This window comes from Streptomyces sp. JH14, assembly GCF_029428675.1.
Lineage (GTDB): Bacteria > Actinomycetota > Actinomycetes > Streptomycetales > Streptomycetaceae > Streptomyces.
Genome location: NZ_JAJNEL010000002.1, coordinates 230,687 through 346,029, shown reverse-complemented (window position 1 = coordinate 346,029; position 115,343 = coordinate 230,687). Strand labels below are relative to the sequence as shown.

Genomic DNA, 115,343 nt, shown 5'->3' with positions numbered 1-115,343 from the left:
GGTCACCGCACCGACGATGACCTCCTGCCCGGGCGGCACCAGCTGCTGCACCTGCACACCGTCGATCCGTGCGTCAGGCGCGTACGCCCGCACGTTCTCGATGATCCGGTGGTACGCGGCCCGCACCTCGGAGGCGCCCTTCACCCCGACGACGACGCCGCCGGCGTCCGTCTTGTGCAGCACATCGGGCGAGACGATCTTCAGTACGACCGGTCCGCCGAGCCGGTCCGCGAAGGCCACCGCCTCGTCGACGTCCTGCGCCAACTCCTCGCCGGGCACGGCGATCCCGTACGCATCCGCGACGATCTTGCCCTCGGGTGCGGTGAGCGCACTGCGTCCGTCGGTCCGGACGGAGTCGAGCAACGCCCGTACGGTCTCGCGGTCCTGTGATTCAACCATGCTCAGATGACTCCGTTCGTCTTCAGCAGCCGAAGTTCCTCGTCGCCGAGACCCAGCTCGCCGACGTACACCTCTTCGTTGTGCTCGCCCAGCAGCGGCGAAGTCACCACATCCACGGGGGAGTCGGAGAGCTTCAGCGGCGAGCCGACGGTGGTGAACGTGCCGCGCTGCGGGTGCTCCACCTGGACGACCATCTCGTTGGCGACCAGGGACTCGTCCTCGATGATCTCCTGGGTGGAGAGGATCGGGCCGCACGGGATGTTGTGCGCGTTGAGCCGCTCCAGGACCTCCCACTTGGGGAGCGTCGAGGACCACTCCTCGATGAGCTGGAACATCTTGTCGAGCTTGGGCAGCCGGGCCTCGGGCGTGGCCCACTCGGGGTCGTCCACCAGTTCCGGCCGGCCGATCAGTCCGGCGAGCGGCTGCCAGCCGACCGGCTGCACAATGACGTACACATAGTCGTTGGGTCCGCCGGGTGCGCACTTCACCGCCCATCCGGGCTGCCCGCCGCCGCTTGCGTTGCCGCTGCGCGGCACCTCGTCGCCGAAGTCCTCGTTCGGATACTCCGCCAGCGGTCCGTGCGCGAGCCTCTGCTGGTCACGGAGCTTCACCCGGCACAGATTGAGCACCGCGTGCTGCATGGCGACATTGACGCGCTGCCCGCGCCCGGTGTTCTCGCGTTGGAACAGCGCGGCCAGGATGCCGGCCACCGCGTGGATGCCGGTTCCGGAGTCGCCGATCTGCGCACCGGTCGCGAGAGGCGGACCGTCCTCGAAGCCGGTGGTGGACATCGAACCGCCCATGGCCTGGGCGACGACCTCGTACGCCTTGAAATTGGTGTACGGACCTTCGCCGAAGCCCTTGATGGAGGCGTACACGATCCGCGGATTGATCTCCTGGATCTTCTCCCAGGTGAACCCCATCCGGTCGACGGCGCCGGGCCCGAAATTCTCCACCATCACGTCCGAGCGGCGGATCAGCTCGGTCAGCAGTTCCTTGCCGCGCTCCGTCTTGGTGTTGAGGGTGATGCTCCGCTTGTTGCAGTTGAGCATCGTGAAATACAGCGAATCGACGTCCGGGAGGTCGCGCAGCTGCTTGCGCGTAATGTCCCCGGACGGCGCCTCCAGCTTCACCACGTCCGCGCCGAGCCAGGCCAGCAGCTGAGTGGCGGAGGGCCCGGACTGCACGTGCGTCATGTCGAGGACGCGCACGCCCTCTAGCGCTTTGGTCATGTCAACGACTCCTCTGTTGTTACTTGTACATGGTCTGGTTCATGGTTCCGGGGGCGTACGCGTCGGGATCGACCCAGACGTTGATGAGCGACGGCAGTCCGGACTCCCGGGCCCGCTGCAGCGCCGGCGTGATGTCGGCGGCGTCGTGGACCTCTTCGCCGTAACCGCCCAGCATCTGGGCGAACTTGTCGTAGTGGACGTTGCCCAGGGTGTTGCCGACCCGCTCCCGCTCGTCCCCGTACTTCGCCTTCTGGCCGTACCGGATCTGGTTCATCGACGAGTTGTTGCCGACGATCCCGACGAAGGGGAGGTTGTAGCGGACCAGCGTCTCGAAGTCCCATCCGGTCAGGGAGAACGCGCCGTCGCCGAAGAGCGCCACGACCTCCTTGTCGGGCCGGGCCTGCTTCGCCGCCAGGACGAACGGCACACCGACACCGAGCGTGCCCAGCGGGCCCGGGTCCATCCAGTGACCGGGCGATTTGGGCTGCACGACCTGCCCGGAGAAGGTGACGATGTCGCCGCCGTCCCCGATGTAGATCGAGTCCTCGGTGAGGAAGTCGTTGATCTCGCTGACCAGCCGGTACGGGTGGATCGGCGATGCATCCGACTTCAGACCGGGTAACCGCTTCTCGATCGCGGTCTGCTCGGCGGCACGGAGCTCCTCCAGCCACGCCTTCCGCTTGACCGCACCCCCGTTGATCCGACCGCTCGCCGCTTCCGTGACCGCCTTCAGGACCATTCCCGCATCGCCGACGATCCCGAGGTCGATGTCACGGTTCTTGCCGACGGTGCGGTAGTCGAGGTCGATCTGCACGACGGTGGCGTCGGCGGAGAGTCGCTTGCCGTACCCCATCCGGAAGTCGAACGGTGTACCCACGATCACGATCAGATCGGCGTTGGAGAAGGCGTACCGCCGCGACAGCTGGAAGTGGTGCGGATCGCCGGGCGGCAGCGTGCCGCGCCCGGCCCCGTTCATGTAGGCGGGGACATTGAGCGTCCGTACGAGCTCGACGGCGTGGTCCGTCGCCCGGGTCGTCCATACCTGACTGCCCAGCAGGATCGCCGGCCTCTCGGCGTGCACAAGGAGATCGGCGAGCTGCTCGACGGCCGCGGGGTCACCGGCCGTACGGGTCGAGGCCCGGTACTGCCCGGCTTGCGGCACCCGGGCCTTCGACACCGGCACCTTCGCGTCCAGCACATCGCGCGGGATCTCCAGGAAGGAGGGGCCCGGCGCCCCGTGGTAGCACTCGCGGAAGGCCATGGACACCATGTCGGCTGCACGGGCGGTGTCGGGCACGGTGGCGGCGAACTTGGAGATGGGCGACATCATCTCGACGTGAGGGAGGTCCTGGAGCGAGCCCATCCTGTGCTGACTGTGCGCCCCCTGACCACCGATCAGCAGCATGGGCGACTCGGCCCGGAAGGCGTTCGCCACGCCTGTGACCGCGTCGGTGGTCCCCGGCCCGGCCGTGACGACGGCGCACCCCGGCTTGCCGGTGATCCGCGCATAGCCGTCGGCGGCGTGAGCGGCTACCTGTTCATGGCGTACGTCGACGACTTCGATGCCCTCGTCGACGCAGCCGTCGTAGATGTCGATGATGTGGCCGCCGCAGAGGGTGTAGATGCGCTCCACCCCCTCGGCCTTCAACGCCTTGGCGACCAAGTGCCCACCGGAGATGAGTTCCTGGCTGTCCTCGGGCATGACGATCCTGGCCCTTCGTAGGGGAGTGCAGGAGCCATTGCCGCGCTCCCGCGGTACATTGCATACAGTCGACGAATACTGTATGAAACTTGTTATCCCGCATCCGGTGGGTGGTGTCCAGGGGGCGAGCGGCACTTTCATAATCGGCACGATCGGGAGTGGCTATGGATCTGTACGAGCACCAGGCACGGCAACTCTTCGCAGAACACGGCATAGCGGTACCGGAGGCCGAGGTCATCGACCGTGCGGCCGACGCAAGGGAAGCGGCGGGCCGGCTCGGTGGCCGGGTCGTCGTCAAGGCGCAGGTGAAGACGGGCGGCCGGGGCAAGGCGGGCGGAGTGAAGATCGCAGCCGACGCGGCGGCCGCCGAACTGACCGCCCGCCAGATCCTCGGCATGGACATCAAGGGCCACACGGTTCGGACGGTGATGCTGGCGCAACCCGTCGACATCGAGGCCGAGTTCTACATCAGCTACGTACTGGACCGGGCCGCGGGCACCTTCCTCGCCATCGCCTCGGCGGAGGGCGGCATGGAGATCGAGGAGGTCGCCGCAACCCGCCCCGAGGCGGTGGCCCGCATCCCCGTCGACCCGGTCGAAGGAGTCACCGAGCGCAAGGCCGCGGAGATCGCCGCAGCCGCATCCCTGCCGCCGGAGGCCGCCCCCGTACTCCGGCGCCTGTGGGAGGTGCTCACCAAGGAGGACGCGCTGCTCGTCGAGGTCAACCCTCTCGTCCGCACCACGGACGGACGGATCCTCGCCCTCGACGGCAAGGTGACCCTCGACGACAACGCCCGCTTCCGCCAGGCCCGATGGGGAGCGGAGTCCGACGACCCGCACGGTGACCCGCTGGAGGCCGCGGCCGCCGCCAAAGGTCTCAACTACGTCAAGCTCGACGGCCGGGTCGGCATCATCGGCAACGGCGCGGGACTGGTCATGTCCACCCTCGACGTCGTGGCCGGCTGCGGCGCCCGCCCGGCCAACTTCCTGGACATCGGCGGCGGTGCCTCGGCAGCAGTCATGGCCGACGGCCTTTCCGTCATCCTCTCCGACCCGGAGGTGAAGTCGGTCTTCGTCAACGTCTTCGGAGGCATCACCTCCTGCGACGCAGTAGCCGACGGCATCGTCCAGGCACTGCAGACCGTACGCCTGACCAAACCCCTCGTCGTCCGGCTCGACGGCAACAACGCCGCCCGCGGCCGCGCGATCCTCGACGCCCACGCGCACCCCCTGGTCGAGCAGGTCACCACGATGGACGGCGCCGCGCGCCGAGCAGCCCAACTCGCCGACGCAGCCTGAGGAGACCGGACATGGCGATATTCCTGACCAAGGAGAGCAAGGTCCTCGTCCAGGGGATGACCGGTGCCGAGGGCATGAAGCACACCCGCAGGATGCTGGCGTCGGGCACCCGGATCGTCGGCGGCGTCAACCCGCGCAAGGCGGGCCGGAAGGTCGACGTCGACGGCACGGAGATCCCTGTGTTCGGCTCGGTGCGCGAAGGAATCGACGCCACGGGAGCGGACGTCACCGTGGTCTTCGTCCCGCCGCCCTTCGCCAAGGCTGCCGTCGTCGAGGCGGCCGACGCCGGCATCGGCCTGGCGGTGGTCATCACCGAGGGCATTCCGGTTCACGACGCGGTGGCCTTCCACGCCCACGCCCGCACCCGTGGCACCCGCATCATCGGTCCCAACTGCCCCGGCGTGATCACGCCAGGGCAGTCCAACGCGGGCATCATCCCGGCCGACATCGCACCCGTGCCGGGCCGGATCGGGCTGGTCTCGAAGTCCGGGACGCTGACATACCAACTGATGCACGAGCTGCGCGACATCGGTTTCACCTCGGCGGTGGGCATCGGCGGCGACCCGGTCATCGGCACGACCCACATCGACTGCCTGACGGCGTTCGAGAACGACCCCGACACGGAACTCATCGTCCTCATCGGCGAGATCGGCGGAGACGCCGAGGAACGGGCGGCGGCGCACGTCGCCCAGCACATCACGAAACCGGTGATCGGCTACATCGCGGGCTTCACGGCCCCCGAGGGCAAGACGATGGGCCACGCGGGCGCGATCGTCTCGGGCTCGTCCGGCACGGCCGAGGCGAAGCAGAAGGCGCTGGAGGCGGCAGGGGTACCGGTGGGCGCGACACCGACGGAGACGGCACAGCTCGTAAGGAAGAAGCTGGGCATCCCCAATCCGTCCGCGGTTTGAGGGTCGGGGCCGGGGCGGAGCCCCGGCCCCGGGAAGGGGCGGGCAGGCGATAGGCCCACCGCAGATGCCCACGCACCGGGACCCAGGCGCCCCCCAACCCGCCCCCACCTCAGCCGCGTGACGTCCCTCACCCCGAAGCCAACGTCACCCCGCCCCCCACCCCCGCTCACTACCGTCCGGTAGGAGCGAGCCATTCACCTCCCGCCCCGACTGTGCACCGAGAGCGGAGACATCCATGGCACCGAACCCACCCACCAACGCCCCCACCCTCACCCTCAAACCAGGCACAGCCTGGACAGACGCCTGGCAGCGCTGCCTCACCACCGCCCCCGAGGCCTTCCGGACCGACCGGGTCCTCAACCTCTGGGGTTCGTCCTGGCAACAGGACGGCAGCCCGCTTCCCGCCACCAGCCCCGTCGACGGCACCCCGATCGCCGGCCCGCCCCGCCTGGACGCCCCCACCGCCCAACAGGCGGTCAGGGCCTCCCTCGACCAGCACCGCGCCTGGCGCCACATCCCACTCCCCGAACGCCGCGCCCGCGTCTCCGCCGCCCTTGACGCACTCACCGAGCACCGGGAACTCCTCGCCCTCCTCCTCGTCTGGGAGATCGGCAAGCCCTGGCGTCTCGCCCAGGCGGACGTGGACCGTGCGATCGACGGCGTCCGCTGGTACGTCGACCACATCGACCGCCTCCTCGCCGACCGCACCCCGCTCCCCGGCCCGGTCTCGAACATCGCCAGCTGGAACTACCCCATGTCCGTGCTGGTCCACGCGATGCTCGTACAGGCCCTGGCCGGCAACGCGGTCATTGCGAAGACCCCGACCGACGGCGGCGTCGCCTGCCTCACCCTGGCCTGCGCCCTGGCCGCCCGCGAGGGCATCCCGCTCACGCTCCTCAGCGGCAGCGGAAGCGAACTCTCCGCCCCCCTCGTCCGCTCGCCCGAGATCGGATGCGTCTCCTTCGTCGGCGGCCGGGACACCGGAGCTCGCATCGCCACCGAAGTGGCCGACCTCGGCAAACGGCACATCCTCGAACAGGAGGGACTCAACACCTGGGGCATCTGGAACTTCACGGACTGGCCGTCGCTGACCGCCGTCATCCCCAAGCTCTTCGACTACGGCAAGCAGCGCTGCACGGCGTACCCCCGTTTCGTGGTCCAGCGCAGCGCGTTCGACGACTTCCTCGCGGCCTATCTCCCGGCCGTCCGCTCCCTCCGCACCGGCCACCCCCTCGCCGTCGCAAGCCCCACGGACCCGCTCCCCACGCTGGACTTCGGCCCACTGATCAACGCGGCGAAGGCCAAGGAGCTGGCCGATCAGGTGGCGGAGGCCATCGACCGGGGCGCGATCCCCCTCCACCGGGGTTCGACGGCCGACGCCCGGTTCCTCCCGGGCCAGGACACCGGCGCATACCTCCACCCGGTCACGCTCCTCAACCCGCCTCCGTCGTCACCGCTCCACCACGCGGAACCCTTCGGCCCGGTCGACACCATCGTCCTCGTCGACACGGAGGCGGAGCTCCTGGCCGCCATGAACGCCTCGAACGGCGCCCTGGTCGCCACGCTCTCGACCGACGACCCGGCGACGTACGACCGACTGGCCCCACAGATCCGCGCCTTCAAGACCGGCCACGGCACACCCCGCTCCCGAGGCGACCGCGAGGAACTCTTCGGCGGCTTCGGCGCCTCCTGGCGAGGTGCCTTCGTGGGCGGCGAGCTCCTGGTCAGGGCGGTGACGGACGGCCCGGCAGGGGAGCGCCTCCCCGGCAACTTCCCGGACTACCACCTGATGCCCTAGCCACCGGGGAGGACCGGCCTTCTGGCCGGCCGCCGCGGTCACCGTACGCTTCCGGACATTCAACCGGGAGCGTACGGTGACCGCGCGGGAGCACTACGCGGACCTGCGTGACGACGGACCGTACGCAGTGCTCCCGAGCGTGCCCGCCACCCTGCACTGACCACCGAATATGCAGGTGAGAGGCACCCCAAACCCCTGGTATTGTTTTCTCTGTCGCCGCGGGAAACCGGGGCCGACCACCTGGTCCGGGTGGCGGAATGGCAGACGCGCTAGCTTGAGGTGCTAGTGCCCTTTATCGGGCGTGGGGGTTCAAGTCCCCCCTCGGACACCAGCAGGGACGTTCACGAGATCGTCCTCGATACGTTCACGAATTGCCGGTTGAGTCATATGACTCACCGGTTTTTCGTCGTTCCTGAGGCCTTCGGGTCGCGTGATCGGCTCGGTGAGGGGTTGGTGCGGTGGCGGTCCGGGTGCTGCACCTCTCACCTGCGGAAACAGGACATGCCTGCGCGACGGCTGGTGGCCGTGGCGCAGGCATGTGGGGTTTTCAGGGGGTGGGGTGGGGCGGGGGTGCGTCACTCACGTGGCGGAGGCTTGGCCTGCCCGGCCGGAAGCGGTTCCGGCCGGGTTGGGTCGGCGGGCTGGCCGCTTTGGGGTGCGGTACGCGGCGTGCTGATTCGGCGCGGCTGGATGCCTTGGTCGCGGCGGAACCGTTCGATGGCTCTGAGATTCGCCACGAAGATGATCACGGCGTTAAGCAGTGTCTGCGCGACGCGGCCGTGGGGCAGGCGAAACTGGGGGTTGTCGATGCTGTCGAGGGCGGACTTCTTGAGGTTGCCGTTGCCGCCCTCGTTCTGGCTGCGCAGCCCGGACCAGGCCTCTTGCCACAGAGGGGTGAACAGGGCGTATTTCTGCCGCCACTTGGCCAACACGGTGCCTGGGACAGTGATGCTCTTCCCGGTGCAGATGTCGGGGTAGGTGCTGGTGTCCCGCTTGGGCTTGGGGATGGTGGGCAGGGCAGCTGGGGTGCGGACAGTGGGGGCGTCGAGGTCGACGATGGTGGACGGTCGCGGTTGGGGACGGCGGTAGCAGGTGACCGTGGCGTGTGGTCCGAGGGCCGGGCACTGGCGACGCTGGTCACCTGCGGGGCCGTACTCCTTGACCTTGGTCTGGAAGTCCTTTCTGGACTGGATCAAGTTGATTGCGTGGGCGCGGTCCTCGTCCGTGCGGCTGTTGATGTAAGTGGTGCCTGCGGTGACGAGCGGGGTGGGCATCATCGGGCAGTAGAACTCGCCGCCGACCAGCTGCATGCCTCGGAACTGTCCTTGCCGGTCGACCTTGTCGTCGTTGTAGTGCTTCACCGCGCTGAGGCCGAGTTTGAGCAGCTGCAGATGCAGGTTGTGGGGCTTGGCCTGGGAGATGCCCCGGTCGGCGCAGAAGAGGTCTTTGACCATGCCTCGTTCAAAGGCCGGTTGGATGGCGCGGAGGGCGGCAGGCCCCGGTTCGGTGCCCGGGGTGTGGAGGATCATGCCGAGACAGACCGCAGGGTAGGCGCCGGCGAGGTCGCCGTGGCCGTGGCCGGGGAACGCGGCCATCATGGCGTAGCGGAACTCCTTCTTCTCCGGTGCCTTGGTTGTCTTCCGTGTCGGTTCACTCCGAGTCGCTGGCTTGTTCGCTGTGCCGCGTCGGGTGCCGGTGTTCGTGGGGGCCCCGGCTCCGGCGGGACGCGCCGGCCGCTTCGGCGTTCCTCCCTTCACGTACATCCCGGCGGTGATCTCCAGCGAGGCCCGGTCCTTGCGGTAGTCCGGCTCTTTGCCCCAGACCGGAACCGGAGTGTCGTCGACCGCGATGTGTCCGTGCCAGCGGGCGAAGTCGCCGCGCTGGTAGGAGGTCATGACCGGGGCGAGAATCAGGTCCTGGGCGATGGCTTCCAGGTTGCGCACGGTGTCTGCGTTTGCGGAGGCATTCCACCTGCGCCGGATCTTCTTGGCCTCGCCGAGTGTCAGCCGTTTGCGGCGGTCGTGCGGCGCCGGGTCGAGGCGCTTGGTCATCGACGTCCAGGACCGGTAGACCCGCTTCGACATCGCGTACTGCTTGTGCGCGATGTCGTCGATCTCTTCGTCGGTGGCGCCCTCAGGGATGTTCAGGTCGATGTCGGGAACGTCGAGCAGGGCTTTGGCCCCGGGAGACAGCGCAAAGAAAAGTGTCTCCCAGGCGTCGTCGATGTTTGCGCTCTTGCCCGTGTACTGCGACAGGATCAGGCCGATCAGTACGGTGCGGAAGGGCATGCCCTTGGGTCCCGGCTTGCGGCCGTCCGCGGGGAGGCGCTCCAGTGCGCCGCTCTGCCGCACAAGATCGAAGACCTTGTTCACCTCGCGATCGTTGAGGGTACGGCCGGGGGCTTGCGGTGCTGGGCGTAGGGCGAGGCCGGTGCGCCGGCAGGGTTTGTTCTCCGGGTTCTTCCTGCTCATGCCGCCGCTCCCCGCAACAGATCGGATGCCTCTGTTTCGGGTACGTCGTGGAGGAAGACGAGGTAGCGCGAGAGGCTGTGCAGCGTCTCAAGCCCCGACGCTTTGAGAATCACCTTCAGCGGAATGCCCGCATTCAGCAGATCGACGATCCAGGTCGTGCGCAGCCGCTGGGTCTGCAATACCGCACCGTCGCAACGGCCGATGATCCGCGGGTACTTGGCGAGCCAGTCCGATGCGATGTGCTTACTGGTGCGGTTCTGCCAGTCTGGCCGGAACACGTACGCCTCTGCCGGGATGTCTGCAGCCTCCGCCAGGAGCAGTTCCTCGTAGGCGTAACGGCACACGACGGTGCGGGGCCGGCGCCCGTGAACCTTGACCAGCGCCCGCCCGGTGGGGCCCGCGTGGATGTCCCGCCCCTGAACGTACACAAGGTCCTCGACGGAGAGGCCGCACCCGATACCGAGGCAGAAGAGCAGACAGGCATTACGCCGCTGGGCCGCGGTGGGCAGGCTCTGTGCCCAGATCAGCCAGTGGGCGACTTCCGCCCGCGGGTAGGGAGTCACCGGAGCCGCGGACGCCTTCAGCCGGATCTGCGGATGCTGTCCGAGCTGATCCAGCAGAAGCGCTTCGGAAGCCCGGCGCAGCTGGCTGCTGCAGGTCCGTCGGCTGTTGGCGGCCATGTTGCGGCAGCCGACGAGGATGAACCGTTCGACGGTGCTCCGGTCAAGGACCACCGAGGGTTCCAGCGGGAGGCCTTGGGCCTCGGCCCAGGCGACCAGCCGCGCGAGCGGTGTCATGATCACATCCGGGCCGTAGGGGCCGGCCGCAACGGCCAGGAACCCCAGCGAGCGGACGACCGGCGCGATGCGGCGCCACTGGGCCGGCGGCACTGTCTCCGGTTTCGGCGAGTACGCCAGCAGACGATTCGACACATCGACCTCCAGGCGCAAGGCCCATGACATGTGGCCGGTTAACCGGCCACCACTGTCAGTGTCGATCACGATCTGAAGGAGCGCATCTTTATGACCGGAGGCCGAGCGCGCACGGCGCCGCCACGGGATTACGCCGTCAATCCGGATAAGTGGCCGGATGCACGGATCGTCGGGGAGCCCGCAGCCGCGGTGGTCCAGGCGATTGCCCGCCGCCTCGCCGCCGCCCTGGATGAGCGACCGGAACTCTCGCTGCGCGCATTGGCTGCCCAGAGCGACGTCGGCAGGCAGACCATCGGCGATCTGCTGGCGGGAGCTGGCTGGCCCGATGTCCTGACGGTTTGCCGGCTGGAGCGCGCTCTGGGCCTGGCGCTCTGGCCCGGATCGAATGCGACTCAATGTGTCCATGACTGATCCTCAATTGGCTGTTTGAGGTCAGTCGTGCACGGTCCATCGCATGACGGCGCAGATTCTCTCTAGCGCCACCGTCGGCGGCGCTAGAGTGAACGTGCACGACGGACCGGAACCCTGGTAGGAGAAGCGTCCGTTCGTGCGTTTGGGCGGCCTCCCTCGACCGATAATCGAGGGAGGCCTGCTTATTGGGTTGGGGTCGTACTCGGGTGGATCAAGCAACTCGGGATGACAGCACAGCCCGGAACATCCCTGGCGCTACGTTTTCCACCTCACTAAGTTGCTTCATACGGTTGAGGGTTTTCCCTACGGATGAGCGGACCGTCGCATCCGCTCCGGGGCGCACGGCCGCCGCGATTTCGGTGATCGACATCGCCTCTTGGGTGGCGCACAGGAGCGTGAGGATCGCATCACGCATGCTTCCGTTGCGCGGCGGCCCCAGGGTCTGGGTACCAGAGCTCGGACGCGCCTCTTCTGTCGACGGATCCTCGTCGGCGACAGAATCTTCGGACGGTACCTCCCCGGAGGGCTGGGCGGTTGCCGTGTCCTCCTCGGTGGCCGACCGCTCTTCGTGAACATCGGCGGATTCGGCTTCCTGGCACATCATCGCGAGGACCGCCTCTAGCGTGGCCAACTCGCCGCGCAGTGAAGTGATCAGTTCCTCCACGGCATGCCGGGCCAGGCCGACATAGACACCTTTGCTCGACGCAGGCGCGCCTGTCCGGTATCCCGCCATGGTGAACTCCTCAAGGAAGGCCGCTGCCAGTGTAGGGACGGCACACTGTGGCACGCCCACAGTTCCTGTGAGGTGACGCCAAACGGTCAGTAGCGCACTCAAGTGGGTTAAGTCCAGTTGGAGTTATCGCAAAAATCGACCTGCCTTGGCGAAGAAGTGACTCGTCGGAATCCTGCGAAGCCCTGCTGGATCCGTGAGGCGTGGCACCGCAGAAATCTGGCGGTGTGGATTCTGTCGAAGCTCCCGGTCCATGGGAGCTTGTCGGCGCTACGGTTCCTTCATGGTGGATGCCAATCATCTGTCGGCGACCGAGGCCTTGGCGTCGGTGACAAAGGCTCTGGATGTTCTTGTCCTGGCTCATGACCGGGGAACGATCGGTGTCATGGAGACTGCCCGGGAACTCGGCATGTCCCGTTCCACCGTGCACCGCATCCTGGTCACCCTGACGCACATGGGTTTCCTGCGCCACGATCGGGGGCAGCGCGGATACTCACTGGGGCCGCAGCTCGTACGCATGGGACTGGACGCCATCGCCCAACTGGACGTCCGGAGGCAGGCCCGCAGACCCCTTGAAGAACTGTCCGAGAAGCTGCAGGAGACGGTATGCCTGTATAGCTTGGACGCCGCTGTCGTCCGGCTGCTCGACGGAGTCGAGTGCCGGCAGGTCCTGCGCGTCAGCGTTCCGCTCGGCCAGTCTCTTCCCGCGCATGTCACAGCGGCGGGCAAGGCCCTTCTTGCGCTCCGCGACCCGGCACAAGTACGTGCAGCTCTCCCAGCCACACTCGCCGCAACGGCGGCAGCAAGCATCACCGAATGGCCGCTGCTTGAGGTGGAGCTGGAGGAAATCAGAGTCCGGGGATGGGCGGCAGACCTGGAAGAAAGCGCACATGACTTGCACGGTGTAGGGGTGGCCGTCCGGAACCGCATCGGGGAGCCACTCGCCGCGATCTCCGTGCATGCACCTGCCGTACGTCTGCGAGAACAGGATATGTCCGCAGTCGCCGTAGCCCTGCAAGAGACCGCCACCGCAATCGTCAGGGCAACGTGAGCGATCAAGGTCCCAACGTGATCCGCCCGTCTGGGATCCACCCTTCCAGGTAACCCGTCAACAGCACATCCACATCGGGCAGATCACAGCGAGCGCACAACTCCGGCCACTGGTGCGGCCCCGCCCAGCGCACTGGCCCCCTCCCAGGCAGGCTCTTCGGAGGGCTGCCAGCCACCATGAGGCGAAAGATGAACACGTGCGCCTCTCGACGGCTCTGGTCGACGGGCACAGGAACTTGGGCCCAACGGCACCCCTCAACGGTGCCCCCGCGCGTCGGCATCGTACCGACCACGTCGCGGATTACTCGCATCGCCGCATCACGGTAGGGCTCCCCAGCCCGGGCTGATCCTGAAGGAAGCATCCATCGGGCCGGCCATCCAGGAGATTTGTCAGGTATCAGGGCGAGTGTCCGCTCCGAGCTCATCACCGCGACAAACACCACCCGACGCATCCTGGGAGTCGGCACGGTAGGGCGCCCCCGGCTCTTGGTGGCGTTCAGGAACTCAGGCACGTGCCGATCCTGACATGTGGCCGCTTAACCGGCCAGTTCTGCCCCGCGTCGACGAGGGTCTCATCGCGGAGATGAACTGGCGAACTTGGTCGGCTTGCGGGCTCCGGCATGCGCATCAGCAACGAGATGGTTCCGACTGGGGGAGGCAGCCTGAACCGGGCAGTCGCCGATAACCCAGTCCTGCTCATACACTGCTCTCCCAATGAGCGCCCCGATTCCGTTCCCCTTCGTCCCGCACCGTGACGATTCCCTCCGGCCCTGGCCGCGGCGAGTACGAGACCCCCAGCGGGGCGGCACTAGCCGTGGTGCGGGCCCTCAAACCGCACGTCAATCCGAATCGCAACGGATAGTCGTTCTGGACCGTCACTGCCACAGGGCAGCTCTTGCAGAGCATCCGGTAGCGGACAGCCTGCCGCCTCGGCTTGGGCTCCCTGGCGTCACGTTCGTGGGGTCCGTGCGGGATTCCGTGGTCCTTGAGGGTTTTCCGGCGTGCGCACGAGGCTGGTTGACTTGTTCCGTCCGGGCTGTCGACGGCGGGTCTCCGGCCAGGCAGTCCGTGCACTGACATACCGCTGGGGCTCATCGAAGGAAGAGAACGTGGAGCAGTTCGCCGCAGGCAAGGTTCTGCGCAGCAGGTACCGGCTGGACCGGATTCTGGGCAGAGGGGCGATGGGGCACGTCTGGCAGGGGACGGACGTGTATCTGGAGCGTCCTGTCGCGGTCAAGACCGTCGCCGCGGATCTTCTGGCTCTGCCCGACTGGCGCCGTACCGCCCTGGCGCGCTTCGAGAGGGAGGCCAAGGCCGCCGCTCGTCTGGACCACGCCAACATCACCACCGTGTACGACGCGGCCGTCACCGAGGACGTCTGCTGCCTGGTGATGCAGCTCGTCGACGGGACGACCCTCGACAACGTCGTCGACGGCGCCGACGACGGGCGCCTGTCCGTGTCCGCCGCGGTCTCCGTGGCCGCGCAACTGTGCTCGGGGCTGTCCGCCGCGCACGCGGCCGGCCTCGTCCACCGCGACCTCAAGCCCCAGAACGTCATGGTCCGCACCAGCGGCCTGGTCAAGATCCTCGACTTCGGTCTCGTGAAGGTTCTCTCGGACACCGACCCACAGCTCACAATGACCGGCGAAACGCTCGGCAACATCACCTACGCCTCGCCCGAACTCCTAGCCGGGGAAGGGCCGTTGGACGGTCGCAGTGACCTGTACGCGGTGGGGTGCCTGCTGCACCACATGCTCACCGGCCACCCTCCCTTCCGCGGTCGGGGTCCCGCCGAGCTGGTGACCCAGCACCTCACCGCGATCCCGCCCCGGTTGGCCGACCGCGGTGTCGACGCCCCGGCCGCGCTCCAGGACCTGTCGCACGCACTGCTCGCCAAGCGTCCCGAGGACCGTCCCCGCGGTGCGGGTGACGTGTACGCGGCTCTCGTACCGTACCTGCCGGCACCCGACCCGGCGTTCGCCACCCGCAGGATGCTGCCGGAGGATCCCCGGCGGCCGTTCCTTGTGCCGCAGGGGCCGGTCGCGCCGCGGTAGCTGAGGCGAACCGCGGCACGGCCCCGGTGTGGGTCATGCCGCGGCCGGCGGCCGGACCTCTATCAGTTCCTTGAGGAACGGGCTCGGCTCCCCGTGCCAGAAAACGTCCAGGCTGTCCCGGGCGCGCGTGGCCGCCACGAAGAGCAAGGACCGGGCGCGCTGCATCTCCGTCCGGTGACGTGCTGGGTCCGTGGTGCGGCGCCGCTGTACGTCCGCGCGCGGCACGAGCCCGTCGGTCACCCCGGCGATGATCATGCGCTGGTATTCCAGACCCTTGAACCGGAACATCGTGCCGATGTGGACGCCGCTGTCGCCGCGGGGTCCGTCCGGGCCGATCTCCAGCGCCAGGATGCCATGCTCCCTCAACGTGTACGCGACCTCGCGCGCCATGTCGTTGGTCGGCACGGCGATGGCGATCTGCTCGTGCGGCACCTGTCCCCAGGACTCGATCAGCGTGGCGATCGCCTCGCGCTCGTCCTGCCAGTCGCCCAGCCGGTGCAGGTCCGGTACGCCACCGCTGAGCACGGAACGGTATCCGGCCAGTGTCTCGGCGCTGCCGTCGAGGTCGTCGTACTTCTCCTCGCCGAGCACGTTCAGTGCGGAGCGCAGGATCTGCCGGGTGGTGCGGTAGCTCAGAGACAACTTCGACGACCGGCCGCGGATGTTGATGCCGAGGCTGCCGAGGGTCACCTGGTTCTTGTAGATGCGCTGGTGAGTGTCACCGACCAGGAACAGGTCGTTGCGGTCCGGGGCGGTCATGGCGCGCAGCATCTTCCAGTGCGCGGGCCGCAGGTCCTGGGCCTCGTCGACCACGATGTGACGGTACCGGTACCGCAGCCAGCCCCCCGAACCGTCGGCCACGTGGATGTTGTCGAGGCCGCCCGCCTCCTCCCGCCGGCGGTCAATGTCCTGGATGCGCCGGGCGCGCGCGACCTCCAACTGCGCTGCCCGCTCCGCGATCTGGTCCCACGTCTGGACTCCGAGCCTGTCCAGGCGCTGGGTGAACCGCTCGGCGAGCTGCCAGATCTCGGCGCGCTCGGCGCGGGTGACCGTGCGTCCGCGTCCGGCGCGGCGGGCACGGAAGTAGTCCGTGCGGGAGGTCACCGCCTGGCCGAGGATGACCTGCGTCCACTCGTCGTGCAGGAACTCCGCGTCCCAGCCGTCCTCGCCGAGCTCGTCCAGGAGCGAGCGCCATTCGCGGACCGCCTGCGCCTCGTCGATGATCCGCTTGCGGTTGCCGGGCTCCGCCTCCCGGACGGTTCGCAGCGCGAGTTGGTCGACGTGGCTGATCTCGACACGCGACAGCAGCGCTTCGCCGCCCAGGGCGAGCAGCCGTGAACGCAGGTCCGCCGCGAGGTTCTTGTTGTACGTGGTCAGCAGGACCGGCTTGTTCCGGCCGGCCGGGAGCCGCTCGACCAGGTACTTGACCCTGTGCAGTGCCACGATCGTCTTGCCGGTGCCGGGCCCGCCGCCGACGCGGGCCGGACCGCCGTAGTCCCGCGAGACGAGCTTGGCCTGGGTGGGGTGCAGGAAGACCTTCCAGCGCCCGAAGTCCTCGCCCTCCAGGGCCTCCCGCAGCGCGTCGTCGGTCGTGGTGACGATGGTGGCGGGACGTTCGGCGGCGGCCCTGAAGTCCTCGGGGTCCACGGGTTCCGGTGCCGCGACGGGGGCGGTGACCTGCTCCAGGACGTCGTCGTACTCTTTGCCGTCGTACAGCGCCAGCAGCACCTCGCCGGTGAGCTGCGGCGCGTACTCGACGAGGCCGAGGAGCTGGTCCTCGGTGGTCAGCGCGGCGACGACCGGAACGAGGGACGGGGCCACACCCAGATCGGTGAGCTGCTCTTCCGACCACTTCGCGAACAGCGGCCGCGGAGCGGCCAGCTCGGCGGGCGCGGCAGGTACGACGGGTTCGGTGGTCCGCGGGGCCGGGGGACTGAGCACTTCCTCCTGTACGACCTGCAGGTCCACATACTCGATGCCGCCGGTGACGCGGTTGACCGAGTACGTGAGCCGGTCCAGGTGCGCGTACACATCCTTGCGGTGCTTGACCGAAACGATCAGCCAGTCGTCGTCGGCCAGCCGCAGCAGCAGCGCGCGGTACTCGTCGTTGACGCGCGCCGAGTGCAGCTTGTCGTGCCCCTGCAACTGCTTGAGGCGCAGGCCCGCGGAGTCGGGGTTGGTCTTGAACTTGTGCTGGAAGTCGTAGATCGCTCCCTTGACCGGGCGGGGGAGTTTGAGGATCTCCCGGTCCGCCTTGTCGAGCAGGCGCAGTGTCACGTTCTTGCCGGTCACGGCTGTTCGTTCTCCCCGTCTTCCGTGGTGGTGCCGTCCGGCTGATTACGACCTTTCCGGTCGCCGGATGGTTGTGCGCCGTCGAGGCGGTTCGTGATGTCGTCTGCGGTCCAGCCGGCGGCGGGCCGCACCTCCCAGCCGGCCGCGGCGAACGCGCGGTCCCGGTCGATGGCCTCCGGATCCGCGTCCTCTCCCTCCGGCGGGCGCGGGGCGAGGACGATGCCGACGCGTGCGGCGGGCCACGCCAGCTCGGCAAGCCAGCCGTTCTCATCCAGCTCGTAACCGTCCTCGGGGGCCGCGACACCGCGCACGGCGAGGGCCTCGGCGAGCGCGAGCAGACCGGGCTCGTCCGGGTCGAGGTATTCGACGACCCGGTCCCATGCCGCGTCACGGGCGCCCGCGGCAGGCGTCTCCGCCGGAGCATGCGGCAGGGGCGCGACGGTCTCGGCCGGCGCGGGAGTGGCGTCGGTGGTCGCGACGGGGGCGAGCGTGGCGCGGACACTGTCCAGGACGCCGCTCCCGCCCGTGACCGCCAGCGTCTCCACGGGGAACCCGTCGAGACGGCCGGTCGTCAGCTGGACGGCGTCGCCGCCGCCGGTGTCCAGGAACTGGAGCAGGTTGGACCAGTACAGCCAGGCCCGCCAGCGGCGCTTGTGCGCCTCCTCCCGGGCGTGCACGCCGGGCGCGTCGTCGAGGAGGACGATGCCGGTCCACGCGGGGGGCTTCGCACGGCCGTCAGCGGCGAGGACCAGCGGCAGCCCCGACCGGTCTGTGACCGTGAACAGCTGCACCAGGCCGGGCGGCCCTGCGGGTGTCGTGCCGCGCAGCGCCGCCGTGATCTGCTCGCCGAGCACGTCCGGCCGCAGCGCGACGGGGCGGGCCCCGGCGCCCATGAAGCCCGCCAGGGCGGCCTCCGCCCGCCACTGCCAGCGCTTGGCGTCCGGCTGGCGCAGATACTCCACGAGCTGGACGGCCGGGTTGACCCACACCGTCTCCGCAAGCTCACCAGGCAGGGCGCCCCACACCTTGGCGTAGTAGTCGCGGGCCTTGCCGCGAGCCTTGTCTTCGTACGGTTCCCACACCGGGTCGGCCGGGCCGACGCCTGCGTAACCGGTGTCCCGGACACGGCGCTGCCATTCCCTCACGTCGCCGTAGGTGAGCTGGAAGACCCTGAGCCCCTCCGCGCGCAGTCGTGTGCGCTTGTCCGCGTCGTCGCCGACCCGGTTGTGCTCCCGGCCGGCGTGGAACTCGTAGCCGTCCAGGTAGAGCGCCACGCGTGGGCCGGGCGCGTCGACCCGTTCGAAGAGGACGTCGGGGCGGGTACCGTCGAGGACGCGCTGCTGCGACACCCGCCAGCTCAGCGTGGTGCCGTCGGCCGCGGTCAGCCGCAGGTCCAGCGCGTGGGTGCCGGCCGGCGTTATGTAGGCGTCGCCGCTCGCACGACTCTCCGGGAGTGCGGCCCACTCCCGCAGCGTGTCGATGAACAGGACTTCGAGATCGCTCTCGGCCTGCCGGTGCATCGGGATGTGCTGGGTGGTGGCGACGGGCGAGGTGCGCCAGCGCTCACCGTCCGCACCGAGCAGCTCGTCCAGCATCTGCCGGACCTCGTTGCGGCTGACCTTGTCGTAGTCGGCCGGGGGGACGCGGCGCAGCAGGCAGCGGTGACAGCCGTCGAGCCCCTTCTCCAGACAGCCGCAGCCCTCGATCACCTCGCGGGCCTTCAGCAGGACCTCGCGGAAGCCGTCGGAGGTCGCCAGGCGGTGCAGGTACCCGGTGCCGCCGGGCAGCCGGTCGTACACCACGAGGAACCGGCGCGGCCAGTCACGGTCCTCGCCGTCCGGCATGGACGCGGCGGTGATGTCGATGTGGTCGGGGTCGCCTCCGTAGCGGGCCGCTATGCCCACGAACAGCGCGGCGGTGAACGAGGCGAGCCGCTCCTTGGCCCGCGCGACGGACGCCGGAAGCAGGATGCGGACGGCCTCCGTCGACAGCTCGTGCGCCAGCAGCAGCGGTACGTCCGTACCGGCGCCCTGCTCCTCGCCGCTGCCGCGCAGCCGTCGGCGCGGGCACCACAGCTGGTGGTGGGCGCTCGCGCGGGTGGACCGAGCGAGCGAGGCGGTGAGCGCGTGCTGCGACTGGTCGACGACCGGCCGCCCGTCGGCCGTCGCCCCACCACAACTGGTGCACACGTAGAACGGGTTCAGGCGCACGTCGTCACCGGCCAGCGGAACCGTGCTGCTGCCGTCCTGCCGGTCGACCCCCAGGTTCAGGGTGCGGACGACGGCCCTGCGCGTGAAGTCGGCGCCGAAGACCGCGGTGTCGTGCCGCCACGATCCGGTCGCCAGGTGCGCCGGGTCGATGTCGACCGTGGTGAGGACCGCGTATCGCCTCCGGTCCCGCTCGTCACGGTCGTCCCGCACCCGGGCGTCATCCCGCTTGTCCCGGGACATCACCCGCCGGGGCTCCAGCACGTGGTGCACACATCCCGCGTCGGCGATCTCCCGGGAACCGCACCGAGGGCACGGCGAGGTGTCGTTCTTCGGATCGCCGTGCGTGCGCGCGTACCCGCAGGCCGGGCACAGACGCCACACCGCCCAGGCACGCCGCTCCGGGCTGCCGATGTCGAGGGCGCGCACGACGTGCCGGTAGCCGTTGACGTAGAAGCTGTTGCCGGGCGCGAGTTCGGTCAGGGCCAGCTTGCGGGAGCGCTCGTAGTCGCGCATCTCACTGCGGTACACCCACTCCCGGCGCTCGTCGTCGGCCTCCGGGGCTTCGGGGCCCTCGTCGTCCCTGGCGGCCTCCTTCCAGTAGAGCGTGGCCTCCAGCGACGTCGTCGTGTCGGTGAGGCTGTAGTTGGGCAGCAGACCCAGTTCGACGAGAGTGCCGTGCGCGCTGGTCTGGCTCAGCTCGCGCAGCAGCTCACCTGTGGCACGCCGCTCAGCGAGCAACTCGCGCCGCTCGGCGCCCTGTTCACGGTCCTCGGCGAGCAGCCCGTCCACAGCGGCGTCGATGGCGGCGATGCGGCGGCGCAGCTCCTCACGGCGCACCGTCCACTCCTCCTCGGCCTCCTGCAGGGCGCGCGCGATGCCGCCGGTGGCGTAGGCACGCAGTTCGTCCCCCGCGTGCGCGGACACCCCCCGGTCGTCGTCCGGGCCGCCGGGCGCCTGCGGGAACAGCGCCAGGAACTCCTCCACCAGCCGCGCCCCGTGGGTGAGCGCTGCGTCCGACAGGTCCTGGCACCAGCCGGTCGTGCCGAACAGTGCCGACGACAGGCGCGGCACCGGCATGAGCGGTTCGCCGTCCGCCGTTGTCAGCTCGCCGCGCGCCGCCCTGTCCAGCAAGTGAGCCGTGTACTGGCGGCGCAGGATCTCGACGGCCGACAGGTAGCAGCCCGGCGGCACGATGTCACCGGCGATCATCTCGGTCGGGTCGTCCAGGTAGTACCGGTCGCGGGCCCGGCGCCCGCCGAAGGCGACCACCAGGGCGTTGCCGGTCCTGCGTCCGGCGCGCCCGGCACGCTGCACGTAGTTCGCCGGGCCCCCCGGCAGCGAACCGAGCAGCACTGCCGACAGGTCGCCGATGTCGATGCCCAGTTCCAGGGTGGGCGTGCAGGAGAGCACGTTGGGGTCGGTGTAGTGGGTGCCCTGCCGGAACGTCCGCTCCACGCGCTCCCGTTCGGGCCGGGTCAGCATGCCCGTGTGCTCGGCCGTGACGACCCGGTAGGTGCCGCCGGTCAGGTAAAGGCGGCGGTAGTAGTCGGCCCGGTAGTCACGCTCCAGCTTCCCGCCGAAGCCGCCGCTGCCCGCCCCGGTCGACGACATGCCGTACTGGGGAGGGGTGAGGAGGCCGGTACAGCGCCAGCGGGGGCAGGGGTGCCCGTACCAGCGGGTGCGCCGCTCGGGCGGCACCACCTGCTGCCAGCCGCACTCCTCGCAGGACACGAACGCCTTGTTGACCAGGTCGTCCGCCAGGAGTCGCACGTGGATGTGGCCCGGCTGCAGCCCGTAGACGCGGGTCGTGCGGTCCTTGGCGGCGCGCGCCGACAGCACGCCCTCGTCCGCGAGGACGGGCAGCAGCCTGCGCAGGTACTCGGTCGCCTGCGCCACGTCCAGGCCGAGGCAGCGCCGCGTCCAGTCCTGGTACCAGTTGCCACGACCGGTGATCGTGTCGAACTTCGTCTTCTCCTTGGGGCCGTCGAGCAGGAACCTGGGAGGCGCCACGTACCCCTCAGGGAAGGCGGGCATCCCCTCCGGCCGCTGCCCGGAGATGAGGTACTGGTTGACGCCTGCTTCCTTGATCCAGTTGTCCAGCCATCGGTGCCGCACGCTGCCGCGCAGCCGCATCCGCTCCAGCAGCCCCCGCACGTACGCCAGGTACCGGTCGGGCGTGGGCAGGCCGCCGTCCAGCCCCAGTTGCCCCGGCAGCGCGAGGTGGAGGTCGCGGGCGAGCGCGACGATCTGGTCAGGGTCGGCGACCACCACCTCCGCGGCCGTGGTCCGGGTCAGCTCCAGGGTGCGCCCGAGCCGCGACCGCAGCCCGAACTCCATCACGGTCGCGAAAGCGAGCCGTTCCCCGATGAGCTTCCAGGTCCGCGCGTCCCCGGTGCCGCGTCCCGACAGGAGCCGGTCCACGCCTGGTTCGTCGTGCAGGTCCGGCGGGACGACCGCGGCCAGCGTCTGCGGGTCGTCCACGGTGTCCAGGACGTCGCCGATGAGGTCGTTGAGCGGAACCGGCGTACCGGCGTCGTCCAGTTGGTGCGCCAGCAGCGAGCGCAGCGAGAACTTGTACGAGGCGTTCGCGACGTACCCGGCGCGGTGCGCCGCGTCCTGCGTGGAGTCGTTGAACAGCAGCGTCTTGCGCTCCTCCGGCGCCAGCGCGATCTCATGGCCGCCGGTGAACAGCTGGGTGACCGTGGCGGAGACCAGCGCGGCGAGCGCGGTGCCGAGGAACCTGATGCCGTTGTCCGTGTTGCAGGCCGGACAGGTGTCGTCCTTGGCGGCCTGGTCGGCGGTCTTCTTGTCCAGGATCGCCCGAGCGAACCAGGCGTCCTGAAGTCCCTCGCCGTCCTCGGTGACCGGCAGGCGGTAGGTGCTCTGCGCCCCGTCCAGCACCACCACGGACTGCGGGTCGACACCGCCCGCCTGCTTCGGAGCGGTGCCGGTGAGCGCCGCGAGGGCGTCCCGCGCCTCGGCCGCCGTAGCCGAGATGAAGTACCGCAGCCGCCGCTTGTCCCGCCCGACGGCCGCCGACCAGATCCGCTGCGGGCTGGTCTCGAGCTTCTGAGGATCGGCCTCCGGGGACAGCGCCGCCCAGCCCGAGCGGCCGCACACGCGGCAGTAGACCGCGGGCAGGTGGGCCTGGGCCGGCCGCTGCACGGTGTCCGAACCCGGCAGCGCCTGTGGCCGGCGCGAGTCCGCCGTCGGCCACTCGTCACTGTCGGACGGGTCCTCCGAGGCGGACGCCGCGGTGAGCGCGGAGCGCCGGGCGACGGTGCGCTCGTCCTCGTACCAGCGGAACTCCGGCCGGGCGCCCACTCCGCCGAGCACCCGGCTCACCGGACGGACCCACAGATGCGCCTCGATGTGCAGCAACGGACGCGGCCTGCGCTCGTCGGACCCGGGATCCCGCGCAGACGACAGCAGCGCGACGAACCGCGACAGCGCCTCCAGCGCGAGCCGCGGGTTGTCCCGTGCGGTGCGCGCCCACGCGTACCCGAAGCGGGCCATGCGGTCCCGCAGCCCCCACTCGTCGAGCGGCTCGCCGTTCAGCAGCGCGAGCACGCCGTGGGTGAAGTCGTGTTTCCTCAGCAGCCGTCCGATCTGGAAGGCGTCCAGGCCGCGCCGCCCCAGCAGCCGTTCGGCGAGCCCGTCCAGGTCGAGGCGGTCCGGGTCGGACTCGACGTCCGGTCCGCCCGACACGTCGATGACCTCCTTGGGGCTGGGCGGCTCGGGCAGCTCGTAGTCGATGTCGCCGACGAAATCGTCGGCGCTCAGCCGCTCCTCGCCGATCACCGCGTCCGGACCGAACGGCACGCCGAACACCTGCTCGGCGACGGTGAGGATGCCGCCGGTGTCGCCCCCGCCCTCGCCGAGGGTCGCCGAGGTCGCCACCGGGCAGATCGACCCGAGTGGCCGCTCCGGCTTCGAGGCGCCCACGGCCGCCGCCAGCCGCCGCAGCAGCATCGCCACGTCGGTGCCCTGCGCGCCGTCGTAGGTGTGGAACTCGTCCAGCACCACGTACGCCGGGTCGGCCCCCTCCCACAGCGGCCGGTCCTCGGCCCGCTGCAACAGCAGGTCCAGCATCTTGTAGTTGGTGATCAGCACGTCCGGCGGCGACTGGCGCATCTCCTCGCGCCGCGTCATCACCCGCCGGAAGTCCGTGTCCGGCTTGTCCCCGATGTAGAGACCGGCTGTCACCTGGGCCAGTTCCGGCTGCGTCAGATAGTCGCCGATACGGTCGGCCTGGTCGGTGGCGAGCGCGTTCATCGGGTACAGCAGCACGGCCTTCACCCCGCGTCGGCCCAGCGCCTTCTGCCGCCGGCAGTGGTCGAGCACGGGGATCAGGAACGACTCGGTCTTGCCGGACCCTGTGCCGGTCGTCACGAGCGTGGGCTCGGCCGCCCCCCGGTACGTGCTCAGCCGCTCCCACGCCTTCGCCTGGTGCCGCCACGGAGTGAACGACGGCTGCCACTCCAGCGCCGACCGCCACTCGTCGTCGGCGGGGTGGAACGGCGTCCTGATCCGCAGGTAGGGCCCCCGGAAGATGCCCGTCTCGGGGTCCCCGAGGAACCGCTCCAGCGCGAGCCGCGTGTCCTCGTCGGCCAGCGCGTACGTCGTCGTGAGGTACTGCGTCAGACTGCCGCGGAGCTGCGCGGCGGCCAGGGTGGGCTTCACGAGGACCTTTCGGACAGGACGGTTGCCGGGACCGCCGGGTGCGCGGCGCTGTAACAACCCGCGAAGGCACCGTGACGATCAGCGTCAAAAATAGCGCCCACCTCGGACGACGACACCCACCTGGTCGTATCCCGAACCTTCGCCAATAGGGGTCAAAGGCGTGAACGCGGCATACCGTTGCGGCCGGACGCCGCACCCGCGCGGCCGAGGCCCGACCGCGCCTCGTCCCGAGGTACGAGGGCTGCTCGCGATGTCGGGCGCCGGGACCAGGCCCGGCGCGCCCACGGCGGCGTGGACGGTCGATCACCGGCACCCCCTTTCCCGTCGTCATGCATATGCCACTGCCATAATCCCCACATGTCGCGCCAAGAGACCATCCAGCACGCGCCCGACGAGGGCATGCTCATGATTCCCGGTGATCCGACGCAGGATTTCGCCCCGGCCTTCGCGGTCTTCGACGACTCGGTACCCGCCCTGCGCGCCTTCGTCCTCAGCCAACTGCGGAGGGACCGCGTGGTGCCCGCCCCGCCGCGGGCGAAGTGCGACATCGTCATACCCATACGCGTCGGCCTCGTCCCGCGGCCGGACAACGACTACGACTCCCGCGCCGTCTCCGTCGCCGCCCCGCCGCACCACGGCGGATCCGTACTCGACCGGCACATGGGTTACCTGTACAGCAGCGCCCTCCGCGTCACGAGCGAGAGCATCCGCCGGCTCACCGACGAGACCGGGACGCCCGTGGGCTGCCACGGCTGGATCGAACTCTACGCACTCGAGGACGACGGCTACTTCTACGAGGAGGAGGACGGCCAAGACGTCGACGAAGGGTGGGAGCCCGACCACGACCGGCCGTTCTCCTGGGCGGAGCAGAAGGCGTTCGGTTACGGCATCGGGACCCTGCGCATCGTCCTGCCCGCCCGGGACACCGTCCGCGCACTCGTGGACGACTACCTGGAGGAGCATCAGCCGACGCAGGCCGCCGGGGTCACCGAGGAACCCTCCGGCACGGACTCCGCGCCCCCGTCCGTCGTCGAGCAGACGCTGCGTCGCGCGCTCTCGGAACGGCTGGGCATCGCGATGAGGACGGCCCTGCACCACCGGGCCACCGACGGGACCTGGGGCCGGGAGACCGACCGGGACCGGGCGCGTCAGCGTCGGGACGCCGAGGCCGCGCCCCTGCTGCGGACCTGGGACGAATTCCGGGCGAGGCCGCACGGTTTCAGGGGGCTGCGCGCCACCACACGGTCCGTCTTCCACCACACCAGGATCCTCGTCCTCGACGAGACCGGGGTGGAGGTCGGCCACTACCACGACCCGGACGGCCCGCTCACCCTCGTCGACGAGCGGACGCGCGCCGAGGCCCTGGAGGCCCTGCGTGCGCACGGCGTGGACGTGGCGGCGCTCGAACGGCTGGACACTCTGGGCGAGTTCCCCGACGCCACGGTCGTCGTCCGCCACGGCATCTGGTCGATCCGGCTGCCCAAGGACGGGTTGCCGCTCTCCGCGCTGCCCGAAGCCGGCTGGTACGACCCGGACTCGGGAACCCTCACCGTCTACGCCGCTGCGTTCACCGAGCCGATGACGGTGCTGCTCCGCCGGCACGGCGTCAGCCCGCTGCTCGTCACCCGGGGCGCACCGCGCGAGGACGTGGAGAGGCACAACTTCCGGGCCGCGTTCGTTGCGTCGGAGATCAGCCCCTTCAGCAGATCCAGCCGGGTGACGGAGGCCGTACGGCGCCTGATTCCCGAGCGGCACCGTCGATGGCTCAACGCCAAGCCGGCCCCGGCGCCATCGGCGGACGGCGTCCTGCCCCCGCTCGTCGACGACGCAGCCGACAACACCTACTACGGGCGTGCCCTGGAGTCGCTCTTCGGAGCGCCCGTCGACCTCGAACACCGAGAGCCGTGCCGACTGTGCGGACGCTCGGCCCAGTCGGCCCGCCCGGGCCTCTACTACTGCCACGGCTGCTGCGGACTCGCGCTGGGCGGAGTGCTGCGGGACAACGGCGCGGACGGCGAGTGGACCGAGGCGATCCTGTACGCCGTCCGAAGGCTCGCCGAGATCGAGTTTTCCGGACCGCCGTCCCTCGCCCAACTGGACCGGATCTCCGTCCCGTTCACCGACGCGTCCCTCGTGGACGAGGCACTGCTCTGCCGCTTCCTCGTCCCCCGGCCCGGCTCCACGCTGCTGAGCACCCGTCCGGCGCGCCCGGCCCGCACCTGGACGGAGTGGCTCCAGTTTGCGGACCTGCTCAAGGACGGGGTCCGCTCGTCGATGGGCACCGTTACGGTGGCCACGGACGGCCACCTGTGCCGCTCACTTTTCGAACGGCACGTGGACGACTTCCTGCACCACTGGGGCGTGATGCACGAACAGGAGCCGTACTACCCGCGCCATCCGGAACTCAACACGACAGGACTGCGCGCCGACTGGCGTCTCGCCGACGGCACGTTCGTCGAGGCGCTGGGGTTGATGGAACGTGAGGCGTACGCGGCCAAGGTCGCACGCAAGCGCGAACTGGCCCGCCTCGCCGGCCTGCGTCTCGTCACGGTGACGGCCCAGGGCCTGCACCGCCTTCCGGAGATCTTCGCCGACTGGCTCCCACCGGCCACGCGGTGAGGAACGATGCTTCGCCGCGTGACGGAGGACGTCCCAGAACGGCTCCCTGATCGCGGGACGGTCTCGGTGAACTGCCCGCGTTCGGCCGTGTCCGGTACGTTCGGTTCCTCTCGTTCTCGCACTCAACCGGCGTCGAGGACCGCCCACACCGTCTTGCCGGGACCGGGCTGGCGGTCGGTGACGCCCCAGTCGTCGGCCAGGGTGGCGACGAGTAGGAGGCCGCGACCGGACTCGGACTCGGCGTGGGGGGCCGTGGGGTCGGTGACGGGGGGCCGGAGTTCCGCGCGGGTGTCGGAGACCTCCAGGCGTAGCCGCCCGCCGTCCGGCTCAGCGGCCAGCCGGACGTGGAAGTCCCGGCCGCGCACCCGCCCGTGCCGTACGGCGTTCGCGCACAGCTCGGCGGTGATCAGGGTGAGCGTCTCGTTGACGCCACCGTCGTAGGGGTGCCCCCAGGAGTCCAGGCTGTGCGAGACGAACAGCCGGGCCAGGCGGGCGCCTCGCGGGGTGGAGGTGAAGGCCATGGCGAACCCGGTGGCGTCCGTGGGGTGTGGGGGAGGGGAGAGCGGGATGCGAGGGGTGTGCATGGGCTCAGCGTCGTGGCCGTGCCGGGCCCGCCACCAGCAGCGACGCTTGTACGGAAGCGCGCTGTACATGAGGCGGCGGGCCGCTGCGGGTGAGTGGTGTCAGCTCGCCGGAGGCCGTCGGTTCCGGTTGCACCAAATGGTCCCCGTGGCGGACGGCCGCCTCGCATCCTCGTCGGCGTCAGACTCGGCAGCAGCGATCCCGAAGTTCCGAGACGACGGCCTTCTCGCGCGCGTTGATGTCACCGTCCACAGCGGCCACCCGGTCGGCCGCGTCGAGGACGTCGCTCAGATCGCCCGGCTCGGCGTCTATGCGCTGCCACACCTCGGCTGGGTCGATGTCGACAAGGTTCGCGAGTTGTTCGTCGACGACCTGATGGCGCTCCCGGACCAGCCGCACCAGGTGCCGCATTAGCAGCGCCTCATCGTCGGCGATCTTGCGGTTCGCCCTGATGACGAGCCATGCGACCCACAGCATCAACTGCGGGTGCTGACTCCGCTTGCTCAGGTTCTCGGCGAGTTCGATTATCCGCGCCTCGTTCCGGAAGACGGCTTGCGCGTGCCTGCCGGCGAGGAGCGTGGTGTAGCGGTTCATCAGGACGGCGAGGGGGACACCGACCAGGGGAATACCGATCTTGATGACGTTGCGCTGCAGGAGGTGCTTCCCGACGACGGGGAGCGCCTTCCCGGCGGCGAGCACCGATTTCGAGTAGAAGCGCTTGATCAACGGTCGCACCATGACCGGGACCGCTTTGGCCACGGTCTTGTTGGCTGCTTCCCCGCTCTTGATCGTCAACGCCACCCGGATGAGCTTCCACAGGTCCTCGGGGTCGTGCACATCGAGCGGGACCCGGTAGAGCACGGAGATGTCGTAGGCCAGGCGAAGTTGGAGCTGGGTGAGGAACGCGACGTCGACCATCACGGTCGCTACGGCCGCGGGGACGGTTGCTGGTGAGGCACCCCCGAGGCTCCCGATGGTGGCGGCGACGGTCGCCGTGTAGGCCCCGGCGGAGAGGCCGCCTTCGAGCGCGGCGTACCGAGCCGCCATCTTGATCCGCTGGTCCACGATGACATCCGCGGGCACACCTGTGTACCGGTCCTGAAAGTACTGCCAGTCGACCTTCTCGGTGTACGAGTTCATGGCATGAGCGGCGAGCTTGGTGAACCAGTTGCCCGACTTGATGTCGTCCGCGCTCAGACCCTTGATGAACTTCTTGAGCTCGGCCTGCTCCTCCTCGACGGCCTTCCGGTCGGCGTCGTCGTCTCCGTCCGTGTCGGCAGCGCCCATCGGAGCTTCGATCATGGCGAGTTCCCCCAAGCGGTTTTGCGAATAGCCAGGTCGCGAGGCTTGGACGCCTCGCTGATGTCCCGACACGACTGCGCAGTGAGTGGCGCATTGGCCGACTGATGTCATATCACGTTGACCTGCACCCTAACTGGTCATCATACGATTTGTGCCAGAGCTTCGACCTTCGTCATGACTGCCTTCACCGCGGCAAACTGCGTCACGCGCAGGGCGATTTGGAGCTGCGGAGTCCCGGTATGCGGTCGGCTCACCCGCGTACGAGCGTGTACAGACCGGTGCTGTACGCCGAGGAGGGCGCCGGTACGCGGTGCGGGGGAAGCGGTGCCGAGTCGGGGGACAGACACGGTGCGTGTCCTTATGGTGGCCGGAGAGTGAAGGTCGCACGCTGTGCGGCAGACTTCTGTACCGGGCGTTTCTGGGCGGGCGGGGGGAGGGGAGACGGCACCGTTGACTGGGAACGGGGAGAGCGAGACGGGCATCCTCCGGTGCTTCGGGCAGCAGGTGCGGCTGCTGCGGACGAGCCGGGGGCTGACGCGGGCGGAGCTGGGCGCGAAGCTCGGCTACGGGGAGGACATGGTCACCTCGGTGGAGCTGGGGCGGCGCATTCCGAAGCCGGACTTCATCGACCGGGCGGACGCGGTCCTGGAGGCCGGCGGGCTGCTGACGGTGATGAAGGAGGAGGTGGCGCGGGCGCGGTACCCGGCGTTCTTCCGGGATGCGGCGAAGCTGGAGGCGGAGGCGGTTGAGCTGCATGTTTATGCCAACCAGGCTGTGCCGGGGTTGTTGCAGGTCGAGGAGTACGCACGGGTGGTGTTCGAGATGTGGCGCCCTCTCCTGGACGAGGAGACCGTGAACCAGCGGGTAGCCGCCCGGCTGGCTCGCCAGGAGTTGTTCTCCCGCAGGCCCATGCCGACGATCAGCTTCGTCATCGAGGAGAGCACTCTGTGTCGACCGCTGGGAGGAAACGCGGTGATGCGGGCTCAGTTGGAACAGATCTTCCTCTACGGCCAGCAGCGCAACGTCGAGATCCAGGTCATGCCGACCGATCGTCGCCAACATGCCGGGATGGGCGGTCCGTTCATCTTGATGGAGACGAGCAAGGGCCAGAGGATCGCTTATGTGGAGGTGAACGAGCACAGCCACCTCTACAGTGAGCGGCCGGTGGTCCGGGGGTTCGAGGAGCGGTACGGCATCCTGCGGGCCCAGGGGCTCACGCCCTCGGAGTCGTTGGCCTTCGTTCAGAAGCTGTTGGGAGACCTATGAACACGGAAGACGAGAGCCTCCAGACTCGCTCGGAACTGTGCTGGTTCACGAGTAGCTACAGCAGTGGTGCAGGCGGCGAGTGCGTTGAAATTGCTCTGGAAGCTACCGCTGTTCACGTGCGTGACTCGAAGCGTGTTGCGCAGGGCGGGCCTGCGTTGAAGGTCGGCTCGGCGGCGTGGACAGCGCTGCTTGAGGAGATGTGAGCTCGTTGCCGCCGTGAGGCGTCCGCTTGATGGTCAGTCGGGCGAAACTCTACGGCGGATCGTTATGGTCGGCGCTTTTCACAAGGAAGCGCCGACCCTTGTTATGAGGAACTCCGTTCAAGCCTCACAGACCCCGGGCGGAGTCCAGCGGCCAGCGGCGATTTCCTTGTCTAGGCGAGCTTGGAAGTGCGTGTGCGCGGCACGCATTTCCGCTTCGCGGTCCGCTTTGTAGAAGGGGGCGGTGTAGCCTTGTGGGGGCGGTGTGGCCTCCGGGTTCTCCAGGTGGCAGACGAGCTCCTTGTATGTGTCCTTAGCCTGTCCGACTCCCTGTGCGTGGAAGGCACGCGCGATTTTCCGGCCGTTGGCATCGAAGTACATCTCCGACTCATACTCGACGAGCACGTTATATCGGCCTGCGTAGAGCGCTGAGAGTTGGTCGGAAGTGATCCCAAGCCAGACTGAGACGAGGGCGTCCAGTTCGACGAGCGCGGCGCGACGCTCGTACTCCGTCCGGAGCGGGGTGCTGTACTCCCAACGTGGCTTGAGATGTTCGGCGAGCGGCTTGAGATTCAGCCAGCCAGAGTTGGCCCAGTCTTCGTAGCCCGGCCAGGTTGGATCGTAAAGCTCTTCCCATAGCGGGGCGTAGGCATTGGTCAGAGCATTTAGACGCAGGATTCGGAGGAGCAGGGGGCATGCGAGGGGATGGTTGGATTCCGGTGCAGGCATTTTGAGTGATGTGGCGACCTGAAGGTTAGCGCGTCCCGTAACACGCAGAAGGTAGTCGAGTGGGAGTGACGCCCAGAATCCTGCGTTTAGAACAGTCAGGCGATTGCCGTCTAGGGCAAGAGAGTGCACCGTGTGGACATGAGTAGGACCGGGGGGGATAATCGCTGCGAATAGGCTGCGTTCAGACCCCTTGGGGTCAATCATGGACCTCCATGACAAGCGGAAATATTGCGAGTACGAGATCCCGTTCCATTGGTCCTGGGCCTCTTGGAAGTGATCCACGTCGGTAGCTCGTACATAGTTGGTACGTGGCACCGCCAGAATGGGAAGTTGCGTAAGGTCCCAGGTCTCGTAGTCTTTGTTGCTCTTGCAGGGAATGTTGGGTTGCTTGTTGAAGGGTGTTCCGACGCCAAAGTGTGGGCCCTGCAGGATGACATCTCCGAAATCGTCAGGAGAGGACGAGTGCCAGCGGATCAAGCCATCCTTTTTTGCGTTGGCTTCATCGTAGCCGCGAGTGATTTTCGGCTTGAATGCGTTCAATCGCTGGCTCACGCCAGCCAGTGCAGCCACGGCACCCTGTTCGCTCGTAGTCACTGGATACAGTAGCGCTGCTTGTGAGTCTGGTGTGGATTGGTCTCCTGCCAGACGATTCCATTCCGCCAGGCGATTACTGTCAACTTTGATGAGTCGAGCACGGTGGGGACGGAGATCCCATGTGCCCTCGTGTTTTAGGCCGGGAATGGGTCCTTTTCCGTCATGTGTAAGTGAGCCAGTGAGTGTTTCCGGGCCGTACAGCCATGCAGCCTGAAGGAAGCATGGCGGACGTTGACTGCCGTAGATGTGAACGCCGTACTCGATGTGATTGTCGATCTCTACAAAAAGTTGCTGTCTGCGCTGATTGACAAAGTGAGCGTGTACACGCAGGTGTTGGTAGGCCGCTTCCCTGAGTTGTCCCTCCTTAGTGCCGGTGAAGTGCGTGTCCGGATGGAGGAGCCCTGCGATTCCGGCTGCTGCTGCGTGATTCCACACTTGTGTCATGAAAGCGCGATAGAGATCTGGTTGAGTTCCCGCGATTAGAGGGAAAGTGGCCGTAGTGCTCAGGAATGAGACCACGCCAACATTCGTCGACAACTCGCCTAGGAAGTAGCCCATCGTTTTATCGTTGACGCCCAGCGCGAGGCTCTTCTGTAGCCGCCATTCCTGAGTAGTCGGCTTCTCTACGAGCATGAACCACGGCTCCAACTCGGCTAGAACCCCGTCCTCTTGCCATCGCGGTCGAACCCAAGGCGGATTCCCCACCTGCAAGTCATACCCGCCCCGGGCGAATACCTGCCCGAACTCCAGCTCCCAGTGAAAGAACCCCTGCCGCTCAGCCACATCCCGCGCAACCCCCGCCCACGGATACCGCGACTCCAGCGAGGTGAACCGCTCCATGCCCATCCACTCGGGCAGCTCGTCCTCGTACCGCTCCAGTTCGTCCAGCGTGTCGAACTGGGCCACCAGCGAGTCCGCGGCCACGTCCTGCGTGCCCAGCAGCGACTCCGCGAAGTCGAGCCAGTCGTCCAGCGACGCAAGCGCGATCACCGGGCGGCGCTCGCCACGGATCTGTTCCTTGCGGCTGCCGCCCCGCGCGCCCTTCGACTTGACCTCGACGACCTGGACGTCGCCGAACAGGTCCTCCGACTCGTACGTCTCCCGCGCGGGCGTGCCCGACTGAGCCGGAACCGCCGACACCGTCCACTCACCCGACTGCGAGGCGACCTCCGCCGCCCGCGCGTACGACTCGTGCGAACCGTCCAGCAGGGCGGCCTCCTGCACGGGCCAGAACCACAGCGCGCACCACGCGTCCATCAGCGTCTTCAGGCGCCAGTACGGGGTGTCGACGGCCTCCAGGTCGGCCTTGACCTTCTCCCTCGGGACCGCGACCTCGGGTGAGCGCAGCCAGCCGTCCTCCGCGCCCCAGACGTCGATGCGCCGTGAGATCTCCCGCTCGGAGATCTCCAGCCGGCGCACGACCAGCCCCCACAGGTACTCCGCCCTCCGGGCGAGGCCCTGAAGCCGCTTGGTCTGCGTGGCGCTGGGGGACTTGGTGATCGCCTTGCGCCAGGCGGCCAGTGCCTTGGACTCCTCCGGGGCCAGCGCCTTGGCCTCCTTCTCGGCGGCGACCGCGCCCCACTCCTTCGCCGGGAGGAGGAAGTGGTGCACCGCGCCCTCGGGGAGCTGCGTGCCCGCCAGTGCCTCCGACAGCGGGAAGCGTTCCGGGGTCGTGCCCAGCCAGCCGCCCTTCTTCAGGCGCTCGGCGGAGTACACCTCCCGGCGCCCGCCGATCAGGGAGTTGCCGCGCCGCAGGTGCAGGCCGAACCACGGGGCCTCCATGCCGGGGTGCATGGTGTTCAGCCACAGCGACACCTCCGCCAGCTCCACGGCCGTGTTGTTGAGGTCTACGCCGTAGGAGTTGTGCAGGGCGATGTACGCCTTGGCTTTCTGGAGCTCGACCGCGTACTTCTCGGTGTCGACGGCGACGCCCAGCTCGTCCTGGCGGCGCCGCAGGTACTCCGCCGCGACCTGGTTGATCGCCTCGTTGAGGAACGCGCCCGAACCGAGCGCCGGCTCGCAGATCTTCCAGTCGAGCAGTTCGCGCGCCTCGGTGACCGTGTCGTCCTGGTCCAGGCGGTGTTGCAGGGCGAGTTGGACCGTCACCCGGGTCAGCGACTCGGGCGTGTAGTAGGAGGCCGACGTCTGGCGGTCGCGGCCCGACAGGCGGTACACGAACGCGCCCGGCGCGTACCGTACGCGCTCCTCCACGCCGGTGTCCTCGTCCTTGTGCTGGACGAACACCGCGTCGGGGTACTCGTCGGCCTTCGTCGCCGGGACCAGCCAGGAGCCGTCCTTGGGGTCGCCGTTCTTCGCGACCTCGTACAGTTCCTCGCCCGCGACGAAGCCCGAGTAGGACATCAGGCCCTCGTACACGGCGCCGAGCTGGTTGATGCCAAGCTGGGCGTAGGAGATGAAGCCGCCGCGCTCGCGCTTCTTGCCGCGGGTCAGCATCAGCAGGCGCAGCACCCGGTACAGCGTCTCGTTGCGCAGTCGGGTGTCGAGGAAGCGCTCCCCGCCCGGCTCGCCCTCGCCGCCGGCCTCGGTGTCGACGCGCGGGTCCGGGACGGTGTCCCGGCCGATCAGCCGGATCGCGTCCGGCTCGAACAGCTTGGAGTGCAGGGGCTCGAAGCGCAGGCCCATGTCCTCGGAGGTCTTCGCGGTCACGGCGTCGGCGGACTCCGCGTCCACGCCGTGGGTGCGGCGCGGGCGGTGGCCTTCCTGGACCTTGCGGAAGAGCAGGTCCAGCGACTCGTACAGGTAGAAGCCCCTGCGGGACTTCTCGTCGACCAGGTCGCGCTCGGCGATCAGCTCGCCGAGGCGGCCGAGTCCGTAGCCCATCTGGTACTCGGGGTAGTCCGAGGGCAGGATGCCCAGCTCGGGGCGGGCCTCCGCGTAGAGCAGGAACAGGACGCGGTACAGGTAGCGCAGCGACTCGCGGGTCAACTGGCGGCCCAGCTCGGGGAGTTCCTTGACCTCCTCCGGGCCGACGCCGGCCTCGCGCAGCCGGTCCAGGACCTCGTTGGCGATCAGTTCGACGCTCAGTCGCAGGCCGTCGCGGAGTTCGCTGGAGACGCCCACCGCGTGCTTGGTCGACTTGCCGAGGAGGGACGCGAGGGGGTTCTCGCCGCCCTCCTCCGGGGTGCGCAGCGAGTCGGCGCCGAACAGGGCTGCCACCGTGTCGAGTTCGCCGCCCGCCTTGACGTCGTTGCGTTCCAGCGCCGCGTCCAGCGAGACCGCCAGGTAGCGGCCCTCGCCCCACGCGGCCCGGTCGGCGAGCACGACGACGCCGCCGACCAGCAGCAGGACGTAGCGGGGGGCGTCCTCGCAGGCGAAGAGGAAGGAGGCGAGCTTGGATCCGGTGGCGACGGTGTGCTGGCCGTCCCGGCGCAGTTCGTTTAGGAGGCGTCCGGCGCCGTCGGGGTCCAGCGCGTCGTCGGGCTCGGCGGACCAGCCGCAGTCCAGGGCGACCAGGTCCTTCTCCGCGTGCGCGACCGTCACCTCGTGAGACTGGTCGGCGCGGACGACGGTGAGCGTGCCCGGCTTGGCGTCGAAGCCGAGGGCGCGCAGCACCTCCTCGTTGAGGGCGCGTACACGGTCGCGCCACTCGGGGGCGTCGTACGTCACGGCGTCGTCGCCGGTCGCCGCCCGCTCCTCGTCCATCGTGAAGTAGGAGCGGGCCTCGAAGTAGGGGCGGCGCAGCGCCCGCAGGCCCGCACGCGGGGTGAGCGGCAGGGCCCCCTCGGGCCGTTCGGTGCCGGCGGCGTCCTCCTCGCGCTGCTTCCACTCGGCGAGCAGGCCGGACTTGAGATCCTTGGGGAGGACCTCGGCGAGGTAGTGCGCGGAGAAGTAGTCGCCGCGGTTGACCAGGCTGTCGTACGTCATCTTCGTGAACCTCTGCGGGTCGGTCAGGCGGCGTGGGCGGTGGCGGGGGCCAGGACGGCGAGCACCCGCAGCATCGGGCGGCCGGTGGTGAGGAGGGAGTCCGCGAGGGAGGCGAGACGTTCGCGGGTGCCGGTGGGCGCGGCGGCGCCGTTCGCCAGCGTCGGCTGCTCCCAGGAGCCCAGGCGGGTCTTGTACTCCTCGATGGGGGCCCTGAGCGGTTCGTTCCACGCGGCGCGGTGCCGTTCCAGGAATGCCTCCGCGGTGTCCAGGACACCGGGGATCGCCTCGGCGAGGCGGGCCGGGTCGTGGGCGAGGCCCGGGTTCGCCATCGTCGGGCCGACCTTCGCGCGGCGCAGCACCGCCACCATGTCGTCGTCGACCTCGCCGTCGGTGGTGACCGCCATCCACTTGACGACGGTCGGGCGGCCGAGCGCGTTGGAGTAGATGCCCTGCACGAGGTACGTGGGCTCCGGCACGTCGGCGGTCAGCACCGGGGCCTCCTGGCGGTCCAGGCGGACCAGGACCTTGTCGGTGAGCCACTCCATGACCGGGTGCAGGTCGGTCAGCAGGGAGATGTCGGGCCAGCTGGAGGTGGCCGAGGCGCGGGCGCGCGTCAGGCTGTGGTCGGCGAGCCGCCGGTTGAAGGTGACCTTCAGCCGGTCGCGCAGGCCCTGCTCGCGGACGTAGTCCGGGGGCAGCGCCTTGAGGCGGTGGATCAGGTCCGAGGGCGGGACGAAGGAGAGCAGGCCGGTCTCGGGGTCGGCGGACAGGTCCAGCCGGTCGTGGGCGTCCGGGTAGACCTCGCGCAGCGCCTCGTCGAGGAACTCGCGGGCGGAGGAGAACAGCCGGGGCACGTGCGCCTTGGGCACCGCCCCGGTGCCGTCGCCCGCGTCAGTGGTGGCCGTGTCCTCCTCCGGTTCGTCGTTGACGGCGCCGAAGAAGTCGGCGAGGAAGTCGTCCACGCCGTCGTCGGTGTCGGAGGTGCGGTCGGCGTCCAGGGACTCGTCCACGGTGCGGCCCCGCAGCAGGTCCTGGATGAGGGACTTCTCCTCGGCCTCGGCCCGGTAGAGGCCGGAGACCGCCTCGGCCGTGCCGAGCGACTGGTGGGCCTGGGCCTCGCGCTCCAGCAGGCGCTCCGCGACGAGCGTGTCGTCCTTGGCGCCGTCGACGGAGCTGGTCAGGATCAGCGCCCTGAACTGCGGCTGGTGCGCCTGCCCGTAGCGGTCGATACGGCCGTTGCGCTGCTCGATGCGGATGAGCGACCAGGGCACGTCGTAATGGACGAGCTGGTGGCACTGGCGGTGCAGGTTGACGCCCTCGGAGGCGACGTCGCCGGTGAAGAGGATGCGCACAGGTGTGTCCGCGAGGCCGAAGTCCTCCACGCACTGCATCTGCTGCTCGTCCGACAGGCCGCCGTGCATGACCCGGGCCGCCTCCTGGGCGGCCTTCCCCTTGAAGCCGAGGGCCTGCGGCACGGTCCGCGCCAGCCACTCCAGGGTCTGCACCCGCTCGGAGAAGACCACGACCCGGGTGCCGGACCTCGGCCCGACCCCGATCTCCCTCAACTGGTCCAGCAGGGCACCGAACTTGCCCGAGTCGGTCTCCGCCATACCGGAGGCCAGCTCCAGCAGCCGGTGCAGGGCCGTGCGTTCGGCGGCCGTCGCCTCCGGGGTGTCCTTCTTCTCCAGCGTCTTGATGCGCGTGGTGACCGTGGCCTTCAGCGCTGTGTGGGAGGAGAGGAAGGACTTCAGCAGCGTGTACGGGAACAGGGGGACGTCACTGACCGACTTCGAACCGTCGGACGGCAGCCAGACGGCGGCCAGTTCCTCGAAGACCTTCTCCTCGGCGGGCGTGGCCGTCACCCGGATCGAGCGGGAGGGGCCGCGGTCCGCCCACTGGCCCTTCATCTGTTCGCGCACCTCGGGGCTGACCTTGGTGCGCCGGATGAACAGGTGCTTGATGTCCTCGGCGCGGTAGTGCTCCGGGTCGCGGATCGCGGCCGGGTCGAGCAGGGAGATCAGCTCGGCGAAGGAGCGGGCGTCGCCGTTGTGCGGGGTCGCGGAGGCGAGCAGCAGGGCGTCGGTGTGCGGGGCCAGTGTGCGGGCCAACTGGTTGCGCAGGGAGCCCTTGTTGATGAGGTTGTGCGACTCGTCGATGACGACCGCGTCCCAGGTGATGCGCTCCAGGTGGTGCTTGTACTGGTCGGTGTTCTTCAGGGTGTCGATGGAGACGATGACGCGCCTGAAGTACGTGAACGGGTTGCGGCCCGCGGGGATCTCCCGCTGGATCCGCTCGATGCCCACCGAGTCCAGGCGCACCAGCGGGATAGCGAACCGCGTCCACAGCTCGTGCTGGAACTGCTCCAGGACGTGCTGCGGGGTGACGACGAGGATGCGCTCGCCGCGGCCGCGGCGGACCAGCTCGGCGAGGGTGAGGCCGATCTCCAGGGTCTTACCGAGACCGACGACGTCCGCGATGAGCACGCGGGGGCGCAGGTTGCGGCCCGAGAGGGCGAGTTGCGCGGGGCGCTGCTGGTAGGGGAGGGAGTCCAGGAGGAAGGAGTCCGCGAGGGCGAGGCCGCGTTCGGCCTGCGGCAGCGGAGTCTTGCGCAGGACCGCCTCCAGGAACAGGCGCGAGCGGCGGAAGTTCGGCGAGTCGTCCCGCACCAGGTGGGTCCGCCGCGGGTCGAGCAGTTCGATCCGGTCCAGCCCGGTGAAGAACACCGCTTCCTGGTCGCGCACGAAGTCCGAGGCGCCGACGGCTTCGATCCGGGCGCCGTCGTGCTCGGTCCGCGTCGCGTTGCGCACCAGCCACACCTCGTCCCGTACGAGTATCTGGGCGCCCGGCGGGAACTGGGCGTCCTCGCCGCTCGTCGCGGGGGCGGTGCTCAAGTCGGCGGTCACGCGGGTGCCTCCTGGGCGGTCGTGTCGGTGGGGTGGGTGCGTTCTGTCACGGGTGGTCCGGTGGCGTCACCGTCGAAGCGGCGGGACGCGCGGACGGGGGGAGCGGCCGTTCGGCTCGGTGCGGCAGGCCGGGTGCGGGTCTCAGAAGGGAGCGCTCGCCGCGTACGCGGCTCGGAGGCGTTCCGCCGTCCTGCGAGCCTGCACGGAGTGTCGCGGCGGGTGCGTTCCTTCCCGGGGTCGCCTGGACGCCGTGGGCGGGTGGCCGGGTGCCGGCTGCTCGCGGCGGGAGCCGGGGGAGGGATCCTCCGCGGTGGGAGGCGTGGGGTCGGGGGACTCCCGAGTCGCCGGGTCGGCGATGTCGGGGACGGTCTCGACCACGGTCAGGGAGGGAGCGGGTGAGTCGGGGAGGGCCGGGGCCGGAACGTCCTGAGCGGCGGGGGTGGTGTCCGTGTCCGGGGCGTCGCTCGCGGGGGTGGGCCACGGGAGGGTGGGGGAGTGGTCTGTGGGCGCGGCCTTCTGCCGTTGTCCCGCGGTGTGCGCGGTGAGCCTGCGACGCGCCTGGGCGATCTTCATGCCCTGGGCCTCGATCACCGAACGGCACTGCTGCACCACATCGGTCAGCGAAGGCCGGTCCCCGGCGTCCTGGGCGAGCATGCCGGTCAGGAGCGGCAGCAGTTCGCCGGGCGCATCGGACAGGTCCGGGGCCGTACCGGGGTCGGTGACGAGGTGGAACACCATGTAAGGGGTCGCCGCTTCGTGCGGGTAGTGACCCGTCGCGGCGAAGAGGAGCAACGCGCCCAGCGCGTACACGTCCACGGCCGCCGTCAGGGGCTTCACGCCGGCGGCCTGCTCGGGAGCCATGCAGATAGGAGTGCCGACGACCTGGTGGGGAGCGGTGAGGGAGACGTGCGACTCGGTGAAGGCGGCCAGGCCGAAGTCGATGATCTTCGGGCCGTTCGGCCCGAGCAGGATGTTGGCGGGCTTGAGGTCGCGGTGGAGCAGGCCCTGTGTGTGCACGGCCGACAGCGCCTCGGCGAGGACCGCGCCGAGCGCGGCGGTGAGGACGGACGGGAGCGGTCCGTGCGTCTTGACGTGCCGGGCGAGGTCCGGGCCGTCCACGTACTCGGTGGCCAGCCAGGGTTGCTCCGCCTCCGCGTCGGCTCCCAGGAACGCCGCGATGCGTGGGCCCCAGATGGTCTTGAGCACCTCGATCTCCTGCGCGAACCGCTGGCGGGACTCCGAATCCACGATCGAGGGCTTGATCACCTTCACCGCGGCGGGTTCACCGCCGAGCGACTCCCCCAGGAAGACCTGGCCCATGCCCCCCTGGCCGATCCGGCCGAGGAGTTCGAAGTCGCCCAGCGAGGACGGGTCCTCGGGGTTCAGGGGCGTGATCTGCACGTGTGTCCTCAGAATTCGGTCGTGGCGGGCGTCTGATCAGCCGTGATGCGCGCCTGGAGACACGGTAGTGGATGCGGTCGGGGCGGGGAACGGGGATTGCGTGATGGAGATATCAACCTCTTGGAGTGGAGAACGTGTGGAGAGTTCCGGCTGAGTGTGGGTTGGCCGCAGTCCGGACGCTCCTCGTGTGGCCGCTGCTCGGCAAAGCGAATTTTCGCGCGATGAGCGGGCGGTCACGTTCCGCGCGGCAGCAGTTGGCCGCCCGTGAGTCCGCCCGACAGCAGCCGTGCCGTCTCCTCCGCCAACCGCGTCGCCCGCTGCGCCTCCGCCCGGAGCGCGTGCACGTGCCGGAACGCCTCCCCGTACCGCCGCTGCTCCTGCAACGGCAGCAGGGGCACGCGCAGCCGGCCCGGGATGACCGTCAGCGCCGTACTGCCCGTCGACGCGCCCGCGATGTTCTCCTCCGCGCCCAGGAACCCGGCGAGGAACCAGGCGTCCAGGCGCGCCGGGTCTGGCCGGAAGAGGTGGACCTGAGGGCCGGGCAGTGCGCCGGCGTCCTCCTCGCCCGCGACCCGGGCCATGGGGCCGTCCGTGCTCGCGACCGTTCGCACGAGGACGTCCCCGACAGCGATCACGGGTGCCGTGTCGTCGTACAGCCCCATCGGCTCTCCCGTAGGACCTGACCCGGTCGCGATGTCCGAGCCGGTGAGCACCGCCCGCGTCTCGGGCCTCCCGTCCCCGCCGCTCGCGGCTTGTCCCCTGCTGCGCACGCTGTCGGGCAGCGTGCGCAGCAGGGTGAGCGCTCCACCGCGCGACAGGTCGGATGCCGTAGCCGTCCGCCACTCGCGGGGCGTGGCGCCCGCCGCGCTCCAGCCCTCCTGACCCGCTGTCCGCGCGAGGGACTTCGCGGCCTCGGCGAGGTTCCGGCGTGTGGCGTCGGCCTCCACCGACAGCTCCGCCGGGTCGACCTCGGCCCGTGACGTCCGTACGAGCCGTGCCGGGGTCAGATCCACCACGTCGTCCAGCAGGTCCACCACGCCGGCCGCGTGTGCGACACCGGGTTCGCCCTCGTAAGCGTCCGGGCTCTCCGTGAACGCACGCCACGCACCCAGGGCACGCGCCGTGATCCCCTCCCAGTCCGGGGAGGCGGACCGGCTCGGGCCCCGCCTCCGGGCGGACACCGCCGTTCCACCGCGCCCGGCGGCCGTCGCCGCGTCCGCCGCCGTGTCCACGAACAGCACCGACTTGCGCTCCGGACCGCCTGGCTCGGGCCGTTGCAGCACCCAGATCTGCAGACCGACGTGCAGTGGCACCGCCGCGCCGACCGGCAGCGCGATCACCGCGCGCAGGGCCCCGCTGCGTACCAGCTCCGCCCGTACGCGACGGCCCGACGCGCGGCCGGCCGTGGCGGGCGGCAGGAGCAGGGCCGCGTAACCGCCAGGTGTCAGGTGGGCGAGCGCGTGCTGTACCCAGGCCAGCTCCGACTCGGCGCGCGGCGGCACGCCGTACGCCCAGCGCGGATCGTACGCGAGCTCGTCGTGACCCCAGTCCCGGACGCCGAACGGCGGATTGCACAGCACCGCGTCGGCGACCAGGTCGGGGAAGGCGTCCGCGCGGAGGCTGTCGGCGGCGTGCACGGTGACCGTAGCTTCCGGGGCCGTCAGGATCAGGCTCACGGCGCTGCGCCGGGCCTGCACAGGAAGCGTGTCCTGGCCGTACAGCTCGCGTGCGCCCCGGCGGGCGGCGGCCGCCAGGAGGGTGCCGCTGCCGCAGGCCGGGTCGAGGACGCGGGCCGGGGATCCGGGGATCAGGCGGGCGAGCAGGTCCGCGAGCGGTGCGGGGGTCTGGTACGCGCCGGACGCGGCGCTCTCCTCCAGCTCCCGCTCCGCCAGCACGCCCAGCGCGGCCTGACCGCTCTCGTCGCGTACACACGCGTACAGCGCGCGCAGCACCGCGGCGTCGCCTGTATCGAAGCGGACCGTTTCCGCGACTGGCACGGCGTCGGCCGTGGACGCCGCGTCGCGCTGCGCGCGTGTGGCGAGGTCGGCGTCCGGCAACTGCGTGGCGGCCGTCAGCTCCTCTGGCGAGCGCCCCGCCGCCGCGAGAACGAGGAGCAGAAGATCCGATGTACCGCCACCGCCACTGCCATGCGCGTGCAGGCGGAGGGTCGTCCGCAGTTCCTCCGACGGGGTCGCCGCTGAGGCGTGACCGCGCGAGGCGAGCCAGGCACGCACGGACTCCAGGTCGTACAGCGGACTGCTCTCCGTGCCGCCGGACGGCTCAGGGAAGTCCTCGTGCCGGCGGCGCCAGTTGCTGACCGTGGCGCGCGTGACCCCCGCGATGCGGGAGATCTCGGCGGCTGTCACCTGGGCAGATGGTGCGACTGGCTGCGACATGGGTGTGGTCCTGGCTCCGATGGGGGACGTGGTTACACCCTACAGCACGAGTCAACTCTCTCAAGCTGTTGGACAATGCTTTCACGTCTGTGTTTTCATGTGAATGCTTCCGCTGGTGAGTGGCGCTCACGAGCGTGAAGCGTGAGTTCCTGCCATAGCCGTGTCTCTGAGCGCCCAGCCCCTTGCTGCCCCACCCCTCTTCGCGGGGTGCCGAGGGACCTGCGGAACCTCGGAGCCAGGCGACGGCCGATCGACCACCACCCAGGGGGACACCCATGCGCCTGACCATGCCGAGCGGCTACCCGGAAGGAATCCCGCTCACCGTCATGCCGTTCCGCGAGGACGCGGTCATCGGAACCATGTCGCTTGCGACGCTCGTACGTCTCGTTCCGTCACCGCGTCAGGAGGAGGACTCGCGCGCTCTCAAGGCCGCGTCCGGGCACGACCGGCGGCACGCCGAGCTGCGCGCGACCGTGCAGCGGACGCTGAAGTCCCAGAAGGGCAAGAACATCCCGGACTACGCCGGGTACATAGCCGCCGGCATCCTTGGCAAGCACGGCTCCGCATGGTCCACGCCCCCGATCACGCTCTGGCACGCGGGCGAGATCGCCGCGATGAGCGACGAGCTGGTCACTGACTCGGGCCTGCGGACGCTGACCGTCGCCCCGGACGCCATGGTGATCGCCATTGACGGCGAGACCCAGACGACCGCCTGGCACGACATCTACCAGGACCCGGAATCCTTCGGCCTCACCTACACCGAGCTCAGCCTGCGGGTCCGTGTCCCCTTCGAGCTCTACCTGGGGATCTCCCCGGCAGACGCGCGGCAGATCTTCTACGACCGCAACGTCAAGGGCATCGACGTCGCCAAGAACCTGGCCATGTCCATGGACCAGCGCGACCTCGCCACCCGCCTCGCCTACATCGTCGGCGAGAAGCTCGAGGTCGAGTCGAACGGTCAGCGGATGCCGTTCGGCAAGCTGGTCAACGCCGGCAAGCGGCACCTCACCAGGACCGACAAGGAGGTCGTGACCCTGTCCGCGCTGCGGACGCTGATCGTCACCACCGTCTTCGGCAGCAAGGGTGTGCAGTACTCGGCGGCCAACGTCCAGGCGGACGACCTGCCGCCCAACACCGACGCCGACGAGGTGGAGACGGTCGTCGTCCGACTGGTGTCCCGGCTGATCGGAGGCCACTTCCCGGACTTCGCCCGGCGCAGCGCGATCACCGCCCCGGCCGTGATGGCGGGCCTCGGATTCCTGCTGCACCGCGCCACCCCCTGGTGCGCCCCCGGCGACGCCATGAACTACGAGACGGTCGAGCATCTGCTCGCCGACGTCCGCTGGGAGCGTGAACCCGTCTACTGGGACGGCGTCTGCGCCAGCGTCGGCTCCACCGGCCGGCTCAACTTCAGTGGCGGCGTGAAGGACTCCGGCGGCCGCGTCGCGGGCGCGCTCCTCGACCCGAACAGCGAGTTGGGCCGGAAGATCCGGGGGGTGCGGAGCTGAACAGGCCTGCGGCGCGGGTTCCTTGACGCCGAGACCTTCTCAGCCGACGCCCCTCGCCGGACGGGTCCCACCTGCGGGGCACGGCCCACGGCTCCCGTACTCACGTATGTCTGGCGTCCAGGCTGTGATGCCGCGCACAGCGCCGGCTCGCTCCGGACTCGGGCGCGGCAGGGCGGCTCCGCTTCCGTCAGCGTGCGCGCCCTCTCCGCTCCGGCTGGTACCGCACGGCCATCTTCACCGGCCAGGTGCAGTAGCCCGGACCGCGGACGGGACCCTGCCGGGTGCCCTCGTCGTCCCCACACGGCGGCGGCTCACGCCTTTGCCGTCATCGGGTGCACACCGATGCCGCACCCACGGGCCCGTCCGCACCCACGCCCGATCGCACACCATGTGCGGCCCGCTCACCACCACCCGCGACCTGGAAGGCCATTGTGACGATTACCGAGCGCACAGAGCTGATCCGTCGCTTTGCCGACGACTTCACCGCCCTGCAGGAGGCCGTCCTCGCACGAATGAACGGGATCTGCGCTCCGGAGACCGCCTCGGCCTTGGAACATGCTTCGCTCACCGGTCCCGTCACCGTCGCTCTCGCCCATGCCGACGTCCTCGCTCGTGGGGCCGTCCGGCGCGCGGAGCTCTCGGCTCAGCCCCCCGAGCGGCTGCGTCGGCTGCGAGCCCACGCGCGCAAGGTGCGACGGGCCCGGTCGCAGGCGGAGGCCGTGTACAAGGAGCAGCGTGCCCGCCGCCTCGTCGGTCGCTCCCGGCCGGTGGACATGCTGGAGCTGAGGGTGGCGCGCATGGCATCCCCGGCTGCCTTCGCCGAGGCCCTGCGGCAGGAACTCCGCGACAGGGGACTGCCGGACGGCACACCGCAGGCGTCGGAGAGCGACCTCGCGCAGTGGGCCTGGGACCGGAAAACGGCAGTCGACGAACTGCCGGCATCGGTGCGCGAACTGCGGGACTGCGACGACGACGCCTTCGTTCAGGCCCTCCTGCGAGATGCCCGGGAGGAGGAGAACCCGTACCTCCCGCACGACGCGGTGGCCGAACGGTGGAGCCGCCACGCCCGTGCCGCGCTGGCCTGGGGCCGCTACGCGATCGCCCGGGCCGAGCGGGACGTACTCGCCTGCTCTCTCTCCGTACGACGCACCCGACTTGACGCTCTGGACGATGCCTACCAGGACACAGCGGTTCTCGCTGCCCGCTCCCGCGAAGCCCTGCTCAGAGCCACGGAACTGCACGACCGGATGCTGGCCTGTGTGACCACCGGGCCCTTCGCGGTGCTCATCGCGCAGTGTCGCGCCGCGGCTCTGGCGCGCTTCGCCGACGCCGAACCTGATGTGTGGTGCGGCGTGCGTGAACTGACCGTGAGGCACCAGGCGTACTGCCCCGAACGGGCCGACGGCTGCCCGCACTGTCACCGCGCTCTCGCCGCCCTCCTCACCGACGCCCATCCTGCCGACACGGCCGAGGACGGCGACGGTGAACAGCCGACGGCAACGCTTCCGGCTGACGAGGACCGCTACGCCATGCTCGCCGACCTTCTCGACACCGCCGTCGTGGCCGTCGCCGACGCCGCCGTCGGTGACGAGTCCGCACTGTGCGGCTACGGCTGGGCCGCCGAAGACGGGACCACCGGATACGGCGACTCTTTGGCCTCGAGCAGCGGCGAAGCCGAAGTCATCGGCATCTGCGCTGCCGCCCTCAGCCTCCTCGAGCGCCACGAGGACGCACCTGTGGTCCTCCTGTGCGACAGCACCGAGGCAGTCGAAGCAGTCAACACGGCCTTGCGCTCCGCGGACCCGACAACTGCCCACCGCACCCTCCTCTTCCCGGAGAGCCGGCAGCTGATGGACCGGCTGCTGCGCCACCGCCACCGCGTCCAGGTCCGCTGGCTCAAAGGCCACATCGGACACGACCTCAACGAAACCGCCGACGCCTTTGCCGGCCTCGCCCTCCGCCGTGCCAATGGCCGAATCCCTTCCTCCGCCGCGCGGAAGGAGGAGGCACGGATCCTGCGCTCGTTCGGTTCCGGGGCCGGCCCCCTCTCGGTTGCTGTCTGAGCCCATGGTCTGAGGCCGGCAGCCGCAGGAGACGCGGGGCAGCCCACGGCATGCCGTCTGCGGACAGCCTTACCACCCCGAGAACCGACCTCCCCCTCCCCGGACGAAAGGAGCGACGCTCTTCATGGCACATCCCCGGTGGCACCACATCCTCACGGAGTCCCAGCGTCACGCCCTCAAGGCGCTCGACGAATGGAACAGTTCCAGCGGCGACTACAGCGACTTCCTCACTCACATGCACAAGGCCTGGCACTACCTGCTCCACGCGGAGTTCCACATGGCCAAGATCGACTACCACTACCGGGACGCCAAGACCGGCCGCCACCAGATGATCGACGGCGAACCCAAGGCCTGGGACCTCGAGAAGTGCCTGAAGGAGCGCTTTCCCAACAGCGGCGACACAGTGCGCCTCAACGCGGAACTCTTCGTCGCCCTGCGCAACAAGGTGGAACACCGCTACGAGCACAACCTGAGGATCGCCACGGGCGGCAGGGCGCAGGCCTACGTGATCAACTACGAACAGGAAATGACAGGCCATTTCGGCGCCGGCTACAGCCTCGCCGACCGGCTCCGCTTCCCGCTCTCTGTCCAGGCGCTGACCGCGGATGGATACGAGGAGATGCGGAAGGTCGCCAGGGAGCTGCCCAGGAAGACCCGTGACCTGGTGGCCAGGTACGAGGCAGGCATCGATCCGTCCGTCCTCGACGACCCCAGGTACGACTACCGCGTACGGCTGGTGCCTATCACCGGCTCCAAGACGGACGCCGACTTGGCGGTCAACTTCGTCAAACTCGACGATCTGAGCGAGGACGAGCGTCGCACCATGGTCGAGGCTGGGCGGGATGGTTCCGTCATCACCAGGGACCGCCACGTCGAAGTGGCGGACCTGAACAGGATGCGCCCGGCGCAGGTCGCTGCACGGGTCGAGGAGCAACTGCCGTTCCGGTTCAGCGTGTACATCGAGCACGTGGCGATGTGGAAGCGGCTGAAGGTCCGTCCGGTCAAGGGTTCCGGCGACCCGTATGCCACCGACGCCAGGTACTGCACGTACAACGAAGCCTTCAACGAATACGTCTACACCCAGGCATGGATAAGGAAGATCGTCAAGGAGATCGGGACGGTTGAGAAGTACCGTGCGTTCTTCGGCAGGGAGCCGCGGATGAGGACGGGGGTAACCGCGTCGAAGGAGGCGGCGTAGAAGGCTTCGCCTCTCGAGGGGATCGGAGGGGCGGGACAGCAGTCGCCGGGGCGATCGCCCGGGGGCGGGCGGCAAGTGTCACAGGGGCCTTGCTTCCCGGATCGCGCCGCCCCGACAGCGGAGCAGTTGGTAATCCCCTTGGTTTCCACACATCATCTTCACAGGTAGCCTTTGGTTGCAGGGAACCTGCAGTTGATGTCCGGTTTCCGGTCTACTGTGCAGGCGCTGCGTTGGATCTTTCGTTGAACGTGGTGGGGGATGAGCGGATACGCCTTCGTTTGTTGCGCGGCGTTAAGTTGCGCGGGACGGTGACAGTCGAGGGCTGTCAGGTCGACGGGTCGGCGGGCCAGGAGGCGTTTGACGGCGGCCCGTTGTCCGCGGCGGGCTCGCGTGATGCGCAAGACGTTCCATGCTCGCGGGATTTCACGGACGGGGCATCGGACCCTCTCTATTGGGGACAGAGTGGACCATTCATATCAGGCCTGGCAGGAAGTGCTGGCCGAAGAGTTCTTCGGACGGCAGCACGCCGGCCACCCGACGCTGTTCTACGTGGACGACGACGTGGAGCAGGAACTCAGGCACGGATACGGCATGGAGGAGCCCCTCGCCCAGTGCGTGGGCAAGTTCCTGCGGCTGGGGACCGCGGAACCGTACAGCGCGCTGGAGGACTACCGCTGGCGCAAGCGGCAGCAGGACAAGGACGGCGTGCCTGCCTTCCTGCCGCTGCTGGCCTGCTCGGTGATGGCCGCGTCCCGGATGGTGAACGACCGGAACCACCGGGCCACCGCCTACCACGCCCGCTTCTCCGAGCTGCTGACCGGCCACGAGAAGCAACTGGGCAGCCACCACTACGAGCCCATCTCCCGCATGTGGCAGGTGCTGGCCTCCTGGCAGCACAGCCAGAAGGGCGGGCGGGGCATCTGCACCATTCCCGCCCCCGCCGACCTGCCCTCCAACCGCAGCATGATCGGGTTCGCCCAGTCCCAGGCGCTCCTCAGCGGCGCGGACCGGTCCTTCATGCCGAAGTTCTTCCGGTCGTTGCGGGAGCACGGCACGACCTGGCCGCTGCCGGGGGAGACGCTGCTGGCCCAGATCGAGATCCGGGGGATGGAGCGGCACTTCTCCAAGGGTTTCCGCAACACTCTGCAGGAAGCGGAGTTCCGCCCCTTCCTCGCCAAGCTGATCGGCAACTACGCTGCTTCCTGGGATGGTTCGGACGAGCTGGTGCCCACCGGTGTCACCCGGGCCGAACTCCTGGTGCGGCTGGACGCGGGGCGTCTCAGCTGGGTGGCACGCCTGCGGTCCGCGGAGCAGAAGAAGCGCATCGAGCTCAAGGGCGGCGTCGGCCTGGAGCAGCTTGGTGACACCGCCTACTACGAGGTGACGGGCCTGCCCGCCCCGAGCGCGGAGACCCTCGCCAGGGGAATCCGCCGCGACGGGGACAACCTGGTGCTCAGCCGCCCCTCCTGCTCCGTCCTGGTGCTCGGACGGGACGACGTGCTCGGCGTCTGGGCCGGCACCGACGGCTTCCGCCCGGGAGAGGCACACGTGGTGCTCGCTGCCCCGACCGCACAGCGGGACGTGCAGCGGCTGCTGGACAAGGCCGCGACCACGGGCCGGAGCGCCGACACCAGCAAGTTGGCCTGGGTGCCGCAGGGCTGGTCCCTGCACAAACCCGTCACCTTCGACGACGCGGTCACCCTGCGCCGAGCGCTCCAGGAGGTCCAGGGCGCGGTCGGCCTCCTGCAGCCCCCGGCCCAGTTCAAGCTCCGCCTCGAGGGCGGACTGAAGCTCGCGCCTTCACTCGATCCCCACTTGTATATGCGGGGAGGCGAGCCCCAGGTAGTCCTCCCGGACGCCACGGAGGGCACGGGCACCCTCCTGATCGACGGAAAAGAGCGGCCCGAGCTCAGGAAGGCGATCGCCACGGGCCGCCCCGTCCCCCTGGCGGTGCTCCGCCTGGAGCCGGGCCGGCACACGGTGAGCTACGCAGGCGTGGAGATCGACTTCGCCACCGCGGACCAGGCCGTCGTCGAGCCGAAGATGACCAAGGTCTGCGGCTTCACCGTTGTGGACGGCAAGGCCTCGGAGTCACCCTCCCTTCTCGTCGAGCAGACCCTGCCGACCGGCATCACCGGCGCCGACTGCACGAGCGCCACCACCCAGGACGCGGCAGCCGTCATGGAGCTGTGCCGTCGGGACGCGGACGAGGTGCTCTTCGCGGCGGCCGACGGACGGCTGTGGACGTTGGAGGCCCCGGAGCAACCGGACTGGTGGACGGAACGTCTCCCCGACACTCCTGCCCCGCTCCGCTTTGAGGCCGGCTTCCACGGCATCGGCGGCTGGCTCCTGGAGCGCCGGAGCGGACGCTGGAAGGGCCGCCCGGTGAACTCCGGAAAGCCGAAGCCGACGAGCGCCGGCAACCCGCGGGCATGGGCCCGTGCCGTCCTCAACGCCCAGCAGGCGTCCGTCGAGCCCTCGTGGGCCGCGTACGTGCAGGCAGCGAAGGAGCTGGACCGATGACGGGACCGATGAGCAACAACGAGTTCGGCGGAATCCTCCTGCGCTGGCTGAGCGAGAGCCGCGGCGGCAAGGCGTCCGCACTGCGCGACGGGGTCCGCAGCCAGGCTCAGGCATGGGGCCTGGAGCTGAAGGAGTACGCCGACTGGGACTGGATGCGCAAGGCCGCGGCCCTCGGCTTCATCGACGTGGACCTGCGCGCCGACCGATGGTCGGTGGCCCCGCCGGTGCTGACCAGGCTGCCCCACGCCGACGGCCTCGCGGTGCTGACCGGAGCGCGCACCGAGCAGATCAGCAAGCGCGTCGAGGAGGCGGCACAGGAGTGGATGGAGCTGATCACCGTCCCTCACACGCCGGAGGCCGGTGAGGCCCCGCTGCCCGACACCCTCCTGTTCCAGTACGAGGACCCGCTGACCCTGCAGGAAGCCGCGGAGTTCCTCGGGGCCCGCTACGTTCCCTGCGCCGCCCTGCAGTTGACGGAACTGCTTCCGCAGGCGGCGCCGGGCCCCGAGTCGGCACCGCCCGGTGGGAGCACCGCCAACACGCTGGAGAAGTACGAGCTGCGCCTCCAGCGGTTCGTCCCCGTGGAAAGGGACGACGAGGACGGGCTGTACCGGTGGCGCGGAGCCGACTACGCGCGCTTGACCCGCGTCCGACGCAACGGCGTCTTCCATACAGTCGAACGCGAGACGGGCGTCTACCTGGAACTCGCCCGCCACCGCGTCGGCGCGATGCGCTGGCGGCCGGAATCCGGCAAGGGCCGTGCGGGCATCGGCCGACTCCTCGTCGACCGGTATGCGCCCCTGCCCGCCCTGCACGAGCGCGCGGCCGTCCTGTGCAGCGGCTTCCCGCCCTCGGTGGGCAAGCAGACGCAGACCCGCGCGTACGACAACGTGCCGAGGGCGCTCGCCGAGGCGATCGCGGCCTCGCTGCAGCAGAGCCTGGAGACCATGCCGCGACCGGTGGCGGCCACCGGCGGGAGGACCAAGTGAGCGTCGAACAGCAGACGGCGGCAGTGGCGAACACCGATGTCCAGGACGTCATGGGCACTTTCGACGACCTGCGCAGCGCACTCTTCCGCTACTACGACACCCCCTTCGGCGTCGATGACCGTTCCGTCATGGAGGAACGGCGCAATCTCCTGGACCGGGACAACGGGGCCTGGCGCGACCCGCTGATCGAACTGCGCCCGCGGTACGCCTCCCGGGGCGTCGGCATCGCAGAGTCCTTCGCCGAAGCGGGGGCGCACCCCGACGCGGCCGAGTTCGCCCGCTTCACGCTCCCCGACGGCGTGACCAGCCTCTACCAGCATCAGCACGACGCCCTGGTCGCCGCCTGCGAGGGCAAGGACTTCGTGGTCACCGCAGGCACCGGTTCCGGCAAGACGGAGTCCTTCCTGCTGCCCGTCCTCGCCGACCTGGTCGCCGAGTCCGCCCACTGGCAGGGCACCCGTGCGATGCAGCGGGAATGGTGGCGGGGAGACGGCGACTACGTGCCCAGCCGTCAGAGCGAGCAGGGGCACCCTGCCGCGATGCGCGTGCTGATCCTCTACCCCACCAACGCCCTCGCCGACGACCAACTGGTCCGGCTCCGGAAGTCACTGGACAGCCGCGAGGCCCACGAATGGCTGGACCGGAAGCGCAACGGACACCGCTTCTACTTCGGCCGCTACACCGGAGCCACCCCCGTCTCCGGTAGCCGCGATTCCGAGCCGGCGAACTTCCGTCTCCGGCAGTACCTGCGGGAGGTCCAGGAACGGCAGCGCAAGGCCGACGAGAAGCTCGACGAGGAGCTGCGGCCCTTCATCCCGCGCCTTGGCGGAGCGGAGATGCACGCCCGTTGGGACATGCAGGCCGCACCGCCGGACATCATGGTCACCAACTACTCGATGCTGAACATCATGCTGCTTCGCAAGCAGGAGGAGCACGTCTTCAGCGCCACGAGGAAGTGGCTGGAGGAGACCCCGGACGCCTGCTTCACCCTGATCCTCGACGAGCTCCACATGTACCGCGGCACGGCCGGCACCGAGGTGGCCTACCTGCTGCGCAACCTCCGCCACCGTCTCGGTCTCGACGAGAGCCCCGAGAAGTTCCGTGTACTCGCCGCGTCCGCCTCTCTGGAGGCCGGCCGGGACGACGAGTTCCTCGACGGGTTCTTCGCCCTGCCCAGCTCCCGGCGCGTGATCATCCCCGGGAAAGCGAACGAGATCCACGGCGAGGGCGGACTGGCCGCCCACGCCGAACGCCTCGCGCAGGCCGCGAAGGCCCCCGTCACCCAGGACGAAGCCGTCGTCCTGGCCCGGGAGACCGGTCTTGGCCCGGCGCTCCAGCGCGCACTCACCCCAGATGGCAAGCCTCGTGCTCTGCCTGCCCCCGCACTGGCGAAGAACCTCTTCCCGGACGTCCCCGAGGAACAGCGCCAGGAGGCACTTCACGGCGTGCTGCGCGTACTCGGCTCCGCCCAGGGCCCCGAACTTCCCCAGCTCCGCGCCCACTTCTTCTTCCGGAACATCGAGGGCATCTGGGCCTGCTCCGACCCGAACTGCCCCGACATCCCCGTGGAACACGGTCCCGAACGGCGGGTCGGCCGGCTCTTCGCCGATCCCACGTCCCGCTGCACCTGCGGTGCCCGCGTACTGGAGCTCCTCTCCTGCCAGGCCTGCGGCGACCTCATGCTCGGCGGGTACGCCAGCCCCAAGGACACCCAGCGGCGCAAGTTCACCGGTGCCCTCCACACCGACTTCCCGGACCTGGACCTACTCCCCGACGAAGCCAGCGGCGCACCCACCGCCGCGAACTACGTCGTGTACTGGCCGCGCACCAAGGGCCTCGGCCTCGACGGCCCCGACTGGCACGCGGGCTTGTCCGACGGCGGGCCGCAGGTCGAGTTCGAGTTCCGCCGCAGCGCCTACCAGCCCGCCACCGGCCGCCTGGAGAACCGGGACGTGCAGCACTCCGGATGGTCCTTCCACATCTCCGTGCCCTTGGACAAGGAAGGCAAGAAGCCGGCCTACGACCCAGCCCGGCTGCAGGCTTTCCCCACTCGCTGCCCCGCCTGCGGCGACGACTGGGAGATCAAGTACGACCGGGACGGCCGGTTCATCCCGCTGGAATCTCCTGACCGGCTGCGCAACGCGCCGGTCCGGCGGATGCGCACCGGTTTCTACAAGATCAACCAGGTGCTGGTGACCGAAGCCCTCGGCCACCTTCCCGACGGCAGGCGCAAGGCGATTGCCTTCTCCGACAGCCGTGACGACGCCTCCGAACTCGCCAGCGGCCTTGCCCTCCGCCACCACCAGGACCTTCTCCGCCTGCTCAGCGCCCAGGCCGTCGAGAACCAGGGGAATCCATTCGGAGACCTTCAACTGGTGAAGGCCCACTACGCCGGGGAGCCCACCGATCGTGCGGGCGCCCGTGCCGCAATGGAGCGGCTGCGGGACCGCAATCCGGCGGACTGGGGGCGTCTGAAGGCGATCCTTGCCGACGACCTCGACGCCGAACCGGAACTCCTGCCCGACCTGGAGCGGAAGTTCTCCGAACTGCCCTCGCTGGACGACCTCGCCTCCGACCTCGAAGGCATGCTGCTGAAGTACGGCACCAACCCCGCCGGTCCCGCGGCCTCGCTCCAGCAGACCTCGGCCGGACAGCCCTGGACCGCGCTCTACAACTGGGAGCGGGACCGGGAAGCCGTGGTGGAGACCCAGGCTCAGGAGGAACTGCTCAACCGCATCCGCTCCCGTCTCCGCCTCGAGACCGTCGGTAGTCTGTTCTCCGGTGGCGGCCGTGACTTCGAATCGCTCGGACTCGGCTGGCTCTGCCTGCGCGACGACCGCTCGCCTCTGGAGATCGGTCTGGACAGCGATCAGGCCGTGGCGCGTGCCAGTCTGCGTATTCTCGGCCTGATGCGGCGCTTCGCCCGGATACGTGCCTCTCTGCAGAGGCCGCCTGCGCCTCTGAAGCGTTTCTGGAAGCAGGTCGCCGAACGCCAGGGCACCGATGTGCAGACGATCGAGGACCTTGTGCTCGGCGTCTGGAAGGACGCCGTGGTCGACTACGTCGTCAAGCCGGAGAAGGTAGCGCTCCGCCCCGGTGACAACAAGACCTGGACGTGCCGTTCCTGCCACCGGCCGCACCTTCACCCGGGCACGGGGCTGTGTACCAAGTGCCTGACCCCGCTGCCTGATCTGCCCCAGCAGTACAGCGGAGTCCTCGAAGACGACTACTACGCGTGGAAGGCCGCCCACCGCACCGGTGGCTTTCCCCTGCGCACCGCGGAGCTGACCGGTCAGACGGACCGGTTGGAGGCCCAGCGTCGGCAGAGCCTCTTCCAGGACGTCTTCCTCGGCGACAACGACGTCCCGCAGGCGGACGGCCTGGAACTGCTCTCCGTGACCACGACCATGGAGGCCGGTGTCGACATCGGTCCCCTCAACACCGTGATCATGGCCAACATGCCACCCACTCGCTTCAACTACCAGCAGCGGGTGGGGCGCGCGGGCCGCCGCAACAGCCCGGTCGCCGTGGCCCTCACCGTCTGCCGCGGCCGCAGTCACGACGAGCACTACTTCGCCCGCCCGGAAGCCATCACCAACGATCCGACTCCGCCGCCCTATTTGGTCCTCGGCATGGTCTCCGTCTTCCGGCGGGTCCTGCTGGGAGAGGTCCTGCGCCAGGCCTTCGAGCCCCTGCAGCCGGAGGACCGCCGGAAGGGGCCGGACATGACGACCAACGTCCACGGACAGTTCGGCCTCGCCGCCGACTGGCCGACGCATCGCGGTGCCGTCCGTCGCTGGATCGCCGAGCGCCCGGAGCGCGTCAAAGCCGCTGCCGCCGCCCTCCGCGCAGGAACACCGGAGAGCATCGCCGCTATCGACCCGGTGACCGCCATCGACGAACTCCTCGGACAGGTCGACGAGGTGGCGGCCCGGACGGTCGGCCACTCCGACCTCAGCCAGCGTCTGGCAGAGGCGGGTCTCCTGCCCATGTTCGGCTTCCCGACGCGCTCCCGCCTCCTCTACCGGAGCATCCCGCAGAAGACCTTCCCTTGGCCGCCGGCCGACTCCGTAAACCGCGACCTGGCCGTCGCCCTCAGCAAGTTCGCACCGGGCAGCGAAACCCCGCAGGACGGCCGTCTGCTCCGCTCCAGGGGAGTGGTCTCCCTCGTCCCGAGCGGTCGCGGAGTGCAGGCTGCCGAGGACCCGTTCGGGCCAGAACAGTTGGTCGCCATGTGCCGGATCTGTTCCCACGTGGACCCGCAGGCCGTCGTCGACGCGGAAACCGGGAGCGCCGGCACCTGCCCTGCCTGCGGCGCGGAGAGCAAGTACTACAGGGCCGTCCCCTTCCGGGAGCCCGCAGGCTTCCGGGCTGCCCACGAAGCACGGGACTACGACGGCTACCGGGAGCTCGGCTCCAACGCCACCAGCGCACGGACCGCCACCGACCTGGAGAAGACCGCCCCGCGCATCCACCGTGCCGCCGACGACTGGATGGTTGTCCACACCGGAAGCGGCGACCGCTACATCGTCAACACCAACGCCGGAAAGCTCTTCCGGTTCGTCAAGAACACCGGCCCGTGGCGCGGATACGTCGCTCTGGACCACCCCAAGGCGGAAGCCGACCTGGAGATCGCCCTCGGCGCTACCCAGCACACCGACATGCTCTTCATCGGGGCCAAGGACGCCCTCGACACCAGCCGGGGCCTCCGCTTCGACATCTCGAAGTCCCAGCAGATCGACCGCTTCCCCGAGGCATACCACGGCCGGCGCGCCGCCTGGTACTCGCTGGCTGCCCTGCTGCGCCGTGCCGCCGCCCCGCACCTGGACGTGCAGCCGGAGGAACTCCTCAGCGGCATCCACGGCTCGGACGCCCCGGTGGCGGCTCCCGTCATGGCTTACCTGGCGGACAGCCTCGACAACGGCGCCGGCTTCAGCACCTACCTCGGTTCGGAGGAACACATCGAGGAGTTCCTCCGGGCGGTCGACCGGTACGTGCACGACCTGGAGGCCGACCATCATGCGCAGAACTGCCGCAGCTCCTGCTACGCCTGCCTGCGCGACTACTCCAACATGCGCCTCCACCCGCTGTACGACTGGCGGCTCGCCCGCGACCTGACCGACGCCCTGCGCGGCCGGAAGCTACAGATCGATCCGAACGAGCACGCCGTCCTGCTGAAGGGATGGGCGGATGAGGAGCCCAACGTCAGCCTGAAGGTGACCGCTGCCGGACCGGTGGCGCTCTTCACCTCGGACTTCACCGGCGAGCCCGTCGCGGTCGCCGTCAAGCATCCGCTGGAGTCCGCCGCCGAGGAGTGCGGGAACGAACGGCTCCAGGCCCTTCGTGACGAGGTCCGTGCCGGTGGCCTCGCCGCGAGGATCGCCTTCGCCGACGCCTACAGCCTGGACCGGACCCCTGCCGCGGTGATCGAGCAGGTGCGCATCTTCGCGGAGGAGCTCTGATGACGGCAGGAACCCCGCTGGGAGCGGGCCACGACGAGCAGGCCCGACTGGAGGAGCTGCGGCAGCGCGAGATCACCCGCCGCCTCGCCCTCCGCCAGGCCCGCGCCCAGGGCCGGACCGTCGGAGAAGCTCCGGAGGCTGCGGAAGCTGTTGGCAGCCCCGCTCCGGTTGTTCCGCCGCAGAAGCAGCCGGCGCTGGAACCACTGACGCCCCAGCCGGTCCCCGAAGGATTCGCCGACCGGGAGGCCTGGGAGCGCGCCCGCTCCTTCGCTGAAATCGTGCTGCCCCACGCGCTGATGGCGGAGACCGGGACGCTTTCCGCGCAGAAGCTGGCGCGGGCCGCGGCCGATGCGGCGTCCCGGCAGGACGACCCGGTTCGGGGCGTCTCCCTGCTCGTCATGGCACAGGACCACGGGCTGGGCGTCTTCAACGGCCGGCTCGACGACCGCGCCCGCGCCCTGCTGGAGGACAAGCCGCTGCCGCTCCTGGGGGAGCCGGGCAGCATGTGGCAGATCTACCAGGACGACCGTCGCCTGATGGAGACCAACCTGCCGGCCCCTCGGCAGAGGGCGCTCCTGGCGAAGCTTCCCCGGCCGCTTCTCGACGACTACATCGACGAGGAGTGGATCGGCGCGGTCCCCGAGCGCGACGGCACCTCCCGTGCCGCCTACTTCCGCGCCCGCCTGGACCCGGCGTCCCTCACCGACGAGGAGATGGACCTACTGGCCTGGCCTCTGGAACGGGAACGCCGGGAGGCCGGCCCGGGAACGGAACCCGGCCGTGACTGGCCGCAGGACTGGCGCCTGCTGGTGAGACTGCAGACCAACGAGGCCAAGGCCATCGAGGACGATTGGATCGAGCTCCTTCCACCGACACAGAAGCTCCTCGACGCCTTGCGCGAGGTGCGGCGGACCGGGGAGGCCCCGGACGACCTCGTCGCCGACGAGCGGCTGTGGGTCCTTCTGGAGCGGGTCCACCCCCGCGTGCGCAGCGCGAGCAACAAGAAGTTCAACGGCTGGATCGGCGTCCGGACCCTGACCAGAGCCGTGCGGCAGATGCACCGTGCCCTCCTCTGCGGGGACGACGCGACGGCGGAGCAGCGGAGGGAGGCGGCGCTCACCATGGCCGCAAGGCTCCGGCATCACTCGCAGCCGGTGCGCTGGGAGGCCCAGAACATCCAGGCCTACCTGCGCGCGGGCCAGGAGACGACGGAGTCGCTCGAACTGCTGGAGCAGGACGCCGAAGGCCGCCCCCCGGTGCGGGACCAACTCGGCGGAGGCGCCGTAGCCATGCTGCGGAAGAACCGGGGCTTCCTGGAAGACCGGCGCCTCGGAGAACGCGACCAGCCGCTCAACCCTTATCTGGTGCTCGGCGTGCCCGACGGGGTGGACGACTGGAAGAAGGCCTGGCGAGCCCTGAGGAAGGAACTCGAGGACAGCGGCCGCGTCCGGATCAACCGCGCCAAGGACATGATCGAGAAGGCCGAGCGGGAGCAGCAGGAAGTACCCGCGTTCGCCGTCCCGCTCGCCCCGTACCGCTGGAAGGACCCCACCGGCACGAGCCACCGGCTGGAACTTCCGCCCGAGCCTCTGCAGAGGCTCACCGAGTTGCCCACGGACAGCGACCGCGAGTGGTCTCGTACCGAGGCGGCCCGAGAAATAATCACCAGGGCGACAGAACGCCTTTCCCCGGCTACTGAAGACCCTGCAGCCCTTGAAGACTCAGAGAGCAGCACATCATGACTGGAAGTCGCAGGGCGCGCGAAGCCCGGAAAAAGCGTGCATCCTTTGCTGGGCAGGAACCGTATTCCAGCAACGACGAACTCAAATCAGCTGATATGCAACCTTGGAAGTTCACTGCTAGCGACATTCCTAAGATTGCTGCAGGAGCCCTGGATGCGCCGGCGATTCTCAAGTCCATCAATGAAGCACTCCTGCCTGTGGTGGAGGAGGAGCTGGAGCGAGTAGCTGAGACCTTGGGTGCCCTTCTTGAGGGTAAGGAGGCAGAGAGTGATCCTGCTGGCGTCATCCGGTCCGAGTTGATGAGACGTGTCCTTCCTCAAATTGCCGATTCTGTACGGAGCGGTGTGATGGAAGGGATGAGGACCCGTCAAGTGCATTTGGCCCAGTTGGCTGCTATTCATCGTCAGACCTTGGAGTCCAAGAGTCTTAGGGTGGTATTGGCGCGAATCGACCATGAGTTGTCGCGGGCCGGCCTGGAGATTGTCTGGAAGGCCGACGATCATTCACAGTTCAATGTAGTGGAAGATCCACCTGGGGCTATGAGCCGTGGACCGGTTGTATACGAAGTTGCAGCACCGGCTTACGTGGACAGTGAATCTGGAAAGCTTGTTGAGCGTGGATGGCTCAAAGCCCTTCCCAAGAATCCATTGCCGGTACCTGCAGCGGAGAAGGCGAAGCCGGGGCAGAAGCGCAGGACCACGCATACGGAGGCAGCTAAAAAGCAGAGGAAAGGCCTCAATGGGGATCCTGGTGATTCTCCGCACAAGAAGAAGGTTCATCGGGGTCAGGCGCCTGGCGTTCAACAGGAGCCTGGGGATTCGCCAGCCAGGGAGATTCTCGAGGAGGGATCGCGTGGCGGTGCCTGGTCTACGTCTGGTTCACCGGATGTGACGACAGGTGGGCGCGTGCCGAAGACAACGAGTTATAGGCAGTCGCTGCGTGCTGCGGCCAGCAAGCAGATGAACCAGAGAGGCACGCGATGAGTTTTGGTATCGACTTCGGTACGAGTAACTCGGTTGTTGCTCGCTGGAACGGGCACACCACCGAAGTGCTGCCGGTCGACGGCGACAACGTGCCCGCCCAGTGGCGGATGTCGGAGTTCGAGCAACTCTTCCCCTCCGCGCTGTCCGTCCGCGACCTCCAGCGCACTCTCTGCTTCGGCTGGGAGGCGAAGACCGGCACCAGCGAGCCGCTCGACGCCGTGAAGCGCATGCTCGGCACCCGCTCCGGTGCCGAGAAGGACGGCGACACCGACGGCCTCGAGGTCGCAGCCCAGCTCGAGGAACACCACGTCTGGGTCGGCTCGGAGAAGTTCCACAGCACGGTCGCGGCCGCCTCCCTCTTCAGCCGGATGAAGGAAGGCGTCTCCGCCCAACTGCTCGACCTCTCCGACGCGGTCGTCACGGTCCCCGCCAACGCCACGGGTGGCGCCCGCTACCGCACCCGTGCCGCGGCAGCGCTCGGCGGAGTGAAGGTCCGGGCCCTGCTCAACGAGCCCACCGCGGCCGCGATCTCGTACGCCCACGACGTCCCGATCCCCGGCCGCTTCCTCGTCTTCGACTGGGGCGGCGGAACCATCGACGTCACCGTCCTCGAATACGACGACGGCCTCTTCGAGGAGCAGACCTCCCGTGGCATCACCGCCCTCGGAGGCCTGGAGTTCGACAACGCGCTGGCCCAGCTGATCCAGCAGAAGATCGGCCTGACCGCGGACCGGCTCACCAAGGCTGAACGACGCCGGTGGCGCCGGTCGGTCGAGCTGACGAAGATCGCCTTGTCCTCCGTGCCAGTGGACGGCGCGCTCTTCTTCGACCTCCCGATCGGCCTCGCCCCCTCGATCTCGAGGCGTGAGGTCAGGATCACCGCGGCCGAGTACACCGAGGCGATCACTTCGCTCATCACCCGCGCCCTGGAGCCGGTCCAGCAGGCTCTGGAAGATCTGGCCATCACCTCGGACGACATCGACTCCGTCCTGATGATTGGCGGCACCTCGCAGATCCCCCAGGTGCGTCATGCCCTGGGTGAGCTTCTCGGCCACGATCGCATCGTGGACAGCGGCCTGTGCCGACCCATGACCGCCGTCGCCCGGGGTGCAGCTATCTATGCGGCTTCCCTCGACGGCGAACTCGGCGACGACAGAGACTTCTCCTTGGTGACCAGCTATGACCTGGGTACGGCTGTGAGCGCGGGCGAACAGAAGGGCTTCCGCGCCATTATCCGACGCAATGCCACGCTCCCCGCGGAGGGTTCGGGCAACTTCTACCCGGACACGCCGGGCGCTTCCTTCGTGCGCGTGCCGGTGATCGAGGGCGAGGTCGGCTACCCGGCCGACAGCGACCGTGCCTTCCCCCTGGCCAACATCGAGGTGGATCTCCCGACCCGCGAACAGGACATCCGCCGGAACAAGATCGAGATTAAGTTCCGCTACAACGAGAGCGGCATCCTGCGCTTCACCGCCACCCACGCGGCCACCGGCAAGCAGCTCGCCGAGCGTGAGATCGATTCCTTCGGCCCCGACGGCACCCCACTACAGCACGGCCTCGAAGATGAACTGACCCGCCTCTTGGCCCACACTGTCCGCCCGTTCGCCGACGGCTCCTCCAACGTCCGACACCTCTCGGCAGCTGAATCAGCCAACGCCCGCCCCGCACCGATCGACATGTCCGTGCGCGTGGTGGAGGCCGATCCGGCCGTCACGGTCAACGGCGAGCCGCAGGGCGTGGTGACGGGGGGATTTTGACCAGCCTCTGGACTCTGGTGGGCAATTTCTGGGTGCGCCGGTAGCTCGCTCCACTGCTGCGGCAGGTGTCGGCAGCCGATGGATCCCGTCTATGGCCGCCGACGCAGGACTCCGATCACGTGAAGAGGGGGAGTGGGAGTGCCAACCTTGTTGCGCCCCGGCGTTAGCGAAGCAACCCCGCCACCCCCCTGCTCTGGCCCCGCCCGGACGCCGGCAGGGCGACGCGCGAGCGCCGCCACGCGCACGGCCCCCGTCACGGCACGTCCTTGCCTGGATCAGGCGCCCCCCAGCGCCCAACTGCCGTCCTGCGGCACCGCGAAGGCCAGTATCCAGGGCTTGTGGTCGGGGGCGGTGCAAACCGCCCAGAGGCGGATGGGAGCAGTGCGGTAGTCGTTGCGCCAGCGCTGTTCTCCGTCGGCGCCCTCGTACCAGGACGGTTTCAGTGACAGGTCGAGGGCGAGACGATGACGGTCACCGGGGAGAAGGGGGAACGCCGGGACCGCCCGGCCCAGCCCGTCCGCTTCATCGACGTGGGGCCGGAATCGGTACGGCCCCCAGACAACTTCCGCTCTCTGCTCCGGTGTCGGAGTACCGGCCAGGTGGGGAAGCCGAGAGCGGTCGAAGTCGTCGCGAATGGTCAGCTGAACGGCGAGGTCACCGAGCGTGGACGGGCTGTCGAAGCGCACGTACAGCACCTCATGGGGCTCAGTCTGAAGTTTGATCCGGAGTTGCGGTGTCAGTTCCTTGTGCCAGCGATCCCGCTCGATCTGGGCGACGGAGTCGGCCGTCTCGTTCGCCTTCCACGCCGCCTTGTTGGCCTCGCGTGAGGCCTTCCACGCCGCCCCCGCAGCCAGCCCGCTCAGCGCTGCTGAGACCGCGGCTATGGACGTATCAACGATGCTCATGCCGGACTGTATAGCCCATCGGAAGCCGCCCTCCTCAACCCGCTGCCCCTCCGGCGAAGGTCGGGGGCGACCGGCGCTGTCCTCGTGGCTGGCGGCCGCCGCGGCGTCGGCGTAGGCCAGGGCGGCGGCCCGGGGATCCGCGGATTCGGCGATCCGCGTCAGCCGCTGAAGCTGCGTCCCGATACCCGCGCCCGCGAGAGGCCGCGCCAAGTGCGGCCACACGGCGGCGGCCGCATCCGCGTATTCCTTGCCCGCCAGCGCGATCACCTTGGGCGCGCCGCGCAGGCCCCAACCCATCGCCTCGGCCTGGGCGCGGTGCTTGGCGTGGTCGACCGTGCGCGGATCCAGCCGCTTCTCGTACGTGGCGATCAGGGTGTCCGGAGTGATCAGCCCGTACAAGCCACTGACGATCACGACTCGTCCGCCGGGGATGGCCCGGGCAGCATTCAGGCACTTGGTGAAGTAGGTGCCCTGGTAAAGGACAGCAGCAGGAACCTTCACCCCCTCGGGCACGGGCAACTTCGTCGCACTGCACGGGATCACCACGATGACCGGATCGACCCCGCCGCCTGCTCTCCTCTCGCCCGGCATATCCCCACCATCAGCCACCGCCGGGTCCCGGCGCGGCACGGGCGCACGGCCGGAACGCGGCTGGCTGGCCACCGCCTCGACGACCGGCCGCACTGCATCGTCGGGGTGCCTCTATGTCTTTCGTCAAGCGAGGCGTGGGGTTCTGGGTTCGTAGAAGGTGCCGTCGCGGAGCATCGCGAACAGCACGCTGATGCGGTGGCGGGCCAGGCGGAGAGTGCCTGGGTGTGGGTCTTTCCGCGGGGCCGGCAGCGGTCGTAGTAGGTGCGGGAGGCGGGATCGTGCAGGGCGGCGAACGCGGACAGGAACATCGCCCGTTTGAGCTGCCGGTTGCCGCCTCTGGGCGCGTGTTCGCCGTGGATGGAGGTCCCCGACGACTTGGTCGTGGGGGCGAGGCCGGCGTAGGAGGCGAGGTGGGCGACGGTGGGGAAGCTGGTGCCGTCGCCGACGGTGACCAGCAAGGTGGCGGCGGTCCTGACCGCGAGCCCCGGCATCGAGGTCAGGACCTTCGAAAGAGGGTGCTCCTCCAGCAGGGCCTCGATCTGGGCCTCCAGGGCACGGCGCTGTTCGTGAACGGCGGCGAGCGAGCGGGCCAGGGACGGGATCACGATGTCGAGGGTGCCGGTGCCCGGGACCACGACGGTCTGCTCGTCGAGCGCGTCGAAGACCTCGTCGATCCGCCGCTGGGCCATGCGCGGGGCCTTGGGCCGTATCACCTCAACGAGCCTGCGACGACCGGCCTTTCGCAGCGCGGCCGGGGAGCCGTAGCGTTCCAGCAGCCAGGTCACGGCCTGGTGGTCCAGACGCGGCCCAAGTACGCGTTCCAGCGAGGGGTGGAACTGGGTGAGCAGGCCGCGTATCCGGTTGGAGGTGCGGGTGGCTTCGGCCGCGAGGTCCTGATCGAAGCCCACCAACACGGTCAGCTCGGTGGTGATTTCGTCGGTCAGCTCCAGCGAGCGCAGGGTGTGCGGCATCGTCCGAGCTGCGTCCGCGATCACCGCGGCGTCCTTCGCGTCGGTTTTCGCCTCGCCCGGATACAGATCGGCGATCCGTCGCATGGCCAGGCCCGGCAGGTAGGCGACCTTGCGGCCCGTGTCCCGGGCGACTGTGAGCGGGAGGGCTCCGATCGAGGCGGGCTGGTCCACGATGATCAGCACGGTTCCGAACTTGGCGGCGAGCTTGTCGAACACGGCCCGCAGCTTCGGCTCGCTGTTGGGCAGCTGCTTGTCGAAGAACTTCTTGCCGGCCGGGGTGAGCCCGTGCCCGTGATGGGCGCTCTTGCCGACGTCCAGGCCGAGGAAGACGCCCAAGTCGTCGATGTCGTACAACCCGTCCTCCGAAGCGAGGTTCGTGCGGTGCTGGCCAGGGCGATGGCGCCGTGCGCGCGCATCCACGTTATGCAGACCTGCCGCCCGCAAGCGGCCGGGCGTTGCGCCAGGCCGGGCGGTAGTCGGACCTCTCATCAGCGTCTCCAACGGCACCCCTCGGGCCCGGTGACACCCCCCAGGTCATGCCTTCGACAGGGGGAACAGCCATGCCGGGCCCGGAGGCCAGCGGCCCTCTTGCAGGACCGCGAAGAACATAACTGTGAGAGTTCTTCTGCGGCCCGGGATGGGTTGCTGCCAGGCTCGGCGCTCGTGATCCGGCATGATTCGCAACATAACTGGCGCCCCATCAGGAACTGCCGTTCCCCCGAGATGTCTGTCGGACACGGGCGTCGGCCCGGCCCACCCGTTGGCTTGATCAGCAGCTTGTCCGCCTCCCGGCGTGACTCACCACAGTTCCGCCACGCGGTGACTCCACCCAGGCCGACACCGTTACGGCCGTCCGCCCGGAGGAGAACAACCGCATGACCATGCTCGCAGAACACGTCGACGGCGTCATCGGCGTCGACACCCACCGTGACACCCTGCGCACAGCCGCCGCATCCGCCCGCCCGGCCACCGCGTCAGCCCGCCCGGTGCTTGCATCGGCCCGCCCGGTGGCCACGTCGGCCCGGGCGGTCACCCCGTCAGTCTGCCCGGCGGGGGCGGCGGCCGCGTCGGCCTGGGCGGCGGGCAGCGTGTTCCGCGGCGTAGGCCAGGTGCTCCGCCAGACTCCACACCCACCACGCCTGGGTCCGGGCGCCGGCCACCCGCGAAGCACCCGGAGCGAGATGGGCGGAGACATCGATTCGCATCTCCTTAAGCGGCGTACGCACCGGCCGGTCCCACGCGTCGCGAAGAGCGACCCGTCAGCTCGGGCGACCGCCACGGTGCGTTGTCCCGCGACATGCCAGATCCGCACCGTCCGGTCGTGGCCGCCGGTGGCGAGCCAGGCGCCGTCCGGGACAATCACCACCGACCACACCGACTCCGAGTGGCCGGTGAGGGTCGCGGAGCAGGTCCCGGAAGCCCGGTCCCAGATCCGCACTCTCCGGTCCCTGCCGTCGGTGGTGAGCCGAGTACCGTCGGGGCAATCGCTCGCAGCAGCACGACCACCCATCATGTCGCGGTGATCGTGCTCACGTGGACGCATGCAGACGCCTGCCGTGCCATGGCGCTCAGACACCCGCGACAGCTGCTCCCACCCGCATGGATGAGGTATTCGGCAAGGGCAGGATCCTGGTGGTTAATTACACAGAGTGGCCGAACGTCGGAGGTCACCAGCCGCGACTGCGCGCCCATCGCTGACAAATCGGACGAGCAGCGGCACCTCCGGGAACGTCGCCGTGACGCTGCGCCAATTAACCACCAGGATCGGGCAGGGCTGGCCGAGCAACGACGCCCCCGGATCCTTCTGGCAGACCCCCGTGCACGAAGGTGCGGCCCGACTCGCGGAACTCATGCGGCACTACCGACCTGATGTGGTCGTCACCTACGACGAGAACGGCTTCTACGGCCACCCCGACCACATCCAGGCCCACCGCATCACGATGGCGGCGCTGGAGATGACCGCGCTGGCACCGAAGGTGTACTGGACCACGATGCCCCGCTCGATGATGCAGCGGTTCGGTGAGATCATGCGCGAGTTTCATGAGGACATGCCGGTTCCGGATCCTGCCGAGGCCGCCGCGATGGCCGAGATTGGCCTGCCCGACGATGAGATCACCACGTGGGTGGACACCACCGCGTTCAGCGGTCAGAAGTTCGACGCGTTGGCCGCGCACGCCAGTCAGGGCGAGAACATCTTCTTCCTCAAGATGGGCAAGGAGAGGTTCGGGGAGTTGATGGGCATGGGGACCTTCGTATGTGTCCAGGACGCGACCGGCGCGGCTATACCCGAGAATGATCTCTTCGCCGGACTGCGCTGATCCGCCTGTCCGACCGGCCGGGAAAGCGCATCGACCGCACGGCGCGATCGACCGGGTCACAGATCGGTGGCAATGCACACCGGGCCCTCGTGTGGCAGCGTTCCGGTCTCTACGGCCCCTGGCGGACGGCCTGAGCGGCGGGCAGCGGTCTCACGGTGGCGCACCCGTCGGACAGTCGTCTCCCGCGTGCGGGCGCGTGATCCACGTCTTGCATCGGTGGTGGCACTTCATGGTCAATGACGTCGCGTCAGCCGTCCACGCTGGCGGCTGCGGCAGGAACGATTGGATGCCGGCTTGGCGCTGCAGGTCGGGCCAGTACCAGCCGAACGGGGCCCCGGGTGGGCTGTCCCAGTACCGGTGGTACCAGCAGATTCCGGAGTGCCAGTGCAGGGCGAGATCGAGGGCACACGCGGCCTCCTCGGCGTTGCAGTCGTAGCACAGTAGGCCGCGCACGAGGCCCGTGGTGTGGTCGTGGTCGATGACCTGGGGCGGCCCTGGGCATGTGGCGCATTTGCCGTCCTGGACTCCCCACAGGCGCCACCAGACGTACCAGCGCGGCACTTTGCCTGGACGCGTCCAGAACTCTGGAATGGGGCCGTGCCAGGGTCGGGCGGCTGCGTTGGGCCATAGTCGGTTCCTCTCGGGACAGCGCGCCGTCCGTGGGACTACCGCCGGGTCCACCGGTACACCCGCCAAGTCGGCGTATTTCGGGTGACAGTGCGGGCAGTAGCGCCGCTCGCTGTCGTGGGCGGGGTGGTAGAAGCCCTGGCTGTCGAGGCGGATTTTGTCCGGCCATGCGAACGTCAGCAGCCGCAGGGTGGGCGGGCGACACCAGCTCGGTCCTCCGATTGGCCGTGCTCGCATCCGCGCGCCTCGGATTGAGCTCCTGGCCTCGGCCAGTTCTTCGGGGATTCGCGAGGGGGAGCGGGATCCGTTGCGGGTGCGGGGAACGCCTCGGCCAGAAGTCGCGGTACTCCCCGTAGCGGCATGACGGAAGTGGACGGGGCGGGAGTAGTCATGGAGCCATCTTGAACGTCCCAGTGCGAAGTGGTTGCGCCGTCCGCGCTGGCGACTGGTCACAGTCGCAGGGGCGGTCGTTGTCAGTGGGTTGCGCCATGCTGCCTCCCTCACAGTCGGAGGGGGCACAGGGTGGATGAGACGATGGCGGACCGTCCGGAGCTTGCGGTGCAGCTGGCCGAGGAGGCAGGGCCGGCGCATCTCGTGTCGTTGCGGCGGCGGGGCAAGGTGGCATGGGTGTGCGCGCGAGGTGCGGACCACCGGTGGGAGGCGTCTCCGTACAACCGGGGCATGCTGGGCCATGGTTGTCCGTATTGCGCTGGGAAGCGGCCGAGCGCTGGCCGGAACCTTGCCGTGCTGCACCCCGCGGTCGCAGCGGAGCTCGACGCCACGCTCAATGATGGGCTGCGAGCCGAGGAGCTGCTGCCGGGCAGCCACGCGCAAGTGTGGTGGCGCTGCGCTACCAATCCCGAGCACGTGTGGCAGGCGCCAGTGCACACCCGTACCAAGACCAAGCCGCGGCCAGCGGGCTGTCCGTGGTGTTCGGGCAATCGACTCGATCCCCTGTTGCGTTCGCTCGCGGTGACGCACCCGCGGGTGGCGGCCGAGTTGGATGTCGACCGCAACCAGGGCCTTGATCCTGGGCAGGTCTCTTACGGTTCCAAGCGTGTGGTGTGGTGGCGCTGCCCAGCCGGCCCGGACCACCGGTGGCAAGCCGCCGTCTGTGCTCGGACCAGCGCATCGAATCCGACCGGCTGCCCTTGCTGTTCCGGGTACCAGTTGTCGGTCACCAACAGTCTGGCCGCGCGTCACCCCGAGCTCGCCGCCGAGCTTGATCCGGCGCTCAACGATGGACTGAGTCCCGAGCATGTCCTTGCCGGAACCCGCCAGGTCGTCACCTGGCGCTGTCCGGAGGGTCCCGATCACATTTGGGATTCCCCTGTGGTCCACCGCACGGCCACAGGCAATGGCTGCCCCTTCTGCGCCGGACGACGGGCGTCGGTCACAAATCGTCTGTCCCTGTATCATGCCGTTGCCGCCCAGTTCGACCTGGGACGCAATGCGCCACTGACCCCCGACAGGATCTCCGGACGGTCAACATCGAAGGTTTGGTGGGCGTGCCCCAAAGGGCCCGATCACCGATGGCAGGCCACGCCGTCTGTCCGCACGGCTGCTGGAAGTGGTTGCCCCTACTGCGCCGGTCATCTGGTCTCGGTCACCAACGCGCTCGCGACCCGTGCCCCCGATGTCTCCGCCGAACTCGACCCGAGTCTCAACGACGGCCTCACACCGTGGCAGGTCACCGCGTCAAGCAGCCGCAACATCACTTGGCGCTGCCGTCAAAACCCCCTGCACACCTGGACCACCTGCGTCTCAGCCCGGACCGGTCCATCGCGCTCTGGCTGCCCCCACTGCAGCCTTTATCGCGTGTCTCGCCGGCAACTCGCGCTCGGCTTCGAACTCCGGGCCCTGCTCCCGGATACTGAGCCGACGGGCACCAAGCTGACTGCGGGTGGCAGGCGTTGGGAGGCCGACATTTTCATTCCCGCGCACCGTGTCGTCGTCGAGTTCGATGGCCGCTACTGGCACGCCCGGCCCGGTGCCGCGGATCGTGATAGGCGCAAGTCTGAAGCCATTCGCGGTGCGGGGTACACGCTTATCCGGGTCCGTGAGGAGCCGCTGCCCGTGCTCCATCCTCACGATGTGTGTGTGCCGGCCGGTGACACGAAAGCGGCGGTCGTCGCGGTCCTGAACCGCATCGTCGAGATCACCGGCCGGCCCATTCCGGCGGCTGACACCTATGCGGCGACCCCGGGCCTCCTCGCGGAAGCAGCCTTTCACGCCCACGTGGATGCCGCCTTGCGAAACGACAGCGCAGACACGCTGTGGTAGGGGCCGGGGATGCGTGAGGACGCCCGCCCCGATGGGAGAGGGCGCTGCGTCTCCGGGGGTCGCTCGCCCCGCTGCGGCGTTGGTCCCGATGAGCGCGGCGTGTGTGCGGGAGGGTCCAGACGAGACCCCACGGGCAACCATCTCTCCCGTGGACTTGGCGCGACCTTGTGCAGGCAGACCAGTGACTCGGTTCCCAGGGAGCCATACCAGTCTCGTGCTCGGCGGCGGAGCCCACGCTCGTTGCCGAGCTTCTTGGTTGACCCCGCCATCCACCCGACCGGCTGTTCGCCGACCGGGGCTACGACGATGACATGTACCGTCGCCTGCTACACGCGCGCAGGATCCGCAGTCGGCGCCACGCCGTGTGGGGCTCGGAATGTCGTCACTGCAGGTCAAACCGCCTAGCGGTATTCGCTGATGACTCCACCGAGGAGCCGTGTGCGCAGGAGTCTGCGGGTGTCGAGGTCGTGTATGGCAGTCGCTGTCAACGCTCTCTGCAAGTTGACCCCTAACCAGAACCCAAAGACTGCCTGGGGGTCAGCTTTCACGAAGCGTCAACAGAGGGCTGCGGTGAACGTCGGGTGGTAGTTGATTCCGGGCTCGGTGGGGCCGGTGCTCGTTGGAGTGCCGCTGGTAGGTGGACAAGACCTGCTGGGCGTGGGACTCGTTCATGATGAGGATGTGGCCGAGGGCCTCGCGTCGGATGCTGCCGATCACTCGCTCGCGGTTGGCGGTCATCCGGGGAGCTGGTGGAGCGATTTTGGGGATCTTCATCTTCTCGACTTCGAAGAGGGCGTCGAAGGACGAACGCTACTTGCCGTCGCGGTCGCGAAGCTCCCTGGTCAGGGGGGTGCAGGTCGCGGGATCATCGCGACGCTCATTCATGCATGTGCATATTGTCGGGGAGTGATCTTGTGTCCGGCGGGATGTTCGTTAGCATTTAGGCGCGCTGTGCCTGGTCAGAGGGTCTCGTGAACGACCCACCAGCAGGGACGTTCACGAGATCGTCCCCAATACGTTCACGAATTTACCGGTCGAGTCATATGACTCACCGGTTTTTCGTCGTTCCTGGGGCCCTTGGGCCGCGTGATCGGCTCGGTGAGGGGGCGGTGCGGTGGCAGTTCGGGCGCCACACCTCTCACCTGCAGAAACAGGACATGCCTGCGCGACGGCTCGTGGCCGCGGCGCAGGCCGGCACCACCGTGACGCACCTGATCAGGGACCGTGACAGCAAGTTCACCCGTGCGTTCGACGCCGTCTTCGAGGCCGAGGACATCGAGATCGTCACCACTGACGTCCGTGTTCCCCGCATGAACTCGATCATGGAACGCTGGGTGCAGACCTGCAGGCACGAGCTCCTCGACCGGACCTTGATCTGGAACCAGGCCCACCTGCTCCACGCACTCGGCGAGTTCGAAGCCTTCTACAATCAGCATCGGCCCCACCGCACCCTGCACAGCGCAGCACCCCTGCGGCCAGACCCCGAGCCGATCACCGAACCCGACCGACTCCACCGGCTGGACGGCCATCGACGTGACCGACTCGGCGGGGTCCTCCACGAGTACGCACACGCCGCTTGACTTGCCCGGACGTGATAATCGGCACCCGCAACCGCCGAGCGCATCCCCCGTGAGAGCTACCGGTGCTGTCTGCCCGCGGGTGAGTCGCGGAAGTCGTGGTGTTCCTAGCGTGGTTGCAGGGTCGCCGCCTGCGCGGCCCCGTACCAGGGGGAGGCCATGATGCACACGACATCCACCACACACGACGAGACAGGCCACGACCAGCTTCCGGACGGCTCCGGTCCGAGCGGCGGCCGCGTCCGACGGATCTGCCGCTCTCCGTTCGGCTCGATGCTGATCGGCATAGTCGGCGTCGGCGTGGTCTCGGCTGCGACCGCGACCGGACCCGGACCGCTGCCGGTGTTGGGAGCGGCGACTGCGGTGGCCGTGTACTGGGCGGTCACGCGCTTCGTCGCGCGGGGGCCCGTGCCGGAGATCACTCGGCGCGGGGCTGTGCGGGAGGCGTTGCTCGGAGGCGGTATCGGCCTGGGATTCATCCTCGTGTCCGCCCTCGTGATCACGGCGTTCGGAGGCTACTCGTTCTCCTGGGCCGGAAACGGTTTCTTCTCCGTCGTGGCGTCCGCGGTCGCCGTGCAGGCGGGCGCGGCGGTCATGGAGGAGCTGATGTTCCGGGGCCTCGTCCTGCAGGCCCTGGAGCGGCTGTTCGGCAGCCGTGCCGCTGTCGCGATCACCGCGCTGCTCTTCGGTGCCGCGCACCTGGCCAACCCCGGGGCCACCGTGTGGAGCGGACTGGCGATCGCCCTGGAGGCGGGCGTGCTGCTCGGAGCGGCGTTCCTGTGGCGGCGCAGCATTTGGTTCGTCGTGGGTATGCACTTCGCCTGGAACGCCACCGAGCAGCTGCTCGGCATCCCGGTCTCGGGCAACACCGCCAAGGGGCTGCTGTCCGTGGACGTCAGCGGTTCGGCCATGCTGACCGGCGGTACTTTCAGCCTGGAGGCGTCGATCGTCACTGTCCTCATCGGTGTGGCGCTGGCGGTCCCGATGTTCGTCATCGCCCACCGGCGGGGCGGTCTGCTGCCCCGGCAGCGCGCCGCCCGCTGAGCCCTTCGCGCGGCACCCGCCCACTGCTGACCGGAACGGAGACGGAAGTTGATGGTGCTCAAGTCACCTCGGAGACCGCCGCTGCTGCTGCGAGGGCCGCTCCACTGGCCGGCGGAGCGAAAGCGTTCCGTCAAGGACGGTGTTCTCGCGCTGGGTCTCGCCCTGCTGGCTTTCGTGCCGACCCTGTCGCACATCGGGGCGCAGATCGGGGACCTGCCCGAGCATCCGTCAGACACGTTGAGCATCGGGCTGACTCTGGCTCAGACCCTGCCGTTGACGGTGCGCACCCGACGGCCCGCGGTCTGTCTCTCGGTCGTCGGGTGTGCGTTCGCGGTGCATCAGGCCCTGGGCTGTCCGGCAACGTTCGGGAGTGTCGGGATCTATCCGGCCCTGTACTCCGCCGGAGCCCACCAGGTCTCCTTCCGTCGCGTTCTCGCCGCCGCGGCGAGTGCGGGCTACGCCGTGCTGGCGATCGTCCTGCACCGCCTCGGCTCACCGGACCGGATCCCGGACTACCTCGCGTTCTACCTGATCCTGGCCGCGGTCTGGCTGGTGGGCAGCGGCGTCCGCAGGCGTCGGGCGGAGCAGGCCGAGCGGCGGCGGCTGGCCGCCGAAGTGGCCGCGGCCGCGGAGCGCGCACGCATCGCGCGCGAACTGCACGACGTGGTGACCCACCATGTGACGGCCATGGTGGTCCAGTCCGACGCGGCGCAGTTCCTGCTCACGTCTGCGCCGGAGCGCGCCGCCGACAGTTTGACAGCCGTCAGCGACACCGGTCGCCGGGCCCTCACCGAACTGCGTTATCTGCTCGGCGTGCTGGAGGCGACCGGCCAGTCCGCGTCCGCGTCAGCCTCCGCGGACCGGGTGCCCACCCTGGGAAAGGTGGGGGACCTGGTTACGCAGGCCCGCATGTCCGGTCAGCCCGTCGAGTTCACCGAGCGGGGCGAGCGGCGGGCGCGGAGCGTGGACGTGGAACTGGCCGCGTACCGCGTGGTGCAGGAGGCGCTCACCAACGCGATGAAGCACGCGGTCGGGCGGCCGACACAGGTCCTGGTCCAGCACGGCGACACGCAGATCGAGATCGAGGTGGCCACCGAAGGATCCGCCTCCTCCCCGGAGTCCGCACCCGCCGCCCGAAAGGTGGGCCGTGGGGGCGGACGGGGACTGACCGGGCTGCGTGAACGGGTGCGGATGCTCGATGGTGAACTGGTGGCCGGACCCAGGCCCGACGGTGGGTTCCGTGTCCGTGCCGTGATCCCCACCCAGCCCGCGCAGGAGTGACCCGTGAGCGATGCCCCGCTGCCGATCCGCGTACTTGTCTGTGACGACCAGGCGTTGGTGCGCACCGGCTATGTCACCATCTTCTCCGCCCAGCCCGACATGGAGGTCGTCGGGGAGGCCGAGAACGGGCACGCCGCGGTCCAGGCCGCGCAGCAACTGCGTCCCGACGTGGTCGTGATGGACATCCGGATGCCCCTGCTCGACGGCATCGAGGCGACCCGCCGGCTGGCCGGCCCCGACGCCGTGGCCCCACCCAAGGTGCTGGTCGTCACCACCTTCAACGTCGACGCCTACGTCTACGACGCGTTCCGGGCCGGGGCGAGCGGCTTCCTCCTCAAGGACTCGCCCCCTGCGGAGCTGGTGGGCGGGATCCGGACGGTCGCCCGGGGCGAAGCGCTGCTCGCACCGGCCGTCACCCGCCACCTCATCGGCCACTTCGCCGAACGGCTGCGCCCGGCGGACACCTCCCGGCCGGCCAGGGAGGAAGTCACGAGCGCGCTGACCGTCCGCGAGCTGGAAGCGCTCCGACTGATCGCCGAGGGACTGTCGAACGCGGAGATCGCCGCGGCGATGTTCATCACACCCGAGACGGTCAAGACCTATGTGTCGCGGATTCTGACCAAACTGGGCCTGCGCGACCGCGTCCAGGCCGTTGTCCTCGCCTACCGGATCGGCCTGGTGTCCGCCATGCCCTGAGCCGGCACGGCCTCAGGAGGTCGTCACGACGATCTTCTTCCCGGCGTGCAGCCCCTTCTCGAGGTGGCGGTGTGCCTCGACGACGTCGTCGAGGGAGAACATCTTGTCGTCGACGGCGGGCCGCAGTGCACCGAGGTGCACACCGGCGTTCAGGAAGGCCGCCATGCGCTTCACCACGACGGCGTCGAGGGTGTGCTCGAAGCTCCGGTAGCTGAAGATCGTGAGCGGCGGGCCTGCCGGGAAGGATGTGGGCCGCGGGTCCAGAAAGCCTGCCGCGACCAGTGTTCCGCCGGGGCGGGCCGCCTTCAGCAGATCCTGCTGGCCGGGGCCCATGACAAGGTCGAGGACGATGTCCGCGCCGGTCCCGCTGGTGTGGTGGCCGACGGCTTCGACGATGTCCGCGTGGTCGGTGGCGACGACCGCGGCGGCGCCGGCGGCGAGCAGCTCGTCCTTCCTCGCGGCGTGCCGCGTGACGGCGATGGGCACGGCGCCGATCTGATTGGCGATCTGCATCGCCGCCCGGCCGACGCCGCCGGACGCGGCAGTGATGAGGACGTGGTCGCCGGGCTGCATCCTCGCCTTCTCGACGAGCGCGCCGTAGGCGGTGGAGTAGGCGACCCAGATCGCCGCCGCCTCCGTGATTCCGAGCCCGGCCGGCCGGGCGACGACCTGGCTCGCGGGGACCGTGGTGTAGTCGGCGTAGCTGCCCCTGGCGCTCGCGTCCGGAACGGCCGTGAGGATGACCGGATCGCCGATCTTCAGCCCGGTGGTCCCGGGGCCCAGCGCGTCGACGACACCGGTTCCTTCGACACCGAGGCGTGCGTGCGGCAGCGGGATGGGCGCGGGCGAGGTGCCGGAACGCATCATCTGGTCGAGCGGGTTGACGGCGAACGCCTCGATCCTGACCCGGACCTCGTCGGCTGCGGGTTCGACGACGGGCTCCTCGACCACCTGCATGACCTCCGGCCCGCCGAACTCGTCGAACACAACGACTCGTGGCATGGTGACTCCTCCGTATGTGGTGCCGGCTGGTTGCTCGCGGAAGACGTTACGGAGCCGTGCGTTACCTCCTGGTACCTTCGATTTCCATGCAGAACGTGAACGGAGCAACTTCCCTCGCCGACTGCCCCACGCGTCTGGCGGTCGAGATCATCTCCGACAAATGGGCCGTGCTCGCGCTCTTCGGGCTCAGCCAGAAGCCTCGCAGGCATGGTGAGCTCGTCGACCTCATCGGCGGCGTCTCGCGCAAGGTCCTCACCCAAACGCTGCGCCGGCTCCAGCAGTACGGCCTGGTCGACCGCCATGCCGAAGCGCCGCGGCGGGTCGAGTACAGCCTCACCGACCTCGGCCGGACCCTCATCGAGCCCATCGAGGTCCTGACGAACTGGGCGAGGGAGTACGGCGGGGACATCGCCGACTTCCAGGAGGCGGCGGAAGCCGCTACTCCTGCTCGGGTTCGCCCGGCGGGTTGATCTCGGCGATGGGCGGGGCCCCGCCGGTGTGGCGACGTCAACACCGCTCGGCCTTCGCAGCCGCAGCACACCTCTTCCGAATCGATCGATGTGGAAGTAGAAGGGGGTTGTCCGCATGGGACTGCTTGAGGGGAAGACCGTTCTCGTCACCTGAGGTGGCTCGGGGATCGGACTGGCCAGTGCCGTACGGCTGGCGGCCGAGGGTGCGCACGTGTTCACCACGGGCCGGCACAAGACCGAACTCGACGCGGCCGTCGAAGTGATCGGTTCGGCGGCCGCCGCGGTGGCGAGCGGCATCTCCAACCTGGCCGACTTGGATCGGCTCTACGAGACGATCCGCCAGCGGGGGCGGAGCCTGGACGTGCTGGACGATCCACCCCTGAGCGTCGAGCCGCTGCAGGAAGCGCACCCGGCCGTGGTGGTGCCGGTAGGCGGCCCGCTCGCCGAACGGGGGGCAGCGTCAGTGTCGAGGAGATGGCACGCGAACCGTGACTCGCCAGTTCAGGCACCACGGACGAGCCACTGCTCGGCGTCTGGCCCGGTCTGCCCGGCCGGCCACGGTCCGCCACGCCGCTCGCGACTGGCTGACCGAGCTCCACCTGGTCGCGGCCGGCACCGGCATCACCACAGCCACGCCGACGCTGCTGCCCGCCGTCCCGCCCGGCGTACGCCTCGTGCCCGTCGAAGGCGTCGCGGAGGAGGTACGACGCGTCGGCCTGGTGCGCATGCCGGGTCCCCTCGGGACACCCGCGCAGGCGCTGGCGCGCGCCCTGCGTCAGCAAGCCGCAGACCTTGCCGACTGACCGTCCCCGTCCCGGTCATGGAGCCTTCTCCGACCTCAACCCGATGTGAGGTGAAGGCGGCGCGCTGCAAGGGGTCGGCGGGGTGGTCGAGTTGGCAACATCCCGGCGCTGAGCGGCCTCAGCTGCGGTGAGCGCCGGCATCCCGCAGCCTCCCGGCGCAGGGCAGCGCAGCCGGCCGGGATCACACGGTGATCGCCTCCCCCTCCGGGACGATGGTCAGAGGCATCTCGGTCAGCGCCGCCGGGCTCAGGAACCGGGCCATCGACTCCTGGCCGGTCCGGCTGAGCATGATCTCGTGGATCTGGACGAGACGGTTGGGGGCGACCTCGCGTACGTAGTCGGCCGCCTGGCCGAGCTGGGTCCACGGTCCGCTGGTGGGCAGCAGCAGCGTGTCGACGGCCGCGGGCGGTACGTGGTACGCGTCGCCGGGGTGGTAGACCCGGCCGTCGACGAGGTAGCCGACGTTGGCGACGCGGGGGATGTCGCGGTGGATCGCGGCATGCAGGTCGCCGGACACCGCCACGTCAAAACCGGCGACGTCGAGGCGGTCGCCGTCCGCGACCGCGATGACCTGGCCGCGCCGGGCCGCCCAGCGTCCGACCACACGGGCCGGTCCGTAGACCCGCAGGCCGGGGCGGGCGTCCAGGGCCCGGGCGATCAGGTCCTCGTCGAAGTGGTCGAAGTGTTCGTGCGTGATCAGGACGGCGTCGGCGGCGGCCACCACCTCCTTCGCGTCAGGGGTGAACGTGCCCGGGTCGATGGCGATCCGCCCACCGTCCTTGACCAGCGACACACATGCGTGGGCGTGCTTGATCAGCTGCACTGCCGGCTCCTATCGGTGTGATGTACAGGGCCCTCCACTGCGCAATATATACAGGGGGCACTGTAATACAGTGCCCCCTGTATGCCTTTGCTAGGCTGAGGGATGTGAACGACGCGCTTTCGAACGAACCGGCCCCCCTCTCCTACGAGTTGGCCGTCCGCCTCCGGGCGGTTGTCGGCACCCTGGTCCGTAGCGCCCGTACCGTCGATCAGCTCGCATCCGTTCCGGCGGCGGTGCTCGGCCTCCTCGACACGCGGGGGCCGATGACCACGGCCGACCTGGCGGCGACCCGCGGAGTGCGCCACCAGACGATGGCCGCGACCGTCAGAGAACTGACCGAGGCCGGCTTCCTGGCCTCACGCCCTGATCCGGGCGATGCCCGCAGGAAGGTCCTCACTCTGACGAAAGCGGGGAAGAAGGCGCTCGGCGCGGACCGCCGTCAGCGCGTCGGCGTGCTCGCCGACGCGCTGGAGGAAACGCTGGACGAGGAGGACCGGCGCGCCTTGGTGCACGCCCTTGACCTCATCGATCGGATCAGCAGCAGCATTCAGGGCGGCCATTCCTTCTCCGGCGAGCGCGAGTTCAACACCGGAGCATGGTGACGAGGCCCGAGTAGCCAGTGCCGCCCTCGCCTTCCCGGCCGCCTGACGTATGCCGTCGGGATCCGATGCATTCTTGACAGGTCTGCTTCAAAAGCGGAAACATGGGAGCGCTCCCACAGACTTTCGCCGTATCCCCTGGGACGGGGGTGCGGGGCCCCCACCCGAAAGGAGCTCCACCGTGCCAAGCAGACAGGCCGCGCGCCCCCGGGCCGCACTCGCCACCTTGCTCGCGCTCCTCCTCTCGACGCTGTCACTCCTTTTCACGGCGCCGAGCGCGGCGGCCGCCGGCGGCGGCTACTGGCATACCAACGGACGGCAGATCCTCGACTCGGCGGGCAGCCCCGTCCGTATCGCCGGCATCAACTGGTTCGGCTTCGAGACCACCAACCAGGTCGCTCATGGCCTGTGGGCCCGCAATTACCAGGACATGCTGAACCAGATCAAGTCGCTCGACTACAACACCATCCGGATGCCGTACTCCGACGACATCTTCAAGCCGGGCGCCGCGGCAGCGAGTATCGACTACACCAAGAACCAGGATCTCCAGGGTCTCTCCCCCCTCCAGGTCATGGACAAGATCGTCGCGTACGCGGGGCAGATCGGTCTGAAGGTCATCCTGGACCGGCACCGGCCGGACTCCGGTGGCCAGTCCGCGCTCTGGTACACCAGCAGCGTGCCCGAGTCCACCTGGATCGCCGACCTCAAGGCGGTTGCCCAGCGCTACCAGGGCGACTCCACGGTGATCGGGATCGATCTGCACAACGAGCCGCACGACCCGGCGTGTTGGGGCTGCGGCGACACCTCCGTCGACTGGCGGCTCGCGGCCGAGCGGGCGGGCAACGCCGTGCTGTCGGTCAACCCCGCGCTGCTGATCTTTGTCGAGGGAGTGCAGAGCTTCAACGGGAGCTCGTACTGGTGGGGTGGCAATCTGCAGGGAGCGGGCAGCTTCCCGGTCCGCCTCGATGTCGCCGGCCGGCTTGTCTACTCGGCGCACGACTACGCGACGAGCGTGGCGCAGCAGAGCTGGTTCAGCGACCCGGCCTTCCCCGCCAACATGCCCGGCATCTGGGACAAGAACTGGGGCTATCTGTTCAAGAACAACACGGCCCCGGTGTGGCTGGGGGAGTTCGGCACCACCCTGCAGTCGGCCACGGACCAGACGTGGCTGCACGCGCTCGTCGACTATCTCCGGCCCACCGAGCAGTACGGCGCGGACAGCTTCCACTGGACGTTCTGGTGCGTCAACCCCAACTCGGGTGACACGGGCGGCATCCTCAACGACGACTGGACCACCGTCAACACGACGAAGGACGGCTATCTGCAGTCCATCAAGGCACCGGGCTTCGGTGGCGGCGGGGGCAACGGCGACACGACGCCCCCGAGCACCCCGACCGGGCTGACGGTCACCAGCACGACGCCCAGCGCGGCGTCCCTGTCCTGGACGGCCTCGACCGACGACACGGGCGTGACGGGCTACGACGTCTACCGCGGAGGCGCCCTGGCAGGCTCGGCAACCGGCACGACCTTCACCGACTCGCAGCTGACGCCGTCGACCGCCTACAGCTACACGGTCAAGGCCAAGGACGCGGCGGGCAATACCTCGCCGGCCTCCGCCGCCGTCACCGCGACCACCACCGGCGGTACCGGCAGTTCCGGCTCGGTGAAGGTCCAGTACAAGAACAACGACTCTGCACCGTCCGACAACCAGATCAAGCCGGGGCTGCAGCTGGTCAACACCGGCACCGGCGCGCTGAACCTGTCGACGGTGACGGTCCGCTACTGGTTCACCGGGGACGGCGGGGCGAGCACGTTCAGCACCTCGATCGACTGGGCGCAGCTCGGCACGTCGAACATCACTGCGAAGGTGGTCTCCGCCGCACCGGGAGCCTCCGCCGACCATTACGTGGAGTTCTCCTTCACCACGGGAGCCGGATCGCTGGCCCCCGGCGCCTCGACCGGCGAGATCCAGAGCCGCTTCAACAAGACCGACTGGTCGGCCTTCAACGAGACGAACGACTACAGCCGCGGCTCGAACACGTCCTTCGCGGACGCGACTCAGGTCACGGCGTACATCGGAGGCGCGCTGGCCTGGGGCACGGAACCCTGATCCGTACGGGTTGCGCTCCGCCCGCCGGTCCACCGCACGGCGGGCGGAGCAGCCAGGCCTGATGCATATTGGCCGATCGAACCGTCGTACTCCTCACGCCGCCCCGGCCGTGGTCAGAGCCGTTCGCATGCCCGGTGCTTGGGGGGGTGCGCCTTCCACCGGACCGTAGCACCGTGCCGTCGAGGGCAAAAGAAACCTGTGCACCGAGTCACAGGACGCTCATCTCATCAGCAGATGGGCAAAGCCGGTTCGAAGCAGCACAGTCTCGTTGCCGCCCAGGCTCTTGTGGAGGCGGCCAGGCCCGATGGGGTGGAGCTGTCCAGCTCTCCACCCCATCGGTTTTGGTGCGCTGGGCGGGCCGCTGCCGCGGCCGGCCGAGGCACACGGCTCAGGCGGCGTCACCCGCCCGGCCGTGACTCAGCGACCGGCGGTACCGTGCCTCGGCATGCCGACGTCGGACTGGCCGGCCGCCTTCTTGATCAGGGCGGCCTCCCGCTGGTCGAGGACCCCTTCCTTTCGTAGCGTCGTGACGATCTCCCCGACGTGTGAGACGAACGAGCCATGGTTGTTCCAGGCCCGGTGATCCTCGATCAGCTCGTTGACCGTGCAGCCGTTGGTCGTGACGCGGTTCGGGACACCAGTGTTGATCGAGCCGAGGAACACGGTGGAGCGGTCGTCCCTTTCAGGACAGCCGGTCGGCTGGCTGTCGACGATGGTGAGGGACAGCGACTGCGGAGTGGCCGTGTTGCCGGCCTTGTCGGTGGCCCGGTAGAGCAAGGTGTGGCTCCCGGCTCTGTCGATCACCACCGGTGCGGAGTACTGCAGGTAGGGGCCGCCGTCGAGGGAGTACTCGATCCCGGCCACACCCGACCCCGTGTCCGATGCCGTTACCGTCACCGTCGCACTGCCGACGTAGTCACCGGAGTCGTTCTTCGTGCCGGAGACGGAGGCCGCCACCTGCGGCGGCGTCCTGTCCTCGGGCGGAGCCGCCACCACGGTGAAGTCGACCGATTTCGCCGGCGCGGTGTTGCCTGCTTTGTCGGTCGCTCGGTAGGTCAGTGTGTGCTGTCCTACGCTGTTCACTGCAACCGGTGCTGTGTAGTTGTTGTATGGGGCGCCGTCGAGGGCGTATTCGATTCCGGCGACGCCGGACTCGGCGTCCGAGGCGGTCACTGTGACGGTTGCGTTCGATACGTAGTTTCCGTCGGAGTCTTTGGTTCCGGAGACTGTCGCGGAGGTGTCGGGTGGTGTGGTGTCTTTCGGTGGTTCGGGTGCTACGACGGTGAAGTTGACTGATTTCGCCGGCGCGGTGTTGCCTGCTTTGTCGGTCGCTCGGTAGGTCAGTGTGTGCTGTCCTACGCTGTTGATTTCAACCGGTGCTGTGTAGTTGTTGTATGGGGCGCCGTCGAGGGCGTATTCGATTCCGGCGACGCCGGATTCGGTGTCCGAGGCGGTCACTGTGACGGTTGCGTTCGATACGTAGTTTCCGTCGGAGTCTTTGGTTCCGGAGACTGTTGCGGAGGTGTCGGGTGGTGTGGTGTCTTTCGGTGGTTCGGGTGCTACGACGGTGAAGTTGACTGATTTCGCCGGCGCGGTGTTGCCTGCTTTGTCGGTTGCTCGGTAGGTCAGTGTGTGCTGTCCTACGCTGTTGATTTCAACTGGTGTGGTGTAGCCGCTGTATGAGGTGCCGTCGAGGGCGTATTCGATTCCGGCGACGCCGGATTCGGTGTCCGAGGCGGTCACTGTGACGGTTGCGTTCGATACGTAGTTTCCGTCGGAGTTCTTGGTTCCGGAGACTGTCGCGGAGGTGTCGGGTGGTGTGGTGTCTTTCGGTGGTTCGGGTGCTACGACGGTGAAGTTGACTGATTTCGCCGGCGCGGTGTTGCCTGCTTTGTCGGTCGCTCGGTAGGTCAGTGTGTGCTGTCCTACGCTGTTCACTGCAACCGGTGCTGTGTAGCCGCTGTATGGGGCGCCGTCGAGGGAGTACTCGATTTCGGCCACACCGGACTCCGTGTCCGAAGCGGTCAGCGTCACGGACGCGCTGGCGACATAGTTCCCGGCGGAGTCCTTCGTCCCCGACACCGTCGCTGACGTATCCGGCGCAGTGGTGTCGTCGCCTGGCAGGGCGGTGACGATGAGCTCGCCCGACATCATCTGGTGGCCCGGCATCGCACAGTAATAGTGGTAGATGCCAGGTGTGAGGGTCACTTCGACCGTGTGCCTGCCTCCCTCGGAGTCGAAGGGGCTCGCCAGGATGTTGAGGCTGACGTCGCTGTTGTAGTCGGGGTTCGAGACGTCGAACGTCAGGGTGTGCGACAACCCCGATGTGTTGCCGGTCGCCGCGCTGCTCTCGAACACGATGGTCGCGTTGCCGGCCACCGCGGTGGTGGGGGCTGACGCGTAGCTCATGTAATCGTTGCCGGCCGTCCAGGTGAGCACCTGGGTCGCTGCGGTCTCCTCCGCGTGACTCACCGCCGCGTACGCGGCCGGAACGGCGAATGCGAAGGCCGTGAAGGCAACGGCCATCAGCGCCATCAGCACCGGGTGCGCGCTGAGTCGGTCACTTAGCGCGGTTCTTGAGGGGGGCGGATCCGTCTGGGCATGGAGCAGTCTTCTGAACACCGCTGCACCTTTCGGGAATTCGCTTGTGCGGCACCGCGCAGGACTCGCGGTCCCGCCGGGTGGACAATCAGCCGCCGGGATGAGCGCGTTCGAGGCGCGAGTACTCCGCTCATCGGACCGGTGTCCTGGACGGAGCGGGGCGAGTGCCGCGCTGTGGTTGATCGCCCGCGCGTGACGACGGGCGGGGCCGCTGTCACTCACGCACAGGCGGCATCCGCCCCTGTCGCTGCGAGGCCGCTGGCACCGCGAACCCGAGGGCGGGGTTCACGCAACCTCTTCACCATGCGGCAACGATGGGAAGTTAGCGGGTCTTTTGACGATCCGCCAAGACCTATGACGGGAATCCAACAAACTTTGACCTGAGTGTGGAAAAACTCGATGGGTGGCCGCTACGGTGTCCAGGTCCCGAGGCGAGTCCCCTTCGCCCAGCCGATCCGATCCCGGCCGTTGCCGGCACATCGAGCCAAGCCGGACCGCTTCCACCGAGGTCCGGCCAAGTCCGACCGTCTCCACCGGAGTAAGTCCGACGACCGCCCCGCCCGCCTCGCGGGGCCGAACGCCCGGCGCACCACCGCGTACCGCCGTGACGGGACAGCCGCCGTCGGCGGCGACTCACACCACGACCACGAAACGCCTTCGGGCACCTTCGCGTTTCGAGGATTGGAGAGCGATGACCGACTCAGGCGCAGGCACGAGACGCTTCTTCTCCCGGCGAGCGTTCGCCACCGGCGCGGCCGCCGCGGCGGTCGTGCCCACGGTGCTCGGCGCCTCCGCCGCCGCCCCGAAGGACAAGCCCGGTGAAGGAAGCGGTCAAGGAAACGACAAGGGCACCGTCCGTGAGCTGACGCTGTACATGGAGAACCTGCCGAACGGGGAGATGGGCTACGGCCTGGAGCCCGGTAAGGCGTCGATTCCCGGCCCGCTCATCGAGCTGACCGAGGGCGACACGATGCACATCGAGGTCGTCAACAACCTGGACGTCGCCGCGAGTCTGCACGTGCACGGAGTGGACTACGACGTCGCCAGCGACGGCACCAAGATGAATGACAGCGTTGTCGAGCCGGGTGGCCGGCGGACCTACGTCTGGCGCACCCACGCCCCGGGACCGAATCACGACGGGACGTGGGAGGCAGGCAGCGCCGGCTACTGGCACTATCACGATCACAACGTGGGGACCGAACACGGCACGGGCGGCCTCAAGAAGGGCCTGTACGGACCCGTGATCGTACGCCGCAAGGGCGACGTGCTGCCCGACAAGCAGTTCACGGTCGTGTTCAACGACATGACGATCAACAACAAGGCCCACCACGAAGCACCCACCCTCACGGCTGTCCTCGGCGAGCGAGTGGAGTTCATCGTCATCACCCACGGGGACTTCTTCCACACCTTCCATGTGCACGGGCACCGCTGGGTGGACAACCGCACCGGCATCCTGCAGGGTCCGCAGGACGCGAGTGCGGTCATCGACACCAAGACCGTCGGCCCCGGGGACTCCTTCGGTTTCCAGGTGATCGCGGGTGCCCGGGTCGGCGCAGGTGCCTGGATGTACCACTGCCACGTCCAGAGCCATGCGGACATGGGCATGGTCGGGGTCTTCCTCGTGACCGAGGCCGACGGCACGGTCCCCGGCGGCATGTCTCACCACTAGCACGCAGCGGCGGGGTCCTGATGTGGGCTCCCGCCCCCGAAGCCACGCCCGTCAGGCCTGCCTGACGGCCTGACGGGCGTGTACCAACCTGCCGCCGGTCGGTCCTCGCTCGCCAGGACCGGAGGCGAACCTGACCTCCGTGCTCCGGCACCCCGTCCTTCCCGGGCAGCGTGACCGCCCGTCGAAAGCCGTCGCGCCCGGCGCATGCCGGGCGGGGCCCTGCGGCAGCCCTCGCTCCATTCCCTGATCACTCTTCCGTCTCCGGATCGAGTCAAGGAGCACACATGGGCAAGAGAGACTGGTTCACCCTGTCGAGACGAAGCGGATCGCCGCCGTCGCGTCCTGCGCGGACCTCTCGTCACGCGTGGCCCTGGCGCCGCGCGGTCGTTCTGCTGTCCAGCGCCGCACTGACCGTGGGTCTGTCCGGGCTGCCTTCCGTGCAGGCACAGGCGCAGCAGCCCGCCGAAAGCGTCAGCCAGGACCAGGGCACCGCCACCGAAACCCAGGTGAACGTCCTGGTCTTCCACGGACCGGCCGCCAAACAGGACGACCCTGTCAACAAGGCCACGGCGGCGATCGAGAACCTCGGCCAGAAGAACGGGTTCAAGGTCGTCGAGTCCGAGGACGCGAGCGTGTTCAACACCGCCGACCTCGCCAAGTACCGAGGGGTGGTGTTCCTGTCGGCCGACGGCGTGACGCTCAACGCAGAGCAGGAAGCCGCGTTCCAGTCGTACATCAACAACGGCGGCGGCTTCGTCGGCGTCCACGACGCCGCCCGGGCCCAGTCCGACTCCTCCTGGTTCACCGGGCTGATCGGCACCCGCCCGGCCCTGGGCCTCCCCGACCCCGAGAAGGTCGTCGAGAGCGCGGTCAACGGGGACAACCCGCCGAACGAGACCAAGGACAAGCTGTTCGACGGCAAGAACGACACCAAGTGGCTGGCCCGTACGCCGACCGGCTGGGTCACCATGAAGCTGGACAAACCCGTCGCGGTGATCAACTACGCGTTGACCTCCGCCAACGACTCCTCGGGACGGGACCCGAAGGACTGGAAGCTGCAGGGATCGGAGGACGGCGAGACCTGGAAAACCCTGGACACCCGGACCGGCGAGACCTTCTCGTCGCGGTTCCAGACCCGGCAGTTCCAGTTCACCAACAGCACGGCCTATCAGCACTACCGGCTGGAGATCACCGCCAACAGCGGTGAGCCGCTGACCCAGCTGGCCGAGCTGCGGCTCTTCAGCGCCAATCCGACGCCGCCGCAGGACTCCAAGGTCCAGCAGTCCGTCGTCGACGTGACGGACCGTCAGCACCCCGCCAACAAGGGACTTCCGCTCAACTGGACCCGCTCCGACCAGTGGATCAACTGGGACCCCAACCCGATCGGCAAGGTTCACACCATTGCCCAGGTCGAGGAGGGGAAGTACAAGCCGGGGCTCAGCGCCAACGGCCCGTTCCACCCGATCTCGTGGTGCCGGGACTACGAGGGCGGCCGGTCCTTCTACACCAGCATGGGCCGCACCGAGGAGAGCTACACCACCGACACGAAGTTCCAGAGCCACCTCCTCGGCGCCATCCAGTGGACCACCGGCATGGTCCGCGGCGACTGCCAGGCGACCATCGCGTCCAACTACAAGACCGAGCGGCTGACCGCCCAGAACCAGGCGGGGCAGCTCGACCAGATCGGCGAGCCGCACGGCCTCACCATGGCCCCCGACGGCAAGGCCTTCTACATCGGCAAGGCCGCCTGCCCGTCCGGCGCGATCGTCGACTGGAACGATCCCAAGGTCGGCCTCGGCTGCGGCACCATCCACCAGTGGGACCCCAAGACCAAGAAGGTCAAGCTGCTCACCACACTCGATGTGATGGGCAACCGGGGCAGCGGTGACGAGCTGGTCAAGGACGAGGAAGGCCTCGTCGGCGTCACCCTGGACCCGAAGTTCGAGAAGAACGGGTGGATCTACGTCTACTGGATGCCGCACGATTCGATCGACCGCGACAAGCGGATCGGTCAGCGGACGGTCTCCCGGCTCACCTACGACTTCGCGAACGAGTCCATCGACCAGGGCACCCGCAAGGACCTGCTGCACTGGGACACCCAGATCCACAGCTGCTGTCACGCCGGTGGCGGCATGGCCTTCGACAAGGACGGCAACCTCTACATCGGATCCGGTGACAACAACTCCTCCGGCGGCTCCAGCGGCTACTCCGGGAACAACTGGACCCAGGACTACAAGGGTGTCTCCTTCCAGGACGCCCGCCGCACCGCCGGCAACACCAACAACCTCAACGGCAAGATCATCCGCATCCACCCCGAGCCCGACGGCACCTACACCATCCCCAAAGGCAACCTCTTCCCGCCGGGTACGGACAAGACCCGTCCCGAGATCTATGTGATGGGTGTCCGCAACATCGCCCGGCTCTCCATCGACCCGGTGCACAACTGGCTCAACGCCGGCTGGGTCGGGCCGGACGCGGGAGCGCCGAGCCCCGAGCTGGGCCCGGCCAAGTACGAGACGGCCACGATCATCACCTCCGCGGGCAACCAGGGCTGGCCGTACTGCATGGGCAACAAGCAGCCGTACCGTGACCGCAGCAACACCGACGCCAGTGTCCTCACCGGCTGGTACGACTGCGACAACCTCAAGAACGAGTCGCCGCGCAACACCGGCCTGGTGGACATCCCGCCGGCCCGCGACAACATGATCTGGTTCTCGCCCCAGGGCGGCGGCCCTGTCTACCCCGAGCGCTCCGACGATAGCGGCCTGCCGACCTACGTCGAGAGCGACGCCACCTACACCGAGCCGTACCTCAAGGGCGGCGGCCAGGCCATCATGTCCGGTCCGACCTACCACCGTTCCCAGGTGGACACCAAGAGCGGTGTCGCCTGGCCGGCGTACTGGGAGGACAAGTGGTTCATCGGTGACGAGTCCAACTCCAACAACCGGGTCGCGGTGACCGTCGACCCCGACCGGGTCAAGGACGCGGGCGCGCCGGCCTTCGGCGAGGACCTGCGCAGCATCATCGCGTCCGGCAGCGGATCCACCCAGCTGCAGAGCTGGATGGACGCGAAGTTCGGTCCCGACGGTGCGCTGTACATGCTCGACTACGCGGGCGGCTTCTTCAGCCTGCACTCCAACCAGAAGCTCATTCGCATCACCTACCAGGGTGGCCCGGCCACCCCGAACCCGCAGGACGCCGGGGCGCGCGTCATCACCCAGAGCAAGCCCAAGACGGTGGCGTTCTCCGGTGCCAAGGTCGGCGGTGTGGCCTGGGAGTGGGACTTCGGTGACGGCAGCGCGCCGTCGCACGAGGCCGACCCCACGCACACCTACGCCGACTACGGCACGCACCACGCGAAGCTGACGGTCACCTACGCCGACGGCGAGAAGTCCACCGCGACGTTCGACGCCAAGGCAGGCTGCCCCGCGCCCGACGCCCGTCCGACCGTCAAGCTGCTCGACACCGACACCGGCGTGGCCAACCACCGCGCGGGCGGCGACTGCACCGTCAACGACCTGATCGACGACGAGGCGTCCTGGCCGAACCACGGCGAGTTCGTCAGCCACGTCAACTCCGTGGTCAACGACCTCCGCAAGGAGGACGTCCTCGACAACCGCGAGTCGGCGGCGATCAGCAAGGCGGCGGCGCAGAGCGAGATCGGCAAGGTCGCCGGGTACCAGCCCGTCTTCGACGGGACCGCGGCGAGCCTCGCCGACTGGCGGCAGGCCGGCCCCGGGAAGTTCTCCCTCCAGCCCGACGGCACCATCCGCAGCTCAGGCGGTCTGGGCATGCTGTGGTACGCCAAGAAGGAGCTCGGAGACTTCTCGGTCCGGCTCCAGTTCCGGGACATGGCTCCGGGTGACGGCAACGCCAACAGCGGTGTCTTCATCCGGTTCCCGGACCCGCGGACGCCGCTGGCCGACCGCCCGGCCGGTAGTTGCGGGACGGTCGGTTCGGCTCGCACCGCCCCCGAGTGGTTCGCGATCTACTGCGGTCAGGAGATCCAGATCTACGACGGGGCCACGGGCGAGGTCCAGAAGACCGGCTCGGTGTACAACTTCAAGCCGGTGGGCCTGGACAAGGCGGGGGTGACCCCGAAGGGCCAGTGGAACGACTATGAGATCCGCGCGGTCGGGCAGCATTACACGATCATCCGCAACGGCGTGGTGATCAACGAGTTCGACAACACGCCCGGCAAGTCGTCGTCCCGGGCGGGTGACCCGCCCACGGACCTGCGTCAGTTCCTCAGCGGGTACGTGGGGTTGCAGAACCACAGCAACAACGACGTGACCGAGTTCCGCAACATCCGGGTGCGGAATCTGTAGTCGCACAGCGGTCGGTGCCGGGCTCGGGGCAACAGCCCCGAGCCCGGCTCTTCCCGGCATGCGGGCCGTCGCCGGGCCGGCTCGCTCGGTCAGCCCCGCAGCCCCGGAGGCAGAGTTCCACCGCTCCGCCTTCCCCACCACCGCCGGCCCGCCGGGGACACCCGCTCACGCGGATGCCCGTACGGATCAGGAACGCCTCGATCACCTTCAGCGCGGGCCGGTGCGGTCGCGCCGCCATCAGTCCTCGGCCTTGCCGCTGCACGCACCGGATCCCGCTCCTTCTACTTACTGCCCGATCCGGGTGGCGGCCCCGCCCGGCCCGGTGGCCGTGCGGCACGGGAACGGCCCTCGCGGAAGGAAGCCTTCCACGAGGGCCGTCGCCGGTACCGAGGTCGTCAGGCGTCCTCGCGCTCCTGCGCCAGGGCGTTCACCCGTCCCCGGACGACGAACCAGCCGCCGACCAGAGCCGCTGCGATGAGCGGCAGGCACATCACGGTCGTACGGCCCACTCCGCCGCCCCACCACATCAGGAACACGACGGAGGCGAGGAATACCAGCGTGACGATCTGCGTGTACGGGGCCCAGGGCAGTTGGTACGAGGGGCGGGTGACCCGGCCGTCGCGCGAGCGGTGCCAGAACAGCAGCGAGCAGAGCATGATCATGCCCCAGGTGCCGAGGATGCCGATCGACGCGAAGTTGAGGACGATCTCGAACGCCTCGCCCGGCATGATGTAGTTGAGCCCGACACCGAGGACACCGAACCCGGCAGTGAGCAGGATGCCGCCGTACGGCACCTGGCCCTTGTTCATCAGGCCGGTGAACTTGGGCGCGGAACCCGACAGCGCCATCGAACGCAGGATGCGGCCCGTCGAGTACAGCCCGGAGTTCAGGCTGGAGAGCGCCGCGGTCAGCACGACGAGGTTCATCACGCCGGCCGCGCCCGGGATGCCGAGCTTGTCCATGACGGTCACGAACGGACTCTCGTCACCCGAGTACGAGGTGTACGGCAGCAGTAGGGCGAGCAGCACCACGGAACCGACGTAGAAGAGCCCCACACGCCACATGATCGAGTTGATCGCCTTGGGCATGATCTTCTCGGGGTTCTTCGTCTCACCGGCGGCCACGCCGCACAGCTCGACGGAGGCGTACGCGAAGACGACACCCTGGATCACCAGCAGCATCGGGAGCATGCCGACGGGGAAGATGCCACCGCTGTCGGTGATCGTGGAGAAGCCGGGGGTGTGACCGTCCACGGGGTGCTGGGTGACGACCAGGTAGATGCCGATCAGCATGAACGCGACCAGGGCGCCGACCTTGACGATCGCGAACCAGAATTCCATCTCGCCGAAGTACTTCACCGAGATGAGGTTGGCCGTGAGGACGACGGCCAGGGCGATCAGAGCGAGAATCCACTGCGGGATGTCGCTGAACATGCCCCAGAAATGCGCGTACGTGGCAGCCGCGGTGATGTCGGCCACGGCGGTGGTAGCCCAGTTGAGGAAGTACAGCCAGCCGGCCGCGAAGGCGCCCTTCTCGCCCATGAACTCACGGGCGTACGAGACGAAGGCGCCGGAGGACGGCCGGTAGAGGACGAGCTCGCCGAGCGCGCGCACGACGAAGAAGGCGAAGACACCACAGACCGCATAGGCAATGGCGAGCGAAGGCCCCGCTCCGGCCAGTCGGCCGCCGGCGCCCAGGAACAGTCCTGTGCCGATCGCGCCGCCGATGGCGATCATGTTGATGTGGCGGGACTTGAGGTCCTTGCTGTAACCGGCATCGCCGGCGTCCACGTGGTGCGAGCCCGCCGCCGGTGGGGCGGCAGCGAGCGTTTGGGCCGCAGTGGTGCGGTCACTCATAGAGAGGATTCGCCTTCGTGAGGGGAAGGTGGGCATCCCGGCCTCAGACGGCCGGGTGGTCGTCACCGTGACACGGCTCGACGCTCCATCATCCGGGAATCATGAGATCTTGGCAGTGTGCCACGTCACTCAGGAACGAATCTGAGGTTTTTCAGAGGTTGCGAAGCAGTAAACGAAGGGGTGCGTGTGGTGCGGCGCCTCGGCTCCTTGATTCCGCGGTGCTCCTTCCGTGGGGGATCCGGCCGACTTTTCTGCCGCAGGCCTGCCCGGATGTGGTTGCGATTTCACTCTTGTGAACATGGGAACGCCTTTACGGCTTTCCGTCGGGCGCTGTCGTCGTGCACCCGCCGTGAGCTGCTCAACCGTTCCGAAGCGATCGGCGACCCAGGTCAACTGCCTTTCCGCCGTACTAGGTTGAACGCATGATCCACGTTGAGGACGTGGTTCCCTACGACCGGGCCGAGGCGCGTATCGCGGCCGCGATCGCCGCCGGCGGACGACTGGTGACGGACGCGCATGCGCCGTCGCACTGGGTGCTGGCCGACGCCGAGGGGAATGAGGCCTGCGTCGGCGTGGCCGGCTGGACCGGCCCGGAGCCCGGCCGTCCATGAGAGCCGCTGCCGGGCGGGCTCCGTCGTCGATCAGGTGATCGTGCGGGTCCCGGCGGGGCGTGACCGCACTCAGGTACCGCCCCGTCCGGTGAGAGTGCGGTCGTCCCCTGGGTGAGGAGCCCTGCAGAGAACGACACGCCGAAGCGCAACCATCGGGTTGCTCCTGGGAGAGTGATGTGCAACTCTGGAGTTGCATTCAATGGCATCGACGAAGGAGTCCCCATGAGCGAGGACAGGATCGAACGCGAAACCCTGATCGAGGCGCCTCTGGCGCGGGTCTGGTCGCTGGTCGCCGAACCCGGCTTCTGGGTTGCCGACAAGGCGAGCCTGCCCGGCACCGTGGCCGAAGAAGGCGCGTCGATGGTGGCGAAGAACCCCGAGTACGGCGACTTCCCGGTACGTGTCGAGAAGGTCGAGCCGCCGACCTACCTCGCGTACCGCTGGGCCAGTGCGTTCCCCGGAGAAGAACTGCGGGAGGACAACAGCACCCTGGTGGAGTTCACGCTGACCCCGGAAGGCGACAAGACGCGGCTCCGCGTCGTCGAGAGCGGGTTCGCAACGCTGGCCGGGTCCGAGGAACTGCGCCGCCGGGCGGTGAAGGACAACACCGGCGGCTGGCCCCAGGAGCTCGACGCGCTCAAGGCGCGCGCCGAAGAGTCGTCCGCGTGACGGACGACAGTCGCCGCACCGACGAGGCGGTCGACAGCGTCCTCGGAGCGCTGGCCGACCCGACGCGGCGCCGGCTGCTCGATCTGCTCGGCGCACAGGGCGAGTCCACCGCGACGACCCTCGCCCAACAACTTCCCGTCTCGCGGCAGGCGGTGGTCAAGCACCTCGCCGTCCTGGACGCCGCGGGACTGGTTTCCGGCAGCCGGGTCGGACGCGAGGTGCGGTACGAGGTGCGGCCCGCGGCGCTGAACGCGACGGCGCGGTGGATGGCCGCGCTGGCGGCCGACTGGGACCGTCGGCTGGCGCACATCAAGCGGGTGGCCGAGGAGGCGGAGCGGGGGTCGAGTTAGCGCACTGAGCAACGCCTTCCCGTCACGTGCGAGCCGGTCAGTCGGAGGGGTCGGAGCGGATGGCCGCGATGTCGAACTGAAGGCGGAGCCTCTCGCTCACCATGGCCCCGCCCTCGGCCAGCCGGGCGTTGTAGGTCAGGCCCCAGTCGGAACGGTTGATGGTGGTGGTGCCGTCGAAGCCGACCCGTTCGTATCCGAACGGGTCGGTGACGTGACCTATATAGGTGAGGTCCAGGGCTACGGGGCGGGTCGTTTCCCTGATGGTGAGGTCGCCGGTCATGCGGTACACGTCCTTGGCCGTGAGGTGTACGGCGGTGCTCGCGAAGGTCATCCGCGGATGCCGCGCGGCGTCCAGGAAGTCACGGCCCACCAGGTGGGCGTCGCGTTGCTCCACTCCGGTGTCCACGCTGGCGGTGGACAGCGAGATTTCGGCCCGGGAGCGAGCCGGGTTCCGGCCGTCGAAATAAAGGCGGCTCTCGTACTCCGCGAAGGAGCCGCGCACCGTCGTCACCATGGCGTGCCGCACGGAGAACCCGATCCTGCTGTGCGCGGGGTCGATCGTCCACTCTCCGGTAAGGGCTGCCAGGGCAGGATCCGGCACCACGGCGGCAGTGGGGGTCGGCGGAGCGGCGGGTGCCACCGGGCGTGGGGGTGTGGAGCTGCGGCTGAAAAGCTTCATGCACCATTTAGTTACTTGGGGGTAGGTATTCGGCGCAAGTTGAGATCAAGAAATCCGACGATTCATGGGCAAACATTCACAAGGTGCAGCTCAGGACCTGGCTGTCCACGCACTCCTTGGACGTCGAGGGAAGGGCGCAGCTTCGAATCGCGTCGTCACGGGTGCCCCTTCGCCCCGTCCGGGTTCGAGACCATGTCGACGAGCCCGGCCAGTGCCGCAGCCACCTCGGTCAGTCCGCGCCCCGCAGGGCCGCCTGGCTCGGGCATGTACACGTCTCGACGGATCTCGACCATCAGCGCGCTGACTCGCGGGTCCGCGCCGTAGTGCTTCAGCGGTACGTATGTACCGGCGAAGGGGCTGTTGACGCCCGTGCCCCCGAATCCGGCGAAGGCCTCCTCGGCCTGGGCCAGCAGGTGCGGCGGGGTGTGGAAGGCATCGGTGCCGAGGCAGATCGGTGGGCGCGGGCCCGAGCCGTGGAGTTCGTACGGGAGTGGCGCCGTGGGGTAGGAGTGGACGTCGATGATGACGGCGCGTCCGGTGGCTGCCAGGCGTTCGTCGACGGCGGCCGTCATCGCTGCGGCATACGGGTGGAAGTAGCGGTCGATCAACGGCTGCGGATCCAGGTCCGATGAGCGCAGCAGCTCGCGGTGCGACGTCTGTGTGTAGACCGCGCCCATGCCGACGGCCAGCATTTCCTCGCGTTCGTCGGGGAACCGTTCGGGGTCGATGACGAGCCTCGACAGGCCGTTGACGAATCGCCAGGGGGTGACCGGGGCGGATGCGGCGGCTGCGGAGGCCAGTTCGGCGGTGTGGGAATCCGTGATGTGGTCGAGTTCGAGATTCAGCGCATCGTCGTCCAGCTCGATTCCGGCGCGTATGTGATCGGGGACGGTGCGCGCCGAGTGCGGCACGTGCAGCAGGACCGGTGACGTGGGCGCGCCGGGCAGCAGGCGGAACGGCGGTACGGCATGGCCCATGGAGGGTTCCTTCGGGTGGCTCGGTTCAGGGGTGCGGGCGTGCGCGGCGCGAGTGCCGTCTGTGAGGCCCCAGACGCGCCGTACCTGATTGTCTGCGAAGTCGGCCTCGGCCTCTGGGCGGTCGCGAAGAATAGGTACTCCGCCTCGTCGGTGTCCCGAACCAATCGACGGGTCCTTCACGGAGTTTGCCGTCACGGCGGTGCATCCGCCTGACCTCGATGGAGTTGCTGCATGTCCCTCCAGATCGTCTACGAGACCCACGCCACCACGGCCGACAACGAGGCGAGGATCGCGACCGGGCGGCTGCCGGGCACGCTCTCGGCGACCGGCCGCGCGCAGGCACGCGAACTCGGCCGTCGCCGCCGGGACGACGGCATCGCCGCAGTCTTTACCTCCGACCTGGACCGCGCCGTGGAAACTGCGCGGATCGCCTTCGCCGACACCTCGCTGCCCGTCCACCAGGACGTCCGCCTGCGTGAATGCAACTACGGGGCACTCAACGGCCGGCCGATGGCCCTCATCCAGGCCCGGCGGGCCCGGCACATCGATGAACCCTTTCCTGGCGGGCAGAGCTACCGCGACGTTCAGGCCGCCACAGACGACTTCCTGCGCGACCTCGCCGCTGACCGGGACGGAACCCGCGTCCTCGTGATCGCACACTCCGCGAACCGCTGGGCGCTGGACTGCCTGCTCACCGGCGCCCGCTGGCCGGCCCTGGTCGAGGCACCCTCTCCGTGGCAGCCCGGATGGGAATACACGCTGCCCACGCCCTGGCGCGGATCCGGCTCATCCCGGTGAATGCTCCAGGCCGGAGTGCCAGGTGTCGTTCGTGTGCGGCCATCCGAGGCCCGTGCCGTGGGGGCAGGTCGGACCAGGGGACGCCGCGCCGCAGCCGGAAGCCGATGGTTTCCCCCCGGCCGGGCCGTGCGGGCCGTTCACACCATGGCGCGCCGCGCGTACACCTCGATCTCGATCTTCATACGGGGGTCCGAGAGACCGCACATGAGCATCGTGGCGGCCGGCCGTACTTCGCCGAAGCAGCGGCGCAGGACCGGCCAGCAGCGTTCGAAGTCCTCACGGTCGGGCAGCAGGTAGCGCACCCGCACCACGTCGCCGAAGGTGCACGTGGCCTCGGCCAGAGCGCCCTCGATGTTGCGCAGACACTGCTCGGCCTGCTCCACCACATCATCGGAGATCGTCATGGTGGCGTAGTCGAACCCGGTCGTCCCGGACACATGGACCCAGTCGCCGTCGACGACGGCACGGGCGTAACCGATCTGCTCCTCGAACGTCGAGCCGCTGAGGATCGCACGTCGCTCTCTCATGCGCCGAACGCTAAGCGGCCGGCATGGATACGTCTAATACAGCCGCAGGCATGACCTGATATCTCTAGGCATATGGAGCGCCCTGAACTTCCCCTCCCGCAACTGCACGCCTTCACCGTGCTTGCCGAGGAACTCCATTTCGGCCACGCGGCCGCCCGCCTGGGCATCGCCCAGCCGCCGCTGAGCCAGCAGATCCGCCGCCTCGAGGACAAGGTCGGCCACGCCTTGTTCCACCGTGCACCAGGACGTGTCACCCTCACCGCGGCCGGCCGGGAACTTCTGCCCGCCGCCCGGCGGGCCCTCACCGACCTGGCCGACGGCCTGAGCGCGGCCCGGGCTGTCGGCAGCGGCCGGGCCGGCCGTCTGCGGATCGGCTTCGCCGCCTCCCTCGCCCTGACCGTGCTGCCCGGCATGCTGCGCACCTTCCGGGACCGGTATCCCGATGTGCATCTGGACATCCATGAGATGACCAGTGCGCCGCAGGTCGCTGCTCTGCACGACGGCACCATCGACATCGGCCTGCTGCGCGAGCCCTCAGCCGATGAAACGGAGCTCGCCTTCAAGACCGTGCTGACCGAGCCCTTCGTGGCAGTCCTGCCGGCCGCGCACCCCCTTGCCGCCCAACGGACCGTCCCGCTTGACCAGTTGGCGGACTCGCCCTTCGTGCTGTTGCCCCGGGAGGTCGGCCCGCAGTTGCACGACCGGATCACCGGCCTGTGCACCGAAGCAGGCTTCACGCCCCATGTGACTCAGCGAGCGGTGGAATGGCAGACCGTCTGCGCCTTGGTCGAGACCGGCCTGGGTGTGTCACTGGCCCCGGCGAGTATCCGGCGCATCCGCCTCAAAGGCGTCGCTTTCCGCGGAATCGAGCCCGGCGACGCCCGCACGCGCGTCGCCGTCGCATGGCGCAAGAACGACCAAAACCCGCTCGTCGCGAGCCTCCTGGCAACAATCGGTCACGGTACGCCATACAGACCGTAGCTGATCGACCCCAAAGGGCTGACGAGAAAATGGGTCTCCCGCGGCGCATTGTGGACCGTACTATCGCCCGCATGAAGCTGCTCTCCGTCAATGTGGGCAAGCCCCGATCCAATCCGTGGAAGGGGCTCAACGCGACAGGGATCGACAAGCGGCCTGTTCACGGTCCGGTCGCCGTCACTGCCCCGGGCCCCAAGGGCACCGGTGCGGTCGGCCTCGCGGGTGACCGTGTCTATGACGTGAAGCACCACGGTGGTTCCGACCAGGCCGTCTACGCCTACGCCCGTGAGGACCTCGACGGCTGGGAGACCGAGCTGGGCAGGTCGCTGGCCAACGGTGTCTTCGGCGAGAACCTCACGACCGCCGGCCTCGACGTCAACGGTGCCCTCATCGGTGAGCGGTGGCGCATCGGACCTGAGGTCGTCCTCGAGGTGTCGTGTGCCCGGATCCCCTGCGCGACGTTCCAGGGATGGCTGGAGCGCGACGGTTGGATCAAGAGGTTCACGCAGGCCGCGTTGCCGGGCGCGTATCTGCGGGTCATCGAGCCGGGCGCCATCCGCGCCGGCGACCCGGTCGAGATCGTGCACCGGCCCGACCATGGTGTGACCGTCGCCCTCGCCTTCCGCGCGATGACACGCGAACCGGAACTCCTGCCGGGGCTGCTGATCGCCGACGCGCTGCCCGAAGAGGACAAGGAATCGATTCGCAGGCGTACGACGGCATAGTCGGTCGATTCACCGAGATCATCTGTGTGCGCTGTGGCTTCGCTGCGGCCTACGTCCCGTAGAAGGGGCGTCGGTCGCAGCCGTGCCCAGCCGGACCGGTCTCCCTGCTCTGTCGGGATTCGGCTTCCCGGCGATCGCTGAACTTCCTCCAGTGCCACTTGCCACCCGGGTCGGGACCTGCCCGACCGCGCACCCTGTCGGCTTGCCTGCGGCCTGGCCGTTTAAGCGGTCATGCGGCGCTGAATCAGCCTTTCTGCGCCGACGGCAGCGCGCGACCGTTTCGGGGCTGCGTGTCATCGATGGGCCGGGCGCACACCGTGCGGGATTCCTCGTGGACTCGCGCTCATAATCTGCCCCCCTTCGTCAATACGGAATGCTTTCCCGTTATTACGGTGAGCGAATTGGGTGCCCTCGATATGACGCGGGTCACATGATCTGCGTCACTCTTGTGTCGTTTTGAGGCATTTGCCGTGTGGGGTGAGCCATATGGCCCGCGTCACTATGAAGCCGAATAGTAGACCTGGCGACGCTCGTTCCCCGCGCTGTTCGGCGTCCCCGGATCGTTTCAGATGCCCGATACTAATCCTCGTAGTAGGAGGGGGTCATTGACCCGGGATTCCTTCCTGATTAACAATTCTTGGCATCACCCCCCGACAGAACAGGAATTACCAAGTGCAGATCACCGCGATGCCCACGAAGTTCGCCCGCATGACCCGCACCAAGAAGATCTCGCTGGGCATGGTCGCCGCCGGCGCCGCGGTGATGGCCGGCACTGTCGTCAGCGCCCCGGCCGCCTCTGCCGCCACCCCCGCTCCCGCCCCCGCCCAGTCCAGCGGCGGCAACGTCGACAGCTGGATCAAGCAGTCGCTGGAGATCCTGCACAAGCAGGGCATCCCGGCCACCTACGAGGGCATCCACAAGAACCTGATGCGCGAGTCCTCCGGCAACCCCAACGCCATCAACAACTGGGACTCCAACGCCATGAAGGGCATCCCCTCCAAGGGCCTGATGCAGGTCATCGACCCCACCTTCAAGACCTACCACGTCGCCGGCACCTCGCAGAACATCTACGACCCGGTCGCCAACATCACCGCCTCCGCCAACTACGCGGCCCACCGCTACGGCTCGATCGACAACGTCAACTCGGCCTACTGATCAAGCCCCACGCACCACCCCGGTCGCCCAGCAGACAGGCACCAAGCCCGCGCATCGGGCCGACCGGACGAGAATCACCGCAGGCCGCGTCCCGCGCGACCGGCCTGCCCACGACAGCCACTCCCGCAGCCACCCACGGCACGCCCCACCCCCCGGGCGCACCCCGCACCACGGCTGCGGTCGAGACGGCACACCTGAGGGCCACCGGACGGTGGCCACAAGGGACGACAGGCTCGCCATCCGAGGCGAGCCACTGTCATGTCCGACGTCATCAACGTGCGGACGTGACCGGCACGCGAAGCCGATCAGCGGGTCATGGTCGGAGAGGTTCGTGTACGTGTGGTCCGTGACCCAGCCGGAGACATCGGCCGCTCGCGGCACCCGCCACCTTCGCCTCGAAGGCGGTCAGTGCGGCAGCGCCCACAGCCTTGTCCTGCTCTCCGTTGACTCCGCTCACGCCGACCGCGCCGATCACCTGCCCCTCGGTATCCCGCACATGCGCACCGGCCGTTTCGCCGCCTTCGTAGGTGGCTTCCCGATCCTCGTGCCCGGCAGGGCCGGACCGTTCGGCGGCTGTCCGAATGCGCCCGCGGCAACGTCCTTGGCGGCGCGTGGCTGATAGGCGTCGGCGCACCCCAACGCTGCGTTGCGATCGCCGAGTTCGAACTGCGGGCGGGCTGCGGGGTTGGTCATACTGCGTAGCGCGGCGCCGACCGCGTCCGATCCGATGAACGTCACGGCGCGCACCTGCTGCGCGCCGACCAGCACGCCATGGTGTCGGGCGCGTCCCCCTGGACCACGCACAACACATCACCCCGACAGCGTCTGTACCGCTCCTGCGCAGCTACCTCGCCACCGATCGCACCGTGCTCGCTGCATCCGTGGCGTCATGTTCGGCGGCCTCAGGTATGGGGCCCACATGATGGAGACCAGGTCGAGGACCATCCGCGCCATCGGCGGTCACGTCGGCGACGTGGATCTCGCCGCAGTGACCGTGCTTGTCGAGCCCATCCTGAGCGGGGGCCGTGGTGTCCTGCTCGCCCTGACCCAAGGCGAGCGCGGCCACCCGACCAGTACGACGGGCTCCTCGGCACCGGCGACGACACCGTCCTGCCCATCGCCGTCGTGATCCGTGAGGTCCGCCCGGACATGGTCATCGTTCATTGGGCGTGCAGCATTCACTGCGACCACTCCCATACGTCCCTGCTCGCCGAGCGTGGGCGCTTCCTGGCCGGGCTGCAGCTGGAGCGAGAACTGTCCCGCCACCCGCGGTGGTGCACGGCGAGCGCTGGGAGGACCACGAGGGCTTCGATCCGGACCGGTCCATACCGATCTCTGGCGAGGCGTTCGCCCGGTGGCGCGCGGCCATCGGCAGGCAGGCCTTGCCCCAGGGTGGCGTCGTTCAGGCGATGTGTCCATCTTGATGCCGATTCAGGCGGCTGACGTGGCCGTGGGGTTCGCGGATCGGGCTGGAACGGAGGCAGGCACAGCCTCCGAGTGATCATGAGGTGTCGAGTCCCTGATCACCATGTCGGTGGCCAGTGGGAATCCTCCACCCGCGGCCAGCGATGGGGAGGCGGGTGGCCGCGCGTTTCGCTACCGTCGGTGACGGTCTCCGGTAGCTCAGGCGCGTGCAGTCGTACTCGGCTGCGCTGAGGTCGTGCGGGCGCGGTTCTCGCGGATCTCGTCGTGGTGGGCGGCGGCCCAGCCGACCAGGGACGTGGCGATCTCGTGGAGGCCGCGGCCGAGTGGGGTCAGGGTGTACTCGACGCGTGGGGGCACTTCGGCGTAGGCGGTGCGGGAGGTCAGGCCATCCTGCTGGAGTTGGCGCAGGGTGAGGGTGAGCATGCGCTGGGAGATCCCGGGGACTTGGCGCTGCAGGTCGGTGTAGCGCAGCGGGCCCGGCTCCAGGACGGCGATCAGCAGCAGGCTCCATTTGTCGCCGACGCGGTCCAGGACCTCGCGGATGAAGGCCATGTGCTCGGCGGGGATCGCCGCGCACGGCCCGATCGCCGTCGCCCCGGCCGCCTTCGCCCCACCGGCCGCCTTCGCTTCGCGGGTCTGTTCCATGACGCACATTCCTCTCCGGCACGCACACGGATGTGCCTTTTGTATCGCCTTCCATACTGGTCCACCATGGCGTTACGAACAAGTCGTAAGAATTGGAGGTGCGCGGTGAAGGTGGACATCTGGTCCGAGGTGACGTGCCCCTGGTGCGGGCTGGGCCATCACCGCCTGGAGCAGGCCGTGGAGCGGTTCGAGCACGCGGGCGAGGTGGAGGTGGTCCACCACTCGTTCCCGCTCAGCAGCAGCTTCCCCGAGGACCGCACTTTCTCCGTCCGCGAGGCTCTGCTGCGACGGCACGGTGTCGGCGGCAGTCAGGCCGAGACATCGACCCGGCGGATCGAGGCACTGGCCGCGGCCGAGGGACTGAGCCCCTACCGGGTGCTGGACAACCAGGTCGGCAACACCGACCTGGCCCACGAGTTCCTCGCCCACGCCTCCGCCCAGGGCAAGAACCGCGAAGCGTGGGACGCGATCTTCGACACCTACTTCGGCAAGGCCGAGCCCGTCTTCTCCCCGGACGACCTGCTGGCGCTGTCCGACACCCTGGGCCTGGACCGCGAGCAGACCCGACAGGCCCTCGCCCAGCGCCGCTACCGCGAACAGGTCCGCGACGACGCGACCCACGCTCAGCGCCTCGGCGCGACCGGCGCCCCGTTCATCGTCGTCGACGGCCGCTACGGCGTCCCCGGCGCCCAGGACAGCGACACCCTGCTCGACCTGCTCCGCACCGCTTGGGACGACACCCACCCCCTCACCCCCGTCGCCGGTGGCGGTGACGCCCCGGTCTGCGGCCCGGACGGCTGTGCCGTCCCCGCACACGGCTGAATCCCCCATAGCCCCCGTGATCCAGAACCGAGGAGTCCGATGAACGTCCTGCTGTGGGTCCTGCAGGGACTGCTGGCCGCGGTGTTCGCGATGGCCGGCGTCATGAAGACGACCCAGCCGATCGACAGGCTCGCCGGCACTCTTCCCTACGCCAAGGACCTCGCCCCGGGCGCGGTCCGGCTGATCGGCGCGGTCGAACTGGCCGCCGTGCTCGGCCTGGTCCTGCCCGCCGCCACCGGCGTCGCGGTGGTCCTCACCCCGCTCGCCGCCGTCGGCCTCGCGGTGGTGATGGCGCTGGCCGGCACCTTCCACGTCCGCCGCCGGGAGTACAGCGCGATCGGTATGAACGCCGTGCTGCTGGCCCTGGCCGTCGTGGTGGCCTGGGGCCGCTTCGGCCCGTACTCCTTCTGATCCTTCCGAATCCGTCCCCGGCCGGCTCCCACCGCCCGGCCCTCCGCCCATGAAAGGCGATGACTTCCCATGACCGACCTGCTCGTCCTTGGCGGCAGTGGCCGCACCGGCATCCACGTCCTGGCACAGGCCGCCGAACGCGGCCACCGCGTCCGCGCCCTCGTCCGTGATCCCTCCGCCGTCCATGCCCCGACCGGTGTCGAGCTGATCCAGGGCACGCCCGCGAACATCGACGACATCCGCAAGGCCGCCCACGGCACCCGGGCGGTGATCAGCGTGCTGAACAACGCCCGCGCCTCCGACAACCCCTGGGCCAAGCCGGTCAGCCCGCCGATGTTCATGACCGACGCCGCCCGCAACACCCTGACCGTCATGGCCGAACAGGGCATCCGCCGGATCGTACTGACCTCCTCACAGGGCGCCGGCGACGACTGGGCCCGCCTTAACCCCCTGGTGAAGACGTTCATCAACCTGTCGAACCTCAAGGTCGGCTTCACCGACCACACCGGCGTCGACCAAGTCGTGCGCGCCTCCGACACCGACTGGACCCTCGCCCGCGCCGTCGCCCTCACCGACAAGCCCGCCACCGGACCCCTGCGCGCCGGCGACCCCGGCACCACCGCCCCCGGGCGCTGGATCAACCGGGCCGACCTCGCCCGCTTCCTCCTCGACGCCATCGACGAAGAGACCTGGATCCGCCGCGCCCCGCTGGTGTGGAACGCCCGCGGCTAACTGGCCGTCCGCGGGGAGAGGATCTTGGCCGCTGTCATCACAAGGCGGAAGACCGTGCCTGCCCGATCATCGTCGCCCATCCCCGTCGGCCTGGGCCGGCTCGCCACCGGCCGCCCTGCCAAGCCCGGGGAACACCCGCAGCTGCTGGACCGCCTCGCGACCGTGCCCGATCCACGTAGGGCCAAGGGGCGCCGCCACCCCCTCGCCTTCGTCCTCGCACTCGCCGCGTGCGCGGTACTGGCCGGCGCGAAATCCCTGACTGCGATCGCGGAATGGGCAGCCGACGCCCCGGCCGCCGTGCTCACCGCCCTCGGCGGCCCGAGCCGCGAACCCGCCGGGCCCACCGCCCCGACCGAAGCCACCGTGCGCCGAATCCTGCAGCGCGTGGACGGCGACGCCCTCGACGACGCGATCGGCGCCTGGCTCGCCGCCCGCGACCCCGACCGCCCGCCACTCGACCATGACCTGGGCAGACGCGCCCGCCGCTCGCTGGCCGTGGACGGCAAGACCGTTCGCGGCGCGCGCCGCGCCGACGGCACCCAGGTCCACCTTCTGGCCGCGATGACCGGGACCGGCCTGGTCGCAGCCCAGCGTGAGGTCAGCGCCAGGACCAACGAGATCACCGTCTTCCGGCCGATGCTCGTCGACCTCGACCTGGCCGACACCGTGGTCACCTTCGACGCCCTGCACTCCCAGACAGCCCATGCCCGCTTCCTGGTGGAGGAGAAGAAGGCCCGCTACATCGCCGTGATCAAGAGGAATCAGCCGCTGCTGCACCAGCACCTGAAGCAGCTGCCCTGGCGGGAAGTTCCGCTGCTGGACAAGACCCGCGCCACGGAGCACGGCCGTGACGAGATCCGCCGCGTCAAGACCTGCACCGTCACCCGCGGCCTCGACTTCCCCCACGCCGCCCAGGCCGTGCAGATCGTGCGCCGCCGCCGGACGGTCACCACCGGGAAGGTCACCCTGGAACGTGTCTACGCAGTCACCGACCTGACGGCGGAACAGGCCGATGCTCCCGAGATCGCGCACCGTGTACGCGAACACTGGGGCATCGAGAACAAGATCTACCACGTGCGCGACACCACCTTCGCCGAAGACGCCTCCCGCGCGCGGGCCGGGACCGCGCCCCGGGCCATGGCGGCACTGCGCAACCTGGCCATCGGCGCCCTCCGTCTGACCGGCTGCGACAACATCGCCGCCGGCCTGCGCAAACACAGCCGAGACGCCACCCGACCGCTGGCCACCCTCGGCATCACGTGATCAAACCGGACAGAACCCCCGAACGACGCCGCCCTGGGCCTTGCCCGCGGAGAAACCTTCGGCTTCCGCCACGGATTTCTTGGTTCGCCGGGAGAGGTGGAGGACGTTCCGTAGGCCTACAGCCAGCGGCCAGGATTCGCTGCCGAAAGGCATCGATAATCCGCTGCCCCATCCCACCCCGACGCGAATACGGAATGCTTTCTCGTTATTACGGTGAGCGAATTGGGTGCCCTCGATATGGTGCAGGTCACATGATCTGCGTCACTCTTGTGTCGTTTTGAGGCATTTGCCGTGTGGGGTGAGCCATATGGCCCGCGTCACTATGAAGCCGAATAGTAGACCCGACAGCGCTCGTTCCCCGCGTTGTTCGGCGTCCCCGGATCGTTTCAGATGCCCGATACTAATCCTCCTAGTAGGAGGGGGTCGTTGACCCGGGATTCCTTCCTGATTAACAATTCTTGGCATCACCCCCCGACAGAACAGGAATTACCACGTGCAGATCACCGCGATGCCCACGAAGTTCGCCCGCATGACCCGCACCAAGAAGATCTCGCTGGGCATGGTCGCCGCCGGCGCCGCGGTGATGGCCGGCACTGTCGTCAGCGCCCCGGCCGCCTCGGCCGCCACCCCCGCCCCCGCCCAGTCCAGCGGCGGCAACGTTGACAGCTGGATCAAGCAGTCGCTGGAGATCCTGCACAAGCAGGGCATCCCGGCCACCTACGAGGGCATCCACAAGAACCTGATGCGCGAGTCCTCCGGCAACCCCAATGCCATCAACAACTGGGACTCCAACGCCATGAAGGGCATCCCCTCCAAGGGCCTGATGCAGGTCATCGACCCCACCTTCAAGACCTATCACGTCGCCGGCACCTCGCAGAACATCTACGACCCGGTCGCCAACATCACCGCCTCCGCCAACTACGCGGCCCACCGCTACGGCTCGATCGACAACGTCAACTCGGCCTACTGATCAAGCCCCACGCACACCCCGGTCGCCCAGCAGACAGGCACCAAGCCCGCGCATCGGGCCGACCGGACGAGAATCACCGCAGGCCGCGTCCCGCGCGACCGGCCTGCCCACGACAGCCGATCCCGCAGCCACCCACGGCACGCCCCACCCCCCCGGGCGCACGCCGCACCACGGCTGCGGTCGAGACGGCGTCGCTCAGCGCAACGTATGACCCGGACGATCCCGACCCCGAACCCGGTCGGCCGACACGGTTCTACCGGCCCGCGAAACCGATCAGCGGGTAATGGTCGGAGAGGTTCGTGTACGTGTAGTCCGTGCCCCAGCTGGAGACGGTCCAGGGCGCGCTCTGCTCCTTGACCACCTCGTTCGTCCATCCGGCAGGCTGTGCGTGCCCGGCGCGGTGAAGTACGTAGTCGAGGTCCTCGCGGGCATCGTCGGGGTAGCGGTAGGACGCGATCGAGTTGTCCCGGGTGTCGAAGGAGTACGGGTGCCCGGTGCGGGCATCGGCTCCGGTCAGTCCGGCATCGGCGAGCATCGAGGCGTACTCGGGGGAGCGGGAGTCGACGTTCATGTCGCCCGCCACGATGACCTGTTCGGACGTGGGAATGTTCTTGGCGTCGAGGAAGGCGTCGATCTGCTTGAACTGCCGACTGCGCATCTGCGCCGCCTCACCCGAACCGCATCCGGAGTCGGTCGACTGCGCGTGGGTACCCACCACGTGCACCATGGTGCCGTTGACGTTCAGTTCGGCATAGACGAAGCCCTTGTTGGACCACCAGTCGCTGCCGCAGGCGTCCTTGTAGATGAACTGTTCCTTACGGACGATCGGCCACTTGCTCAGTACGGTGACACCACCGTCTTCCGGAGTCACAGCCGAGTAGGCACCTCCCGTGGCGTCCCAGCCGGCCCTGCTCCTGCCCACCACCGGTGTTCTGTACGGGTATTGAGCGGACGCGTTCCGGGCCAGGGCGTCGGATGCCGAGTTGTCGAATGCCTCCTGGAGCACCACGACGTCATTGCCCTGGAAGAAGGGTGCCTTCGGGATCTCCGCGGCCCGGTGGTCCTGCCCCCAGTTCGGGTAGAGCGTCTTGCTCATCAAGAACGTGTTGTACGTCAGAACCCGCAGCGACGGAGTGTCGGCCGCCGACGCCTGAGAAGCGTTTGTGGCCAGCGTGACGGCGACGAGCGCGACGGTGAGAGTCACGCCGGGGGTGCGACGGAGCGCGGTGAGCGGCACGGGGTCTCCTGCTTCTGCTGATGTGGGGGTGGAACAGGCAACACACATCAAATCAGCGGCAGTTACCCATGGGTAGACGTCGGATGCCGGGACTCTTGCCGTAGGCGTACCAACGAACCAACCCTTGGCGCGCACATCCTCTCCCGGCCACCGGGTGCGAAAGCCCACGCAGCTCGGCCGGTTGCATCACTGGACCGGTCCGGCGTACGCGATCGAATGCGCATCATCGAACGCCGCGGAGACGCCCGCCCGCACAGGCAGAACGTGCCTCTCGGAAGTGCCTTGCCGATTGCGCGTTGGCGAAAGCCCGAAGAACTCCCGTCCGCGCAGGTGACAAGGCACTTCTTCGTTTCTCGAGACCCTATCCACCAGGCACTGGTCGGTGGATCAAGGCTTGACTGGCCGCATCAGAAGACGCGACGAGCCTTGACGCCGTCGGCCTCGAAGTCGTAGACGTAATTGTTGATCCGGAGACCGTCGACAGCGCCGACCCACAGGCTGTCGCGGCCCTTGCCCACTGCGACGCTGTTGATGATCGGCGCCGTGCCGCCGTCGTCGAGGAAATCCCTCAGGTCTGTGAATTTGCACATGTGGGTCTGGTTGCACCAGGGCATGGCGCCCGTGAGGAACCAATGGCCGGACTTGGTGGCGTCAAGGTACCCGCTCCAACGGTTCTTCACCGGGGCCGCATCGGGCACCCACACCAGCGTCGAGTACTCGCTCGGACTCGTGGCCGGATTCAGATTCGGAGCGATCTCGAACCTGATGCTCGGCATGTTCAGTGAGGTGCCCGGGGTGCTGGCGTTCTCCCCGGTCTGGAAGACGTGGAAGCCGACCTTCGTCAGACCCAGCACCGGATCTCGGTAGAAGTCGACCTCGTTGCCGAAGTCGACCTTCTCGGCGGACGACCCCACCGCGATTCCCAGGCTCCCCTTTCCATAGGGGGGACTGGTGACAGATCCCGCCGTGCCGTACATGGCGTACGGGCCGTCCCGCAGGTCGGCCACGGGCGAGCCGGTCGTGTTTCGGGTGATCACGCCCCAGTGTTCCGAGCGTGCCGGGGTTCCGTCCGCGAGAGCAGACGCCGATCCTGAGATGGTCGAGGCGACGATCGCGGCCAGTGCTGCGACGGTAAGCGTCTTTCCCCGGCTCACGCCAAAGCGAGCGTTCACGCTCATTCCTTTCGGGTAGTTGAAGGGCCAGACATGTACCTGGCTGGAGGGCCAGGCATGCGCCGATGCCCGGTCGGCGCGACGCCCGTCACCGTAGCTGCCCGTCAGTACTGAAAGTGACTACGACATACTCCTTATATCTGACTATTCACACCCTTAGTGCAGTCGGTTGACGAGGCAGTATCACTTTCCGTGACTGAGTTGCGATCGTCGTGGCGGCCTGAGGGGCCGGGATCGCGGAGGAGTTGCTGTGGCGGATGGTGAACTGGCCGGGCTGATGAGAGTCAGGCGCGGTGGTTCTCTCCGCGCTCGTCCGCGCCGGCTTCATCTGCTTCGGCATCGCACGGCTCCCGACAGTCCGGTGTTCTGCCGGATCGGCACGGCTGACGCGGCCGATCGGCTTCCGCAGAAGGAATCACACCGAGCGCCGAACAGGGGCGATCGGTTCAGGACGAGGTTGTCGGGGGGACAGACCGGCCATGGCGTCGATGCGCAGTCCACCGTCGGCGCCGGCCGTCTCTCGGCTGATCGGCAGAGCAGCGTCCGCGTGCCGGGGTTCTTGCGGCGCAAGGAATCTGCCGGGGCCGCGCGTCTGGAAGACGAGCCGCGGACCCGATCCCGAACTGCCCTGGAAAGCCAGGGGAGTGGCGCGCAGACGACATGCCGTAGGCATGTGAAGAGAAGCCGCCCCGGCGGTCCGAAACGGCCGCTGCGGAACGGCCCACGTCATCACGACGTACGGGAGTGACGCACACGGAGGTGTCCGCCGCACCGGACGGCTTGCGGAGGCCGAGTAGGCAGCGAAGGCCGTGGGCCGTCGACGCGGCGCAGCGACACACCTCACGAATCCCGGAGGTGGCGACCTCACGCAGCGATCGCCACCGCGTCCTTGCTGAGTGAGGCATCGCGCGCGGGGGTCCGGTCGGCGAAGACGACGACTCGCAGGAGCGCGAACCGTCCGATCCCCGCCAGAGCGGACGCCGACAGATAGACCGTCTGTTCGACCAGAGCCGAGGGCTCCGACCGGACGGCGTACAGGCAGAACAGCGCCCCTGTCGTGAACGCATAGCTCACGGCGACGGTCACCCCGGACTGAAGATGGACCCCCCACCCCTTCCGCCCGCTCCGGAAGGAGACCCGCGCGTGCAATTCGGTGGCGATGACCGTGGAGGCGACGGTGACCAGCGCGTTGGCAACGGCCATCGGTATCCGGTCGTTGAGCAGGACGAGTACCCCGCTGGACGCCAGCCCGACACCGCCACCGCACACGACGAACCGCACGAAGGCCGCGACGAGCGGATGGAGAGTGCGCGTCTGTGGGTGCGAAGGGGCGGTCACGAGGGGCCTCCGTAGGCTGGTGGAACGGTGTTTCGATTCCACCCCAGAACCTAGGGACCGGGCGTCCTCCGAGCGACCGGGTTAATCCCCGACTTCACTGGGGGGCTTCCCCCAGTGATCCTCTGGGGGAAGCCCCCGAGGTATCCCCGCCGAGTTGACGCAGGGGACTTCCTAGTGAGACGGCGGCGGCCGTGGCCGGCGGAGGGGGAGTTCGTCCGCTGTTGCGACAGTGCCACCGGGCGCAGCGTGCGCGGACCGGCGACGATCGCGAAGTCGACGCAGGCGGCGGGGGACAGCCCCTCGGGTTCCGGCCCCGCTGTGTCGGCGATGGCGAGGACGGGGGAGTTGGGCTCGCCGTGCGTGTCAGGCATCTCCACGGGGCGGCGCTGGGGATTGTCCCGCAGCTGGTCCATGAAGAACATGTTCGCCGCGTACGTGCGGTTGAGCCGAGAAGCCATACAGGCCGCGTTCGCGGGCACGGCGGAGCAGGCACGAAACCGTGTAAGCGCAAGGGAAGCCATCGGCGAGTCTGCCGGGGTGGTCACGGAGTGCGCGGACTCACCCGACTGCGACGTCTGTGTTGCCGAATTCGCGGGCAGGCGCTAGCACGCCGGTTCGGCGGGAGCCCTTCTGCTTTTTCCCGGCGGGATTCTCCGAGCAGTGGCGCACTGCCTGAAACGTCCTGGAAATCCCCTGTGCGTTGGAGGTCCTACGCTGGAGGAAGCGGGGAGAAACAGACGGGAGAAGAGCCTGTGGTCGGCGCCCCAGAACCTGAACCGAGCCCGCACCGAGCGGGCCGCCTGCGCTCGGTGCCAGGGCGGGACGTACCGCTGCGTCACCACGTGGTGCACGGCTACCGCCGCGCGTACCGGATCGCCGGAGACGGTCCGGTGATCCTGCTCATCCACGGGATCGGCGACTCCTCCGCGACCTGGGCGGATCTGATCCCCGATCTGGCGCGCAACTACACCGTCATCGCCCCCGACCTCCTGGGCCACGGGGCCTCCGACAAGCCGCGGGCCGACTACTCGGTGGCGGCGTACGCGAACGGCATCCGTGACCTGCTGGGGGTGCTGGACATCGAGCGTGCCACCCTGGTCGGTCACTCGCTCGGCGGTGGCGTGGCCATGCAGTTCGCGTACCAGTTTCCCGAGCGCACCGACCGCCTGATCCTGGTGAGCACAGGCGGTGTGGGGCGTGAGGTCAACCCCGTCCTGCGGGCGGTGTCGCTGCCGGGCGCAGACCTCATGCTGTCCTCGCTGAGACTGCCCGGCATGCGCAGCCAGGTCGACCTCTTCACCCGACTGATCAAGCTTCTCGACACCGACCTGGGTCAGGATGCCGCGGAGCTGCTCAACGTGGTGGACGCCCTCCCCGACGCCACGTCACGCAGCGCGTTCATCAGCACCCTGCGGTCGGTGGTCGACTGGCGGGGCCAGGTGGTGACCATGCTCGACCGCTGCTATCTGGCGGAGGGCATGCCCACGCTGCTGCTGTGGGGATCGCGGGACAGTGTGGTGCCGGTCCGGCATGCCTACGGCGCGCACGCGGCGATGCCCGGCAGCCGCCTGGAGATCTTCCAGGGCGCGGGCCACTTCCCCTTCCACAGCGACCCCGCGCGCTTCCGAGCCCTGGTCGAGGACTTCATCCGTACGACGGCACCGGCCGACTGGAGCCAGGATCGATGGCGTGAGCTGCTGCGGGTGGGGCGGCCCAGCAGTGGGGTGGGGGAGTTGGACTCCGCATACCACCGGGCCGTGGAGCGCGATCGGCGCGAGGCGAGTGAGCGCAACGCCACATGAGGGTGACGGTCTCCGCTTGCCGCGGTTTGCGGAGCAGGTACCCCTAGCACACCGATGAGTTGTCCGGGCCGAGCAGGGGAGCGTGGCTCTCCACGAAGACCTTCAACGCGCCCTGGTGCTCCTCCGCATGTGCCGTGGCAGTGCCGCCCAGCTCCCGCACCCGCTGCATCGTGTGGTCGAAGAAGTCGCGGGAGGACGGCATCAGTTCGGCCAGTCGGATGTCCTCGTAGTGAGGAATAGTCAAGACCTGTGGATCAAGTGAGTCGCGGTGGTGTCGCTGACGCAGTCGGCGACTGGCGTCAGCGCGGACGCGTCGGGTTCTTCCGGCCTCAGCGAGCAGGGTGAGAACGGCGGGTGAGGACAGGGTCTCGACGGCCTTGCGCTGGAACCAGTCGGATCCGGTGGTGACTTCCTCCGAGCCCCACGGCTCGCCCGCGGTGATTGACCGTAGCAGGGTCCATTCGCGCAGACGGCGGGCGAGGAACTCCCGCTCCGCGCTGATCTCGGCCATCGCGCGGGCCCAGGCGGTGAACCCCTCGTCGGTCAGCAACTGCGCCGCATGACGGTCGAGGTGGCGGACTATGGCCGACTGCGCCATCGTCGTGTCCGAGTCGCGCAAGATTCTGGTCACCAGATCGGCTTCGTCTTCGTCACGGACGGCGGCCAGCTCATGCAGGTAGCGGGCGAATCGCTGGTGCTCGTCCTCGGCTGAACGGTCATCGGCGCCGTTGAGGCCATTCACGCGGCGGCCTCCTCGGGGCTCTCGATCAGGTGGCCGCGTTCAAAACGGGCGCCGGCCCGCACCAGCGCCACGAGATGGGGTGCGTTGACCGCGCGCCAGCGGGCCTGGGCGGACTCGACGAGCTTGAAGACCATGGCAAGCGCGGCGGCCGCGCTGCCGGCGCCCTTGGTGACCTTGGTCCTCAGCCGCACCGTCGCGAAGGTTGATTCGATGGGATTCGTCGTGCGCAGGTGAACCCAGTGCTCGGCCGGGAAGTCGTAGAACGCCAGCAGTTCGTCGATATCGTCGGTGATCTTCTTGACGGCCTTGGGCCGCTTCGCGCCGTAGGTCTTCTTGAATGCGGCGACGGCTTTGATTGCATGGTCGCGGTCCTCGGCGTTGTAGATGTCCTGCAGCGCCTTTCGCGCGCTGGACTGGGCCGACGTCGGGATCGCGTTGAGCACATTGGCCGTTTTGTGAACCCAACACCGCTGATGGCGGGCCTCGGGGAACACCTCTGCCAGGGCCTTCCAGAAGCCCAATGCTCCGTCGCCGACCGCGAGGACCGGAGCGCGCATCCCGCGCCGTGCAGAATCACGCAGCAGATCGGCCCAGAACTCAGCGGACTCGCGGTAGCCGTCGGCCATCGCGATCAGCTCCTTGGTGCCGTCCGCGCGCACGCCCATGACGACGAGCACGCAGGACTTCGCCTCGGCCAGGCGGATCCGCAGGTGGATGCCGTCGGCCCACACGTAGACGTAGTCCGTGGCCGACAGGTCGCGCTCGCCGAACGCATTGTGATCGGCCTGCCACTGCGTCGTCAGCCGGGTGACCGTGGCGGGCGAGAGGCCGGCAGAGGAACCGAGGAACTGCTCCAGAGCGGGCACGAAGTCACCCGATGACAGGCCGTGCAGGTATAGCAGAGGCAGCACCTCGCTGATCTTCGGGGACTTGCGGGCCCAGGGCGGCAGGATCGCCGAGGAGAACCGCTTGCGCTCCCCGGTCGTCTCGTCGACGCGCTGGTCATTGACCTGCGGCGCCTTGACCTCGATCGCCCCGGCCGCGGTGGTGACCCTTCTGGGCTGGTGGTAGCCGTTGCGCACGACCAGACGCCGCCCGGACTCGTCCCGCTGATCGGCCAACACGACTATGCAGGCGTTGACTTCGGCTTCCAGTGTGGCGGCCAGCATCCGCCCTGCGCCCCCGCGGACGATCTCGTCAATCAGGGAGCCGTGTGGTGTCGTTCCGTCTTCGTTGACTACCGTGAGCACGGGCGTGCCTTCCCGACCGGCGCGCCAACGTCGGCCTACTCGATGACCATCACAGGATCATTCGGGAAGGTACGCCCTTCGCGCATCAACCCGAGGTTGATCCACAGGACTTGAGCACTGCTCGGCACCCCGGGCTTCCAGGTCGTATGTTGGTGTGTCAAATAGTCTTCCGCTGCACATAATTGGCTCAGGCCCGAGTCTTCGGAGTGTAACGGGGGGCAGCGTGACGGCGGTTTTTGTCGACCGTACGGAGAGTCTGGACGCGCTTGCGCATGTGGCGGACGCCCTTGTGGAAGGGCACAGCGGGGTCCTCGTCATCGAAGGCGAGTCCGGGATGGGGAAGTCGTCGCTGCTCGTCGAGTTCGTCCGGCGCGTCACGGCTGACGAAGCTCTGGGGTGCCGGGTGGTGCTGGTGCGTTGCACGCCCGGCATCGGGACGCGCCGTCCGTACGGACCCGTCATGGACGCCCTTCACCAGCTGTGCCCACCGCACCCGCCCGCTCCTTCGCGACGCGCTTGGTGGGGGAGAGCCGTGGGGCGCAGTGCCATGGCCGCCGCCCCCGATGTGCTCTCCGCCGCAGTGCCCGGGCTCGGCATGCTGTTCGCCGCCGGACGGGAGTTCGCCGAGGCCGCGGTGACCAGCGGGTCGATCCCCGGTGACAGCCTCGGGCCAATTCAGACCACCGTCACGCAGCAGGTTGTTGAGGCCCTGTTGGAACAGGCCAGGGCAGCGGCGCCGTTGCTGCTGATCATCGACGACGTCCAGCTGTGCGATGTCACCACACTGGAGTTGCTGCACCTGCTGCTGCCCCGGCTTGGGGACGAACCGCTCAGCCTCGTCCTCGGGCTTGGATCCGCCCCCTCTACCGCCGCCAACGCGGAGGCCGTCGGGCAGTTGCTGCGGGTGTGGCGCGACGACCACCGCGAGCTACTATCCGGCCATGTGCTGCGGCCCCTGCCGGGCTGGGCTGTTCGTGAGCTGGTGGAGAGCCGGTTGCACAGTTACGACGTACCGGCCGACTTCGCCGACCGGCTCGCGGACGCGACGGCAGGGCAGCCCATCTTCGTGGAGCAGTGCCTCAAACTCTGGCGGCCGACGGACGGTGCCGACGTACCACTGCCGCATGACCTGCCCGCTGCCGTCGCGGACCGCATTGGGCAGCTCGACGAGCGATCCAGAGAACTTTTGGTCATTGGCGCCACCATGGGGGAGTTCTTCTTCTCGCACACAGTGGCCGAAATTGCCGGTCTGCCGCACTCCCAGGTCCAGGACCTGCTGCACAGGATCGAGCGTGAGCACGGCCTGATCCGCGAACGGCACGCCGGCGACGTACCGCCGTGGGCGAGCCACCTGCACACCGACTGGTACGACTTCGAGCACCGCATCCTTCAGTACGGCATCCGTGGTGGTCAGTCCCGCGGCGCCCGGCTTGGCCGCCACGGCCGCCTCGCCGACGCGCTCTGTGAACTGCCGGGCTCTGAACCCTTGCCCAGGGAACTGCGCGTCCTCATCGCCGACCAGCTGTACGAGGCGGGGCGTGCACGCGCAGAACAGAGCGCAGCCGCACACTACGCGCTGGCGCGGTCGGTGGCCGTGAACGAACTCTCCTTCACACAGGCCGAGCAGCACTGCCGCACCGCGATCGAGTCCGCGCGTCTGCTGACCCCCGGCACACCGGAGCGTGACCGCAGACTGCTGGAATCCATTGAGCTGCTGCTGAGTCTGACCGAGGTGCGATGGCGAGGCGGCACCACCGGAACAGGCGGCTCCAACAGTTCCGGAACATCCGACATCGACTCGCTGGCGGCTGAGGCCGAACAAGCTGCCCACCGCCTCGAGGACCCCCTCCTCATCGCCCGCGCCACACTCCAGCGCGGCAAGACACTCATGGCGGTGCGGGGTCTGCAGCCCTCATTGGCCAAGCTCGAAGAAGCTGTTCGTCGGGCTCGCGCGTACGACGGGCCGGGCCGAGCGGCCACCCTGTTCATGACGATGGTCGAGTACGGTCGCCAGCTACCCAAGCGCAACCTTGTCGGCGGCCTGCAGGTCCTATTCGAGGCCGAGGAGCTGTACGCATCCCACCCGGGACTCGGAGCGACCGGAAATCCCGTACTCCAGCACGCCCGCAACCTCAACGAGATGCAGATCGGCGTCAGCCTTTTTGACTCCGGCCGCATCGGCGAGGCCCGCGAGCGCCTCGTACGCTGCGCTGACCGCCTCCGCGCCGAGCCGTTCCGCGCCGAGCTCCCCATCGCGCTGAACTATCTCGCCCAGCTGTACCTGGCGACCGGCTCGTACACTGAAGCCGAAACCGTCCTGCGGGATGCCCTCGGCTTCGAGGAGGACCGAGGCGGCGTCAGCGGCTGGCATGCCTACAACAACGCCCTCCTCGCCCTGTGTGCTGCCCATGATCCGGCCCGCCGCCCTGAGGTATTGGAACGCATTCGGGCCGCTTGGCAGGAAACCGAACAGACCTGGCTGGCCAGCCTCGTCCCCATCGTCCGCAACTTCTATGCGGAAGTACTCCTGCAACTCGACGAGGACCGAGACCTCGCACACCGCCTGGTCGACCACACGCTCAATGAGACCCGCGAGACCGGAATGGTACGCAGCGAGATCGCTGCGTACAGCCTGCGCAGCCGTATCCGTCTCGCCGCCGGAGACACCGATCTCGCCACCCAGGATGCGCGCCAGGCACTCGCGCTGCTTGCCGAGCACGGCGATCTGCCCGCACTGCGCACCGAGGAGATCCTGCACGACGCCGCCCGCGCCCTACTGGCCTCCGGCGCCCGCGACGAGGCTCAAGCCCTCCTTGCCCGGGCGCGTGCGGAGGTCCTGCGCAAGGCGGACACCATCGACGACCCCGACCTGCGGGGCCGCTTCCTGAGCGTGGTCCCGCTGAACCACGTGCTGCTTGAGGAGCTCAACACCCAGGATCCCCGGAGACCCGTTTGAATGACCAATTACAGTGCGGGTTCAACACAGGCCCGACAGCGCGCCGGAGGGCTGAGAGGATTGTTCGGGGGACATCGCCGGCCGGACGGGGCTGGCGGAGATCGACGCGGACGTCACGGTTTTGGGGAAGCGCCGGACCCCGAAGACCTGTGCGGTTTCAAGGAAAGTGACATCTACGGGCCGTCAAGGGTGAGCTGGGCTGTCGCGCCGTGGAAGAGAGCGAGCCTGTCGCACCCGGGCCCCGCTTCCCGGAAACGCGTCAGGGGCTGTCCGACGACAGCCCCTGACGTCGTGCTTGCTACTTGCGCAGCTCGACCGTGAAGCCGCGGCCCGTGGAGACGGACGGTGTCCTGATCTCCGTGATTCCGGTCGCGGGGTCCGTGTACCAGCCGGACTCGGCCGAGGCGAGCGCCGTGGCCGAGTTCAGTCGCTGGAGGCGGCTGCCGTCCATGACCACCTGTGACGGTGCGTCCTTGCCGTGCACGGTGAAGCGGTACGCCCGGGTGGCAGGCTTGCCCTCGTAACTCCCCATGCTCGCGCCGACCTTGATGGTGGTGCTCGCCTTGCCGTGGGTGGGTGCCTGCACGCGTACGCGTTGTGTCGCCGAGGCGCCCTCCGTGAACTTCCTGGTCACGCCGTCGTCCTCGTACAGCGTGTACGTGCTCGTGCCCTGCGGGTACAGGTCGTAGTCCAGCTCGTGCCGGTCCCGGGACTGCCAGGACGTCGTGCCCTTCGGCCACATCGGCACGATGGAGCCGCCCTTCACGAACAGGGGCAAGGTGTCGATGGGCGCGTGGTAGCCGTTGACCGTGGTGGGGCCTTCGTAGGTCTTGCCCGTCCAGTAGTCGGTCCAGGTGCCCTTGGGCAGGTAGATGCCGTCACGGGTGTCGGACTTCCTGGTAAACCGGGGCCACCAGGAAGTCGGAGCCCGCCAGGTACTCGTACGTGGCGTTCGCGCCCAGGGTCTCGGGGTCGTCCGGGTACTCCAGCCACAGCGGGCGCACCGAGCCCACGCCGGTCTTCGCGGCCTCGGCGGACAGGGTGTAGAGGTACGGCAGCAGGCGCTCCCGCAGCTGGAGGTACGTGCGGTTGATGGAGGTGTACGGCTCGCCGTCCACCCACGGCTGCTGGTTGATCTTCTTCTTGGTCGTCAGGTCCGTCGCCCAGCCGTCCATCGTCATCAGGGCCGGCAGGAACGACTTGGCCTGCAGGTCGCGGGCGTACATCTTGGCGTCGTGGCGGTAGATGCTGCCGACGTCACCGGTGTTGTACGCGATACCGGACATGGTGGCGCCGGCGTAGGTCGGGATCTGCCAGCGCACGAAGTCCCAGGACAGGGACTGGTCGCCGCTCCACAGGACGCCGCAGCGCTGCGCGCCTGCCCAGGAGACTGGCAGCCAGACGAAGCCGCGGGCGTCGCTGTTCTCCTCGATGCCGGACTTGGCCTTGTCGCAGGCGTCCAGCGCCATGCCGTATCCCTGGCCGACCCAGGCGACGTCGAGCTTCGCGACCCGCTGGCCGGCCTTCACCTGGTCGACGAGCTGGTCGAGGCCGTTCTGGGTCCACAGGCCCAGTTGGGCGTTGTGGTCCTGGAGGCCCTTAGCGGTCTCCGGCAGGTTCTCGTAGCCGCAGCCGTAACCGTCGTTGACGAGCATCCAGCCCAGCGGTATCTGGTTCTGCGTATAGCCGTCGGCGACCTTCAGTGCGTCCAGGGTGTGGCGCTCGCCCTGGTTGGCGTTGTGCAGATAGCAGTCGGCGTCGCCCGGTTCGAGGCCGTACACCGGCGGCATGAACGGCTTGCCGACGAGGGCGGTGTACTTGCCGATCACCTTCTTCGCGTCACCGATGAAGTAGTAGGCGTCGAGGCGTCGTTCCTGCTGGCCGGTCTGGACCGGGGAGCCGAAGTGGTAGACACCGGGCGCGAAGGTGTTGCGGTAGACGCCGTAGCCGGCGCTGGAGAGGTAGAAGGGCTGGGAGTTGTTGTAGCCGCCCTCGTTCCAGTTGGTGTTGTTGGCGACGTACACCGTCTTGTCGCGGTGCGAGAAGCTGCCGTTCTGCTCACCACCGCCGAAGAACTGCTCGTCCGCGCCGCGCTCCAGGCTCTGCCGCATGCCGCCGGTGGACCAGCGCAGCGGCTTGTCCTCCTGCCAGATCCGGGTGCGGTTGTCGGCCTTGTAGAGGCCGAAGCGCAGCGGCTTCTTGTAGACACGCAGGACGGCGTCGGGGGAGCGGATGCCGTAGTAGTCGCCCTTGTCGAAGGTGCTGGTGTGCTTCTGCACC

The 115,343-nt window shown here is 68.7% G+C and carries 75 protein-coding genes, 1 tRNA gene and 7 pseudogenes (2 of these 83 running past the window's edge); 47 read left to right on the top strand and 36 right to left on the bottom strand.

What is annotated here, in order from left to right; translation table 11 throughout:
• The 3 genes in view from LRD69_RS31005 to LRD69_RS30995 are tightly spaced (at most 19 nt apart) and all read right to left on the bottom strand, a layout consistent with a single transcriptional unit that may run on beyond the window.
• Nucleotides 1–399: the beginning of an acetate--CoA ligase family protein gene (locus LRD69_RS31005; protein WP_277330162.1), read on the bottom strand. 1,749 nt of this gene lie to the left of the window's left edge; only the first 399 of its 2,148 coding nucleotides appear in the window; the start codon lies at nucleotides 397–399; its stop codon lies off the left edge, out of view.
• A gap of 2 nt (nucleotides 400–401) precedes the next feature.
• On the bottom strand, nucleotides 402–1,631 hold the full coding sequence (gene frc / locus LRD69_RS31000) for a formyl-CoA transferase (RefSeq protein ID WP_277330161.1): 1,230 nt from the start codon (nucleotides 1,629–1,631) through the stop codon (nucleotides 402–404).
• Nucleotides 1,632–1,650: 19 nt separating this feature from the next.
• Complete coding sequence (locus tag LRD69_RS30995; RefSeq protein WP_277330160.1) at nucleotides 1,651–3,333, bottom strand: thiamine pyrophosphate-binding protein; 1,683 nt, start codon at nucleotides 3,331–3,333, stop codon at nucleotides 1,651–1,653.
• A gap of 164 nt (nucleotides 3,334–3,497) precedes the next feature.
• Between LRD69_RS30995 and sucC the strand changes: the two genes are divergently transcribed.
• From sucC to LRD69_RS30975, 4 genes are all read left to right on the top strand, one after another.
• Nucleotides 3,498–4,631 carry an ADP-forming succinate--CoA ligase subunit beta gene (gene sucC / locus LRD69_RS30990; RefSeq protein ID WP_277330159.1) on the top strand — a complete coding sequence of 378 codons (1,134 nt, stop codon included), beginning with the start codon at nucleotides 3,498–3,500 and terminating at the stop codon, nucleotides 4,629–4,631.
• An 11-nt stretch (nucleotides 4,632–4,642) separates the two neighbouring features.
• Nucleotides 4,643–5,542, top strand: a complete 900-nt coding sequence (gene sucD / locus LRD69_RS30985; protein WP_277330158.1) for a succinate--CoA ligase subunit alpha — start codon at nucleotides 4,643–4,645, stop codon at nucleotides 5,540–5,542.
• Nucleotides 5,543–5,777: 235 nt separating this feature from the next.
• Nucleotides 5,778–7,340 carry an aldehyde dehydrogenase family protein gene (locus tag LRD69_RS30980; RefSeq protein ID WP_277330157.1) on the top strand — a complete coding sequence of 521 codons (1,563 nt, stop codon included), beginning with the start codon at nucleotides 5,778–5,780 and terminating at the stop codon, nucleotides 7,338–7,340.
• Nucleotides 7,341–7,583: 243 nt separating this feature from the next.
• Nucleotides 7,584–7,671, top strand: a tRNA-Leu gene (locus LRD69_RS30975).
• A 244-nt stretch (nucleotides 7,672–7,915) separates the two neighbouring features.
• Here LRD69_RS30975 and LRD69_RS30970 read toward each other — a convergent pair.
• The 3 genes from LRD69_RS30970 to LRD69_RS30960 all read right to left on the bottom strand — a co-directional run bounded on the left by LRD69_RS30970 (nucleotide 7,916) and on the right by LRD69_RS30960 (nucleotide 11,887).
• Nucleotides 7,916–9,811 (bottom strand): hypothetical protein, encoded by a 1,896-nt coding sequence (locus LRD69_RS30970; RefSeq protein WP_277330156.1) that lies wholly within the window; start codon nucleotides 9,809–9,811, stop codon nucleotides 7,916–7,918.
• Nucleotides 9,808–11,148, bottom strand: coding sequence for a hypothetical protein (locus LRD69_RS30965; protein ID WP_277330155.1), 1,341 nt, complete (start codon nucleotides 11,146–11,148; stop codon nucleotides 9,808–9,810). The genes LRD69_RS30970 and LRD69_RS30965 overlap by 4 nt, the downstream gene beginning before the upstream one ends.
• Before the next feature lie 217 nt (nucleotides 11,149–11,365).
• Nucleotides 11,366–11,887: a hypothetical protein gene (locus LRD69_RS30960; protein WP_277330154.1), complete on the bottom strand. Its 522-nt coding sequence runs from the start codon at nucleotides 11,885–11,887 to the stop codon at nucleotides 11,366–11,368.
• A 280-nt stretch (nucleotides 11,888–12,167) separates the two neighbouring features.
• Here LRD69_RS30960 and LRD69_RS30955 point away from each other — a divergent pair, with 280 nt between their 5' ends.
• Nucleotides 12,168–12,935: an IclR family transcriptional regulator gene (locus tag LRD69_RS30955; protein WP_277330153.1), complete on the top strand. Its 768-nt coding sequence runs from the start codon at nucleotides 12,168–12,170 to the stop codon at nucleotides 12,933–12,935.
• Between the two features lie 1,108 nt (nucleotides 12,936–14,043).
• Nucleotides 14,044–14,988, top strand: a complete 945-nt coding sequence (locus LRD69_RS30950; RefSeq protein ID WP_277330152.1) for a serine/threonine-protein kinase — start codon at nucleotides 14,044–14,046, stop codon at nucleotides 14,986–14,988.
• 33 nt (nucleotides 14,989–15,021) lie between these two features.
• Here LRD69_RS30950 and LRD69_RS30945 read toward each other — a convergent pair whose 3' ends face one another.
• Both LRD69_RS30945 and LRD69_RS30940 read right to left on the bottom strand, forming a co-directional pair.
• Nucleotides 15,022–17,280, bottom strand: coding sequence for a UvrD-helicase domain-containing protein (locus LRD69_RS30945; protein ID WP_277330151.1), 2,259 nt, complete (start codon nucleotides 17,278–17,280; stop codon nucleotides 15,022–15,024).
• Nucleotides 17,277–24,173: a DEAD/DEAH box helicase gene (locus LRD69_RS30940; protein WP_277330150.1), complete on the bottom strand. Its 6,897-nt coding sequence runs from the start codon at nucleotides 24,171–24,173 to the stop codon at nucleotides 17,277–17,279. Before LRD69_RS30940 ends, LRD69_RS30945 begins: the two co-directional genes overlap by 4 nt.
• Before the next feature lie 357 nt (nucleotides 24,174–24,530).
• Here LRD69_RS30940 and LRD69_RS30935 point away from each other — a divergent pair, with 357 nt between their 5' ends.
• Entirely contained in the window at nucleotides 24,531–26,792 is a 2,262-nt protein-coding gene (locus tag LRD69_RS30935; protein WP_277330149.1) for a hypothetical protein, read from the top strand.
• A 122-nt stretch (nucleotides 26,793–26,914) separates the two neighbouring features.
• On the opposite strand, the gene LRD69_RS30930 is transcribed toward LRD69_RS30935, so the two are convergent.
• Nucleotides 26,915–27,376, bottom strand: a complete 462-nt coding sequence (locus tag LRD69_RS30930; protein ID WP_346771944.1) for an ATP-binding protein — start codon at nucleotides 27,374–27,376, stop codon at nucleotides 26,915–26,917.
• Nucleotides 27,377–27,554: 178 nt separating this feature from the next.
• Nucleotides 27,555–28,676, bottom strand: coding sequence for a hypothetical protein (locus tag LRD69_RS30925; RefSeq protein ID WP_277330148.1), 1,122 nt, complete (start codon nucleotides 28,674–28,676; stop codon nucleotides 27,555–27,557).
• 450 nt (nucleotides 28,677–29,126) lie between these two features.
• Here LRD69_RS30925 and LRD69_RS30920 point away from each other — a divergent pair, with 450 nt between their 5' ends.
• Entirely contained in the window at nucleotides 29,127–29,942 is an 816-nt protein-coding gene (locus tag LRD69_RS30920; protein ID WP_277330147.1) for a helix-turn-helix transcriptional regulator, read from the top strand.
• Entirely contained in the window at nucleotides 29,939–30,145 is a 207-nt protein-coding gene (locus LRD69_RS30915; protein WP_277330146.1) for a DUF397 domain-containing protein, read from the top strand. Before LRD69_RS30920 ends, LRD69_RS30915 begins: the two co-directional genes overlap by 4 nt.
• 117 nt (nucleotides 30,146–30,262) lie before the next feature.
• Here the strand turns inward: LRD69_RS30915 and LRD69_RS30910 are convergent, their stop codons facing one another.
• From LRD69_RS30910 to LRD69_RS30895, 4 genes are all read right to left on the bottom strand, one after another.
• Entirely contained in the window at nucleotides 30,263–35,350 is a 5,088-nt protein-coding gene (locus LRD69_RS30910; RefSeq protein WP_277330145.1) for a class I SAM-dependent DNA methyltransferase, read from the bottom strand.
• Between the two features lie 23 nt (nucleotides 35,351–35,373).
• Complete coding sequence (locus LRD69_RS30905; RefSeq protein ID WP_277330144.1) at nucleotides 35,374–38,253, bottom strand: DEAD/DEAH box helicase; 2,880 nt, start codon at nucleotides 38,251–38,253, stop codon at nucleotides 35,374–35,376.
• A 141-nt stretch (nucleotides 38,254–38,394) separates the two neighbouring features.
• Entirely contained in the window at nucleotides 38,395–39,654 is a 1,260-nt protein-coding gene (locus LRD69_RS30900; RefSeq protein ID WP_277330143.1) for a serine/threonine protein kinase, read from the bottom strand.
• Nucleotides 39,655–39,887: 233 nt separating this feature from the next.
• The gene (locus LRD69_RS30895) at nucleotides 39,888–42,050 is read right to left on the bottom strand and encodes an N-6 DNA methylase (protein ID WP_277330141.1); all 2,163 of its coding nucleotides are present in this window, start codon (nucleotides 42,048–42,050) and stop codon (nucleotides 39,888–39,890) included.
• Between the two features lie 275 nt (nucleotides 42,051–42,325).
• On the opposite strand from LRD69_RS30895, the gene LRD69_RS30890 reads away from it, so the two are divergent.
• The 9 genes from LRD69_RS30890 (at nucleotide 42,326) to LRD69_RS30850 (ending at nucleotide 60,275) form a co-directional block, all read left to right on the top strand.
• Nucleotides 42,326–43,558, top strand: coding sequence for a hypothetical protein (locus LRD69_RS30890; RefSeq protein ID WP_277330140.1), 1,233 nt, complete (start codon nucleotides 42,326–42,328; stop codon nucleotides 43,556–43,558).
• 431 nt (nucleotides 43,559–43,989) lie between these two features.
• On the top strand, nucleotides 43,990–45,621 hold the full coding sequence (locus LRD69_RS30885) for an RNase H family protein (protein WP_277330139.1): 1,632 nt from the start codon (nucleotides 43,990–43,992) through the stop codon (nucleotides 45,619–45,621).
• A 124-nt stretch (nucleotides 45,622–45,745) separates the two neighbouring features.
• Nucleotides 45,746–46,819 (top strand): DUF3644 domain-containing protein, encoded by a 1,074-nt coding sequence (locus tag LRD69_RS30880; protein WP_277330138.1) that lies wholly within the window; start codon nucleotides 45,746–45,748, stop codon nucleotides 46,817–46,819.
• Nucleotides 46,820–47,281: 462 nt separating this feature from the next.
• Entirely contained in the window at nucleotides 47,282–49,342 is a 2,061-nt protein-coding gene (locus tag LRD69_RS30875; protein ID WP_277330137.1) for a hypothetical protein, read from the top strand.
• The gene (locus LRD69_RS30870; protein ID WP_277330136.1) at nucleotides 49,339–50,331 is read left to right on the top strand and encodes a hypothetical protein; all 993 of its coding nucleotides are present in this window, start codon (nucleotides 49,339–49,341) and stop codon (nucleotides 50,329–50,331) included. Before LRD69_RS30875 ends, LRD69_RS30870 begins: the two co-directional genes overlap by 4 nt.
• On the top strand, nucleotides 50,328–55,793 hold the full coding sequence (locus LRD69_RS30865; protein ID WP_277330135.1) for a DEAD/DEAH box helicase: 5,466 nt from the start codon (nucleotides 50,328–50,330) through the stop codon (nucleotides 55,791–55,793). Before LRD69_RS30870 ends, LRD69_RS30865 begins: the two co-directional genes overlap by 4 nt.
• Nucleotides 55,793–57,535 (top strand): hypothetical protein, encoded by a 1,743-nt coding sequence (locus tag LRD69_RS30860; protein WP_277330134.1) that lies wholly within the window; start codon nucleotides 55,793–55,795, stop codon nucleotides 57,533–57,535. Before LRD69_RS30865 ends, LRD69_RS30860 begins: the two co-directional genes overlap by 1 nt.
• Nucleotides 57,532–58,518, top strand: coding sequence for a hypothetical protein (locus LRD69_RS30855; RefSeq protein ID WP_277330133.1), 987 nt, complete (start codon nucleotides 57,532–57,534; stop codon nucleotides 58,516–58,518). Before LRD69_RS30860 ends, LRD69_RS30855 begins: the two co-directional genes overlap by 4 nt.
• Entirely contained in the window at nucleotides 58,515–60,275 is a 1,761-nt protein-coding gene (locus LRD69_RS30850) for an Hsp70 family protein (protein ID WP_277330132.1), read from the top strand. The genes LRD69_RS30855 and LRD69_RS30850 overlap by 4 nt, the downstream gene beginning before the upstream one ends.
• A 275-nt stretch (nucleotides 60,276–60,550) precedes the next feature.
• On the opposite strand, the gene LRD69_RS30845 is transcribed toward LRD69_RS30850, so the two are convergent.
• Together LRD69_RS30845 and LRD69_RS30840 are read right to left on the bottom strand one after the other, a co-directional pair.
• Complete coding sequence (locus LRD69_RS30845) at nucleotides 60,551–61,771, bottom strand: DUF6884 domain-containing protein (RefSeq protein ID WP_277330131.1); 1,221 nt, start codon at nucleotides 61,769–61,771, stop codon at nucleotides 60,551–60,553.
• A gap of 123 nt (nucleotides 61,772–61,894) precedes the next feature.
• A pseudogene (locus tag LRD69_RS30840) lies at nucleotides 61,895–63,096 on the bottom strand (IS110 family transposase).
• Nucleotides 63,097–64,514: 1,418 nt separating this feature from the next.
• Between LRD69_RS30840 and LRD69_RS30835 the strand changes: the two are divergent.
• Nucleotides 64,515–65,060 (top strand): annotated as a pseudogene (locus LRD69_RS30835) (PIG-L family deacetylase); the annotation flags it as partial.
• A 150-nt stretch (nucleotides 65,061–65,210) separates the two neighbouring features.
• Here LRD69_RS30835 and LRD69_RS30830 read toward each other — a convergent pair.
• The gene (locus tag LRD69_RS30830) at nucleotides 65,211–65,924 is read right to left on the bottom strand and encodes an endonuclease domain-containing protein (protein WP_277330130.1); all 714 of its coding nucleotides are present in this window, start codon (nucleotides 65,922–65,924) and stop codon (nucleotides 65,211–65,213) included.
• 285 nt (nucleotides 65,925–66,209) lie between these two features.
• Between LRD69_RS30830 and LRD69_RS30825 the strand changes: the two genes are divergently transcribed.
• Complete coding sequence (locus tag LRD69_RS30825) at nucleotides 66,210–67,970, top strand: zinc-ribbon domain-containing protein (protein WP_277330129.1); 1,761 nt, start codon at nucleotides 66,210–66,212, stop codon at nucleotides 67,968–67,970.
• Between the two features lie 248 nt (nucleotides 67,971–68,218).
• Nucleotides 68,219–68,317: pseudogene (locus tag LRD69_RS30820) on the top strand (IS5/IS1182 family transposase); the annotation flags it as partial.
• A 190-nt stretch (nucleotides 68,318–68,507) separates the two neighbouring features.
• On the opposite strand, the gene LRD69_RS30815 reads toward LRD69_RS30820, so the two are convergent.
• The gene (locus LRD69_RS30815; RefSeq protein WP_277330181.1) at nucleotides 68,508–68,708 is read right to left on the bottom strand and encodes an integrase core domain-containing protein; all 201 of its coding nucleotides are present in this window, start codon (nucleotides 68,706–68,708) and stop codon (nucleotides 68,508–68,510) included.
• 473 nt (nucleotides 68,709–69,181) lie between these two features.
• Here LRD69_RS30815 and LRD69_RS30810 point away from each other — a divergent pair.
• From LRD69_RS30810 to LRD69_RS30795, 4 genes and pseudogenes are all read left to right on the top strand, one after another.
• Nucleotides 69,182–69,550 (top strand): annotated as a pseudogene (locus tag LRD69_RS30810) (integrase core domain-containing protein); the annotation flags it as partial.
• A 156-nt stretch (nucleotides 69,551–69,706) separates the two neighbouring features.
• Nucleotides 69,707–70,591 carry a CPBP family intramembrane glutamic endopeptidase gene (locus LRD69_RS30805; RefSeq protein WP_277330128.1) on the top strand — a complete coding sequence of 295 codons (885 nt, stop codon included), beginning with the start codon at nucleotides 69,707–69,709 and terminating at the stop codon, nucleotides 70,589–70,591.
• A 51-nt stretch (nucleotides 70,592–70,642) separates the two neighbouring features.
• On the top strand, nucleotides 70,643–71,872 hold the full coding sequence (locus LRD69_RS30800; RefSeq protein WP_277330127.1) for a sensor histidine kinase: 1,230 nt from the start codon (nucleotides 70,643–70,645) through the stop codon (nucleotides 71,870–71,872).
• A gap of 3 nt (nucleotides 71,873–71,875) precedes the next feature.
• Nucleotides 71,876–72,568: a response regulator transcription factor gene (locus LRD69_RS30795; protein WP_277330126.1), complete on the top strand. Its 693-nt coding sequence runs from the start codon at nucleotides 71,876–71,878 to the stop codon at nucleotides 72,566–72,568.
• Nucleotides 72,569–72,580: 12 nt separating this feature from the next.
• Here LRD69_RS30795 and LRD69_RS30790 read toward each other — a convergent pair whose 3' ends face one another.
• Nucleotides 72,581–73,570: a zinc-dependent alcohol dehydrogenase family protein gene (locus LRD69_RS30790; RefSeq protein WP_277330125.1), complete on the bottom strand. Its 990-nt coding sequence runs from the start codon at nucleotides 73,568–73,570 to the stop codon at nucleotides 72,581–72,583.
• An 86-nt stretch (nucleotides 73,571–73,656) separates the two neighbouring features.
• On the opposite strand from LRD69_RS30790, the gene LRD69_RS30785 reads away from it, so the two are divergent.
• The 3 genes and pseudogenes from LRD69_RS30785 (at nucleotide 73,657) to LRD69_RS30775 (ending at nucleotide 74,843) form a co-directional block, all read left to right on the top strand.
• On the top strand, nucleotides 73,657–74,040 hold the full coding sequence (locus LRD69_RS30785; RefSeq protein ID WP_277330124.1) for a helix-turn-helix domain-containing protein: 384 nt from the start codon (nucleotides 73,657–73,659) through the stop codon (nucleotides 74,038–74,040).
• A gap of 166 nt (nucleotides 74,041–74,206) precedes the next feature.
• Nucleotides 74,207–74,407 (top strand): annotated as a pseudogene (locus tag LRD69_RS30780) (SDR family NAD(P)-dependent oxidoreductase); the annotation flags it as partial.
• A gap of 121 nt (nucleotides 74,408–74,528) precedes the next feature.
• Nucleotides 74,529–74,843 (top strand): transcriptional regulator, encoded by a 315-nt coding sequence (locus LRD69_RS30775; protein ID WP_277330123.1) that lies wholly within the window; start codon nucleotides 74,529–74,531, stop codon nucleotides 74,841–74,843.
• A 181-nt stretch (nucleotides 74,844–75,024) separates the two neighbouring features.
• Here the strand turns inward: LRD69_RS30775 and LRD69_RS30770 are convergent, their stop codons facing one another.
• Complete coding sequence (locus tag LRD69_RS30770; protein ID WP_277330122.1) at nucleotides 75,025–75,666, bottom strand: MBL fold metallo-hydrolase; 642 nt, start codon at nucleotides 75,664–75,666, stop codon at nucleotides 75,025–75,027.
• Between the two features lie 104 nt (nucleotides 75,667–75,770).
• On the opposite strand from LRD69_RS30770, the gene LRD69_RS30765 reads away from it, so the two are divergent.
• Both LRD69_RS30765 and LRD69_RS30760 read left to right on the top strand, forming a co-directional pair.
• The gene (locus LRD69_RS30765) at nucleotides 75,771–76,268 is read left to right on the top strand and encodes a MarR family winged helix-turn-helix transcriptional regulator (RefSeq protein ID WP_277330121.1); all 498 of its coding nucleotides are present in this window, start codon (nucleotides 75,771–75,773) and stop codon (nucleotides 76,266–76,268) included.
• 223 nt (nucleotides 76,269–76,491) lie between these two features.
• The gene (locus LRD69_RS30760) at nucleotides 76,492–78,375 is read left to right on the top strand and encodes a cellulase family glycosylhydrolase (protein ID WP_277330180.1); all 1,884 of its coding nucleotides are present in this window, start codon (nucleotides 76,492–76,494) and stop codon (nucleotides 78,373–78,375) included.
• A 417-nt stretch (nucleotides 78,376–78,792) separates the two neighbouring features.
• Here the strand turns inward: LRD69_RS30760 and LRD69_RS30755 are convergent, their stop codons facing one another.
• Nucleotides 78,793–80,901, bottom strand: coding sequence for a hypothetical protein (locus tag LRD69_RS30755; protein ID WP_277330179.1), 2,109 nt, complete (start codon nucleotides 80,899–80,901; stop codon nucleotides 78,793–78,795).
• A gap of 766 nt (nucleotides 80,902–81,667) precedes the next feature.
• Here LRD69_RS30755 and LRD69_RS30750 point away from each other — a divergent pair.
• Together LRD69_RS30750 and LRD69_RS30745 are read left to right on the top strand one after the other, a co-directional pair.
• On the top strand, nucleotides 81,668–82,645 hold the full coding sequence (locus tag LRD69_RS30750; RefSeq protein ID WP_277330120.1) for a multicopper oxidase domain-containing protein: 978 nt from the start codon (nucleotides 81,668–81,670) through the stop codon (nucleotides 82,643–82,645).
• 284 nt (nucleotides 82,646–82,929) lie between these two features.
• Nucleotides 82,930–86,973, top strand: a complete 4,044-nt coding sequence (locus LRD69_RS30745; RefSeq protein ID WP_277330119.1) for a ThuA domain-containing protein — start codon at nucleotides 82,930–82,932, stop codon at nucleotides 86,971–86,973.
• Between the two features lie 395 nt (nucleotides 86,974–87,368).
• On the opposite strand, the gene LRD69_RS30740 is transcribed toward LRD69_RS30745, so the two are convergent.
• On the bottom strand, nucleotides 87,369–88,829 hold the full coding sequence (locus tag LRD69_RS30740; protein ID WP_277330118.1) for an amino acid permease: 1,461 nt from the start codon (nucleotides 88,827–88,829) through the stop codon (nucleotides 87,369–87,371).
• Between the two features lie 422 nt (nucleotides 88,830–89,251).
• Between LRD69_RS30740 and LRD69_RS30735 the strand changes: the two genes are divergently transcribed.
• The 3 genes from LRD69_RS30735 (at nucleotide 89,252) to LRD69_RS30725 (ending at nucleotide 90,459) form a co-directional block, all read left to right on the top strand.
• On the top strand, nucleotides 89,252–89,440 hold the full coding sequence (locus LRD69_RS30735; protein ID WP_277330117.1) for a VOC family protein: 189 nt from the start codon (nucleotides 89,252–89,254) through the stop codon (nucleotides 89,438–89,440).
• 222 nt (nucleotides 89,441–89,662) lie between these two features.
• Nucleotides 89,663–90,109, top strand: a complete 447-nt coding sequence (locus LRD69_RS30730) for an SRPBCC domain-containing protein (RefSeq protein WP_277330116.1) — start codon at nucleotides 89,663–89,665, stop codon at nucleotides 90,107–90,109.
• On the top strand, nucleotides 90,106–90,459 hold the full coding sequence (locus LRD69_RS30725; RefSeq protein WP_277330115.1) for a metalloregulator ArsR/SmtB family transcription factor: 354 nt from the start codon (nucleotides 90,106–90,108) through the stop codon (nucleotides 90,457–90,459). Before LRD69_RS30730 ends, LRD69_RS30725 begins: the two co-directional genes overlap by 4 nt.
• A gap of 37 nt (nucleotides 90,460–90,496) precedes the next feature.
• Here LRD69_RS30725 and LRD69_RS30720 read toward each other — a convergent pair whose 3' ends face one another.
• On the bottom strand, nucleotides 90,497–91,138 hold the full coding sequence (locus LRD69_RS30720; protein WP_277330114.1) for a YceI family protein: 642 nt from the start codon (nucleotides 91,136–91,138) through the stop codon (nucleotides 90,497–90,499).
• 155 nt (nucleotides 91,139–91,293) lie between these two features.
• The gene (locus LRD69_RS30715; RefSeq protein WP_277330113.1) at nucleotides 91,294–92,115 is read right to left on the bottom strand and encodes an N-formylglutamate amidohydrolase; all 822 of its coding nucleotides are present in this window, start codon (nucleotides 92,113–92,115) and stop codon (nucleotides 91,294–91,296) included.
• Nucleotides 92,116–92,346: 231 nt separating this feature from the next.
• Between LRD69_RS30715 and LRD69_RS30710 the strand changes: the two genes are divergently transcribed.
• Nucleotides 92,347–92,913: a histidine phosphatase family protein gene (locus tag LRD69_RS30710; protein WP_277330112.1), complete on the top strand. Its 567-nt coding sequence runs from the start codon at nucleotides 92,347–92,349 to the stop codon at nucleotides 92,911–92,913.
• 137 nt (nucleotides 92,914–93,050) lie between these two features.
• Here LRD69_RS30710 and LRD69_RS30705 read toward each other — a convergent pair whose 3' ends face one another.
• Nucleotides 93,051–93,440: a RidA family protein gene (locus tag LRD69_RS30705; protein ID WP_277330111.1), complete on the bottom strand. Its 390-nt coding sequence runs from the start codon at nucleotides 93,438–93,440 to the stop codon at nucleotides 93,051–93,053.
• Nucleotides 93,441–93,512: 72 nt separating this feature from the next.
• Between LRD69_RS30705 and LRD69_RS30700 the strand changes: the two genes are divergently transcribed.
• The 3 genes from LRD69_RS30700 (at nucleotide 93,513) to LRD69_RS30690 (ending at nucleotide 96,298) form a co-directional block, all read left to right on the top strand.
• The gene (locus tag LRD69_RS30700) at nucleotides 93,513–94,421 is read left to right on the top strand and encodes a LysR family transcriptional regulator (protein ID WP_277330110.1); all 909 of its coding nucleotides are present in this window, start codon (nucleotides 93,513–93,515) and stop codon (nucleotides 94,419–94,421) included.
• Between the two features lie 71 nt (nucleotides 94,422–94,492).
• Complete coding sequence (locus tag LRD69_RS30695) at nucleotides 94,493–95,143, top strand: MOSC domain-containing protein (RefSeq protein WP_277330109.1); 651 nt, start codon at nucleotides 94,493–94,495, stop codon at nucleotides 95,141–95,143.
• A 708-nt stretch (nucleotides 95,144–95,851) separates the two neighbouring features.
• Nucleotides 95,852–96,298 carry a transglycosylase SLT domain-containing protein gene (locus LRD69_RS30690; RefSeq protein WP_277330178.1) on the top strand — a complete coding sequence of 149 codons (447 nt, stop codon included), beginning with the start codon at nucleotides 95,852–95,854 and terminating at the stop codon, nucleotides 96,296–96,298.
• 313 nt (nucleotides 96,299–96,611) lie between these two features.
• On the opposite strand, the gene LRD69_RS30685 is transcribed toward LRD69_RS30690, so the two are convergent.
• The gene (locus tag LRD69_RS30685; RefSeq protein WP_277330177.1) at nucleotides 96,612–97,109 is read right to left on the bottom strand and encodes a heme-binding protein; all 498 of its coding nucleotides are present in this window, start codon (nucleotides 97,107–97,109) and stop codon (nucleotides 96,612–96,614) included.
• Nucleotides 97,110–97,217: 108 nt separating this feature from the next.
• Here LRD69_RS30685 and LRD69_RS30680 point away from each other — a divergent pair, with 108 nt between their 5' ends.
• Nucleotides 97,218–97,427 (top strand): hypothetical protein, encoded by a 210-nt coding sequence (locus LRD69_RS30680; RefSeq protein ID WP_277330108.1) that lies wholly within the window; start codon nucleotides 97,218–97,220, stop codon nucleotides 97,425–97,427.
• Between the two features lie 494 nt (nucleotides 97,428–97,921).
• Here the strand turns inward: LRD69_RS30680 and LRD69_RS30675 are convergent, their stop codons facing one another.
• A complete protein-coding gene (locus LRD69_RS30675) occupies nucleotides 97,922–98,368 on the bottom strand; it encodes a helix-turn-helix domain-containing protein (protein ID WP_277330107.1) in 447 nt (148 codons plus the stop codon).
• A 111-nt stretch (nucleotides 98,369–98,479) separates the two neighbouring features.
• Between LRD69_RS30675 and LRD69_RS30670 the strand changes: the two genes are divergently transcribed.
• From LRD69_RS30670 to LRD69_RS30650, 5 genes are all read left to right on the top strand, one after another.
• Nucleotides 98,480–99,190, top strand: coding sequence for a DsbA family oxidoreductase (locus tag LRD69_RS30670; protein ID WP_277330106.1), 711 nt, complete (start codon nucleotides 98,480–98,482; stop codon nucleotides 99,188–99,190).
• A 39-nt stretch (nucleotides 99,191–99,229) separates the two neighbouring features.
• Nucleotides 99,230–99,601, top strand: a complete 372-nt coding sequence (locus LRD69_RS30665; protein WP_277330105.1) for a DoxX family protein — start codon at nucleotides 99,230–99,232, stop codon at nucleotides 99,599–99,601.
• Between the two features lie 69 nt (nucleotides 99,602–99,670).
• Nucleotides 99,671–100,333, top strand: a complete 663-nt coding sequence (locus LRD69_RS30660; RefSeq protein WP_277330104.1) for an NAD(P)H-binding protein — start codon at nucleotides 99,671–99,673, stop codon at nucleotides 100,331–100,333.
• 54 nt (nucleotides 100,334–100,387) lie between these two features.
• A complete protein-coding gene (locus tag LRD69_RS30655) occupies nucleotides 100,388–101,596 on the top strand; it encodes an ISAs1 family transposase (protein ID WP_277330103.1) in 1,209 nt (402 codons plus the stop codon).
• Nucleotides 101,597–102,125: 529 nt separating this feature from the next.
• Nucleotides 102,126–102,566 (top strand): transglycosylase SLT domain-containing protein, encoded by a 441-nt coding sequence (locus LRD69_RS30650; RefSeq protein ID WP_277330176.1) that lies wholly within the window; start codon nucleotides 102,126–102,128, stop codon nucleotides 102,564–102,566.
• A 253-nt stretch (nucleotides 102,567–102,819) separates the two neighbouring features.
• Here LRD69_RS30650 and sph read toward each other — a convergent pair whose 3' ends face one another.
• The 4 genes and pseudogenes from sph to LRD69_RS30630 all read right to left on the bottom strand — a co-directional run.
• Nucleotides 102,820–103,803, bottom strand: a complete 984-nt coding sequence (gene sph, locus LRD69_RS30645; protein WP_277330102.1) for a sphingomyelin phosphodiesterase — start codon at nucleotides 103,801–103,803, stop codon at nucleotides 102,820–102,822.
• Nucleotides 103,804–104,210: 407 nt separating this feature from the next.
• Nucleotides 104,211–104,840 carry a hypothetical protein gene (locus LRD69_RS30640; protein WP_277330101.1) on the bottom strand — a complete coding sequence of 210 codons (630 nt, stop codon included), beginning with the start codon at nucleotides 104,838–104,840 and terminating at the stop codon, nucleotides 104,211–104,213.
• A gap of 999 nt (nucleotides 104,841–105,839) precedes the next feature.
• Nucleotides 105,840–106,313: a hypothetical protein gene (locus tag LRD69_RS30635; RefSeq protein ID WP_277330100.1), complete on the bottom strand. Its 474-nt coding sequence runs from the start codon at nucleotides 106,311–106,313 to the stop codon at nucleotides 105,840–105,842.
• Between the two features lie 263 nt (nucleotides 106,314–106,576).
• Nucleotides 106,577–106,771: pseudogene (locus LRD69_RS30630) on the bottom strand (ATP-grasp domain protein); the annotation flags it as partial.
• Between the two features lie 342 nt (nucleotides 106,772–107,113).
• Here LRD69_RS30630 and LRD69_RS30625 point away from each other — a divergent pair.
• Nucleotides 107,114–108,115, top strand: a complete 1,002-nt coding sequence (locus tag LRD69_RS30625) for an alpha/beta hydrolase (protein ID WP_277330175.1) — start codon at nucleotides 107,114–107,116, stop codon at nucleotides 108,113–108,115.
• A 43-nt stretch (nucleotides 108,116–108,158) separates the two neighbouring features.
• On the opposite strand, the gene LRD69_RS30620 is transcribed toward LRD69_RS30625, so the two are convergent.
• Together LRD69_RS30620 and LRD69_RS30615 are read right to left on the bottom strand one after the other, a co-directional pair.
• Nucleotides 108,159–108,857 carry a hypothetical protein gene (locus tag LRD69_RS30620; RefSeq protein WP_277330099.1) on the bottom strand — a complete coding sequence of 233 codons (699 nt, stop codon included), beginning with the start codon at nucleotides 108,855–108,857 and terminating at the stop codon, nucleotides 108,159–108,161.
• Nucleotides 108,854–110,107, bottom strand: coding sequence for an IS256 family transposase (locus LRD69_RS30615; protein ID WP_277330098.1), 1,254 nt, complete (start codon nucleotides 110,105–110,107; stop codon nucleotides 108,854–108,856). The genes LRD69_RS30620 and LRD69_RS30615 overlap by 4 nt, the downstream gene beginning before the upstream one ends.
• Nucleotides 110,108–110,330: 223 nt before the next feature.
• On the opposite strand from LRD69_RS30615, the gene LRD69_RS30610 reads away from it, so the two are divergent.
• Nucleotides 110,331–113,063: an AAA family ATPase gene (locus tag LRD69_RS30610; RefSeq protein WP_277330097.1), complete on the top strand. Its 2,733-nt coding sequence runs from the start codon at nucleotides 110,331–110,333 to the stop codon at nucleotides 113,061–113,063.
• A gap of 298 nt (nucleotides 113,064–113,361) precedes the next feature.
• On the opposite strand, the gene LRD69_RS30605 is transcribed toward LRD69_RS30610, so the two are convergent.
• The 3 genes and pseudogenes from LRD69_RS30605 to LRD69_RS30595 form a co-directional block, all read right to left on the bottom strand.
• A complete protein-coding gene (locus LRD69_RS30605) occupies nucleotides 113,362–113,841 on the bottom strand; it encodes a DUF5110 domain-containing protein (RefSeq protein WP_277330096.1) in 480 nt (159 codons plus the stop codon).
• A 27-nt stretch (nucleotides 113,842–113,868) separates the two neighbouring features.
• A pseudogene (locus LRD69_RS30600) lies at nucleotides 113,869–113,931 on the bottom strand (hypothetical protein); the annotation flags it as partial.
• Between the two features lie 10 nt (nucleotides 113,932–113,941).
• Nucleotides 113,942–115,343 carry the 3' portion of a TIM-barrel domain-containing protein gene (locus LRD69_RS30595; protein ID WP_277330095.1) on the bottom strand. It continues 692 nt past the right edge of the window, so the window shows 1,402 of its 2,094 coding nt (coding positions 693–2,094); its start codon lies beyond the right edge, outside the window; it ends in the stop codon at nucleotides 113,942–113,944.

Bases quoted from the DNA above. Each gene is read 5' to 3' on its own strand.
- frc (WP_277330161.1), bottom strand. From the start codon at position 1,631: ATGACCAAAGCGCTAGAGGGCGTGCGCGTCCTCGACATGACGCACGTG.
- sucD (WP_277330158.1), top strand. From the start codon at position 4,643: ATGGCGATATTCCTGACCAAGGAGAGCAAGGTCCTCGTCCAGGGGATG.
- LRD69_RS30715 (WP_277330113.1), bottom strand. From the start codon at position 92,115: ATGGGCCATGCCGTACCGCCGTTCCGCCTGCTGCCCGGCGCGCCCACG.
- LRD69_RS30650 (WP_277330176.1), top strand. From the start codon at position 102,126: ATGACCCGCACCAAGAAGATCTCGCTGGGCATGGTCGCCGCCGGCGCC.
- LRD69_RS30740 (WP_277330118.1), bottom strand. From the start codon at position 88,829: ATGAGTGACCGCACCACTGCGGCCCAAACGCTCGCTGCCGCCCCACCG.
- LRD69_RS30680 (WP_277330108.1), top strand. From the start codon at position 97,218: ATGATGGAGACCAGGTCGAGGACCATCCGCGCCATCGGCGGTCACGTC.
- LRD69_RS30805 (WP_277330128.1), top strand. From the start codon at position 69,707: ATGATGCACACGACATCCACCACACACGACGAGACAGGCCACGACCAG.
- LRD69_RS30855 (WP_277330133.1), top strand. From the start codon at position 57,532: ATGACTGGAAGTCGCAGGGCGCGCGAAGCCCGGAAAAAGCGTGCATCC.
- LRD69_RS30800 (WP_277330127.1), top strand. From the start codon at position 70,643: ATGGTGCTCAAGTCACCTCGGAGACCGCCGCTGCTGCTGCGAGGGCCG.
- LRD69_RS30665 (WP_277330105.1), top strand. From the start codon at position 99,230: ATGAACGTCCTGCTGTGGGTCCTGCAGGGACTGCTGGCCGCGGTGTTC.
- LRD69_RS30850 (WP_277330132.1), top strand. From the start codon at position 58,515: ATGAGTTTTGGTATCGACTTCGGTACGAGTAACTCGGTTGTTGCTCGC.
- LRD69_RS30710 (WP_277330112.1), top strand. From the start codon at position 92,347: ATGTCCCTCCAGATCGTCTACGAGACCCACGCCACCACGGCCGACAAC.
- LRD69_RS30890 (WP_277330140.1), top strand. From the start codon at position 42,326: ATGCGCCTGACCATGCCGAGCGGCTACCCGGAAGGAATCCCGCTCACC.
- LRD69_RS30785 (WP_277330124.1), top strand. From the start codon at position 73,657: ATGCAGAACGTGAACGGAGCAACTTCCCTCGCCGACTGCCCCACGCGT.
- LRD69_RS30685 (WP_277330177.1), bottom strand. From the start codon at position 97,109: ATGTGTTGTGCGTGGTCCAGGGGGACGCGCCCGACACCATGGCGTGCT.
- LRD69_RS30915 (WP_277330146.1), top strand. From the start codon at position 29,939: ATGAACACGGAAGACGAGAGCCTCCAGACTCGCTCGGAACTGTGCTGG.
- LRD69_RS30930 (WP_346771944.1), bottom strand. From the start codon at position 27,376: ATGCACACCCCTCGCATCCCGCTCTCCCCTCCCCCACACCCCACGGAC.
- sucC (WP_277330159.1), top strand. From the start codon at position 3,498: ATGGATCTGTACGAGCACCAGGCACGGCAACTCTTCGCAGAACACGGC.
- LRD69_RS30690 (WP_277330178.1), top strand. From the start codon at position 95,852: ATGACCCGCACCAAGAAGATCTCGCTGGGCATGGTCGCCGCCGGCGCC.
- LRD69_RS30750 (WP_277330120.1), top strand. From the start codon at position 81,668: ATGACCGACTCAGGCGCAGGCACGAGACGCTTCTTCTCCCGGCGAGCG.
- LRD69_RS30660 (WP_277330104.1), top strand. From the start codon at position 99,671: ATGACCGACCTGCTCGTCCTTGGCGGCAGTGGCCGCACCGGCATCCAC.
- LRD69_RS30910 (WP_277330145.1), bottom strand. From the start codon at position 35,350: ATGACGTACGACAGCCTGGTCAACCGCGGCGACTACTTCTCCGCGCAC.
- LRD69_RS30695 (WP_277330109.1), top strand. From the start codon at position 94,493: ATGAAGCTGCTCTCCGTCAATGTGGGCAAGCCCCGATCCAATCCGTGG.
- LRD69_RS30815 (WP_277330181.1), bottom strand. From the start codon at position 68,708: ATGACCGCCAACCGCGAGCGAGTGATCGGCAGCATCCGACGCGAGGCC.
- LRD69_RS30845 (WP_277330131.1), bottom strand. From the start codon at position 61,771: ATGCCGGGCGAGAGGAGAGCAGGCGGCGGGGTCGATCCGGTCATCGTG.
- LRD69_RS30980 (WP_277330157.1), top strand. From the start codon at position 5,778: ATGGCACCGAACCCACCCACCAACGCCCCCACCCTCACCCTCAAACCA.
- LRD69_RS30960 (WP_277330154.1), bottom strand. From the start codon at position 11,887: ATGGCGGGATACCGGACAGGCGCGCCTGCGTCGAGCAAAGGTGTCTAT.
- LRD69_RS30830 (WP_277330130.1), bottom strand. From the start codon at position 65,924: ATGCGAGCACGGCCAATCGGAGGACCGAGCTGGTGTCGCCCGCCCACC.
- LRD69_RS30790 (WP_277330125.1), bottom strand. From the start codon at position 73,570: ATGCCACGAGTCGTTGTGTTCGACGAGTTCGGCGGGCCGGAGGTCATG.
- LRD69_RS30720 (WP_277330114.1), bottom strand. From the start codon at position 91,138: ATGAAGCTTTTCAGCCGCAGCTCCACACCCCCACGCCCGGTGGCACCC.
- LRD69_RS30995 (WP_277330160.1), bottom strand. From the start codon at position 3,333: ATGCCCGAGGACAGCCAGGAACTCATCTCCGGTGGGCACTTGGTCGCC.
- LRD69_RS30965 (WP_277330155.1), bottom strand. From the start codon at position 11,148: ATGGACACATTGAGTCGCATTCGATCCGGGCCAGAGCGCCAGGCCCAG.
- LRD69_RS30955 (WP_277330153.1), top strand. From the start codon at position 12,168: ATGGTGGATGCCAATCATCTGTCGGCGACCGAGGCCTTGGCGTCGGTG.
- LRD69_RS30700 (WP_277330110.1), top strand. From the start codon at position 93,513: ATGGAGCGCCCTGAACTTCCCCTCCCGCAACTGCACGCCTTCACCGTG.
- LRD69_RS30705 (WP_277330111.1), bottom strand. From the start codon at position 93,440: ATGAGAGAGCGACGTGCGATCCTCAGCGGCTCGACGTTCGAGGAGCAG.
- LRD69_RS30935 (WP_277330149.1), top strand. From the start codon at position 24,531: ATGTCGCGCCAAGAGACCATCCAGCACGCGCCCGACGAGGGCATGCTC.
- LRD69_RS30895 (WP_277330141.1), bottom strand. From the start codon at position 42,050: ATGTCGCAGCCAGTCGCACCATCTGCCCAGGTGACAGCCGCCGAGATC.
- LRD69_RS30755 (WP_277330179.1), bottom strand. From the start codon at position 80,901: ATGGCCGTTGCCTTCACGGCCTTCGCATTCGCCGTTCCGGCCGCGTAC.
- LRD69_RS30970 (WP_277330156.1), bottom strand. From the start codon at position 9,811: ATGAGCAGGAAGAACCCGGAGAACAAACCCTGCCGGCGCACCGGCCTC.
- LRD69_RS30675 (WP_277330107.1), bottom strand. From the start codon at position 98,368: ATGGAACAGACCCGCGAAGCGAAGGCGGCCGGTGGGGCGAAGGCGGCC.
- LRD69_RS30860 (WP_277330134.1), top strand. From the start codon at position 55,793: ATGACGGCAGGAACCCCGCTGGGAGCGGGCCACGACGAGCAGGCCCGA.
- LRD69_RS30925 (WP_277330148.1), bottom strand. From the start codon at position 28,676: ATGATCGAAGCTCCGATGGGCGCTGCCGACACGGACGGAGACGACGAC.
- LRD69_RS30730 (WP_277330116.1), top strand. From the start codon at position 89,663: ATGAGCGAGGACAGGATCGAACGCGAAACCCTGATCGAGGCGCCTCTG.
- LRD69_RS30870 (WP_277330136.1), top strand. From the start codon at position 49,339: ATGACGGGACCGATGAGCAACAACGAGTTCGGCGGAATCCTCCTGCGC.
- LRD69_RS30745 (WP_277330119.1), top strand. From the start codon at position 82,930: ATGGGCAAGAGAGACTGGTTCACCCTGTCGAGACGAAGCGGATCGCCG.
- LRD69_RS30735 (WP_277330117.1), top strand. From the start codon at position 89,252: ATGATCCACGTTGAGGACGTGGTTCCCTACGACCGGGCCGAGGCGCGT.
- LRD69_RS30880 (WP_277330138.1), top strand. From the start codon at position 45,746: ATGGCACATCCCCGGTGGCACCACATCCTCACGGAGTCCCAGCGTCAC.